Source organism: Bifidobacterium sp. ESL1118, assembly GCF_058505595.1.
In genome coordinates, this window is sequence record NZ_CP196371.1 from 863560 (window position 1) to 978902 (window position 115343).

88 protein-coding genes, 3 tRNA genes and 1 pseudogene (1 of these 92 running past the window's edge) are annotated in these 115343 nt (G+C 54.9%); 64 read left to right on the forward strand and 28 right to left on the reverse strand.

Annotated features, from left to right (window positions below; genetic code table 11):
* Positions 1 to 199: 199 nt before the first annotated feature.
* The 6 genes from ACSYSS_RS03340 (at position 200) to ACSYSS_RS03365 (ending at position 8038) form a co-directional block, all read left to right on the forward strand.
* Positions 200 to 985, forward strand: a complete 786-nt coding sequence (locus tag ACSYSS_RS03340; RefSeq protein ID WP_491704060.1) for a DeoR/GlpR family DNA-binding transcription regulator — start codon at positions 200 to 202, stop codon at positions 983 to 985.
* Positions 986 to 1053: 68 nt separating this feature from the next.
* Entirely contained in the window at positions 1054 to 2301 is a 1248-nt protein-coding gene (gene galT / locus ACSYSS_RS03345) for a galactose-1-phosphate uridylyltransferase (RefSeq protein WP_491704061.1), read from the forward strand.
* A gap of 150 nt (positions 2302 to 2451) precedes the next feature.
* A complete protein-coding gene (galK, locus tag ACSYSS_RS03350; protein ID WP_491704062.1) occupies positions 2452 to 3765 on the forward strand; it encodes a galactokinase in 1314 nt (437 codons plus the stop codon).
* 127 nt (positions 3766 to 3892) lie between these two features.
* Positions 3893 to 6163, forward strand: a complete 2271-nt coding sequence (locus tag ACSYSS_RS03355) for a BspA family leucine-rich repeat surface protein (RefSeq protein WP_491704063.1) — start codon at positions 3893 to 3895, stop codon at positions 6161 to 6163.
* Positions 6164 to 6389: 226 nt separating this feature from the next.
* Positions 6390 to 6662 carry an ACT domain-containing protein gene (locus tag ACSYSS_RS03360; RefSeq protein WP_491704064.1) on the forward strand — a complete coding sequence of 91 codons (273 nt, stop codon included), beginning with the start codon at positions 6390 to 6392 and terminating at the stop codon, positions 6660 to 6662.
* Positions 6663 to 6673: 11 nt separating this feature from the next.
* Positions 6674 to 8038: a PFL family protein gene (locus tag ACSYSS_RS03365; protein ID WP_491704065.1), complete on the forward strand. Its 1365-nt coding sequence runs from the start codon at positions 6674 to 6676 to the stop codon at positions 8036 to 8038.
* A gap of 100 nt (positions 8039 to 8138) precedes the next feature.
* Here the strand turns inward: ACSYSS_RS03365 and ACSYSS_RS03370 are convergent, their stop codons facing one another.
* Entirely contained in the window at positions 8139 to 9191 is a 1053-nt protein-coding gene (locus ACSYSS_RS03370; RefSeq protein ID WP_491704066.1) for a Gfo/Idh/MocA family protein, read from the reverse strand.
* Positions 9192 to 9514: 323 nt separating this feature from the next.
* Between ACSYSS_RS03370 and ACSYSS_RS03375 the strand changes: the two genes are divergently transcribed.
* Positions 9515 to 9587 (forward strand) — tRNA-Arg (locus ACSYSS_RS03375).
* A 257-nt stretch (positions 9588 to 9844) separates the two neighbouring features.
* On the opposite strand, the gene ACSYSS_RS03380 is transcribed toward ACSYSS_RS03375, so the two are convergent.
* The 3 genes from ACSYSS_RS03380 to ACSYSS_RS03390 all read right to left on the reverse strand — a co-directional run bounded on the left by ACSYSS_RS03380 (position 9845) and on the right by ACSYSS_RS03390 (position 12510).
* Positions 9845 to 10222, reverse strand: coding sequence for an isoaspartyl peptidase/L-asparaginase (locus tag ACSYSS_RS03380; RefSeq protein WP_491704203.1), 378 nt, complete (start codon positions 10220 to 10222; stop codon positions 9845 to 9847).
* Positions 10223 to 10288: 66 nt separating this feature from the next.
* The gene (locus tag ACSYSS_RS03385; protein ID WP_491704067.1) at positions 10289 to 11464 is read right to left on the reverse strand and encodes a DsbA family protein; all 1176 of its coding nucleotides are present in this window, start codon (positions 11462 to 11464) and stop codon (positions 10289 to 10291) included.
* A gap of 248 nt (positions 11465 to 11712) precedes the next feature.
* Complete coding sequence (locus ACSYSS_RS03390; RefSeq protein ID WP_491704068.1) at positions 11713 to 12510, reverse strand: copper homeostasis protein CutC; 798 nt, start codon at positions 12508 to 12510, stop codon at positions 11713 to 11715.
* A gap of 193 nt (positions 12511 to 12703) precedes the next feature.
* Between ACSYSS_RS03390 and ACSYSS_RS03395 the strand changes: the two genes are divergently transcribed.
* Positions 12704 to 14992 carry an alpha-galactosidase gene (locus ACSYSS_RS03395; protein WP_491704069.1) on the forward strand — a complete coding sequence of 763 codons (2289 nt, stop codon included), beginning with the start codon at positions 12704 to 12706 and terminating at the stop codon, positions 14990 to 14992.
* A 249-nt stretch (positions 14993 to 15241) separates the two neighbouring features.
* Here ACSYSS_RS03395 and ACSYSS_RS03400 read toward each other — a convergent pair whose 3' ends face one another.
* A complete protein-coding gene (locus tag ACSYSS_RS03400; protein WP_491704070.1) occupies positions 15242 to 16447 on the reverse strand; it encodes an ROK family protein in 1206 nt (401 codons plus the stop codon).
* Between the two features lie 173 nt (positions 16448 to 16620).
* Between ACSYSS_RS03400 and ACSYSS_RS03405 the strand changes: the two genes are divergently transcribed.
* From ACSYSS_RS03405 to ACSYSS_RS03415, 3 genes are read left to right on the forward strand one after another with little or no spacing between them, the layout of a single operon-like run.
* Positions 16621 to 17910, forward strand: coding sequence for an ABC transporter substrate-binding protein (locus ACSYSS_RS03405; RefSeq protein WP_491704071.1), 1290 nt, complete (start codon positions 16621 to 16623; stop codon positions 17908 to 17910).
* Between the two features lie 34 nt (positions 17911 to 17944).
* On the forward strand, positions 17945 to 18910 hold the full coding sequence (locus ACSYSS_RS03410) for a carbohydrate ABC transporter permease (protein ID WP_491704072.1): 966 nt from the start codon (positions 17945 to 17947) through the stop codon (positions 18908 to 18910).
* A gap of 57 nt (positions 18911 to 18967) precedes the next feature.
* On the forward strand, positions 18968 to 19873 hold the full coding sequence (locus tag ACSYSS_RS03415) for a carbohydrate ABC transporter permease (RefSeq protein WP_491704073.1): 906 nt from the start codon (positions 18968 to 18970) through the stop codon (positions 19871 to 19873).
* Between the two features lie 250 nt (positions 19874 to 20123).
* Here the strand turns inward: ACSYSS_RS03415 and ACSYSS_RS03420 are convergent.
* A pseudogene (locus ACSYSS_RS03420) lies at positions 20124 to 21133 on the reverse strand (Gfo/Idh/MocA family protein).
* 140 nt (positions 21134 to 21273) lie between these two features.
* On the opposite strand from ACSYSS_RS03420, the gene ACSYSS_RS03425 reads away from it, so the two are divergent.
* A complete protein-coding gene (locus ACSYSS_RS03425) occupies positions 21274 to 23307 on the forward strand; it encodes a GTP-binding protein (RefSeq protein ID WP_491704074.1) in 2034 nt (677 codons plus the stop codon).
* An 87-nt stretch (positions 23308 to 23394) separates the two neighbouring features.
* Complete coding sequence (locus ACSYSS_RS03430; RefSeq protein ID WP_491704204.1) at positions 23395 to 26286, forward strand: ABC transporter ATP-binding protein/permease; 2892 nt, start codon at positions 23395 to 23397, stop codon at positions 26284 to 26286.
* 236 nt (positions 26287 to 26522) lie between these two features.
* On the opposite strand, the gene ACSYSS_RS03435 is transcribed toward ACSYSS_RS03430, so the two are convergent.
* The gene (locus tag ACSYSS_RS03435) at positions 26523 to 27914 is read right to left on the reverse strand and encodes an FAD-dependent oxidoreductase (RefSeq protein WP_491704075.1); all 1392 of its coding nucleotides are present in this window, start codon (positions 27912 to 27914) and stop codon (positions 26523 to 26525) included.
* A gap of 383 nt (positions 27915 to 28297) precedes the next feature.
* On the opposite strand from ACSYSS_RS03435, the gene ACSYSS_RS03440 reads away from it, so the two are divergent.
* Entirely contained in the window at positions 28298 to 29203 is a 906-nt protein-coding gene (locus tag ACSYSS_RS03440; protein WP_491704205.1) for an SPFH domain-containing protein, read from the forward strand.
* A gap of 116 nt (positions 29204 to 29319) precedes the next feature.
* On the opposite strand, the gene ACSYSS_RS03445 is transcribed toward ACSYSS_RS03440, so the two are convergent.
* Positions 29320 to 30168: a patatin-like phospholipase family protein gene (locus tag ACSYSS_RS03445; RefSeq protein WP_491704076.1), complete on the reverse strand. Its 849-nt coding sequence runs from the start codon at positions 30166 to 30168 to the stop codon at positions 29320 to 29322.
* A 186-nt stretch (positions 30169 to 30354) separates the two neighbouring features.
* The gene (murI, locus tag ACSYSS_RS03450) at positions 30355 to 31140 is read right to left on the reverse strand and encodes a glutamate racemase (RefSeq protein WP_491704077.1); all 786 of its coding nucleotides are present in this window, start codon (positions 31138 to 31140) and stop codon (positions 30355 to 30357) included.
* Between the two features lie 118 nt (positions 31141 to 31258).
* Between murI and dapF the strand changes: the two genes are divergently transcribed.
* Entirely contained in the window at positions 31259 to 32182 is a 924-nt protein-coding gene (dapF, locus tag ACSYSS_RS03455; protein ID WP_491704078.1) for a diaminopimelate epimerase, read from the forward strand.
* Positions 32183 to 32307: 125 nt separating this feature from the next.
* On the opposite strand, the gene ACSYSS_RS03460 is transcribed toward dapF, so the two are convergent.
* Positions 32308 to 32877, reverse strand: coding sequence for a vitamin K epoxide reductase family protein (locus ACSYSS_RS03460; protein WP_491704206.1), 570 nt, complete (start codon positions 32875 to 32877; stop codon positions 32308 to 32310).
* Positions 32878 to 33160: 283 nt separating this feature from the next.
* On the opposite strand from ACSYSS_RS03460, the gene ACSYSS_RS03465 reads away from it, so the two are divergent.
* Complete coding sequence (locus tag ACSYSS_RS03465) at positions 33161 to 34051, forward strand: PHP domain-containing protein (protein ID WP_491704079.1); 891 nt, start codon at positions 33161 to 33163, stop codon at positions 34049 to 34051.
* Positions 34052 to 34116: 65 nt separating this feature from the next.
* On the opposite strand, the gene ACSYSS_RS03470 is transcribed toward ACSYSS_RS03465, so the two are convergent.
* Together ACSYSS_RS03470 and ACSYSS_RS03475 are read right to left on the reverse strand one after the other, a co-directional pair.
* A complete protein-coding gene (locus ACSYSS_RS03470; RefSeq protein ID WP_491704080.1) occupies positions 34117 to 34338 on the reverse strand; it encodes a DUF3107 domain-containing protein in 222 nt (73 codons plus the stop codon).
* Between the two features lie 32 nt (positions 34339 to 34370).
* On the reverse strand, positions 34371 to 36044 hold the full coding sequence (locus ACSYSS_RS03475) for a phosphotransferase (protein WP_491704081.1): 1674 nt from the start codon (positions 36042 to 36044) through the stop codon (positions 34371 to 34373).
* A 100-nt stretch (positions 36045 to 36144) separates the two neighbouring features.
* Between ACSYSS_RS03475 and ACSYSS_RS03480 the strand changes: the two genes are divergently transcribed.
* A complete protein-coding gene (locus tag ACSYSS_RS03480; RefSeq protein ID WP_491704082.1) occupies positions 36145 to 37644 on the forward strand; it encodes an ATP-dependent helicase in 1500 nt (499 codons plus the stop codon).
* A gap of 19 nt (positions 37645 to 37663) precedes the next feature.
* On the opposite strand, the gene ACSYSS_RS03485 is transcribed toward ACSYSS_RS03480, so the two are convergent.
* Complete coding sequence (locus ACSYSS_RS03485; protein ID WP_491704207.1) at positions 37664 to 39256, reverse strand: zinc-dependent metalloprotease; 1593 nt, start codon at positions 39254 to 39256, stop codon at positions 37664 to 37666.
* Between the two features lie 147 nt (positions 39257 to 39403).
* Between ACSYSS_RS03485 and ACSYSS_RS03490 the strand changes: the two genes are divergently transcribed.
* Together ACSYSS_RS03490 and ACSYSS_RS03495 are read left to right on the forward strand one after the other, a co-directional pair.
* Complete coding sequence (locus tag ACSYSS_RS03490) at positions 39404 to 40294, forward strand: S16 family serine protease (protein WP_491704083.1); 891 nt, start codon at positions 39404 to 39406, stop codon at positions 40292 to 40294.
* Positions 40295 to 40358: 64 nt separating this feature from the next.
* Complete coding sequence (locus ACSYSS_RS03495; RefSeq protein WP_491704084.1) at positions 40359 to 40775, forward strand: DUF3052 domain-containing protein; 417 nt, start codon at positions 40359 to 40361, stop codon at positions 40773 to 40775.
* A gap of 18 nt (positions 40776 to 40793) precedes the next feature.
* Here ACSYSS_RS03495 and ACSYSS_RS03500 read toward each other — a convergent pair.
* A tRNA-Val gene (locus ACSYSS_RS03500) sits at positions 40794 to 40867 on the reverse strand.
* A 155-nt stretch (positions 40868 to 41022) separates the two neighbouring features.
* On the opposite strand from ACSYSS_RS03500, the gene ACSYSS_RS03505 reads away from it, so the two are divergent.
* From ACSYSS_RS03505 to ACSYSS_RS03520, 4 genes are all read left to right on the forward strand, one after another.
* Entirely contained in the window at positions 41023 to 42528 is a 1506-nt protein-coding gene (locus tag ACSYSS_RS03505) for a DivIVA domain-containing protein (RefSeq protein ID WP_491704085.1), read from the forward strand.
* A 112-nt stretch (positions 42529 to 42640) separates the two neighbouring features.
* On the forward strand, positions 42641 to 44422 hold the full coding sequence (locus ACSYSS_RS03510; RefSeq protein WP_491704086.1) for an alpha/beta hydrolase family protein: 1782 nt from the start codon (positions 42641 to 42643) through the stop codon (positions 44420 to 44422).
* A gap of 45 nt (positions 44423 to 44467) precedes the next feature.
* Positions 44468 to 45190, forward strand: a complete 723-nt coding sequence (recO, locus tag ACSYSS_RS03515) for a DNA repair protein RecO (RefSeq protein WP_491704087.1) — start codon at positions 44468 to 44470, stop codon at positions 45188 to 45190.
* 13 nt (positions 45191 to 45203) lie between these two features.
* Entirely contained in the window at positions 45204 to 45995 is a 792-nt protein-coding gene (locus ACSYSS_RS03520) for an isoprenyl transferase (RefSeq protein WP_491704088.1), read from the forward strand.
* Between the two features lie 59 nt (positions 45996 to 46054).
* Here the strand turns inward: ACSYSS_RS03520 and ACSYSS_RS03525 are convergent, their stop codons facing one another.
* Positions 46055 to 47095, reverse strand: a complete 1041-nt coding sequence (locus ACSYSS_RS03525; protein ID WP_491704089.1) for a LacI family DNA-binding transcriptional regulator — start codon at positions 47093 to 47095, stop codon at positions 46055 to 46057.
* A 220-nt stretch (positions 47096 to 47315) separates the two neighbouring features.
* Here ACSYSS_RS03525 and ACSYSS_RS03530 point away from each other — a divergent pair, with 220 nt between their 5' ends.
* From ACSYSS_RS03530 to ACSYSS_RS03550, 5 genes are all read left to right on the forward strand, one after another.
* Positions 47316 to 48836: a glycine--tRNA ligase gene (locus ACSYSS_RS03530; RefSeq protein ID WP_491704090.1), complete on the forward strand. Its 1521-nt coding sequence runs from the start codon at positions 47316 to 47318 to the stop codon at positions 48834 to 48836.
* A gap of 228 nt (positions 48837 to 49064) precedes the next feature.
* Positions 49065 to 50207, forward strand: a complete 1143-nt coding sequence (gene dusB, locus ACSYSS_RS03535; RefSeq protein WP_491704208.1) for a tRNA dihydrouridine synthase DusB — start codon at positions 49065 to 49067, stop codon at positions 50205 to 50207.
* A 109-nt stretch (positions 50208 to 50316) separates the two neighbouring features.
* On the forward strand, positions 50317 to 51567 hold the full coding sequence (gene ftsZ, locus ACSYSS_RS03540; RefSeq protein ID WP_491704091.1) for a cell division protein FtsZ: 1251 nt from the start codon (positions 50317 to 50319) through the stop codon (positions 51565 to 51567).
* Between the two features lie 22 nt (positions 51568 to 51589).
* Positions 51590 to 52066 carry a cell division protein SepF gene (locus ACSYSS_RS03545; protein WP_491704092.1) on the forward strand — a complete coding sequence of 159 codons (477 nt, stop codon included), beginning with the start codon at positions 51590 to 51592 and terminating at the stop codon, positions 52064 to 52066.
* A gap of 41 nt (positions 52067 to 52107) precedes the next feature.
* Positions 52108 to 52398: a YggT family protein gene (locus ACSYSS_RS03550; protein ID WP_491704093.1), complete on the forward strand. Its 291-nt coding sequence runs from the start codon at positions 52108 to 52110 to the stop codon at positions 52396 to 52398.
* Positions 52399 to 52479: 81 nt separating this feature from the next.
* Here ACSYSS_RS03550 and ACSYSS_RS03555 read toward each other — a convergent pair whose 3' ends face one another.
* From ACSYSS_RS03555 to ACSYSS_RS03565, 3 genes are all read right to left on the reverse strand, one after another.
* The gene (locus tag ACSYSS_RS03555; protein WP_491704094.1) at positions 52480 to 53601 is read right to left on the reverse strand and encodes a polyprenyl synthetase family protein; all 1122 of its coding nucleotides are present in this window, start codon (positions 53599 to 53601) and stop codon (positions 52480 to 52482) included.
* A 95-nt stretch (positions 53602 to 53696) separates the two neighbouring features.
* Entirely contained in the window at positions 53697 to 54437 is a 741-nt protein-coding gene (locus tag ACSYSS_RS03560; RefSeq protein ID WP_491704095.1) for an MgtC/SapB family protein, read from the reverse strand.
* Positions 54427 to 55323: a glycosyltransferase family 2 protein gene (locus ACSYSS_RS03565; RefSeq protein WP_491704096.1), complete on the reverse strand. Its 897-nt coding sequence runs from the start codon at positions 55321 to 55323 to the stop codon at positions 54427 to 54429. Before ACSYSS_RS03565 ends, ACSYSS_RS03560 begins: the two co-directional genes overlap by 11 nt.
* 86 nt (positions 55324 to 55409) lie before the next feature.
* On the opposite strand from ACSYSS_RS03565, the gene ACSYSS_RS03570 reads away from it, so the two are divergent.
* From ACSYSS_RS03570 to ACSYSS_RS03600, 7 genes are read left to right on the forward strand one after another with little or no spacing between them, the layout of a single operon-like run.
* Positions 55410 to 56849, forward strand: a complete 1440-nt coding sequence (locus ACSYSS_RS03570; RefSeq protein ID WP_491704097.1) for an AI-2E family transporter — start codon at positions 55410 to 55412, stop codon at positions 56847 to 56849.
* On the forward strand, positions 56849 to 58144 hold the full coding sequence (locus ACSYSS_RS03575; RefSeq protein WP_491704209.1) for a glycosyltransferase family 2 protein: 1296 nt from the start codon (positions 56849 to 56851) through the stop codon (positions 58142 to 58144). Before ACSYSS_RS03570 ends, ACSYSS_RS03575 begins: the two co-directional genes overlap by 1 nt.
* Before the next feature lie 25 nt (positions 58145 to 58169).
* On the forward strand, positions 58170 to 59261 hold the full coding sequence (gene tilS / locus ACSYSS_RS03580; RefSeq protein ID WP_491704210.1) for a tRNA lysidine(34) synthetase TilS: 1092 nt from the start codon (positions 58170 to 58172) through the stop codon (positions 59259 to 59261).
* A complete protein-coding gene (gene hpt / locus ACSYSS_RS03585; RefSeq protein WP_491704098.1) occupies positions 59248 to 59811 on the forward strand; it encodes a hypoxanthine phosphoribosyltransferase in 564 nt (187 codons plus the stop codon). The genes tilS and hpt overlap by 14 nt, the downstream gene beginning before the upstream one ends.
* Positions 59808 to 62273, forward strand: a complete 2466-nt coding sequence (gene ftsH / locus ACSYSS_RS03590; RefSeq protein ID WP_491704099.1) for an ATP-dependent zinc metalloprotease FtsH — start codon at positions 59808 to 59810, stop codon at positions 62271 to 62273. The genes hpt and ftsH overlap by 4 nt, the downstream gene beginning before the upstream one ends.
* Positions 62274 to 62276: 3 nt before the next feature.
* Entirely contained in the window at positions 62277 to 62918 is a 642-nt protein-coding gene (locus tag ACSYSS_RS03595; RefSeq protein WP_491704100.1) for a hypothetical protein, read from the forward strand.
* Positions 62915 to 63448 (forward strand): DUF3180 domain-containing protein, encoded by a 534-nt coding sequence (locus ACSYSS_RS03600; protein ID WP_491704101.1) that lies wholly within the window; start codon positions 62915 to 62917, stop codon positions 63446 to 63448. The genes ACSYSS_RS03595 and ACSYSS_RS03600 overlap by 4 nt, the downstream gene beginning before the upstream one ends.
* Before the next feature lie 570 nt (positions 63449 to 64018).
* On the opposite strand, the gene ACSYSS_RS03605 is transcribed toward ACSYSS_RS03600, so the two are convergent.
* Positions 64019 to 64927, reverse strand: a complete 909-nt coding sequence (locus ACSYSS_RS03605) for an acyl-CoA thioesterase (RefSeq protein ID WP_491704102.1) — start codon at positions 64925 to 64927, stop codon at positions 64019 to 64021.
* Positions 64928 to 65157: 230 nt separating this feature from the next.
* A complete protein-coding gene (gene ettA, locus ACSYSS_RS03610) occupies positions 65158 to 66834 on the reverse strand; it encodes an energy-dependent translational throttle protein EttA (RefSeq protein ID WP_491704103.1) in 1677 nt (558 codons plus the stop codon).
* Positions 66835 to 67262: 428 nt separating this feature from the next.
* On the opposite strand from ettA, the gene ACSYSS_RS03615 reads away from it, so the two are divergent.
* The 4 genes from ACSYSS_RS03615 to ACSYSS_RS03630 all read left to right on the forward strand — a co-directional run bounded on the left by ACSYSS_RS03615 (position 67263) and on the right by ACSYSS_RS03630 (position 77395).
* Complete coding sequence (locus tag ACSYSS_RS03615; protein ID WP_491704104.1) at positions 67263 to 68093, forward strand: dioxygenase; 831 nt, start codon at positions 67263 to 67265, stop codon at positions 68091 to 68093.
* Between the two features lie 158 nt (positions 68094 to 68251).
* Entirely contained in the window at positions 68252 to 70243 is a 1992-nt protein-coding gene (locus ACSYSS_RS03620) for a DEAD/DEAH box helicase (protein WP_491704105.1), read from the forward strand.
* Between the two features lie 170 nt (positions 70244 to 70413).
* On the forward strand, positions 70414 to 73140 hold the full coding sequence (locus ACSYSS_RS03625) for an excinuclease ABC subunit UvrA (RefSeq protein WP_491704106.1): 2727 nt from the start codon (positions 70414 to 70416) through the stop codon (positions 73138 to 73140).
* A 247-nt stretch (positions 73141 to 73387) separates the two neighbouring features.
* Positions 73388 to 77395: a DEAD/DEAH box helicase gene (locus tag ACSYSS_RS03630; protein ID WP_491704107.1), complete on the forward strand. Its 4008-nt coding sequence runs from the start codon at positions 73388 to 73390 to the stop codon at positions 77393 to 77395.
* Positions 77396 to 77476: 81 nt separating this feature from the next.
* Here the strand turns inward: ACSYSS_RS03630 and ACSYSS_RS03635 are convergent, their stop codons facing one another.
* Positions 77477 to 78769, reverse strand: coding sequence for a hypothetical protein (locus ACSYSS_RS03635; RefSeq protein WP_491704108.1), 1293 nt, complete (start codon positions 78767 to 78769; stop codon positions 77477 to 77479).
* Positions 78770 to 79027: 258 nt separating this feature from the next.
* On the opposite strand from ACSYSS_RS03635, the gene ACSYSS_RS03640 reads away from it, so the two are divergent.
* The 3 genes from ACSYSS_RS03640 (at position 79028) to ACSYSS_RS03650 (ending at position 81924) form a co-directional block, all read left to right on the forward strand.
* Positions 79028 to 79564 (forward strand): NADPH-dependent FMN reductase, encoded by a 537-nt coding sequence (locus ACSYSS_RS03640; RefSeq protein WP_491704109.1) that lies wholly within the window; start codon positions 79028 to 79030, stop codon positions 79562 to 79564.
* Between the two features lie 193 nt (positions 79565 to 79757).
* Entirely contained in the window at positions 79758 to 80414 is a 657-nt protein-coding gene (locus tag ACSYSS_RS03645) for an NUDIX hydrolase (RefSeq protein ID WP_491704110.1), read from the forward strand.
* Between the two features lie 400 nt (positions 80415 to 80814).
* The gene (locus ACSYSS_RS03650; RefSeq protein ID WP_491704111.1) at positions 80815 to 81924 is read left to right on the forward strand and encodes a zinc-binding dehydrogenase; all 1110 of its coding nucleotides are present in this window, start codon (positions 80815 to 80817) and stop codon (positions 81922 to 81924) included.
* A 150-nt stretch (positions 81925 to 82074) separates the two neighbouring features.
* On the opposite strand, the gene ACSYSS_RS03655 is transcribed toward ACSYSS_RS03650, so the two are convergent.
* Together ACSYSS_RS03655 and ACSYSS_RS03660 are read right to left on the reverse strand one after the other, a co-directional pair.
* A tRNA-Ile gene (locus ACSYSS_RS03655) sits at positions 82075 to 82148 on the reverse strand.
* 245 nt (positions 82149 to 82393) lie between these two features.
* Positions 82394 to 83167 (reverse strand): ECF transporter S component, encoded by a 774-nt coding sequence (locus tag ACSYSS_RS03660; RefSeq protein WP_491704112.1) that lies wholly within the window; start codon positions 83165 to 83167, stop codon positions 82394 to 82396.
* Positions 83168 to 83476: 309 nt separating this feature from the next.
* Between ACSYSS_RS03660 and ACSYSS_RS03665 the strand changes: the two genes are divergently transcribed.
* The 5 genes from ACSYSS_RS03665 to ACSYSS_RS03685 all read left to right on the forward strand — a co-directional run bounded on the left by ACSYSS_RS03665 (position 83477) and on the right by ACSYSS_RS03685 (position 90140).
* Positions 83477 to 84316: an ABC transporter ATP-binding protein gene (locus tag ACSYSS_RS03665; protein ID WP_491704113.1), complete on the forward strand. Its 840-nt coding sequence runs from the start codon at positions 83477 to 83479 to the stop codon at positions 84314 to 84316.
* A 56-nt stretch (positions 84317 to 84372) separates the two neighbouring features.
* Complete coding sequence (locus ACSYSS_RS03670) at positions 84373 to 86379, forward strand: hypothetical protein (RefSeq protein ID WP_491704114.1); 2007 nt, start codon at positions 84373 to 84375, stop codon at positions 86377 to 86379.
* Positions 86380 to 86677: 298 nt separating this feature from the next.
* Positions 86678 to 87163, forward strand: a complete 486-nt coding sequence (locus ACSYSS_RS03675) for an Abi family protein (protein ID WP_491704115.1) — start codon at positions 86678 to 86680, stop codon at positions 87161 to 87163.
* 77 nt (positions 87164 to 87240) lie between these two features.
* Positions 87241 to 88113, forward strand: a complete 873-nt coding sequence (locus tag ACSYSS_RS03680) for an ABC transporter ATP-binding protein (protein ID WP_491704116.1) — start codon at positions 87241 to 87243, stop codon at positions 88111 to 88113.
* Positions 88110 to 90140, forward strand: coding sequence for an FtsX-like permease family protein (locus tag ACSYSS_RS03685; protein ID WP_491704117.1), 2031 nt, complete (start codon positions 88110 to 88112; stop codon positions 90138 to 90140). Before ACSYSS_RS03680 ends, ACSYSS_RS03685 begins: the two co-directional genes overlap by 4 nt.
* Positions 90141 to 90159: 19 nt before the next feature.
* Here the strand turns inward: ACSYSS_RS03685 and ACSYSS_RS03690 are convergent, their stop codons facing one another.
* Together ACSYSS_RS03690 and ACSYSS_RS03695 are read right to left on the reverse strand one after the other, a co-directional pair.
* Positions 90160 to 90948 carry a response regulator gene (locus ACSYSS_RS03690; RefSeq protein ID WP_491704118.1) on the reverse strand — a complete coding sequence of 263 codons (789 nt, stop codon included), beginning with the start codon at positions 90946 to 90948 and terminating at the stop codon, positions 90160 to 90162.
* Positions 90948 to 92246: a sensor histidine kinase gene (locus ACSYSS_RS03695; RefSeq protein WP_491704119.1), complete on the reverse strand. Its 1299-nt coding sequence runs from the start codon at positions 92244 to 92246 to the stop codon at positions 90948 to 90950. Before ACSYSS_RS03695 ends, ACSYSS_RS03690 begins: the two co-directional genes overlap by 1 nt.
* Positions 92247 to 92435: 189 nt before the next feature.
* Here ACSYSS_RS03695 and ACSYSS_RS03700 point away from each other — a divergent pair, with 189 nt between their 5' ends.
* From ACSYSS_RS03700 to ACSYSS_RS03720, 5 genes are all read left to right on the forward strand, one after another.
* Positions 92436 to 93206, forward strand: coding sequence for a DNA-3-methyladenine glycosylase I (locus ACSYSS_RS03700; RefSeq protein WP_491704120.1), 771 nt, complete (start codon positions 92436 to 92438; stop codon positions 93204 to 93206).
* A gap of 35 nt (positions 93207 to 93241) precedes the next feature.
* Entirely contained in the window at positions 93242 to 93742 is a 501-nt protein-coding gene (locus ACSYSS_RS03705; protein WP_491704121.1) for an NUDIX domain-containing protein, read from the forward strand.
* 242 nt (positions 93743 to 93984) lie between these two features.
* Positions 93985 to 94197, forward strand: a complete 213-nt coding sequence (gene rpmE, locus ACSYSS_RS03710; RefSeq protein WP_491704122.1) for a 50S ribosomal protein L31 — start codon at positions 93985 to 93987, stop codon at positions 94195 to 94197.
* A gap of 187 nt (positions 94198 to 94384) precedes the next feature.
* Positions 94385 to 95476 (forward strand): peptide chain release factor 1, encoded by a 1092-nt coding sequence (prfA, locus tag ACSYSS_RS03715; RefSeq protein ID WP_491704123.1) that lies wholly within the window; start codon positions 94385 to 94387, stop codon positions 95474 to 95476.
* A 95-nt stretch (positions 95477 to 95571) separates the two neighbouring features.
* Positions 95572 to 96783: a N5-glutamine methyltransferase family protein gene (locus ACSYSS_RS03720; RefSeq protein ID WP_491704124.1), complete on the forward strand. Its 1212-nt coding sequence runs from the start codon at positions 95572 to 95574 to the stop codon at positions 96781 to 96783.
* Positions 96784 to 96987: 204 nt separating this feature from the next.
* Here the strand turns inward: ACSYSS_RS03720 and ACSYSS_RS03725 are convergent, their stop codons facing one another.
* Positions 96988 to 97644, reverse strand: a complete 657-nt coding sequence (locus ACSYSS_RS03725) for a sugar O-acetyltransferase (protein WP_491704125.1) — start codon at positions 97642 to 97644, stop codon at positions 96988 to 96990.
* 161 nt (positions 97645 to 97805) lie between these two features.
* Here ACSYSS_RS03725 and ACSYSS_RS03730 point away from each other — a divergent pair, with 161 nt between their 5' ends.
* The 9 genes from ACSYSS_RS03730 (at position 97806) to ACSYSS_RS03770 (ending at position 109214) form a co-directional block, all read left to right on the forward strand.
* Complete coding sequence (locus tag ACSYSS_RS03730) at positions 97806 to 98663, forward strand: hypothetical protein (protein ID WP_491704126.1); 858 nt, start codon at positions 97806 to 97808, stop codon at positions 98661 to 98663.
* Between the two features lie 93 nt (positions 98664 to 98756).
* Complete coding sequence (locus tag ACSYSS_RS03735; RefSeq protein WP_491704127.1) at positions 98757 to 99419, forward strand: L-threonylcarbamoyladenylate synthase; 663 nt, start codon at positions 98757 to 98759, stop codon at positions 99417 to 99419.
* Entirely contained in the window at positions 99416 to 100576 is a 1161-nt protein-coding gene (locus tag ACSYSS_RS03740) for an MraY family glycosyltransferase (RefSeq protein WP_491704128.1), read from the forward strand. The genes ACSYSS_RS03735 and ACSYSS_RS03740 overlap by 4 nt, the downstream gene beginning before the upstream one ends.
* A 127-nt stretch (positions 100577 to 100703) precedes the next feature.
* Positions 100704 to 102251: an IMP dehydrogenase gene (gene guaB, locus ACSYSS_RS03745; protein WP_491704129.1), complete on the forward strand. Its 1548-nt coding sequence runs from the start codon at positions 100704 to 100706 to the stop codon at positions 102249 to 102251.
* A gap of 255 nt (positions 102252 to 102506) precedes the next feature.
* Complete coding sequence (gene orn / locus ACSYSS_RS03750) at positions 102507 to 103214, forward strand: oligoribonuclease (RefSeq protein ID WP_491704130.1); 708 nt, start codon at positions 102507 to 102509, stop codon at positions 103212 to 103214.
* A 314-nt stretch (positions 103215 to 103528) separates the two neighbouring features.
* Entirely contained in the window at positions 103529 to 104941 is a 1413-nt protein-coding gene (locus ACSYSS_RS03755; RefSeq protein ID WP_491704131.1) for an ATP-dependent DNA helicase, read from the forward strand.
* Positions 104942 to 105189: 248 nt separating this feature from the next.
* Entirely contained in the window at positions 105190 to 107013 is a 1824-nt protein-coding gene (locus ACSYSS_RS03760; protein WP_491704132.1) for a proline--tRNA ligase, read from the forward strand.
* Between the two features lie 418 nt (positions 107014 to 107431).
* Positions 107432 to 108283, forward strand: coding sequence for a 3-hydroxyacyl-CoA dehydrogenase (locus ACSYSS_RS03765; RefSeq protein ID WP_491704133.1), 852 nt, complete (start codon positions 107432 to 107434; stop codon positions 108281 to 108283).
* A 364-nt stretch (positions 108284 to 108647) separates the two neighbouring features.
* Positions 108648 to 109214 carry a single-stranded DNA-binding protein gene (locus tag ACSYSS_RS03770; RefSeq protein ID WP_491704134.1) on the forward strand — a complete coding sequence of 189 codons (567 nt, stop codon included), beginning with the start codon at positions 108648 to 108650 and terminating at the stop codon, positions 109212 to 109214.
* A gap of 211 nt (positions 109215 to 109425) precedes the next feature.
* Here the strand turns inward: ACSYSS_RS03770 and ACSYSS_RS03775 are convergent, their stop codons facing one another.
* The gene (locus ACSYSS_RS03775; protein WP_491704135.1) at positions 109426 to 111504 is read right to left on the reverse strand and encodes a M13 family metallopeptidase; all 2079 of its coding nucleotides are present in this window, start codon (positions 111502 to 111504) and stop codon (positions 109426 to 109428) included.
* A gap of 408 nt (positions 111505 to 111912) precedes the next feature.
* Between ACSYSS_RS03775 and ACSYSS_RS03780 the strand changes: the two genes are divergently transcribed.
* Both ACSYSS_RS03780 and map read left to right on the forward strand, forming a co-directional pair.
* A complete protein-coding gene (locus ACSYSS_RS03780; RefSeq protein ID WP_491704136.1) occupies positions 111913 to 112413 on the forward strand; it encodes a DUF308 domain-containing protein in 501 nt (166 codons plus the stop codon).
* A gap of 366 nt (positions 112414 to 112779) precedes the next feature.
* Positions 112780 to 113556 carry a type I methionyl aminopeptidase gene (map, locus tag ACSYSS_RS03785; protein WP_491704137.1) on the forward strand — a complete coding sequence of 259 codons (777 nt, stop codon included), beginning with the start codon at positions 112780 to 112782 and terminating at the stop codon, positions 113554 to 113556.
* 153 nt (positions 113557 to 113709) lie between these two features.
* On the opposite strand, the gene dapD is transcribed toward map, so the two are convergent.
* On the reverse strand, positions 113710 to 114723 hold the full coding sequence (gene dapD, locus ACSYSS_RS03790) for a 2,3,4,5-tetrahydropyridine-2,6-dicarboxylate N-succinyltransferase (protein WP_491704138.1): 1014 nt from the start codon (positions 114721 to 114723) through the stop codon (positions 113710 to 113712).
* A gap of 425 nt (positions 114724 to 115148) precedes the next feature.
* On the opposite strand from dapD, the gene prfB reads away from it, so the two are divergent.
* A protein-coding gene (gene prfB, locus ACSYSS_RS03795) for a peptide chain release factor 2 (protein ID WP_491704139.1) crosses the window boundary here: on the forward strand, positions 115149 to 115343 show its 5' portion. Its footprint extends 933 nt past the window's final position; the window shows 195 of its 1128 coding nt (coding positions 1-195); the start codon lies at positions 115149 to 115151; its stop codon lies off the right edge, out of view.

The window sequence follows — 115343 nt, forward strand, 5'->3', positions numbered from 1 at the left end:
CTTTAGCAATGGTGGTACCTATGCCTTTGGCGCTTGTACGATATACGTCTTCCAGAGGTCTGCTTTTGTCGCTAATCATTGCGCCTCCGATTGCGGAAATGTTCTGTTCTGTGTGCTTTAAACACGGAATTGTTTCATTTAAGCGCGAGACTTTCCGTTTAGTTTGCTTTTTTGCTAGTATTTGTGCGATAATGTTCATATGATTTCTTCTCAGAGACAGCATGTCATTTTGAGTAGACTGCGTACCAGAGGTGCGGTCCGCATCACCGCGCTCTCAAAAGAGCTCGGTGTTTCGGCTATGACGGTTCGTCGAGACATATCCGATCTGGCCGATAAAGGTCTGCTCAAGCGTGTCCATGGCGGGGCGGTGACAACCAGCACGCTGCTGAGCGAGCCCCTCTTTTCTGTCAAATCGCAGATGGACATAGGGCTGAAGGACGCCATCGCACAGGAGGCTGTGAAATACGTCTCTCCAGGCGATGTCATCGCCATCGGCGGTGGCACGACGGCGTATGTCTTCGCCCAACATCTGCTTGAGTCACAGCAGGCCAGCGGCATCACCATCCTCACGAACTCCATTCCAGTGGCCGAGCTGGTTCAGGCCATGGAATCCAAGGACATCGAAGTGATCGTCACCGGTGGGGTCATCACGCGTTCGAATTCGTTGGTGGGACCCATTGCGGATAAGGTCATCGAGTCGCTGCGCGTCAACACTGTGTTTCTGGGCACGCACTCAGTGTCTGTGCCCCGTGGTTTCCTCATGCCCAATTCCCTTGAGGCGGCTACGGACATGGCCATGATGGGCATTGCGGATAAGACCATCATCCTCACCGACCACACTAAGTGGAGCTGCACATCGCTTTCGTTGTTCGCGCGCTTCGATCAGGTGGATACGCTGATTACTGATGACGAGCTTGACAAGGATTCCGTGGAGGAGACGCGCAGCTTGGTGAACAGTTTGGTGCTGACACATAACAACAGCTGAATGACCTAATTGAATATTCACATAACGCAAGAAGTATTCAACCTATACGGTTGGGAAGGAAGACCACTATGACCGATTTCCGTTATTATGAGCCGGGCCCCTATGCAAGGCAGCATATTCGCATCACATCTACGAAGCTCGCTGATGGTCGTGATTTTTTCTATCTGGATGATGAGCCCGATTATGTCAGTGGCAGGAAGACCAGGGAGCTTAACGATCCTCGCGCGCTGGCTGATCGTTTTGCGCCTCATAGCGATGCGGACGGAAACAGTGTGCCCTATGCCGCGCCGCAGATGCGCCGTGACCCGCTCACCGGCGATTGGATTCCCATGGCCATAGCCCGTATGAATCGGCCGATCACCACCGGACCCAAGCAGACGGCCTCCGGCAACCCTCTTGCCGCCCGCATTCCTGGTGGCGACTATCAGGACGGCGAAGTGCCGGACACTGATTACGATGTTGTCGTCTTTGAAAACAGGTTCCCCTCGATGGTGCAGGTGCCGGGGGTGTCGGATGCGGTGAGCTATGTGGATGGCAACAAACTGTGGCAGAGCAGGCCTGCAGCAGGTCGTTGTGAGGTGATCTGCTTCGACCCCAACGAGTCCGGTCTGCCGGCCGACCTGCCTGTGAGCCGTCTGCGTACCGTGGTGGAGGCTTGGGCTTTCAGAACAGCTGAATTGAGCCATATCGATGGCATCGAGCAGATCTTCCCATTTGAGAACCACGGTCAGGAGATCGGCGTCTCTCTGGCCCACCCGCACGGTCAGGTGTATTGCTACCCGTTCATACCTGCGAAGATGGAATCCGAGCTTTCGCACACCGAGGCGTATTTCGAACGAACCGGTGGCAACCTTCTGCGCGACCTGATGAATGCCGAGATTGATGCCAAGGAACGGCTCGTCATGCGTAACCATAGCTGGGTGGCGTATGTGCCAGCGGCTGCCCGTTGGCCGTTGGAGGTCCATGTGGCTCCGGTGCGAGATGTGCTGACAATCGATGAATTGAACGATCAGGAACGCTGGGACCTGGCTCAGATGTACTCTGCGCTGCTGAAGAGAGGCAATGCGTTCTTTGACACTGGCGATGGCAAGGGGATGGATCTGCCCTACATCTCGGCTTGGCACCAGGCCCCGGTCAACGATTCTCGCCGCGACCATTACCGGTTGAACCTTCAGTTCTTCTCCTTCAGGCGTGCCGCGAACAAAATCAAGTATCTGGCCGGTTCGGAGTCAGGCATGGGCGCATGGGTTTCGGATACCACGCCTGAACTCATTGCCCAGCGATTCCATGAACTGGGACCGATTGACATTGACTAGTCACAATTGATTTTCGATTGATTGTTGATTGGTGGCCTCGCCAGATCGGTGTCAGGGGAACCGATTTATGGGCCAGCTCGCAATTCCTTAATTGCAACAGTCCGCATACAATCCGCATATATATTGACAAGTAACCGTACAGGAGCAGAAATGAGCGATATAGAATTTCTCGATGCCATAAACGACGAGGATGGGGCCCGACAGGCGCAAGACCTGTTTCGCAGCACGTTTGACGAGTCGTCGCAAGGGGTTTGGGCGGCTCCTGGCCGTGTGAACCTCATTGGTGAACATACGGATTACAATGCCGGTCTCTGCTTGCCGATTGCGTTACCGCACCGTACATATGTGGCTGTCAGCCCACGTAACGACACCACGGTGCGTCTGGTGTCGAGTGTGAACGCCAACGATGTGACAAAAGCCGATTTGGAAGGACTTGAGTCAGGAGGAGTCACCGGTTGGTCGGCATATCCGGTAGGTGTGGCGTGGGCGCTACGTGGGGCGGGATTAGCGGTGAAGGGTTTCGACGCCGCGTTCGTCACATGCGTGCCGTTTGCTTCGGGCCTGAGCTCTTCGGCAGCCATGACGTGCTCCACGGCATTGGCTTTGGATGGTGTATTCAGTCTTGGCTTCGCAGGCAGTGATGAGGGTAGGCTCACCCTGATTGACGCCGCCGTCAAAGCGGAAAACGACATGGCAGGAGCCTCCACTGGTGGCCTTGACCAGAGCGCTTCCATGCGGTGCACGGCGGGGCACGCACTGCGTCTCGATTTTCGGCCGGGGCTTAGCGCCTTGGACTCCGCAAAGCAAGTGCCCTTCGATTTAGAGTCGCTTGGTCTCGAGCTGTTGGTGGTCGATACACAGGCGCATCATCAGCTCAACGACGGGCAGTATGGTCAGCGTCGTTCCAGTTGTGAGAGCGCTGCTGCCGCTTTTGGCGTGACGAACCTTCGTGAAGTCTCGGACGCTGTATCCGGTGTACGTCCCACGACCGATGGTGTGAGCCCGGATCTTTGCCGGATTGCCGATGATGTGGCCGCAGGCAAATATGAAACGCCCCAGGCCATAGATCTGGCCCTCAAACTGCTCAATGACGAGATGTCCCGCAAAAGAGTGCGCCATGTGGTCACTGAGATCGGTCGTGTAGATGAGTTCATCGCCGCGTTTGCCGCAGGGGACGTACGCCGTGCCGGCAAGCTGATGGACGCATCCCATGCCTCGCTTCGTGACGATTATGAGGTCACCGTTCCTGAACTCGATGTTGCTGTGGAAGCCGCCCGGCAGGCGGGGGCTCTGGGCGCTCGCATGACTGGCGGCGGCTTCGGCGGATCCATCATCGCGCTGGTGGGCAAAGGCGAGGGACGTGGCATCGCTCAGTATGTGGCTGATGAGTTTGCTCGGCATGGTTTTCATGCGCCCCGTGCGTTGGTTGCGGTGGCTTCGCGTTCTGCGCATAGGGTGGATTGAACAGTCCGGTTGGGTGAATTGGGAGTGCGAACACCTTGTTCGGATAGTGAGATTACAACATAACGATACCTTCTGCCTGGTTATTCTGAAAGCTGAAATAATTTCGAATTACTGAGAAGAGGAAACAGTGAAGAACGGATTAGTGCGTAAATGCGCATATGCCGCTGTGGGTATGGCAGCCACGTTGGCGATGATGGCACCGGGTGTCGCCGTAGCCAGCGAGGGAACCAGTGCCACGCCGGATCATCATACGACGGTATCCAGCTCGTCCTCCCATGTCTGGGGGCTTGGGGTGAAGGACGGATCGAAGAATGCCGGCATCAGGGGGCGTCTACAGGCCATCAAGGCCGGGCACGCTGAAGTGATGTCTCGTTTTCGGCATGCACAGGCCGATCGTCCCTCTGACGGAGATGTTGCCGACTGTTCGGCATCGAGTTCCGAAGGCGAGGACGGGGGCTTGGCCTGGACAGTGGCGAAAACGGGGGACGATTGCGTGCTCACCATCGATGGCGCCAGTCCTGCGGCCTCCGGTTCGACCTCGGACCATCCTTTTCACGTCAAGGCGACATGGACCGATTATGTGGATGCCATCACCAAGGTTGTGGTGAGGTCCATTCCATCCAATGTCGACATCTCCGACCAAGCCGATCAGTTCGGCAATGAGTCAGGACTGTTCTCCGAGCTGCACGCGGCAACCGACATCACCGGACTTGACAACATCGACACTCATGCGGTCGGCAGCGTGGACGGTCTGTTCAGCTATGACTATGCAGTAAAGAATCTCGATCTGAGCGGTTTCGACACCAGCCACATCACCTCCATGGTCGCCATGTTCGCCGACGACTACGCGCTTGAGAAGGTGGATGTGTCCCGTTTCGACACGTCGAAGGTCACGAACATGAGCGGCATGTTCGCCGACGACTACGCGCTTGAGAACTTCAATGTCAGTGGTTTCGACACGTCGAAGGTCACGAACATGAGCGGCATGTTCTCGGGCAATTACGCTATGGCGCATGTGGATGTGTCCGGTTTCGACACGTCCAATGTCACGGATATGAAGATGATGTTCTCCGAGGATTCGGCGTTGACCGAACTTGATCTGGGTGGTTTCGACACATCGAAGGTCACCACGATGAACATGATGTTCTCCGAGGATTCGGCACTCAAGTCCATCACCTTCGGCGAGCATTTCGACACGTCGAAGGTCACGGACATGAATGGCATGTTCTCGGATTCGGATCTGGCATCGCTTGATGTGTCCGGTTTCGACACGTCGAAGGTCACGGATATGGGAGGCATGTTCGCAGGGAACGCGCCGCTGAAGAACCTCGATGTGTCCCGCTTCGACACGGGTAACGTGATGGATATGAGCGTCATGTTCTCCGATGACACCGCGCTTGCCGCGCTCAATCTGAGTGGTTTCGACACGTCGAAGGTCACGACCATGTACATGATGGTATCCCACGACCCAGCGTTGACGGATCTTGATCTGAGTGGTTTCGACACGTCGAAGGTCACGGACATGTGCAATATGTTCTCTGCGGATTCGGCCCTCAAGTCCATCACCTTCGGCACGCGTTTCGACACGTCGAAGGTCACGAACATGAGCGGCATGTTCGCCGAAAACACGGCGTTGACGGATCTTGATCTGAGTGGTTTCGACACGTCGAAGGTCACGGTCATGAGCGGTATGTTCTCGGGTGATACCGCGTTGACGGATCTTGATTTGAGCGGTTTCGACACCAAGTCCGTCACGGCGATGGATGATATGTTCGCCAATGACATAGCGCTGAAACGACTTGACTTAGGCAGCTTCGATATGGGAGCCGCCGCAGACCTGTACGAGATGTTCGCGGACGATACCGCGCTCGAGACCATCAATCTGGGGCCAAAGACCTATGTGGCCGAAGGGGCTGACCAGACCGATACCTTCAAAGGTCTTGATGCTTCGGCCCTGTGGCGTCAGAGCGTGCCGAAGGGCGATTGGAAGGGTGCGTTCCCGGAACTGTTCGGCAGTGAGCCGGCTACCGCAGCGCGACTCGCGTCCAATACGCCTCTGCGCAATACCTCCACGAGCTATACCTCACTTCCTGAATCCGATCCGAACCCCAACCCGAATCCTGGTCAAGAGCCGGGCGGCACGCCTATCACACCGGTCACGCCGTCTGTGCCTGGGCAATCAGATACCGTCACAGATCCTGGGAAGTCTCCGGCATCATCCACATCTGCCAATGCCGACAGCTCCAAACGGCACCTTGCCATGACGGGCGGTGAGGTCGCTCTGCTGATGGCAGCAGTAGTGGCATTGGCTGTTGCCGGATGCATGGTTATGCGTATGCGTCGTAGAAATATGCATGGGAGCCCATCGCTCCGCCATGCTTTCGGCCATGATGCATAGATCGGCGAAGGATCTTCGGCTCGATGCGTCCGTCCAGCGGCGTTTCGGGCCGAAGAGCCAATGTGGGAAAGCCTTGGCCGTCCAGCCGTACGCATTCTGGTCTTGGTCTCCTCATGCTCCGCAGACTGTTCTACACTGGTCATGGTGGTTGGCCGCGGGTGTATGGGTTCATACATTGTCCCGGCGCTGTCGTGTTTCGCAAGCTGACCTTTATATGGGGGGGTTCATGGACAAGGCGATTATCACCGTCGTTGGCAAGGACACCGTGGGTATCATCGCCCAGGTGTGCACGTATCTTGCTGAACGACGGATCAATGTGCTTGACATTTCACAGACCATCATCGACGGATTCTTCAATATGATGATGATTGTCGATTATTCCCGGCAGACCGGAGATTTCAACTCCCTGGTCGATGGTCTGGAGACGCTTGGAGACGGAATCGGCGTGCGCATCCGTTGCCAGCGTGAGGAAATCTTCACCAAGATGCACCGTGTGTAAGAGGGGTCCCTATGATCAACATCGCTGAGGTCGGCGAGACCAATGAGATGATCGAGCAGGAGAAGCTCGATGTGCGCACCATCACCATGGGCATTTCCCTGCTCGACTGCGTGGGTGTGGATGTGGATGCCACCTGTGAGAACATCTATAACAAAATCTGTTCGAAAGCCGGGGATTTGGTCGCTGTCGGCAAGGCCATCAGCCGGGAATACGGCATTCCCATTGTCAACAAACGCATAACCGTCACTCCTATTGCGTTGGTTGGCGCCAGTGTGTGCAAGACATCCGATGACTTCGTGCGGATCGCCCATGCCCTCGACCGCGCGGCCAAGGAGGTCGGTGTCGATCTCATCGGCGGTTACACGGCGTTGGTCTCCAAATCAATGACCTCTGCCGACGAACTGCTGATTCGTTCATTGCCGCAGGCTTTGAGTCAGACCGACATCGTCTGTTCTTCGGTCAACGTGGGATCCACAAAGACCGGCATCGACATGGATGCTGTCAAATTGCTCGGTGCCATGGTCAAGGATATAGCGTATGCCACACGTGAGCATGATAGCGACGGTTGCACCAAGTTTGTGGTGTTTTGCAATGCACCGGACGATAACCCATTCATGGCGGGCGGTTTCCACGGGGTCACTGAGGGCGATGCGGTTATCAATGTCGGGGTTTCAGGCCCAGGCGTGGTCTCAAAGGCATTGGATGCAGCCAAGGGGAGCGACTTCGAATTCCTGTGCGAGACCATCAAACGCACCGCCTTCAAGATTACCCGTGTGGGCCAGCTGGTGGCTCAGGAAGCCTCACATAGGCTCGGTGTGCCGTTTGGCATCATCGATTTGTCCCTTGCCCCTACGGCCGCAGCTGGCGACTCAGTGGGCGAGGTGCTGGAGAAGATGGGGTTGGCTCAGGTGGGTGCCCCGGGGACCACGGCGGCGCTTGCCATGCTCAACGACCAGGTGAAAAAGGGCGGCATCATGGCATCTTCCTATGTGGGTGGGCTTTCCGGAGCGTTCATTCCTGTCTCCGAAGACCAAGCCATGATTGACTCGGCGGCTTCCGGGTGCCTCACCATCGAGAAGCTTGAGGCCATGACCTGCGTCTGCTCCGTTGGACTTGACATGATAGCCATTCCGGGCAGTACCACAGCTGCCACCATCTCCGGTATGATTGCGGATGAGGCGGCCATAGGTATGGTGAACCAAAAAACGACGGCTGTACGCGTCATACCGGTGTATGGCAAGGGCGTGGGGGAGCAGGCCAACTTCGGTGGCCTGATGGGCTATGCCCCCATCATACCGGTCAATCAGACCTCTTGCGACGCGTTCGTGAATCGAAGCGGCCGGATTCCCGCTCCCATCCACAGCTTCAAGAACTGAGTTAATTCGTATCGTTGGGATACCGTGCTGTTCCTACCTTTTGCGACATTGAACGTCCTAAAAGGTAGGAGGATTGATGACTATGGACTGCATTCGGAGTCTATTCGAAGGGGTATTTCAGACCCCAGTCACCGCGGATGGTGTCCATGAGCTTCATGATGTGCAGTGTGTCGGAGTGGGGCATCTCTCCGCACTCCGTCTTGCCGTCGAGGATGGCGTTTGCGGCGCTGGCCACCTCGTACTCATAACCGGTAAGTTGTTTCGGCACATCGTGGTGTTCCTTGAGGTTGTGGTCCATGTCATACACATCGACGGCCTCGGGGTTGTTCACGTTCTGACACATCAGATAGCCTTTCGTGCCCCACACCGTGCCTGTGCGGTCGGAGACGGCAAGCATGGATGCACCATTGGTGGCCATCACGCCGTCGTCATAATACAGAGCGATGGAGTCCTGCGCATCCACGCCGGTTTGATACGGCTGCATGGAGGTCTCGATGCGCTCGATGTGTCGGTTCGAACGGTCGCCAAGTGCCATGTCCACAAAGTTCAGTGTGTACACACCCACGTCGAGCAAGGCTCCACCGGCGAGGTTCGGGTCAGTCATACGCGGCTTGGCTGTGGTCGGGTATCCTAGGTTGGCGCTCGCGGCCTTCACTTGGCCGATTGCTCCAGATTCGATGATGTCATCGATGAGGAAGCGGGAAGGCATGTAGCGTGGCCAGATGGCCTCGGTGCAGAGTAGTCCGGCCTCTTCGGCTGTGTTCAACAGTTTCTTGGCCTGATTTGCATTGACGGTGAAGGACTTCTCCACAAGGATGTTCTTGCCTGCCTCAATGCAAGCCAGTCCCTGCTCAAGGTGAAGACTATGAGGTGTGGCTATGTAGACCAGATCCACTTGAGGATCCGCCAGCAGCTCATCGTAGGAGCCATACGAAACAGGCAGGTTGTATTCCCTGGCGAAGGCCGCTGCTCGTTCGCCGTCCCGCGCAGCCACGGCATATGGCGAGATCAGTTCGTTGAAACGTGGATCCTTGGCCATCTTGTTCAATGTGTCCGCCATGGCTTTGGCGATGCCGCCTGCTCCGAGGATGGCGACGTTGATTCTTTTTCCTCGTTGTTCCGCTTCGGCGCGTTTGCCGTTCGCTGCACTCATTTTCACTCCTTGGCTCCATTGTTGGTTCGGCTGCCTCATAGGTGGCCTGGTCTTTCATTTTATATGCAGGTCTACATAGGCTTGGGCGAGCCGAACGGTGAAGGGGCGTTGTATCCGGCTTGAGCTGTGGTAGGGTGCGGCGGCAAACGGATTGTGTGCCGGCATCGTCGTTTGTGACATGTTGTTTTGGTTGGGGTCAATATATCCCCGCTTTTCGGCTGCCGGCGCTTTGGGCGGGCATAGGTTGGGTCATGCCAACCACAAGTGGCGTCAACATGCGCTATTGAAAGGCGGTCCCAGCAGCGTGTAGAATACGATATGTTGCCCGGGTAGCTCAGGGGATAGAGCACCGCTCTCCTAAAGCGGGTGTCGTCAGTTCGAATCTGATTCCGGGCACGAATCCTTGATTGTTGCCTTTTTTAGAGGCAGAATCGGTGCATTGGGCTGGGTTTGTGTTCAGAAAGGCTCTGTCAAGGCAGTGTAAATAAGTCTGGACCAGCGTTGATATTGAGCCATTCTTGTTTGCTGTGAAATGGAACATGGCAGGGAAAATCCACTCTGAATGGTGTCGGGGGATGTTCCCTGCCGATGTATGTCTGATTCAGACTTGCATGAAACTGTCAGAGGAGTCTTTCCAACCACAGTTCATCATCTCACTGTTGAAGGCGATGATGCCTTACCTCACCATCGCCATCCATCCGACAAACATCCATGCGTGCCAGGGCATCGCTGGTGAGTGCGGCGCCTCGCCCTGCATTGAATTCAGGAGCATCCTCCATGACGTGAATGGCGGCTACCATTGCCGATTCGGTGGTGTAGCCATCCCCAAGTCTCTCGCATCCGGCATAAGGCGCTCGTTTGAGTTGCGTTTCCACCTGAGCTCTGCGTTCGGGGTGTACTTGATGCCACGGCTGCCGGCACCGCCATGAATGACGAGTAGCAACCGTGTTCGCAGCCTGCCTCAATGCTGGTGACTTGGTTTGATGGTCCTTCCTGTTCCAGGGATTCTCCTTCAAGGGGTAGTAGCACATGCTCGGCTCAATACGGAGTATGACCGGCAATATGGATTTGCCCAGTTCGTCAAATTAGGTCGGCGGTCAGGCTTTCGGCTTTCCCGTACTTCCGATGGACGGTAGCGTGCCGGACTGACCGATGGCGCCCGCATTCATGCCCAGCGCCTTGTTGAAGGCGTCGGGCAGTGACGTACCGTCGTAAGTGACCTTGGAGTAGTCCCAATAGTTGCCATTGATGGTGACGGTGGGTGTTGTCATCTCTCCCTTGTTGGCACCGTCGGGATGTTGTAGGGCGGGGCGCATTGGGGTGTATGTCGCCAACGCCTTGATCCACTTGGTGTAATCGCCTTTGACGGCCTGACTTGCCACTTCCTGACTGACCCCTGCCTTCACTGCCTGTGCCTTGATGTCGTCGTTGGATACCGGCTTGTATTCGGTGCTTTCCTTAGGCTGGAACGACTGATCGTACAGATTCTGGATGAAGGCCAAGACGTGGTCTGGATCGTTGTCGGCCACGTAGGCCACAGCGGCTGCCGAACGAGTCGAATAGTTATCGGAACTGTAGGCATCGAGGAAACCATTGGGGTGAATCTCCAGGTTGATTTGGCCCGCGCTCACCATCTTGGCCCAGGTGGGGGCCAGCTGCCGGTCCATGTTGCCACAGCCCGGGCACATGAAGTCCATGTATACCGCGACCGTCGGTACATTCTTGATGGGCTTCTTCAGCCCGTCCTTGGATAGCAGGAAACCGCCTTCGGAGTTCGAGTTCTTGGGAATGGGCGTCGCCGCGCCCACGTTCGTGCGCGCCTGGCGAAGGCTCACAGTGGTTGAGGAGTCATCATCCTTTTGGCTTTTCCCGGCATTGTTCGCATCGTTGGACTGGCTGGTTGTGTTGCTGTTTGATGCATTGCTCTGTTTGGCAGGGCGGTTCAGTGCCCACACCACTGCCACAATGGCGACGATGATGGCTATGATGGCGGCGCACACGGCGATTCCGATGATGGTTGTTTGTTTTCGTTCTCTTGCCGCGGCCTGTGCCGCTTGTCTGGCCAGCTCCTCACGTTCTCGCGCTCTTTTTCTGTTTGTCCGAGCTGATGCCTTGCGCTTGGCTGAAGAGGGGCTTGAGGATGGTGAGGTCGTTGACGGATGCGTGTTTTTCGTTTCAGCGGTGGTCTGTTTCGCTGTTCGGGCTTGGTTTGGTGCGTTGCCTGAACCTGGAGTGTTGCTCGTTGGCCGGTTGTTGCGACGTTTTGACGACATATGCATCATCCTCATGTGTGGTAGACAAGTAAAAGACTTAACAATACAGAGACTTGAAATTACCTGTTATTTTTCATTGCGGTTCGACGAAATCCGCTTCGTCTCACAGCGTGGATGTAAGCATTGTATGGCAGGGGCGCGAAATATGGTACACATCAATAGGAGATTGACCGTTTCCAACATTACGTCAGGATGTGCCGTTGCCCACGGCAAATACAACTTATTTCCGCAAAGTTAGTCATGCCTGGCTAATGGCGCCGGATTCGTTCCACGCAGTCCCGCACAATCGATGGGTCCGTATGCTCCACGATGGTGTCTGTTCCGCCGCCACCTGGGCCTCCATCGGATTTGGTGACGCGGCGCGCGGAAAGATGGATCGCATCCACTCCGGTGGCCATAATAGCGTGGAACCGTTCGGGGGTGCAACCTCCACCAGCCATGATTTGTATGCGTCCGTCGGCTTGCCGTACAAGTTCTTCCAATGCATCAAGCCCCTCTGGCACACTGGGTGCCCCGCCTGAAGTGAGTATACGGGTATACCCAAGGGAGATCAGTTCCTCCAAAGCGGTTGACTGGTCTGAAGCCATATCGAACGCCCGATGGAAGGTCACATCCACCGATGTTCCGATTTTCCCGGCTTGTTCCTGCGCCTCGTTCAAGAGGTCTCGGGCAAAAGGAATGTCGATGTCTCCGTTGTCCGTCAGGCCTCCAACAACCACACCGCTGGCACCAGCCTGTAGTGCAGGGCCTATCTCGGCCAGTTGCATCGCCTTGTCGTCTGCATCGAAGACGAAACTGCCGCCTCTGGGTCTGATGAGCACTTGCACGCCGGATGGCACTCTGCATTTTGTGCAAAGCGAGATGATGCCGTACCCCGGGGTGATGCCGCCGGTCGAAGCCAATGCCGCGCAGAGCTCCACCCTGTCTGCGCCGCATGTCGCCGCCGTCCGTGCTCCCTGTACATCCTGCACGGCTATTTCGAGTTTTTGGCGAGGGCGCGTTCCGAGGTTTCGCTCTTGTGACGAGTCGGTTGTGCTCTTGGTCATCGTATGCTCCTTTTTGTCGCGACTGGAATAAACACCATCGTATCTTGGGTGACGGCGGTTTACGCATATTGCCCTGCGTTTTTCAAGGATTTATTACCAATTGAATAAGACACACCTGCTGTGTCAAGATAATGAAGATGCATTAGTCTCAAACTTGTTGTGGGTAATTGGGCAACTGGGAAAGGATTGTGCAATGGCGCAAATTGATCATTACAGGCGGCTGTGTGGTGATGGCACCGGCCTTGAACTCGTCTATGGTGAAAGCCGAGCCTCCAAAGTGGCGTTTGCCCTCTTGTTTGTAGGAAATGATCTACCATATTTTGTTCATTGGGGTAGGCCATTGGCCCATCCTGGTTCCTTGCTCAATGAGTACGTAGCCCTTCATCCGCAACGAGTTTCCGGGGCCTTGGACGACACCGCATGGCCAAGCATTCTCCCATTGCAATCTCAAGCCTGGAGCGGCATCACTCGGTTCAAGGTCAGCCGGGGAGGCAGAGAGCTGTTCTGCAAATTCAGTGTCGAGAGTGTTCGGATCAATGAACATGAGCGAGCCGCTGGGGTCAAGGTTCCGGCTGTGGAGGTTCAGGCGAGTGATGCCGCCCAAGGCGTCTGGCTGACGTGGGTCTGCGAGATTGACGAGGGCGGGTTGCTGCGCCAGCGGATGAGCGTGCGGAATACAGGCAACGGAAATCTGGCTGTCGGAACAGTGGAATTGGGCTTTCCTGTACCCGATATCGCCTCTGAGGTGCTTACCACCACGGGCCATCATCTGCGTGAGCATTCGCCGCAACGCCAACCGCTGACGGTGGGAAGGTTCCAAAAGGCATCTGTCGTCGGCCGCCCCGATTACGACGCTTCTCTTCTGTTGGTGCTCGGTACTCCCGGCTTCGGTTTCGAACATGGTGAGGTGTATTGCAGTCATGTTGGTTGGAGCGGCAATAGCGTGCTTTCTGCCGAACGAACGCCGTACACCCAGGGTCTGCTAGGAGGAGGGGAATTCCTCTTCGACGGTGAGATTGAAGTTCCGCCCTCGGCGTCGAGGCCGATATTAGACAACCAGTGCAATGACGGTTTGCAAAGCATTGAAGGGGTGGATTCATACACCACTCCTTGGGTCTATGGATCCTATGGATTCGGTCTTGATGAGGCTTCTCGAAGGTTTCACGCATACGTGCGCTCGTGCCATCCGCGTTGTTCCAATCGGCCTCGTCCGGTGATCTTGAATACATGGGAGGCCGTCTATTTCAATCAAAGTTATGAAAAGCTGGCTGCGCTTGGCGATGTGGCTGCCCAGATCGGTGTGGAACGGTTTGTTGTGGACGATGGCTGGTTCGGCGACCGCCGTGACGATTCCAAGGGGCTTGGTGATTGGAGCACATCCCAAGATGTTTGGCCTGACGGCCCACACAGCCTTGCATCATTGTCGCGGTATGTGCACGGCAAGGGCATGGAATTCGGTCTGTGGTTCGAACCGGAAATGGTCAATCCGGACTCGGATATGGCTCGATTGCATTCCGACTGGATTCTTGCGGCTCGAACCGGCAGACTCCCGATGCAGGGGAGGAACCAGCAGGTTGTGGATTTGAGCAATCCACAGGCGTACGATTATATATACGGTGCGATCAGTTCTTTGGTGGACCAGCTGGACATCGACTACATCAAATGGGATCATAACAAGTGGGTCATCGAGGCTGTTTCCCCGTGTTCCGGGCGACCCGCCATTCATGCCCAGACATTGGCGCTCTATCGGATGCTGAGCGATTTGAAGTCCTCACATCCCAGGCTTGAAATCGAAAGTTGTTCGTCTGGCGGAGGACGTGTGGATTTGGGAATTTTGGAATTCGCCGATCGCATCTGGGCTTCCGACTGTGTTGATCCAGTGGAACGTACGGACATTCAGCGCTATACGTCGCTCGTTGTGCCTCCTGAATTCATAGGCGAGCATATTGGTGACAGCCCGGCCCACTCCACTGGTCGTGCAACCAGTCAGCGTATGCGTATGGCGACGGCGTTCTTTGGGTCGTTGGGAGTCGAATGGAATTTGCTGAAACAAAGCGAGGAATCGTTGGAAGAATTGAAGTCTTGGATTTCCGCCTACAAACAGCATCGTGGGGAATTTCGTCGGGGGGTGTGCGTTCACGGGGATGATTCGGACCCATCGGTTCGTCTTGACGGCATTGTCAGTGTTGATCGTCGCCATGCCACATACCGCTTCACCCAGTTGACCACTTCGCAGACGTATCCTGCGGCTCCTGTGCGACTACCGGGGCTTGATCCGCAGGCCGCATACAACGTCCACCCACTTGAGGTGAATCTTGATTTGGATGTAGAGCATGTGTCCAATGCACAATCTCCATGCCTATGGTGGAACAACGAGGGTGTGACCTTAGATGGTGGAGCGTTGAACAGCTATGGAATTCGTCCTCCAAGTCTCAATCCTCAACAGGCCGTGGTTTTTGAGGCAACACGGATCACGGACTAGTCGTTCGTAGTGAGTGCTTCCTGTTTGTTGCTGTGATTGCAAGCCTAGAAGGAAGGAATGCTATGACGACACAGGTCAACAATAAGGATGTGGCAGGTGAGCCGGTGAGTCAGGCACTCACCTGCTGTGATTGGATTTATGCCAGTAACACGTCGAGGGCGGCATCAAGATGCCATTGACCTATTGCTGCTGGCAAACCGCGACCTCGATATCGACAACGTAAAAATATGTCGCCACCGATGCCATTTGCTACTCAATATACTCTGCTATCGCCGCTGCCGCTGCGCTTGTGGCCCAAGAATCCCAAGAAAAGTCAGGTATAGTGAAGTCGATTTTTGATGACTGGGTGGGTCGATATGAGTTGATGCCGCTACGAATTGATTCGGTGTTGCGTCGATAGAGCGAAGATGTCTCCCCATTGATGACGACTTTGTCGGGCATGGCGAAGTCGGTCATCACGGCAATGAAGATTCCCAATCGGTAGCAAGCGCGATCGAGTAGGCGATGGGACTGTGGCTTGCCGTCGTCGATGTCCCGAATGAAATCCTCTGTGGTGCATGGGCTGCCGATGATCGAGGCATACTCGGAGACGATGGAATCCGTGGTCAGGCATTGCGAGCATCCTGTGTGGCCTGCGTAGCATACTGGGCCTTTGGGGTCCAATGGGATGTGCTCGACCAAGCCGTAGCTGCGATCGGGATGGTTGACTGCTTCACCGGCTTCGCTTAGGGCATATCCGACACCCGAGCCTATGGTGACCAATGCGAAACGAGGCACGCCTACAGCGGTTCCAAACCAATTCTCTTTGAGAAGCAACGCGTCCAGATCGTTGACGACCAAGGTTGGAAGGGAGCAGCGTTCTTCGACAAGATCGGCCAAATGCACCTCGTCGTTCCAATGCAGAAACGGGGCATAGGTGACGGTCCTGCCATCCACGACGTGGCCTCCAAGACTGATGCCAAGCAGGGAGGGTTGGACGTTGAGCCCTTGTGAGCATCGTGCAGCCAGAATGCCGATCTGCTGGACGATATTGAGAAGATCCGTTCCCTTCAAGGGCTCGCTGAAGCTTGGTCCTTGGGCCTTGCATAAGGCGTTCACGGCAACTGCAGTCATACCGTCGGCATGAATGTTGATGCCGATGAATGTTTTTGTATCCGCGCATAGGCATAGAGAGGTTTTTGGCCTCCCTCTGCGAGTTTGCTCGTTTCCGCCATCGAAGTTTTGGCTATTGGAATGTGCAGTGCGGTCGTCGTCTGCCTCAGTGTCCTGTATTTCGCGAGCCACACCCCAGTAGATGAGGTCGCTGGTGATTCGCGAGAGGGCTCCCTGAGTAAGGTTCAGTTTATCGGAGAGTTCGATGCGAGCTATCGGACCATATTGTGCTATGGTCTTTGCCGTTCGGTGTGTGGAAGCCGAACCGTCGAACCAGTGCCATCTGGAAACATTTGTTTTCATGATTCTTCCTTGCCGACATCGAATTACTTTACCTGATAATATAAAAATACCCTTTTGGGTTGCCGTCCACAACAGACATACATGGACTGGGAAACTAAACCATGTCAGGTTTACACTGGACAAAGTCGTTGCGGTACAGCTGCCGCAGCTCTAAATGTCAAAGGAGCCTTGGAATGGAAGCGAAACTTCATCGAACGATATCAAGGAAGCGGCATGCGCACAAACCGTTGGTTGCAGCGGTGTGCACGTTGGCCATGGGAATTGGTCTGGCTGGTTGCGGCAATGCGCACGCCGGCCAGGTGACCCTCGATTTCTTCCAATTCAAATCCGAGGCCGCCGATCAGTTCAAGGCCATGTCCCGCGAATTCGAAGAGCAGAACCCGGACATCCACATCAACATCAATAATTCTGCGAACGCGCAGACCGATTTGCGTACGCGATTCGTCAAAAACCGTGTGCCCGATGTCATCACATTCAATGGCGACATCAGTTTTGGCATGTTCGCGGCGTCGGGTGTGTTCCACGACTTCACGGATGATCCGATTGTCAAGACGCTCAATCCCGGCATGGTGAAGATCGCCAAGAATCTTGTACAGACCACCGACCCTGCCAAGAAGAGGTTGTATGGCCTTCCATTCGCAGGCAATGCCTCGGGGTACATCTATAACAAGGTTCTCTGGCGCAAAGCAGGTGTGGACCCCGAGAGGCCGCCGCAGACATGGACGGCATTCAACGCGATGCTCGACAAATTCAAGGCCGCCGGCATCAACCCCGTACAGGCCTCGTTGGCCGACTCATGGACTGCCCAGGCGCCGTTGGCATCATTGGCTGGCACGTTGGTGCCTGAGAGCAAATACGTTCAGTTGAAGAAGGGCGAGACGAACTTCAAGGAGCTGTGGACCGCCCCGGCGCGCAAGGAAGTCCAGATGTACGCTCACTCTACAACCGACAAAGGGGTCACATACCAGCAGGGCACGCAGAACTTCGCCAAAGGCGAGGCCGCCATCATTCCGCTGGGCACCTACGCCATTCCACAGATCACCACCATCAACAAGAGCATGGATCTCGGTTTTGCCCAGATGCCAGCCACGGATAATCCCAATAACCAGATTCTGACCGCCGGCGATGACGTGATGCTTACGATGGGTGCGAAGACCAAGCATCCCGAGGAAGCCCGAAAATTTATAACGTTTCTGATGCAGAAAAAGCAGCTCGATGAATATGCGGATGCGCAGTCTGCCATCACGCCGCTGAAGAAAACGCACTACGGCAATCCCGCGTTGAAGACGGTGAACAGATTCTTCAAACAGAACAGGCTTGCCGATTTCTGTGATCATTACATTCCCTCGTCCATCAACATCGGTGGCTATCTGCAGGCGATGGTGACCAGCGGCAACGTGGGCAACTTCACCGATTCGATGCAGACCGAATGGGACAAGGTCCAGGCGCGGACCTTCGAGTGAAACTTCAATCGAATAGCAAGGCAAGGAGACTGTAATGTCCGATGCAATGTCAAAGCCAGTTCGGCATCCAGCAGGTACTGGGCCGGACAAATCACAAACGCGAACCGCTTCCGCGAAACAACGAGTCTCACGATTCTCAAAGCGAAAAGCCGAACCGGCCTATTACTGGATGGTGGTGCCCGCCGTCACCGTCTTCGCCATCTTTCTATATCTGCCCTTCGCCAGAGGTATAGGATATTCCTTTACGAACTCCCAAGGGTACGGCAACTACAAATGGATAGGCTTCAAAAACTATGAGGCGTTGTTCAGGGACGGCCGTGTGGGTCATGCGTACCTGTTCACCATCTTTATAGCCATTCTCATCACACTGCTCATCAACATATTCGCGCTGTTTCTCGCTGTGGCGCTCAACAGCCACATCGCATTCAAGAACGGCTTCCGGGCCATCTACTTCATTCCCTACACCTTGGGCGTGCTGGTGATCGGCTATGTGTTCAAATACATCTTCATGTCGCCGTTGCCGGCCTTGGGCAAGGCGTTGCACATTAGCTGGCTTTCGCAGTCGTTGCTCACCAGCGAACAGTATTCTTGGGTTCCGATCGTCTTCCTCGCGGTCTGGCAGGGGACGGCGTATTCGGTGCTGCTCTATTTGGCGGGGCTGCAGACCATTGACGACGAGATCTATGAGGCCGCGGTCATCGACGGAGTCAATGCCTGGCAGAAGTTCTGGAAAATCACCTTCCCTCTCATCAGTCCATTCCTCACCATCAATTTGGTACTCTCGCTGAAGAACGCGCTCAACACCTTCGACCAAGTGGTGGCGCTGACGGATGGCGGGCCGGATTCCAAGACGGAGACGGTAACGTACCTCATCTGGAAGGGTGGCTTGACCGGTGGCGAATATGCGTATCAAACGGCCAATGCCGTGCTCTTCTTCGTTTTGCTGGCGGTTATGGCATTCGTCCAGCTCAAGGTCTCCAGCAGCCAGGAAAAGGTCTGAAAGGAGGAGACGATGCAGCAAACAACAATGTCGAAAACTTCAAAGACTGGAACGGCAATGGCACAGACAACAATCGCAGCACAGACATCAGGCTCGAGTGTAAAGGTGGCAGGTCCATCGGATCACGGCGGTAGGAAGAAGGCGTATAGACGGGACCACAACATCAACTGGTGGCTCACCGCCGTCATCGCGGTACTTTCGCTCATCGTGCTGGTGCCGCTGTACTTCACCATCGTCACTGCGCTCAAGACCCCTGCGCAGGCAGGTACGTTCAGTCTGCCGACAACGTGGGAATGGCACAATTTCGCCGACGCTTCGGCCAAGGTGAACTTCCCCAAGGCGGCGCTCAACTCTGCCATCATCACAGTGGTCGCTGTGCTGCTCACCTTGCTGACCAACACCTTTGTGGCCTATGCCGTGGCGCGAAACATGGACAAGCGGTTCTTCCGCTTCGTCTACTATTTCTTCATCGCGGCCATGTTCGTGCCATTCCCTGTCATCATGCTGCCGCTCGCCAAGCAGATGGGCTCCCTGCACCTTGACAACACGGTGGGGCTCATCATCCTGTACACCGTGCTTGGATTGGGTACGAACCTCTTCATCGCCACCGGGTTCATCCGCTCGATTCCGATCTCGCTCGAGGAGGCGGCCCGCATCGATGGTGCCAGCACATGGACCATTTTCTGGAAGATCATCTTCCCGCTCATGGGTCCCATCAATGCCACCATCGCCATTTTGACGGCGCTATGGGCTTGGAACGACTTCCTCATGCCGCTCATCGTGCTCACCGACCAGAGCAACCAGACCATTCCGCTGGCACAGTATGTGTTCAGCTCGCAGTTCGCCACGAACTATCCGATGGCGTTTGCAAGCTACCTGATGGCCATGGCACCAATCATCATCGTCTACATCTTCGCCCAGAAGTGGGTCGTGGGTGGGGTGATGCGCGGCGCGGTCAAGTAGCGGGGAACCCTATGGGCTTTTCGCTGGAGGCGCCGCGCGGCTTTCCAAAAGTCGCACGAAAATGTTGGGTTCGGCGGGAAGCCGTTCAATAATTGCTGGACGCGGTGAAGTGAATGGTCCTGCGGATTTTTTGCCACCCGCAGTTATGGACGGAAACGTCGTTGGCTGCTTCTTGCTCACGTAGTCAACGACACTTAACGTCGGTTTTTGCAGGTGCCGTCTCTGGGATTCGATTTAGCTGTCGTGAAACTTATTCAAAGGGGTATTCCAATCCCCAGATTCCGCGGATGCTATCCATGAGATTCATCATGCGAATAGTGTCGGCATGTGGCATCTGTGCACATTCCGTTTTCCCTTCGAGTATGGCTCTTGCAGCACTCGCCACCTCATATTCGTAGCCGGTGAGTTGACTGGGGGCATCATAGTGTTTGATGAGACGATGGCTGTTGTCGTATACGTCGATTGCCTTGGGGTTGTCGATGGTTTGGCATGTGAGATATCCTTCGTCCCCTCTGACGATGCCCATGTTGTCGCAGGTTGCAACCATGGATGAGAAGTTAGTCGCCATCACGCCGTCGTCGTAGCAGACTGTGATGGAATCCTGCGCGTCCACACCCGTTTGATATGGCACCATCGTTGTTGTGATGGAGCTGATTTCACGTGATGACCTATCGCGAAGTGCCATGTCCATGAAGTTCAACGTATAAATGCCAACATCCAAGAGCGCGCCTCCTGCGAGATTTGGATCAATGAGGCGTTGCACATGCGTTCCAGACCCGCCCATGGTTGCGCTGACGGCTTTGACGTCTCCGATGGCGCCGGAACCTATGATGTCATCGATGAGCGTGCGTGAAGGCATGTACCGAGGCCAAATCGCCTCCGCACAAAGGATGTTGGCTTTTTGAGCTGTGGAAAGCAATGTTGTTGCCTGTTTGCCTTGACGCAGGCGATGCCTTGTTCGGCGTGCAGACTATGCTGGGTCGCTATATAGATGAGGTCCACATGCGGGTCGTCGAGCAGCTCATCATAGGATCCATACCAGGTTGTAAGCCCGTGCTGGTTCGCAAATGCCTCAGCCCTGTGCGCGTCTCGCGCGGCGACGGCGTAAGGGCGGATCAATGAGTTGTATCGTGGGTCCCTGGCCATCATCGTCAACGTCTTTGCCATGGTGTGTGCGATGGCACCTGCTCCCAAAATCCCCACATTCACCCTGTGGCCATCATGTTCAATGTCTATTCCTGAACTGCAGACTTCGCTCACTCTCACTCCTTCGTAATGTGCAATGTGTGATTTCAACCGATATTAGTATGGTAGTTGGTCGTTTATGGGCTTGTAGGCTTGCAGTGGCACTCTGGTTTCACTATGTTGAAAGCGGTTTAGGCGTGGAGGGGGGGATGGCAATGGGTGAAGATGTAAAGGTAAAACGGGTTACGGCGGGCGTTCTGGCGCACGTGGATGCAGGCAAGACCACATTGTGCGAAGCTTTGCTGTACCGAAGCGGCGAAATACGACGACTTGGCCGAGTCGATGATGGTGATGCGTTTCTTGACACCGACAACATGGAGCGTGAACGCGGCATCACGATTGTCTCCAAAGAGGCCATGGTGCGCCATGGCGGCTTGGAACTGACGTTGCTTGACACACCCGGTCATGTTGACTTTGCAGCACAGACCGAGCAAACCTTAGCCGTGTTGGATTACGCCATACTGGTCATCTCAGCCGCGGACGGAGTGCAAGGCCACACTCGCACGCTTTGGCGGCTCTTAAAGCATCACCATATTCCTGTGTTCATTTTCATCAACAAGATGGATGCCGCAGGCGCCGATAGAGCATGGGTGCTGGAGGAACTTCGGCGTAGTCTTGACCAAGGTTGCATCGATTTCAGCGATGCGTCCTTGCCTCGCCCGGAGAAGCGCGAGGAGGTGCCTTTGCTCGATGACGATGAGGCCACTGCAGAGAGCACGATCAATGAGTTCCTGCACGCTGGCAGGCTTTCTCCAAATACGATGCGCTCGCTTGTAGCTCGTCGTAAGATGTTTCCCTGCTATTTCGGTTCGGCACTCAAACTGGATGGCATCGACGGTTTTCTCGACGGACTTGAGGCATATACAGAAGAGCGAACATATGGGGAAACGTTTGGTGCACGTGTCTTTAAGGTCTCCCATGATGGACAGGGCTCGAGACTGACTTGGGTCAAGGTGACTGGGGGCAGCCTTGCCGTCAAATCCACACTCAATCTCCATCACCGTGGCAGCGGCATGGTTCATTTGGAAGACGGTAGGTCCCAGGGTGACGATTGGCATGAGAAAATCGATCAGATTCGTCGCTACGATGGTGCAAAGTTCGATTTGGTGGCTCGGGCTGAAGCAGCTATGGTGTGTGCCTTGACTGGGCTTGACCACACATATCCGGGAGAGGGTCTGGGTTTTGAACAGGACAGTGGCGCCAGCGAATTGCAGCCGGTGCTGAGCTATCAGGCTGTGCCGCAGGTCGAAGCTGACACCCATAAGGTCCTTGCGGCGTTGCGTGTGCTTGAGGATGAGGATCCATTGCTCCACGTCCGTTGGGTGAGCAGGCTGCAGGAGATTCATGTGCAATTGATGGGCGCCGTGCAGCTCGAGGTGATCGTCCAGATGCTTCGTGACCGTTTTGGCCTTGAAGTGACGTTCGCCAAAGGTGGAGTGCTCTATCGCGAGACCATCACTGCCTCGATTGAGGGTATCGGTCATTTTGAGCCCTTGCGGCACTATGCCGAAGTCCACCTTGCCCTGCGTCCAGGCGCTCGCGGCAGTGGTTTGGTGTTCGATTCGCAGTGCAGCACCGATGCGTTGGCGGCTAACTGGCAGCACTTGGTGCTTACCAACTTAGGCGAGAAGGAGCACTTGGGCGTGCTCATCGGCGCTCCTATTACCGACATCCATATCTCGCTGGTGGCCGGCCGTGGACACGAGAAACACACCGAAGGTGGGGATTTTCGTGAGGCCACGTACCGCGCGGTTCGTCAGGGGCTCATGGAGCTCAAAGCGCAGGGTCAGTGCCAGCTGCTGGAACCGTGGTATCGTTTTTCGCTCATCGTGCCGCAGGTCTCGCTCGGCCGTGCCATGGCCGATGTGGAGCGCATGGGCGGTCGATACGAGGCACCGCAAAGCGATGGCGTAGAAGCCGCGCTCGAGGGCAACGCCCCTGTGGAGCAGATGCGTGACTATGCCATGGAAGTCAATGTCTATACGCACGGTATGGGTAGTCTCAACTGCATGTTCTCGGGTTATGAACCCTGTCATGATGCCGAAGCGGTCATTGCCGCTGCAGCGTACGACCCCGCGCAGGATATGGAGAACACGCCTGATTCCGTGTTCTGCGCCCACGGCGCCGGATACGTGGTCAAATGGAATCGTGTTCCGGATTTTGCGCATGTCGGCAGCATACGAATCTGAGTGCCGGTCCTTGTCTGCCTGCAGGGGAACGGTATGCCATGTTCTGTTACAATGTTTGAAATAGACAACGAGCAGATTGGGGCGGGAATGCTTCGTATGGAAAACATCAGCAAACAGTACAAAACGGGCGACTTTGTGCAAAAAGCCCTCGACGGGGTGAGCCTCAATCTCCGCGACAACGAGTTCGTGGCCATCTTGGGGCCGTCCGGCTCAGGCAAGACCACTCTGCTTAACATCATCGGCGGCCTCGACCGCTACGACAGCGGCGATCTCATCATCAACGGTACCTCCACCAAAAAATACAATGACCGTGACTGGGACTCCTATCGCAACCATACGGTCGGTTTCGTCTTCCAGAGCTATAACCTCATCGGTCACCAGACCATCCTTTCCAATGTGGAGTTGGCGCTCACCATTTCCGGCGTGGGTCGCAAGGAACGGCGCGAACGTGCGGTCAAGGCTCTGCAACAGGTCGGACTTGGCGACCATATCAACAAGCTGCCCAACCAGCTTTCCGGAGGCCAGATGCAGCGCGTGGCTATCGCGCGCGCCCTGGTCAACGACCCCGACATCGTGCTGGCTGACGAACCCACCGGCGCCTTGGACTCCGAGACCAGTGTGCAGGTCATGGACATCCTGAAGTCAGTGGCCAAGGACCGCCTCGTGGTGATGGTGACCCACAACCCCGAGCTTGCAGAGGAATACGCCACACGCATCGTCAAGCTGCAGGACGGTACGATCCGCGGCGATTCCGATCCGTATGAGCTGGAGGATGGCGCAGACTCAGAGCCGGCAAAACACCGGAACCTCGGCCATGCCTCCATGTCGTTGGCCACGTCCATCGCCCTGAGCTTCAACAACTTGAGGACCAAGAAGGGCCGCACCTTCCTTACCGCCTTCGCCGGTTCCATCGGCATCATCGGCATCGCGCTGATTTTGTCGGTCTCCACAGGCGTGAACCGCTACATCACTGACATTCAGAAGGAGACGCTGACTGAGTACCCCATCGAGATCAGCGAGCAGACCTTCGACATGAACAAGATCATGGACACCGCCCAGAACGCCTTGGACCCCAAGAAGACCAAGAATGCGCGCAACGGCATCTATCCTGATGATTCGTCAGTCATGGGTGCCTCAAGCGTTACAGGAGGCATCACCGAGAACAATCTCAGTCCCTTCAAGAAATACCTCGATTCGCCAAACAACGAAGTGCGCCAGTATGTGGGAGACGTTGGTGTGCAGTACTCCTACTCACCGCGGTTCTCCGTATTTACCCATGACAAGGCGGGAAAGCTCGTCGATGTGGATGGTGTCAAGCTCGGCGGATCCTCGTCCCAGAGTGTGGCCGGCACCATTGCGGGCCTCAATACTTCGTCAACGGATATATCGGGCATGCAGTCCAAGCAAATGGCTCTGTTCACTGGCAAGAGCCAGGCGAATACGGCGCCCGAGGCCTTCGCCGAGATCATGCCGGGCGAGCATGCCTCCAAGCAGCCCATCAGCTCGGTGATTACCGACAACTACAACGTGGTCAAGGGACATTGGCCCAAGAGCGCCGATCAGGTAGTCCTGGTGCTCGATAGGAACAACCAGATTCCGCTCACCCAGCTCTACGAATTGGGAATGTTGCCGAGCGCGGACTATGACACCATGATGAACGATCTGAACAGTGGCAAGAAGGTGAAGACTGACACCAAGCGCATCGACTACTCGAAGGCGTTGGAACAGAAGCTCACTCTGTTGCCGGCATCCGATCAGTATGTGCGCGGAGCTGATGGCACATACCAATACGTCGGTGGCGATGCCGACCAGGTCAACAAGCTCATCGGCTCATCGTCGGCAATGAAGCTCAAGGTGGTCGGCGTGGTCCGTTCGAATCGGGATGCGAAGACCACACCGCTGGCTCCGGGCATCGGCTATACGCGCATGCTCACCAACCGGATCATCGACCATGCGAACTCCAGTGCCATCGTGGCCGATCAGAAGGCCAATCGCACCAAGAACGTGTTGAACGGCATGGAGTTTGCTCCGTCCGGCGATGCTGCCAAGGCAGCTGATGCCAAGGCCTATGTGGCATCGCTCGGTGTCTCCGACAAGGCGAACATGGCCAAGTCGCTCATGGTCTCGGCTCCAGGCGGGCTCGGCGGTGCGGCGACAGGCGGCCAGTCCGGAGTATCGGCGGGCCAAGCCTCTGAGCAACGCGATGCTGCAGCCCAAGCAGCGGGCAATCCAGCGGCCGCAGCCAACCCTGAGGCTGCCTTGGGTCAGATGGATGAGCAGCAGGTGGCGCAGAGTTTCGACAGCTACATCGCCACTGCTTCTCAGGACGTGTTGGTCTCCATCTACAACCGATATGTCTCAGCGGGGACGTACAACGACAACCTCTCCGATTTCGGCGTCATCGGCCGCAACGCCCCCAGCTCGATCAAGATCTATGCCGACAGCTTCAAGGCCAAGAACAACATCGAGGACGCCATCAAGCGCTACAACGACGGTGCCAAGAAGAAGGACCGCATCGTCTATACGGACTATGCAGGGCTCATGATGAACTCGGTGACCACCATCATCAACGTCATCACCTATGTGCTCATCGCCTTCGTCGGCGTGTCCCTGGTGGTCTCGTCGATCATGATTGGCATCATCACCTACATCTCGGTGCTTGAGCGCACCAAGGAGATCGGCATCCTGCGCGCTATGGGAGCCTCCAAGCACAACGTCTCCACCGTGTTCAACGCCGAGACGGGCATTATAGGCCTGTGTTCTGGGGTGCTGGGCATCGTGGTCACGCTTATTCTGTTGGTGCCTGGCAACGCCATCCTTCACCATTTCATGGGCACCACTCGTGTCTCAGGCGTGCTGCCGTTCGGTGGGGCAGTGGCGTTGATTCTGCTTTCTGTGGTGCTGACGTTGATAGGTGGCATCATCCCATCGCGCAAGGCCGCCAAGCAGGATCCTGCCACTGCGTTGCGTACGGAATAATGGTTGTGTGCGGCCAGATGACGAGGTGCATGCGAATGGGCCTGAGAATCTGACCGCGGTCATAGCGCACGTATGTCTGTATTACATAAGTTGTAACAGGCATATGTGCCAACATGGCATCAATGTGCAATGCCGGCAATCCGCAGTGTCGGCAATATTGCCCGTTTGTCACACAGTTCGGATCGCGTTTTCAATACGGTTAGCTGTGCGAGTTCTGCATTACTGATTCATTTGTTTTATTTATACTGTGCCACTGCCTCTTGTGCAACTTGGGTGATGAAATTGAGCGGTCTGGCGAAATTAGGCTGATACAGCTGGTCGATTTCCGCCAACTGGTCGATGGTGAACTTGGCTTGGATCGCCACGGAAATGAGATTGGCAGCCATGGAAATGTCGTGTTTGGCTGCGAACTGCGCACCCAGCACCTTTCTTGTGCCCTTGTTCCACACCAACGTCGCCGTCACGGGGGTGTTGGTCGGCATGAACTTTGAACGATAGTCCGTGGTGATGGTGAGTGACGTTGCATCGATATGGCGGCGTAGCGCTCGTTCCAACGTCACGCCACTGGAAGCCAGACACATGTCATACAGCTGCACCCCTGTCGTGCACTGAGTCCCCAAGTAGGCATCAACTGGCTTTGCTATGTTCTTTCCGATGAGCTGTCCTTGACGTATGGCACTTGAAACCAAGGGACGATATTCTTCACTGTCGGTTGGGTTGAAGTGTACAGTGGCGCAGTCGCCGGCGGCAAAGACATTGTTCAGAACCTCACCATCGGGGTTCGATGCCCGCATGAAATCATCCACGATGATGGCTCCGTAGCCAAGTGTGTGTAGCTGTGACGAGACAAATTCAGTATTGGGTATAAAGCCAACACCCATCACGACAAGTCCGGCATTGTATGATCCTAGTTCAGTGACCGCGGTTATGGCGTTGTCGGGGGAGTCCTTGCCTCCGGCACCTGGTCGGAACGCCACCACTTTTTGTTTGAGAGCCAGACTGACACCATGTTGTTGCAATTCCTGTTCCGCCTTGATTGTGACATCCGGGTCATACTCATTGCCAAGAATGTGTGGAAGAGCGTCTATTAGTGTGGTCTTGATACCTTTGAGACTGAACTGTTCGGCCAGTTCGGATCCTACATAACCGGCGCCCACGATAATGACCGATGTAATGTGTGGCACCTTTTCGACGATTGTTTTCGCATCATCGAAGTTCTTACAGGGTAGGATCGTACCGTTGCTTTCACCCTCATCAACGCCTTGTATCGCCGGAATCGAAGGTTTGGAGCCTGTTGCAATAACTAATTTGTCGTAATCGAAGTGCTCGATCCTGCCTGTTGAGATGTTTTTCGCCTCAAGGGTCCCATCTTCAACGCTGATGTCGACGACGTCATATTTCATATGCATATTCGCTCCGAGCCGTTCCAGTTGCTCGGGGGAAGAATAGAACATGTCCTTTGTATCGTTGACATGCCCACCAACCCATGGCGCGATGGCCGCCGACACAAACGACACAGTGTCGTTGCGCTCGAAAACGTCAACTGTCCAGTCAGGGTGTTCCTTAAGGATTGAAGTAGCCGCCTGTGTGCCCGCATGCGTGCAACCTATTATCGCAACTCTTGTCATGGAAACTCCTCTTATTTTTTCTGCAGTATTCGGGTGGACACGATACTCCAATCATCAGCAAAATCGTACGGTACATGCCATGCCGACCTCGTCTTCCACCACTCTAGTCCCATCGGTAGAAGTGGCATCTAGCATATAACGTTTTATGCATAATAATTAAATCAAAAAAACGTACGTTTATTGTTCCATGCTTTTGAGTGCGGATCGTTGCAATGTACAAACAAATCATCGCCAACAATGCGATTTGAGTATTTGGCGGATAACGTATTTTGGTATTATCAATCTTCCATTAGACGCACGAATATGTTGGTATACTTGTTGAACGGTCTGCGGTAGCGGCTGTCTGTTAATGATACGGGGAAATGGAAGGAAGTATGTTTGAAATGGTTCTGTTTGGGTCTACTGTAATCTTGCTCATTGTTGTTGTCATTGCTGCAGTTGCATTGGGCTTATCGCTATTCGTTGTTCCGCAGCAGCAGGCGTATATTGTTGAGAGGTTTGGCAAGTTCAAGGATGTGCAGTTCGCGGGCATCCACGCCAAGGTTCCATTTGTGGACCGCATCGCAACGAAGACGAACATGCGCGTCAACCAGCTCAATGTCAAGCTCGAAACAAAAACGCTCGATAATGTTTTCGTCACTGTGGTGGCATCAGTGCAGTTTCGGGTGGACCAAAACAACGTTGCCACCGCCTATTACGAGCTTGGCGATCCAGCAGGCCAGTTGCGCAGCTATGTTGAGGACGCGTTGCGTAGTGCCATTCCGGCCCTCTCCCTTGATGATGCTTTCGCAAGGAAGGATGATGTGGCCGCTGACGTGCAGAAGACGGTCGGGGGAGAGATGTCCAAGTTTGGCTTCACAGTCGTCAAGACACTGATCACGGCCATCGACCCTAGCCCGGCAGTCAAGACGGCCATGGACTCGATCAATGCCGCACAGCGTGAAAAAGAGGCTACCCGTCAGCGTGCCGAGGCTCAGCGCATCCAAATCGAAACGCAGGCGACTGCAGATGCGGAAAAGACGCGTCTGCAAGGTGAAGGTCAGGCAAATTACCGCCGTGAAATCGCCAATGGTATCGTGGACCAGATTAAGAGTCTGCAGGCTGTGGGTATGGATATCGACTCCGTGAACAACGTGGTGTTGTTCAACCAATACCTGGACGTGATGCGCTCGTTGAGTGAGTCCAATAATGCAAAGACCGTCGTGCTCCCATCCTCCACACCCGGGGGATACAATGAATTGTTCGACGAGATGACGAAGGCTACCATTGCCTCTGATTCTGCGAAGTAGGCATCCGTCGTGGTGAGGAACGCCTAGGAACAAATATCGAAACCGCTGTGCAACGGGGTCAACGATTGTTGATTCCCGACACAACGGTTTGCGTTCATTTCTCACTTTGGTTTGAATCAGCGTTCAAGGAACTCGGTTATTTTTTGGGCATCGTCATAGCCTTCTTTATACATTTTCTTCAACGAGTCAAGGTCCTTGGAAAGCGTATTGAGTCCGTAGAGGTTCTTGGGGGCCAGAATGAGTATCTTGCCTTCCGCCTCGTATTGTTTGGCCAAGGTGACCTCATCATTGTATGTCTTGTAGCGCATCTTCAAGCCGTGCGCCGCAGCTGGGTAGGAGCGGTGGAGCAGCGATGCCGGAATGATGTCTTTCTTGGCTTGGCGGATGAAGTCGTATTCATGCGTAAGGATGAGGATGATGCGGTCTGCGCCATCGTCGAACGCTTTGCGAACCGGTACCGGATCGGCGAGGCCTCCGTCGAAGTATGGAACCCCTTTAATCATGTAAGGCTGGCCCGCCACAGGAAGCGCTGACGACGCCTTCATGACATCATAGTTATCTTGGGCTATGCTGTCCTTACCAAAGTATGTGGGATGGCCGGTGTACCCATTGCAGGCCACAACGGTGAAGTCTGTGGGGTTGGCCTTGAACGTCTTATAGTTGCAGGGATATTCTCCATCGTGGTCGGACAGTGTGCCATACACGTAGTCAAGATCGACGAAATTGTGCTTTTTGAAGAAGTTGGAGGCACTGGCATATTCCTTGCGGAATGCATACTCGGTGTAGAATTTGTACGTGCGCCCGCGCTGGCCGCATAGGAATGAGAACAGGTCGGCGCTACCTGCCGAAATGCCATAGGCATGGTCAATGCTAATGTCATTGTCAAGCATCCAATCGGTGACTCCGGCTCCGTAGATTGCTCGGTACCCGCCTCCTACATCAATGATTGCCGTCTTTTCTGCCATCGGTGTTCCTTTCATGAAGGACTGATTCGTTTTGTGATGGACATAAGATTACGCCGCTCCAAAGGACAATTCTGAAGGTCGTCTCTTAATGCCGGCAAAAGGGACTGTGAAAAACTATACCCAACAACCGTGGTCATGTAAGCTGACAAGACCAACCGATTGTTGCTGCAATGATGAGTGCAGTGTTCAATTTCCGCTGCGTTCGAGCATCGCCTGCGCCAATTTTGTCATATGTGGACTGGTGTCTGAATTCTGTAATGTCACACTGCCCAGGGCGTCGCATGCCGCAAGGCTCTGTGTTTCTCGAAGCAGCTCCTTCAGATGGCGCACCGTGCCTTCGTTGCCATCGATGATGGCGATTGCCTTGGGCAGAAGCCGGCGGAAATAATCACGGTAGAATACAAAGTGCGTGCAACCCAGCACCACCGAATCGATGGAATTGAGGTCATAACTGTCGAAGTAGCTGTGGAGCGTCTTCATCACCAGGTCTTGGTCGTCCAAACGTCCCTGCTCCACAATCTCCACAAGGTCTGGGCATGGTTGGCGGTAGATGGTGTTGCCACTGTCGAAGCGATGCATCAGATTGGCGAATTTACGCTCTTTAAGTGTGAGGTTTGTCGCCGCAACGATGATGCGTTGCGGTTTGCCGTTGCCTCTGTCGCAGGCCAGCTTCAATGCAGGTTCCATGCTGACGATGGGGAAATCATATGTGTCGCGAAGGGCATTGACGGCAGCGGATGTGGCCGTGTTGCACGCTATGACGACGGCCTTGACGTGCTCCTTGGCGAATCTGTCTACAATGGAAAAGGAGAGGGCACGTACCTGTTCAGGCGTTTTGGTGCCGTACGGCGCATTGGCGGAGTCACCGAAATACAGAATGCGTTCGTTCGGCATGGCTGAACGCATCTGCCGTACCACCGAGATACCGCCGAGTCCAGAGTCAAAGACACCGATGGGAGCGTTTGAAACCATGTCTTTTTGCCTCCTGAACAGATTGCCATGGAATATGCCTTCATGCTGATTCCACTGTACCCGTTGGGCATCATGTTGGCCTGTCGCTGAAGTTTCAGGCTGCATTTACACTAGTGGCATGACTCTTCCGCGGTTTGTATACAAAGCCCAGGCCACTGGGAATGATTTCGTCCTGTATATCGATGACCAGGGCGCCTTTGAACCCACGGCCCAGGAAGTACGGCACTTGTGCGACAGGCGTTTCGGCATCGGAGCCGACGGACTTATTCGTTTGACCCATCCAAACGCCGTTTCGGATCTGGCTGATTCGCGGATTCATGGCTGTGAAGATGCTGGTGCTGGTTGGTTTATGGATTACCGCAATGCCGATGGATCGATCGCCGAGATGTGCGGCAACGGTACCAGGGCGGTCACATTGCTGGCTCAACGTGAGGGATTGGCGTCGGCGGTAGGAGGTGACCCCTTCATCTTGGGAACAAGAGCGGGAGTGAAGACGTTGCGTTCGCTGGGGGCTATTGATCCCTATGGCAGTGATGTTTTCGAGGTCTCGCTGGGAACTTGGCGGTTAGGGGACGAAGGCTCGTACATGGTGACACTGCCAGGGCATGATGGTTCGTGGCGAGGTACGTTTGTGGACATGGGCAATCCCCACGTGGTAGTGGTGGGCAACATGCAGGGCGGAAGCCTAGGCCAGTCTTCAGAGTCTATTCCATTCGTTGTTGGACAGCTTGATCTAACGAGAAAACCTCTGGTGAAGCCGGCGATCGAGTCAGGTCAGAACGTAGAGTTCGTCCGTATCGACAGTTTGGACGAGGCTGGTGACGTTGGCAGGGCAATCATGCGGGTGTATGAGAGGGGGGCGGGTGAGACGTTTTCCTGTGGCACTGGACTGGGTGCCACAGCAGTGGTGCTCAGAGCGAAGACGGGTGTGAGCCGGTGGGATATCCGTGTACGTGGTGGACTGCTGCACCTGAAGGTCAGCGACAAAAACGTGAAACTCACCGGGAACGCCACCATTGTAGGTCGGGTAGAATTGTTGTGAAAACTACAGTGTATGTAAAACCACAACGTATGAATTGCCCGGCGGTGTGAATCTGACGACGGCAGGTGAATCAGCACATTCCCGCATAAACCAGATACGCCAGGCAGTTCGTCCTCCGGCGTATATCATAGAGAAAACAGTGCTGAGCCTTCCTTGAATATGATCACGGCAGCGATGGCAAGAATCCAGATCAAGTCCACCATGAGGTCATAATGCAGACGGTAATAAGTTTGAAAGGGCTTGTTGTCGCGCGGAATATTCTGCACCGTCACAGTGGCATGGCTGAGAGCCATGAAGAGTACCGTGGTCGAGAACATCATGAACATGCACCATGGGCAAAGCGCCTTTATGACAAAAACGGACTGGTATGAAAGCCAGTAGGCATACAACAGGGCTGCCAGACCCCCCAGCCAAGTGCATGTGGCGAACCATCTGGGCACCACCACGCCGGCCAACCCGATCACGGCAATGGTGACGAACACACTATAGGCGGCGATGCCGAAGAATGCGTTGGGAAAACTGACTCCTGCAAATTTGATTATTTCAGCCTGATGCGATTGTGCAACAGTTGTGCATGACAGCACTGAATTGACATCGCAGCTTAATCTTGCATTCGGATGTCTGGCGAGTTGCAGCGTTTCGGCAGAAAGCATCAAGGACGCAAACAAGCCGCATGCCGAAGCAATGAGCATGATGAGATACGTCCAGACATTGCTGTGGAGGAATCCAGTCGGTCTCCTGCTGGACCCAGGTTGTAAGTCGGCAAGGTCGGCTGAAGTTGCAAGTGTCTCGAGCAATGCGTCGTCGTGAACCTTATTGTGGCCACAATCGTCACGGTCCATGTCGGCGTTCACCCGTGCAGTGCCTTCTTTGGTTTGATTGGGAATGTTCCTGTGTTTGGCACCGGGCTTGTTTGATATCATGCACCATCTTTCCTCATAGTTACTTCAAGGCAGTGGCTTGGCCTACGATAGTAGTATGACCGAATCATCAGGATCTACACAACGTACGACCATTGGTTGGGATCTTCATTGCCATACAGTATATTCTGATGGTACCAAAACCCCTACCGAATTGATGGCAGATGCTCAATTATCAGGCCTTCACGGCGTTGCCATCACTGATCACGATACGACTGAAGGATGGGACGAAGCCTTGGAGGCATCCAAGGCCTCAGATATGCCGTTGATCCTCGGTACTGAGGTGACTGCAGAGTTCGGCACCGTTTCGGTTCACGTTCTTGGATTTAACTATGACCGTACGAATCGACGGTTGATGGACCTATTTGAAAAAACGCGGCAAAAACGTATACAGCGTGCGAAATCCATGGTTTCGTTGTTGAGTGAGGATTTTCCCATTACGTGGGAAAGCGTGTTGCTCCAGATCAAAAAAGGGAGTAAGACCACGGTGGGCAGGCCGCACATGGCTGATGCCCTTGTTGCTGCAGGTGTATATCCCAACCGTTCCGAGGCTTTTGCCGGGGCAGTGTCAGCATCAAGCAAATACTACATTCCTACTGCCTCGCCAAGCGCTATGGAAGTTGTGGATGCCATCCGCGAAGCCGGTGGCATCAGCGTCATAGCCCATCCGGCAGACCGTGGCCGTAATGCCATACTGCTTTCGGACCGTCAAATAGAGTTGCTGGTGCGTGAGGGGCTCGGCGGGCTTGAAGTATGGAATCGGGGCAACGACGATGCCGAACATGCGCGCCTTTTGCGGCTGGCCTGTAGATTCGATCTTCTGGTAACGGGAGGCTCCGATTGGCATGGGGATGGAAAGCCCAACCGTTTGGGTGAGAATGTTACTCAGGATGCTGTGGCTCATGAAATCATCCGTAGGGGAGTGCATAAAAATGTGTCGGTCAGCTAATGGAAAGCTGACCGACACATGATAGACCCGTTCAGGTCTGGCGAATGCTCAACACCGGTCGCATGTCATTGACCGAAGCCCACTGCATGTTTTGTCTCTGACCCCACTATGGCATATCCCAATGCGTTTGCGGGCACAATGATGCGGCGTCCTTTGCTGTCAGTCACCTGTATCGATGTATGTGCGCTCAACGCCTCGTCTATTGTCTTGGCAATGGAATCTTCACTGTCTGAAGTGGTGAAGTTGACTGGTCTAGAAACATTTTGAATGCCGAATTCGACGTCCATGGATCCTCTTTCCGTTTTCTGCGTGCGGCAGGTCATTGATTGGCCCAGCTGTGCTTGGCTGAATACATCCCATTGTCTCTCATGTGCAGGCACAGCAGGTTACAATGTTCGCTTTCGGCTTTCATTGTATTCGTTTTCCTGTTTTTTGCTTCAGGCTGTGTCTTCTCTTCGTCAAGCTTTGAAATCGATATTGTCTCAACTTGGTTTGCATCGTCATCGGTCGGTGACTGAGAAGAGTCCTCCGATAGCTCAGGCACGGCCATGGCGATGGTCACAGATGAAGACGGACGAGGCATGGGCGGGTAAGTCGACGGACCGTTGCCGTGTTTTGTGCTCTTTGCCTCGTCGCTCATATTTTCGTTGGCGTCAGTGTGTGTCACTGCGGAATATGGTTTTGATGGCTCAAAATTGACAGGGGAGTCTGCCGTTTCGTCTTGATCAGACTCATGCTTGGCTTTGGACTGTGTGACTGCCTGCTTGTTGCCGGTGGTGTCTGGATCGTCTTTCAGTGTCTCCTCAACATCCTCCACGCTGAATACCTCGGTGGGGGCGGAGCGCAGTGAGGTGTGTATCGAGATGGAATTGGTCTTGTCATCTTCTTCGCCGGAATTTTTGACCTCAACGTCTTGCTCGGGCGGATTCAATGGTGCGCCGCCTGTTTCCGCTGTGCCATGCACAGCTGATTTCGGATTGTTCTCACGTGAATCGACGACTTGAACTGTGTTCCTCGGCCTCTCGCTTGCTTTGGCGTTTTCCCTGTTGGTGATGACGGTGAGTTCGTGGGCCAGTTTTTCCACCTGTGCCTTGAACTTGACGATCTGAGCGTGGTCTCCTTGGTGCATGGACTCCATGAATTCGCCCACTTGCTCCATCTGCAGCCAGAGGTTGGCCCGAATCATGATAAGGTCATCGAGTTTGGAACCCATCATGGTTCCGTATGAGCTCAGCACTTGGTTGCGGTGCTCGCTATCAAGTTTCAGGAAGGTCCAGGCAAGATCTCGCGCCGGGTCGTTGACCTGCATGTTCTGCCAATTGGTCACTGCATTGATGGTGGAATCCGAAAAGACAAAGTCCCCGTCTTCAAAACCGCCATGTGTGAAACAGGTTGAAAAACGCCAGATGTCATCGGTGTTTATGATGTTGGACCAGCTTGTTGTGATAGCCGATGGTACATGGCCGGCGCGTTGCAGACGCTCAATCCAACGGGCCAGCTGCTGGCGGATTTGGGTGCTGGTGAAGGAAGGGTATTCGGCTTTTGCCACAAAATCCGGACTGAGCATGTGCAAGGCGCCGATGGCCGTCCCCGCGCTGGAACAGTCCTCCAACGTGAACAAATCAAGAGGACGGCATTCACCGTTGATATGTGGGGTGACCAATACCGCCTTACGGCTTTTGCCTGGTTCGTTCGATGCAGGCTTGAATGCTGTGAACGCATCCATGAGGAACCCCAACCCGTTCGCACCTCTGACGCCTGCCAAGGTTTTTGCTGCTGCTGCGCGGCTGCTTAGACGCTCGCACCCTTCCTTGCTTTCAGCGGCATACACGTCGTACAGTGCCCCAGAGATATCCTGTACAACGGCATAGGATATGCCGGCTCCCTTGTCGGTTTCATTCGTCTGTTGTACGTCGCGTACTGCGGCGACAGCTATCGAGGGCATCGTATCTGAGGCAAGTGCTGCCAGAGTAAGGTTGCTATGTAAAGTCACACTGCCATTTTACTGCAACGCATGTCATTGCCGTTTTTGACGTGCACCGTTTGGTCGGTGTTTCATTGGATTGGGGCAGTGGGGCTGTAACAATAGTGATATGGGAACTGATACGGACTCCATTTTGGATGGTTTGGATGAATCGCAGCGTCTGGCGGCCACCACGTTTGGTGGGCCTGTACGCATCGTCGCAGGGGCAGGGTCTGGCAAGACACGTACGGTCACGCGCCGCATCGCCTATGGTTGCGCCACAGGGCAAATGGACCAAAGCAGAGTACTGGCCGTCACTTTTTCGGTCAAGGCCGCATCCGAAATGCGTGGTCGGCTGCAGACTCTGGGTGTGGGCGATTCCGTGCGGTCCGCCACATTCCATTCGGAAGCTTTGCGGCAACTGAGAATGGTGTGGTCGGATATCAGTGAGGCGCCGTTCCCTCAGATTGCTGCAAACGTGGAACCCATCATCTCCCAGGCGTTGCAACGATTTGACAATTCGGAGCGGTTCGGTCTTTCTGATATCCATGGTCTCATTGACGAGATCAATTGGGCGAAAGTCAATTTGGTGGCTCCCGATGACTATCCGAAGCTGTGTGCCGTCTCACACCGACTACCTCCGGCAGGCATTGAGCCGCAACGTTTCGCAGAGATGTATACGGCGTATGAGGCCGAGAAAAGCGCCAAGGGAGTCATGGACTTCAACGACATCCTTTTGATGGTCTGCCATGTGCTCACGGATTTTCCCGAGGCAGCTGCTTCCATTCGTACGTCTATAGGATGGTTGACTGTTGATGAGTATCAGGACGTCTCTCCATTGCAACACAGGTTGATGAAACTTTGGCTGGATGGAAACCGTAATGTATGTGTTGTCGGCGACCCCGCACAGACCATCTATTCGTTTGCAGGTGCCAGCAGTTATGATTTGCTGCACTTCTCGGAGGAATTCGCGCCTTTGGCCGCCGACGTCGGTCTTGATACCGATTACCGTTCCACCGCCCAGATTGTGGGGGTGGCAAACGCGGTGCTCTCACGTTCGCCGGTGCGTTGTGATTATCTGAAACTCTCCGCATCAGGGAAAACAGGACCTAGAGTCACGCGCACGGTGTACGAAGACGATGAGGAAGAGGCTGTTGCCGTGGCAAAAGGCATCTCAAACCTTGTCAGAGCTGGAGCTGATATTTCCGATTGCGCCGTGCTGATGAGGGTCAATGCCCAGGCATCCTTGATATGCAGAGCCCTCAAAGCCGAGGGGCTTGACTATCGGCTCAGGCGCGATTCAGGTGCCGGGCAGAGCGCTACAGTGCTTGAAGAAGAAAACGGATCGAGACGCAATGCATTGGAATCGTTGGGGCTCAGAGCTGCAGGTGCGGTGAATGTATCGACCATTCATGCGTCCAAAGGCTTGGAATTTGGTCATGTGTTTCTCATTGGATGTTCGGAGGGGCTTCTGCCATATGGTTCGCCCGCCCCGGGCGATGAGCTGGAAGAGGAACGCCGTCTGATGTATGTGGCCATCACCCGCGCAGAAGAAACCCTCCATGTCTCTTATGCACGAACCAAGGAGGGTTCCGGTGCCTTTCATCGTTCACCGAGTCGCTTTCTGTAGAAACGGCCTGCTGGAGCGATTATTTGCTGCTTTGGCCATTGCCTTTGTCGTCTTCGGATTGGTCGTGGTCTGTGCCGTTGTCACCGTTTTCCTCATCCAGCAGTTTTGCCAATTCGGCATCCCAGTCAATGCCGGTCGGGTGAGCTTGAGCCGATTGACGGTCCTGTGCACTTGAAGAGGCAGAACCCGTAGAATCCACGGGGGCTTCTGTTTGCGATGAGTTTCCTTGATCGCCAACTGTTGAACCGTCGGCAGATGTTGACGGATTTGCTCCGCTGTCGGCGACAGGAGTCGCTCCCGTGATGTCTGTCGGTTTCGGAAGCTGCGGCAGATAATCGGGGTGGTTCCATCTTGCGTCCCTTGCCTCGAATCCTTCCTCAGCACCCAAGCGCTCCCAGACAGCCGAGGCCTCACGCATACGACGCGGTCGCATTTCCAAGCCGATCAGCATCTTGAACGTATGCTCGGCAGGCCCTCCCGTGGCCCATTGACGCCGTGTCATCTCGCGGAGCTGCTCAATATGCGGTATGTGCGCCATCCCCGATCTCCACGTCACGGCGTCGACCCATCCTTCGACCAGGGCAAGCAACGTTTCGAGTGCCTCCAGCGCCTCCTTTTGTTCCGGAGTGTCGGGTATGGCGACCTTCGTCATGTCTATGGCTCCGGAAATGGATTCGGGATCCATGCTTGTGCTATCGCGTAGTTGTTCCTCAACGGCATCAAGATCAATATTCACGCCTCTGGCATATTTACCGATAAGGGCCTCGAAACGTGGCATGAGCCAAGGTACATTGGCAAACAGACGGGCATGAGCAACTTCTTGCAGCGCAAGATAGGCCAACACTTCTTCGCGCTGCATTTCGAGTGATTTGGCATATTCCATGGAATTTTGAGCCACAAGACCGCCTGCAGGGTTCTTGCCGAAGGCTATGCCTTGATCAAAGCTGCCGCGAACCTCGTGGGAAAGCGTTCCGGCGGCGTGTCCCAACTGCATCGAGAAAGCCATGTTCCCCAGCAGTTTGATGATGCTGGCTGGGTCGTTCATTCCGTCCGGAAGGGAGATCGGTATTGGTCCAGCGAAGATTCCCGAAATCTCGGTGTCGCCGAAGCGTTCTGAAAGCACGGATGCCAATGCGTCGTTGGTGGATTGGGCCACGGGCGCAGCGAACTTAGCCCACGACTCGAGTGTGTCGTTGACCCAATCGGCGCGAGTCAGTACCTTTGGTTCCCCGGGCGCAGGGTCGATGTTGCAGGCAGAATCCAACCAAAGATTTGCCTCGGTCATCGCCTGCCGCACGGCCTGGCCATCTGTTGCACTCACCGTGCCCTGGCTTGATTCGTCCTTTGCCTGTGCGAGGGCCATGGACGAGGCCAGATTCAGGTTGATGGGCCCGTCCTGAGAACCCGTTGCCTGTGACTGGTTCATCGCACCGGAGGTAAAGGCCTGCATCATGGCCTGCACTTCGGCAGGATTTGGAAGTTGGGAAGCATCACCGCTCAGGAGCTGGTCCTTTACTGCGTCGGGCATGGACTGAATCTGATTCCACGCCATCTCACCCTGCATTTGGCCAAAGCAATCAATCAGCCATTGGTGTATCGCGTTTTCATCCATCATGTCAACCTTCCGGTTTTGTTCCTACTCCATCTGCATTCTGAATCTTGTACGGTTCAGGTGTTTTTGGGTTTCCTTACCAGACAATAGTATTAGTTTCCATAGTCTTCGCCTGCTCTTTCGCACTTGGCGCATAGTATGAGTGGTATGAGTAATGAGCAGGTGAACCATCAGGAAGATCCGAATCGGGAGTTTGTGCAGGCTTCTCCTTCCAATCCGAAGACTGGAGGCGGGTCACGTGCATCGCGTCCGAGGATCAGGGCGTTTCGCAACCATATCGGTTCGCTTTGTGTGTTCTTGTGTTTGCTTGCCCTGCTGCTTCCTAGTCCATTTGTCATAGAGACCCCTGGTCCCACGCAAGATGTGCTCGGCAACAATGATGGGCAACCAGTCATCGCTATATCAGGGGTGCCGCAGTATAGAAGTGGCGGAAAGTTGTTGATGCTCACCGTCAACGCCGAGGGTGTGCCAGGGTATATGACTCCCGTGGCTCGTGTGATTCCGGCATTGTTTGATCCTCATCAGGAAGTGCTCCCCAGTGAGGCCGTGTTCACGCCGGGGCAGAGCGCGGAGCAATATGCCAAGAAGTCCAGCGTGCAGATGAGCTCATCCCAGGATTCATCCTCGGTCGCTGCTCTGACATATGCCCGCACGCTTGGCATCGACACATCGAAAGCCAAGGTCACCATGCATATTGATCAAGTCGGTGGACCTTCTGCGGGTATGATGTATTCGCTCGGTGTCATCAACAAACTCACGAAGGCTGATGAGACTGGTGGAAAGACCATTGCCGGGACGGGCACGATGGGTAATGATGGCAGAGTCGGATCGATAGGTGGCATCCGGCTTAAGATGATCGCCGCCAAGAGGGACGGTGCCACTTGGTTCCTGGCCCCTAAGGATAATTGCGATGAGGTCGCGGGGCATGTGCCCCAGGGTTTGCGTGATGTTGAAGTAGGCACATTGAATGAAGCGTATGAGGCCCTCACCGCCATAGGGAAGGGCAACTCTGACTCATTGCCTCATTGCAAGGTGTGAGGGATCCAAATAGGATGTTGCGCCGTGTTTTGCTGCTGTTCGTACGATTTGATATAGTGTGATTGTGAATGAAACGGCATCTCAAAACGCTGAAGAATTCGGTTTTCGCTCAGGCGACATCGTACAAGAATGGTTGTGGGACAACGATGTGGATGATTCGGTGCGTACAAAAATCGAGGATTTAACCGGCGAAGAGCTCGTTGACGAGGATTATGATTCGGCAATCGACGGAGTCATCATTTGGTGGCGCGATGGGGACGACGAAGATGCTTTGGCAGATACGATTGTCGATGCCTCTGGCATGGTCGAAGGTGAAGCTCCTGTTTGGGTAATCACTCCCAAGCCTGGCCGCACCGGTGCAGCCAGTCCTAACGTAATTCCATCAGCCGCCAAGACGGCGGGGATGAACGCCGCCACACCCTTGACAGTGGATACTGATTGGAATGGTGTACGACTTCGTCCGTTTGGTAAGGGACGCTGACAGGGTACGGCGTGACTGTGGGCGATGAGGGACTCGAACCCCCGACATCCACCGTGTAAAGGTGGCGCTCTAACCAGCTGAGCTAATCGCCCGTATGAGGACAGTCATTCACTGTAGCGCATCGTACGGCCAATGGAAAGAGCATGGTGTCGTGCGTGCGTGTCAATGGTCAAATCAAATATGAAGCTGAGTCGTAACGCTCGCGTAGTCTTGTACGCAAGCGTTAACAGCACAAGGAGCATGAACCATGGCCAAGGAAACGCAGGAAAGTCAGCAGAATCAAGGTATCGGACATGTCGGCAAGCATAAGCGAGGGTATGATGCCAAGCAGGTTGACGACTTTCTTGAGACCGCGCATGCCAAGTATGATGCCCAGGATGTGTCATTGACTGTTGCGGATATACAGAATGCAGCTTTTCGTTTGGTCAAAGGCGGGTACGTCATCGGTCAGGTCGATGCGGCACTCTCGCGGTTGGGACGTGCCGTGGCCGATCGTCAGACCTTATTCGAACTCAATGGTGACGGATCGAAGGCGTGGAAGAAACATACTGAGTCAATGTACCGTTTGCTGGCGGCGCATGCCAGTCGCGAGCCACAGGAGCGCTTTGCTCGGGGCAAGGCAAAGAAGCCTTCCTATTCGGTGAAACAGGTCGACCAGCTTGTGGATATGATTTTGAATAAAGCGGGGATGGAACTTGGCGTGCTGACGCCAAGCGATAAAGAGACCAAAAAATTGGCCGATGTCAATTCCGTGAGGGTCGCCAATGCGATTTTTACACAGCGCAAAGGCAAAAAGGGCTATGATGAGCGTCAGGTGGATTACTATCTTGCCACATGTTGCGATTTGCTGAATCGGTTGGAATCCTATGAACGACTTAAAGGAACGGTTGTAGAACGTGATGCGGCAGATTCAGCGACTGAGGAGACCAGGGTGGTGCCGCCCATCACCTCAGGCGTGACGCAGAATAGCCAAACATATGCCTCTCAGACAGCAGTTTCCGGGGTTCCGGTTCCCCCGTTGTTCGCCGAACATCCTGCGCCCTCGTATGCTTCAGGCAATGGCGATGACGATGACCGTCGTATGTCTTTTGTGCGAAAATCCACCTCAGGTAATGGGAGATCGCAATCCACTGCAGATGATTCCAAGGCATCATTCGAAGATATGCAACGACAGGAAGAGGAGATTTTCAAATCTCCGCAAGCCCAAGGTTTTCCAGTAAATCCGGTTTCCGCTGGTTCAGAACGTGGTTCTTTGAGTGGTTCAGCTTCGAGCACACCTGCTTCACCCTCCCAGTACCCTGTCTCCTCAGATACAGCATCTTCGGTTACAGGCCAACGTGGTCAAGGTGCAGAACATAGGCAACATGCTAATGATGGGCATGTTCACAATGATCTACCTGCTGGCATTGCCGACGATGGGAACTCATCGCTGGCAGCCCTTGAACATGCGTCCAAGCAGAAGACGGATCCGGTGAATGCAAGTGAAAACCAGGGAGACCATAACGAAAATGTGGACACTATGGTGATCAGTCCCACTGTCCCTACGCTCGGTGTTCCTGCAAAGGATGAGCATGATGATGTTCAGGCAGCACGGCAATCTGGGGAGTCAAGCCGAAAGCAACCGGAGGTTGCAGCGGATGACTGGTTGTTTGTGCCCCATGACGACGAGTTCGAAATCCCGAATCTTATTTTTCCCGATATTGCCAGTGGCGATGACCATGGTAACGACGATGGCACCGAAGGGAACAGCTGATGCGGATCTCTGTCCAGCTATGGCAGGAGGGCCATATCTGTGATATGGTTTCAGGTTCGTCAGTGACTTGAACATGTTCCGATTTCAGCGAATGGTACATAGGTAATTGTTAATGGATACGACTCAGCATGATGGGCAGGCTGCACAGCAGACCGATGATTCGACCTCTAAACCCCCGAGGGTTGGACGCTCGTTTCTTCGGACCATACCGATATTCGTCATATTATTGGGTTTAGTGGTTTCCATCTCGGGTTTGACTATTGTTCCTTGGAGGAAAGACCCCACCGGGCAGCGCATTGAGACTCTGTCGCAAGACAAGGCAATCACGTTCAGCAATCCCAGTGGTCTTGACCTTCCGAAGATTGGTGCGTATCGTGTGGCCAGCAGACATGTCACCATTGATGCTAAGCGCCCATCGACGGGCGAAGTACAGCATATTCGTGTCAACATTCGCCAGCCGGAAGGTGTGTCCACGCAAAGTTCAAGCCCAAGCGGGTCTGCTTCTCATGTTGCCAACGGCAAGGCATTGCCTGCAATCGTCTTCATGCACGGAGCAGGATACGGCACGTGCGACAATTCGTTTGGCGATGTGGCGGATGATTTTGCATCCGCTGGCTTTGTGACAGCGGTGCTTGACAAACCTGTGTGGTCCACGAATGATGTCACACGTGATTACCCTGCCTCGGCCCGAGCCTATGACAAAGTGGTGAAGTACCTGCGGGGCATGTCCCAGGTGAATGCCGACAATGTCGGACTCTACGCCACGTCGGAGAGCACGTGGATAGCGCCGTATGTCATCAAATACGACAAGCGTATCGCGTTCCAACTTCTTTTGAGCCCCTTGGTCTACAAACCCCGTCTGTCATTAGGATTCTTTGTGGCGCAGGATTTCTCGTTGGTCGGTGCAAACTCCGGCTATCAATCCATTGTGCGCAGACTGTTCCATGTTGACAGCGATATGTTCGGGTTGCACAATCTCGATGTACCTGTGAATCTGCCACAGGCCTACAGTGTGCCGACAATGGTGCTCTATGGGTCCAAGGACGTGATGACCGCACAGGTTGAGGGCGCACGCCATGTCTTTGCTTCCGCCCACCAAGCCGGCAACGACAACGTCACGCTGCGCAGCTACCCTGTGGCCAATCATGTGTTGCGGCTCGGGGACGAGGCCGATACCGGCACGCCGCTTGCAGACCAATATGAACGAGACATCACAGATTGGGCTGTGGGCACGGCGGCTGGGCTGAAGCAAAGCAGTGAGATGGTGGCTGGACCGGCGCTCAATCAAAGCATCGCTGTTCCCACGGAGCTGGCTCCCGACAGGCCGCTGACCGTGTATGGTGCAATTCTGCATATCTGTATGCTGCTCACGCTGATTGTCGGGCTGATTCTGGCCGCGAGCGCGCTTGTGTTGAAGGCAGTACGCCTGGTGCGTGGGGACAGGCGACCCGTCTTGGGGCTGCTCAACGGTTTCGGAGGTGAGCTGTTCGCCATCTCGATTACGACGATTTCCACGCTGGTGCTGCTCGTTGCGGGGTTGGGGCAAGTCATCATCGCCATGGTCAAATTAATCTGGGGCAGTGCTCCCGACGAGGATCCGGGGGTCATGAACTGGAGCTGGCCGGTGATACAGGTTGCCGGCACGCTTATAGTTTGGGCCTGGGCCCGGGTGGTGGTTCGTCTTATTGACCTGACACGTTCCAAACGGATACATTTGCCAAATCTCACAGCCCATAACAGGACCGACAATGAGAGGCGGGCGTTTGCCCAGAAACCACGTCGGGAACCGGTACTGGCTTCGACGCGCTTCGGATGCGTTGTTTTCTGGGTGGTGGCGGCAGCTATGTTCCAGGTATTGCTGTTTTTTGCATTCTGGGGCATTTTTGTGTATTGATGTTGTATAGGCGGCGTGGTTCTACAGTGATTAGAAGAGAATGATATGGCGTTGTTTCGTGATGAGGGAGTGGTGCTCCGTACTGTCAAACTCGGTGAGGCAGACCGCATTGTCACTGTCCTGACAAAGGAGCACGGCAAGGTGAGAGCGGTCGCCAAGGGCGTTCGACGTGTAAAATCCCGTTTTGGAAGTCGACTTGAGCCTTTTATGCGTTGTGATTTGCTTATCGCCGAGGGGCGTTCCTTGGATGTCATTTCGCAGGCGGATCTCATCGGTGCCTATGCAGGCTCCATTATCACAGACTATGAAGCCTACGAGGCGGCGAACGTTATGGTGGAGACCATCGATAAATTGGTTTCTACCGAGAACGAGCCTGTGAGAGGGCAATACATGCTGTTGATATCTGCGTTGCATGCGTTGGCTCGAAAGAGGCATCTGTCACCTGCTATCAGTGATTCGTATGTCATGCGGGCACTGGCGATTGCAGGTTGGAGTCCTCGCGTCGATTCGTGCGTGGTATGTATGGGACGCGATGGGCTCGATTTCGTTTCGGTCATCTCCGGCGGAGTGATGTGTGGGAAGGACCACACACCGGATGCAAGAAGAATCACCCTCCAAGAGCGCGAACAGATTCAGGCGTTGATTGACGGGGATTGGGGGGTACTCGATGAACGCTCCCTATTGACATCCACGCGGCGCTTTGTGGAGGAATGGTGTGAATATTATCTGGAGCGTCCAATTCGCTCCATGAAGCTGGAGGACTCATAGTACAGTGTGATGTATGGCTTTTGAACATGTGGACTATACGTCATTGGATATTCCCTCCGCACCATTCTCCAATCCCTCGGCAATTCCGACTTTTCCCGCTGGAAAAGTGCCCCGACATGTGGGTATCATCATGGACGGCAATGGACGTTGGGCGCAAAATCGCGGACTAGTGAGAACAGAGGGGCATAAGGCCGCCGAACCTGTTGTTTTCGACACCATAGCAGGCGCCATAGAGGCTGGCGTGCGCTACTTGAGCCTATACACCTTCTCCACCGAGAATTGGAAACGCAGTCCGCAAGAGGTACGCTTCCTTATGGGGTTCTCTCGCGACATCATCCATCGACGGGTCGCGCAGATGGATGAGTGGGGAGTGAGAGTGAGATGGTCGGGGCGTAGGCCGAGGTTGTGGAAATCCGTCATCGACGAGCTGGAAGTGGCTATGGAACGTACCAAGCACAATTCCACGATCGATGTGGTGTTCTGCATCAACTACGGCGGTCGCTCGGAGATTGCCGACGCGTGCGCCGCCATTGCCAGGCAGGTTAGGGACGGTGACATCAGCGGGGATCGGGTGACGGAAAAAATGATTGCCGAGAATCTGTATAATCCCGATATTCCCGATTGTGATTTGGTGATACGGACCTCTGGGGAGCAACGAACATCCAACTTTTTGCCTTGGGAGGCTGCTTATGCGGAACTCGATTTTGCACCCGAGCTGTTTCCCGATTACGGCAGGGAATCACTATGGCGCTCGATTGACCACTATGTGCACCGTGACCGCAGATTTGGTGGGGTAACAAAATAGGCACCCTCTTAAGGTGCCTATTGATAGCCATCCGATCGATAGCCAAACCATGGGTGGGGTCAGGAAACAACCGAAGCGTTCTCGATCATCTTGCAATGAATTCGTGCGGGTATCGGGGAATTCAACGGTGGAAGCGGCATAAGATTGGCCGGAAACTCCTTTTGATCTTCATTCTTTTCGATGAGAGAGACCAGTTTGCAAACAGCCCAATATCCCATTTTGTAATATGGCAGTTCGATTGTGGTGAGTTTCGGTGTGAACGTTCCGGATATGGTGGCATCGTCGCCAACTCCAACGACGGAAATGTCCTTGCCGATGGCCAGCCCCATTCTTGCCGCGCATTCGTAGACATACCACGCCCTGGCATCGTCATAGCAGAAGAACGCATCCGGATGCTCTCGTTCAATCAGCTGTTCCACTGCGGCCAGGGCTTCGCCATTGTGGGAGACGTTGGCCAAGAGATTGTCATCTAATGGGATATGCGCCTCTGACAGCATCTCTCGATAGCCTTCCAACCGTGTTGCCTGTGCAATGGTGGGGGTGGCATTGCCAATATATGCGATGCGTTTGGCACCTGAATCGACAAGTCGTTTTGTGGCATCATGGCCAATGTCAAATTCACTTGATTCGATGATCGGGAAACGGTTGTCTACGGTGTTTGTCGCGATGAGCACCAGGGGATAGTGAACTAGGTCGTCGGGTACTTCTGTGACCTGGCTGGAGGGACGGGAGTACAGAAAACCGTCCATGCCGTAACGCTGCAAGGCTGCGGTCTGATCCTCTTGGGTGGTCGATCCGTCCGACGTCACAAATAAAACAACATAGCCAAGCTCGCTGCCGGCATCTTGAGCGCCTTGAAGCATGTGGGAGACGTATGGGAATGAAGAAATCTGCTCGGCGACAAAACCAAGGATCCCCGTTTTGCTCGTGCGTAGAGAACGTGCCATGGGATTAGGCCGATAACCCAATTCATTAGCGATTTTTCTCACCCGTGCCGCAATCTCAGTTTTAACACGACCAGCGTCATGGTTGTTCATGACCAGTGAGACCGTTGAGATAGAGACTCCGGCTTTTTCGGCCACGTTCTTCATCGTTATCATAGTTACACGTTATACCCATAAACGGATAAACCCCCGGAATTTGGACTCTTGGTTTGTTTTGATGAGTTTTATGTATTCGGAATTTTGACAGTCGACGATTGCCGTTGCTTTTCTCGGTACCAACATATTTGTTGGCTGGCATGCCGTGGTGTGTCACGCTCATTCAGTAGAATTGAATATCAGGTATTTCAATCTCATGTGTTCGCTCGGAAGGTGCATATTGGCTGTTTCCAAATTAGATGAGGTAGTGTCTCTGGCCAAGAGGCGGGGCTTTGTGTTTCCCGCGGGGGAGATCTATGGCGGGACTCGTTCGGCTTGGGATTATGGCCCGCTGGGTGTGGCGCTTAAGGACAACATCAAGCGCGAGTGGTGGCGCAGCATGGTCGTCACCCGCGGCGATGTGCTGGGCGTGGACACCTCGGTGATTCTTCCCACAGAGGTGTGGGAGGCCTCAGGGCATGTCAAGGTGTTTAACGATCCGCTCATCGAATGCCTTAACTGTCACAAACGTCAGCGTGCCGACAAGCTTCAGGAGTCGTACGCCGAGAAACATGGCGATAAGATGCCCGAGGACGGCCTCAAGTCCATCGTATGCCCTGAGTGCGGCACGCGAGGCCAGTGGACTGAGCCTCGTGACTTCAACATGATGCTACGCACGCATCTTGGGCCGGTGGATGACGAAAACTCGTTGCACTATCTGCGTCCGGAGACGGCCCAGGGCATTTTCGTGGACTTCAAGAATGTCATGACCGCCTCGCGTTCCAAGCCGCCGTTCGGCATTGCCAACATCGGCAAGTCGTTCAGAAACGAGATCACTCCTGGCAACTTCATCTTCCGCACGCGCGAGTTCGAACAGATGGAGATGGAGTTCTTCGTCCAGCCGGGCACTGATGAGGACTGGCACCAGTACTGGATCGACACCCGCACCCGCTGGTACACCGATCTCGGCATCAACCCGGAGAACCTGCGCCATTACGAACACCCCAAGGAGAAGCTGGCACACTATTCCAAGCGCACGGTCGACATCGAGTACAAGTTCGGGTTCAAGGGCTCCGACTGGGGCGAGCTTGAAGGAGTGGCCAATCGCACGGATTTCGATCTTTCGGCCCATGCCGAGCACTCGGGTGAGGATCTTTCCTACTTCAATCAGGCCACCGGTGAGAAATACATTCCCTACGTCATCGAGCCTGCAGCGGGGCTTACCCGTTCACTGATGGCCTTCCTAGTGGATGCCTACGCAGTGGACGAGGCACCGAACACCAAGGGTGGCGTGGATCGTCGTACCGTGTTGCGTCTGGACCCGAGGCTCGCTCCCGTAAAGGCCGCGGTGTTCCCACTGAGCAAGAAGCCGCAGTTGCAGGGTGTGGCCCATGATCTCGCAGCGGAGCTGCGTCAGCACGACCTCATGGTCGACTACGACGAGGCCGGTGCCATCGGCCGCCGTTATCGCCGCCAGGATGAGATCGGCACGCCGCTGTGCGTCACGGTCGATTTCGACACCATCGACGATCATGCCGTCACCATTCGTGAACGTGACACCATGACCCAGGAGCGTGTGTCGCTTGACAATGTGGCAGATTACGTGATGAGCCGTGTTGGGGAGAAACGTATTCGCTACCCCGAGGGGCCGGTTTCCGTCGTGGGGTCCAAGGCCGCCGACGGTGGGTTGGACGTGTCCAAGGAGAGCGGCGAGGACGAAGGCGCGCCGGTGAAGATAGCCGAAGCCGGGGGATTATACTAAGTCCACAGGCTTCAATGATGGATTGAGGAATTTGCAGGTTCGTCGTGGCTGACCGGACGCACTCCGGTAGCCACGACGTTTTCTATTTACTGTATTCAAGTGAGGTTCATGACAGCAATGGTCAATGCCAAGAGTGGAACGCAAACAATTGCAGGCGGCGCAGGATCCGGCGCTGTTTGCGGCACCGATCATGTCGGGGATGCCGGTTCTCCTGACAATCTGCCGGAGATGCCCCCTGTTGACCTGGGACCGGTTCATGTTGAGACCCCGGTTATTCTTTCGCCCATGGCCGGGGTGACGAACTGGCCGTTCCGTGTGTTGTGTGAATCGTATGGGCCTGATGGACTCTACGTGGCCGAGATGATTACCGCGCGGGCGCTGGTGGCGAGGAATCCTAAGGCGTTTCGCCTTTGTCGATTCGATTCGAGCGAGAAGATTCGTTCCCTGCAACTCTACGGTGTCGATCCTACGATTGTCGAGCAGGCGGCGCAGATGGTGGTCGACGGGAAGATGGCCGACCATGTGGACCTCAACTTCGGCTGCCCCGTACCGAAAGTGACCCGCAGAGGCGGCGGTTCGGCCCTGCCTTGGAAAACGGATCTGTTCCGGGAACTGATTCATCGTGTGGTCGCTGTCTGCAGGCCTGCCGGCATTCCGGTTACCGCAAAGATCCGTGTCGGCATCGATCATGATCACGAGACGTTTCTCGATGCCGGACGTATCGCCGAGGATGAGGGTTGCGCCGCAGTTACCTTGCATGCCCGCACCACCGCGGAATATTACGGCGGTCATTCCGATTGGAGCAAAATCAAAGAGTTGGTTGAGGCAATCGATATCCCTGTGTTCGGCAATGGCGACATATGGGGAGCCGACGATGCGCTCGATATGGTGCGTCAGACGGGTTGCGCAGGTGTAGCCATTGGACGCGGCTGTCAGGGCAGGCCTTGGATTTTTTCGGATATCAAGCACGCCTTTGCGGGAAATCCTGAGCGCCTCGACCCTACGTTGAATGAGGTGTGCGAAGTGATACTCCACCATGCCAATCTGCTCATCCAATTCTACGATGACGATGAACGTATGGCGATTCACGACCTACGTAAACACATCGCTTGGTATTTGAAGGGGTTCCCTGTGGGAGGCAAGGCGCGGCGAGCCCTGATGGAGTGTGAGACACTCGATGATGTGAAACGTGAATTGAACGGTCTTGATGGTTCGGCTAAACTTCCTGATCGTTTGCTCGATACGCCGCGTGGTCGTGTTCGTTATGCCAAAAAAGTCCATCTGCCATATGGTTGGCTTGAGACACGCACGACGACCCATGAACAGCGTCAGCAGCTGTTCGGGGATGACCCCATGGACGCAGGTTACTGACGGTTATGGAAGAACAATTATGTAATTTAATGGTACATACCCGGAAATATCCTTATTCCAGGTGAGTTTTGCGATAGAGTAGAGGTATGACCCAAAGTGACAGGAGACTATGGTGAGTGAGATTGCCCAGAATGACAATTTCAACGACAAGACCAGCATCAAAGTGGTTGGTGTCGGTGGTGCAGGGGGTAACGCCGTCAACCGAATGATTGCTGAAGGTCTGCAGAACGTTGAATTTGTAGCCATCAATACTGATGCCAAAGACTTGCTGCGTAGCGACGCGGATGTGAAGATTTCGCTGAGCGACAACAGCAGTAGAGGGTTGGGGGCTGGTGCGGACCCGGAAAAGGGAGCCAAGGCTGCCCAGGACCATCAATCCGACATCGAAGAGGCGGTAAAAGGTGCTGACATGGTATTCGTCACTTGTGGCGAAGGCGGAGGCACGGGTACCGGTGCGAGTCCGATTGTAGCCCGAGCTGCGCATCAGCAGGGCGCGTTGACGGTTGCCGTGGTCACGAGACCGTTTGCATTCGAGGGTCCGCAGCGTGCGGCTTCTGCAAAGCTCGGCATTGAGAATCTTCGCAAGGAAGTGGATGCCCTCATCGTGATTCCCAACGACAGGCTTTTGGAGCTTTCCGATCGGACCATTGGCATCATGGACGCCTTCAAGACGGCTGATAGTGCACTGTTGGCCGGCGTGCAAGGCATCACCGATCTGATCACCATGAATTCTTATATTCATGTAGATTTTTCCGATGTCACCGCAATTTTGAAGGGTGCGGGCACGGCGCTGTTCGGAATCGGCTCGGCGCGCGGGGAAGACAGGGCCACGCAGGCGGCGGAGATCGCCATCAGCTCGCCGCTGCTTGAGGAAAGCGTCGAAGGTGCCCATGGTGCCTTGATCAACATTGCCGGTCCCACGGATCTCAAGATGCAGGAGGTCAGTGCTGCCACTGAGCTTGTGCGAAAGGCCATTCATCCCGAAGCCCAGATTATCTGGGGCTTGGCTATGGATGATGCATATGGTGATGAAGTGCGTGTGACGGTCATTGCCGCTGGTTTCGATGCCAATTCTCAAAAGACCCAGAATTCCGAGAATGTGTCGGATTTGCAGAATTATACTGAGATGAATGATTCGGCACAGACTGATGAGCAGCCTGATAAGAATAGGGATGGTCAGGAGGGTTCGATATTCGGAGCCCACGATTCTGATGGCAATCATGCGACGGGAGATGCCCAGGTGCCGTCGGTGCCGGGCAATAGTTCGGATCGAGGCAATGACCCATTGATTGATTCGCAGGATTCCTCTGATGGTCCGGATGATTTAGGGGATCTCGACCTTCCGGACTTTCTAAGATAAGAACACGAGCAAAGGAATTCAGATGGCGGGATTTATGAAGCACGCAATGTCGTATCTAGGTATGGCAGATGTGGTTGACGATGATGATTTGGATGAGGACGTCGAAGACAGTGACTCCCATGACGAAGTTGATTTCGACACGGATCGCTCGGTGACCCCGATCATGAACTCCTCTGATGACACGACTGGCGAAGGCGGTGCGTCGGCAAATCCTTTTACCGGCAAGCTCAATCGTATTACCACCATTCATCCAAAGACATATGAGGATGCGGAGTCAGTCGGTAGGGCCATTCGAGATGGTATTCCTGTTGTGCTCAATCTCACGGGAGTCTCGCAGGCGTTGGCATATCGCATCATTGATTTTTCACTGGGGCTCATTTTCGGACTGCGCGGATCTGTTGAGCGTGTTACGCCAAGAGTGTTTTTGCTTAGTCCTGCACAGGTCAATATCAAAGTTGAGCAGTCTGATTCTGTGGGATCGGGCGAGCATCTTTTTTAAACCATACGCCCATATTCCCTCAACGTATGGAGTAATTTTCCATGATATTTATACTGTTTTCCATTCTCAGCTGGATTGTCGGGCTGTATGCTGACGTCCTTTTGATACGGGTGATCATTGACTGGGTGCTGTTTTTGGTGCCACGCTTCAGACCTGGACCGATACTCGGCAGCATCATCAATGTTTTCTATGTTCTGACAGATCCACCATTGAGATGGCTTCGTCGGTACGTTCCACCAATTCGTCTCGGCAGTTTGGGGCTGGATATTACACCCATTTTGCTCTGGTTCATCATCTACATCATCATCATGGCGATTCGCTTTATCATCTAGGCTTCGGTGTTCTCTCATGGATGCATACATCCATTTTTTGAAGAGGGGCTTTTTGCATGGGCGAAGCCGATGGATAACTGACTACAATGTCTCTATCAAGGTGTCTGCAATGTTGCAAATCAACGAAGATGATGCCTCAGGTATCCGTGGGCGAGCTGTTTGACTCACTAATGATTTTACATTGTTGAGGTGCTTCCTGGCCTCATCTTTGCTGCTCTGTATGTATTGCGGATGAGCATTGAGGTAATCAACGGTCAGTTGTGTGTCGTTGTGCTGCAGCAACGCCGCGAAGTCGGGATCGTCTTTTAGCGCCAAAACGACAGGCAGCGTGTAAATACCTGCTGAAATATCTTCCAGCTTGGGCTTCCCACTTTGTTTGGAAACGTCAAAATCTCCGATATCATCGATGATCTGGAAGGCGATACCCAATTCCTGCCCAATCTCTAACGCTTGATTGATTTCCTCCTCACACGGTTCCTTGACGGACAGTTCGATTCCGGTAACGCAGGCCATGCGAAACAACGTTGCCGTTTTTCCGGTGATGACACGGTCATAGTCATCTTTCGTCACAGCTGTGTTGTGTCTCAGGGATTCCTGAAGGAGGTCTCCGGATACGATCTCATTGATGTTTCGCGCCTGGTGAGACACAAATGCGGTATTGGGGGCTACGGATGCCATAATTTCCATGTATCGGCTGAGCAGCAAATCACCAAGATAGATGGCCGTCTTATTGCCACGGAGTGTATGGACTGTGGGTTTACCACGACGTATTGGTGCATTGTCCAGAACATCGTCATGCACCAGTGTCGCCAAATGCAGCATTTCGATTGCTGTTGCACCGATAATTACCTTTTGGCGGACGGCATGCTGATTGCCTTCGTCGTCCGCCGTAGAAATGCTGCCTGCCCCGTCAAGCCACACATGAGACCAATCGATGTCTGAATCAGGGTTGTCAGTAAAGGTGACTATGAAATGAGACTCTTGTTGTGACCCACGTGAAAGTATATCGATTGATGTTCCCCGGCGAAGGCTACTGGCATACCAAAAAATAAGAGTCAAAGCAGAACGTACCATTTTCCCATGATTGCTGAGAAGATTTCGATAGTCTCCGCTATAGGGGCCCACGTTGTTTCCTTCGGATTGAAGGAGTTTGACGACGCTGGCTAAATCACGTTGTAGCATTCGCTGCTGTTGATTTGGCATGCAAAACCTTATCTCTTAAAAACTGATTGAAGTCTCCCAATAATATATCATCTGCCGATAACCAAATAAGTTCAAACGTTTTATTACCGCTTGATTCATTCTGTGTTGCTGATTCTCGTTGCAGAGACGACACCTTCCAAATCCGAAAGGTCGCTGATAAGCTCCGCCGAATCCCTTCCACGGATTTCCAGATCCGCTGTGACAATGTGCTCCGTATGGGTGTTTTGCCCCGATCTTTCTCCATCGTCGCCATCGGCACTTCTATGTGTATTTCTTTTATGAGTCGAGAAACCCTCCACTGATACGCCATGTGAAGCACATACTGCAAGAATCGAACGTAATGTTCCATGCCCATCGGTATAGCGCAGTCGAAGAATGTCTTCGGTTTCGAGCCCCGGAATCACCTTTTTACTGATGAAGGGTATTAGCATGACTGTCACAAAGTAGATAAGCGTGCACAAAGCGGCGGGAATGATCATTCCCGCCCCGCAAGCAGTGCCTATTGCGGCAGTCAGCCAGATTGAGGCGGCCGTGGTGAGACCACGGACGTGGGAACGCTGGGTGAACACCAGCCCCGCGCCGATAAAGCCAATGCCAGACACAATCTGGGCGGCGATGCGGGACGGATCCAACCGTATATCTGAGCCGATCACATCCATGAACCCATATTTGCTGATGATGACAAACAATGCGGAGCCCACTCCCACCAAGGCGTGGGTTCTTGTACCGGCATCTTTGTGGCGGAACTGTCTCTCGGTTCCGATGGCCATGGAGAACAGAAAGGCCATGAACAGCCAAAGGGTTTGTTCTCCAAGCAGATGCATATCAATATTCATGTTTTTGGGTAACTTCCTGAGTGGAGCGTTTGTGTATTCTGGCCTGCTCCTTTCGCCAGATGCGTTTTGCGGGGTCGATTCCGCGTGCGTCAAGGAACTTTTGATAAACCGGGTAGAAGGCGCACAACACCGGGTAGAGCATATACAGCGTACGTTCTGTATTGCCTTTGCGGGAATGTTCCGGGTGGGCCTTGAAGGTGTTCTCGAAACGATCCATATACTTGCGGAACGACGACAGGGAGGTGTGCATGCGCCTTGCGGAGACGCCGGTAATCATACGGTCGCAGTACACCGTCTTGAGATGTTGGTCAATCAGATGCAGTGAGATATCGATGTCCTCGTGCATGATGTCGGCTTTGTCTCGACACACGCTACCCGCGATTTTCTTCCAGGCACTGGCTCGCACGGCCATATTCGAGCCGAACAGCAGTACTTTGTCATCATCCACTCTGTAGGTGGACTTGCGTACGGAGTCGTCTCCCTTGAGACCAATGCGTTTTGCCGGCATGTCATAGTAGACGGCGGGGCCTGTGGCGCCCATGGCCTCGGAATCATCGGTGAAAATGGAGGTGACCACCTTCACCCAGTCGGGCTTGAGCATGCAATCGGCGTCTATTCTACCTAGAACGTCGCCGTGTGCCTTTAAAAAGCCGTAGTTTCGGGTGGGGATGAGACCTTGTTCGGTATCCTGATGTTCAAGTCGTACCGGGTCGTCCGGGTGGTCGACGATGAACTGCTCCACAAGTTGCACTGTGGAATCGGTGGAACGATTGTCGACCACGATGACCTCGTAGGGCATGACGTCCTGTCTGGTGGCATTCACCAGACAGTCGACGATATGCTCCCGCTCGTTGTACGCGGGGATGACAATCGAAACCTTCAGCATGGTTTACTAGAGTAGTGCAACAGCCATACACCATGTATCGTTGCCCATTGAGTGCGCATGCCCGACCCATTGCTAGTATGGAACGTATGAGCGAAAAAGACGATGGCAAATTTGACTTTGCTGCGGTGTTTCCAGGCAAAGGGGATTCGCGCCGGCCGCCGGATTGGTGGGGGCGCGCCTTGCTGTATGCGGTTATCGCCGTGTTCCTTGCCATCTTTGTTTGGCAGTCTTGGAGCAAGGTCTCGGGCATCGTGCTCGACCTTATCGTCTCCATGTTCATTGCCCTGGCTTTGGAGCCACTCGTGATGCGTTTGGTGCGGCACGGTTGGAAGCGCGGAGCCGCGTCGGCCTTATGCCTGGTGGGTTTCATTGTGGTGGCCGTGGCGTTGCTCGCATTGTTTGGCAAGCTGTTTGTCGATCAGGTGGTGTCCATGATCAAGGGCATTCCAACGCTGTACGACCAGATACGCCAGCTTGTGTCGCAGTACAGTGATTTCAAGTTGCCTGAGATGAACAGCCTGGGCAGTGAGATCTTGCGTAATCTGCAAACCTCGTGGGTCACTGATTTTGCGGGGCAGGCGCTCAGCACCACCATGGGTTTCTTTAGTTTCATCCTCAACCTGCTCACGGTGGTAATGGTGACGTACTATATTTCAGCTGCGGGGCCGAAAATGCGCAGAAGCCTTTGCCAGTGGTTGGCCCCCAAGGCTCAGCGCCGCTTTTTGCTTATCTGGACCGTGGTGCAGGACCAAATTTCGGGGTTCCTCTTCTCCAGAACGATCCTGGCGGTTCTCAATGCATTCTTCACATCCATCTTCCTGGTATTTGCGCAAGTGCCGTATTGGCTTCCGCTTGGTCTCTTTTGCGGCATAGTCTCGCAGTTCGTTCCCACCGTCGGCACTTATATTGGCGGAGCCTTGCCGGTCATCTTTGCCTGGAGCTCGCGGGGATGGGTTTGGGCATTGGCCGTTGTGGCGTTCATTGTGGTGTACCAGCAAATTGAGAATCTGATCTTCCTGCCAAAGGTGTCCCAGCGCACCATGGATTTGAACCCGGCCATCGCCTTCCTGTGCGTGTTGGTGATGGGTTCGCTGTTCGGTGCATTGGGCGCGTTCCTTGCGCTCCCTGTCACGGCAAGCCTGCAGGCTCTGTTCAAAGTGTATACAAGAAGATACGATTTGGTTGAGTCTCCTCTGATGAACGATCCGGCTCCCATTTCCAAATCGAAGGTCGTGGAAGGTGCCGAAGCATTCAATGAGCATGTCGTCAAACCCGTTGCCGATCGTATGCCGCGTGCGGCCAAAGGCAGCACGGCAAGAGTGCCGATGAGTGATGAGATGCGTGCATTGCAGGAGGAGGTCTACCATCTTGCGAATGATGAGGACCAAAGCCATGATGGTGGCAGTGGCGAATCGCTGACTGTGGCGATCCCCAAAGGCGTCTTACATGGACAAGAGACAGGGGAAAGCGGTACTAGTCGGAAAAACCACACCGACGAGAGCAACCCAAGGAGTGAATGGCGCTGATGTTTCTGCTGAATGTACTTGATGTCTTGATTTTTATTTTGGGCGCTGCAGGAGTGATATACCAGGGCGTTCAGATTGTGGCCTCGCTATTTCATCGCACGATAGTGTTCCCTGACGCCCCTATGGACAAACGATATGCAGTGCTGATCTCCGCGCGCAACGAAGAGAACGTCATTGGTGAGCTTATTGCTTCGATCCGTGCCCAGACGTACCCGGTCTCACTCGTCGATATCTGGATTGTAGCGGACAACTGTACGGATCATACGGCTGACTTGGTGCAATCACTTGGCTGCAATGTAGTGGAACGTCATGATATGGAGCACATCGGCAAAGGGTACGCGCTCACCTATCTGCTCGATGAAATGATTGAGCGTAAGGTGGCCAAGGATTACGATGCGTTCTTCGTCTTCGATGCGGATAATCTGTTGGACAAACATTACATTGCAGAGATGAACAAGGCGTTCCAATCGGGGTTCAGGATTCTTACCAGCTACCGGAATTCTGTGAATCTATCGGAAAACTGGGTTTCATCAGGATCCGCACTATGGTTCATCCGCGAATCCAGATTTGTCAACAACTCACGCATGCTTTTGGGCTCCAGTTGCCACGTGGGTGGGACAGGATTCATGTTTTCCCAAGAGATCATGCAACGCAACAATGGCTGGAAGTTCCACCTGCTGACCGAAGATCTGGAATTCACCATGGATTCGGTCTTGCATGGCGACCGAATCGGGTACTGTGGCACTGCCATCCTCTACGATGAACAGCCGGTGACGTTCAAGCAGAGTTGGAGGCAACGGCTGCGCTGGAGCAAAGGTTTTCTGCAGGTCTTCCGTTACTACGGACCGCGTCTTATCGTCCGTGCAGTCAAGGAGCGCGATTTCTCCGCCGTGGACTTCACATTGTTGATCTGTCCGTTCATGGTGATCAGCGTCATTCGGTATGCGTTGGGGATTCTCTTTGCCATCTTCGGGTTCATATCCTGGACATCGTTGCTTACCTCCTTCGAAGGTCTGCTGGTTGGTGCAGCACTCGGCATTTTGGCCCTCATGGGATTGGCTGCGCTCACCGTATTCGCCGAACGTGGGAAAATCGGTGCCACAAACAAGGAGCTGTTTGCATATGTGCTGAGTTTCCCTATATATATGCTCAGTTATGTGCCGATTTCATTCCAGGCCATTTTCGCAAAACCGGATTGGAAACCCATCGAACACCGTAATGCGGAAGCCGAAGAGAAGATTGAGCCGAAGGTTGCCGTTGGCAGCGGCAAAAGGGATGAGGAATCGGCACAATAGCGATTTGAGACAGAGGTGAATGACCATGGTGTACTCAGCCGGATTGAGGCAAGCCGTTGGAGCGGTTCGGGCTTGCTTTGAAGCCAACGGGCTTGTACAACAGGGTACCCGGTTTTCTCAGCACGGTGAGCATATTGCATCCTGCGACGCGCCTCTTGTGTTGGTGGCTTGCTCAGGCGGAAGAGACTCCCTTGCATTGGCCGGTGTCGCTAAAACGGTCTGTGCGAGTCTGGGTCTGCGTTGTGGTGCCGTCATTGTTGATCATCAGCTTCAGCGCGGTTCCTCGCTGGCGGCGCGAACGGCATCGGCACAGTGCGCAGGCTTTGGTCTTACTCCAGTGGCTCAGGTTGAGATTACTGTGGGCCCAGGCGCCTTTGGAGAGGAGGCGGCGGCTAGGGAGGCACGGTACCGGTCGCTGAGTGATGCGGCCAGATGGTTCGGGGCTTCCGCGGTGCTTCTGGCGCATACCCTCGACGATCAGGCGGAAACGATACTGATCGATTCCATGCGTTCCGTAGGAGCGTCGGCTTTGGCCGGCATGCCGGATAGGGCGTGTTGGCACGGTGTGGTCTTTTTGCGGCCATTCCTTGGCCTGACCCGTGCACAGACGACATCGATCTGCCAAGACCTGCATCTGGACTGGTGGGACGATCCCACCAACGGTGATGATGTGGACCCGGATACGCCGTTGCCGAAGGACTTTCCCTTGCGCTCGCGTGTCAGACACACGCTGATGCCTTTTCTGGAACAGTTCGCTGGTGGGGGAGTTGCGCGTCATTTGGCATCTGGGGCGAAGATTGCGCGTCAGGACGAGGACTATTTGAATATCTGTGCGGAGAGCGTCTATTCGCGCATTGTCCGTCGAGAGGGAAACGGGGAGGTACGCATCGATGCCACTGCCTTGCGGTCAGAGCATCCTGCTATTCGTTCGCGAATCGTACTTAAGGCATTGAATAGTCTGGAAATTCAATGCTCATCGAATCAAATCAACGCCATTGAGCATCTTGCCACGCATTGGCATGGTCAGGGAGCGGTCAGTCTTCCCAGCGGATATTCAGCAAATCGGAAGAAACACGTCATTCGCGTGTGCAAAAATAGAGTCCATGCGAATCGCTGATGTGCAAGACAAGATTGACCATGAACTCATATCTCATGAACGGATAACGGAACGTATACAGACGGTGGCCGCTCAGGTGAGTAAAGAATACCGAGGGCATAACCTTTTGCTTGTGGGGGTACTCAAGGGCGCCGTAAATGTTATGGTTGCCTTTTCGCAGGCATTAAGCATTCCTGTAGAGATGGATTTTATGAGTCTTTCAAGTTACGGGAATGGTACAGAAAGCCAAAATATAATTACAGTTCGTCAGGATCTTTCAAGTGATGTCAAGGGCAGAAACGTACTTATTGTGGAGGATATCATCGATTCAGGCCGTACTTTGGATTGGCTGACAAAAGAGCTTAAGGCCAGGGGGGCAGCGTCAGTTGAGGTGTTTGCGCTATTGGAAAAACCGGAGCGGCGAGAGGTGAGCGTTGATGTTAAATACAAAGGTTTTGAAGTACCTGACGTGTTTGTAGTAGGGTTCGGGCTGGATTATGCCGAACAATTTAGAAATCTTGATTCCATTGCCGTTTTAAAGGCGGCTGTCTACGAAGGAGAGCAGGCATGAGCTATACTCAATCTCCTATGAGCTCACCAAATGGGGGAAATCCGCCATCTAATGGCAATTCCAATAATTCAGGTCGCAATGGTGGCGGTCAACGACCTGGAAATAATCCGTTCGGTCGTAATGGCAGTAGCGGCAATTCCAATAACAATAATGACAGACAGGGGAAACGTCCTTGGTGGCAGTCGCCTTGGGTTTGGGTTGTGGCGCTTGTAGTACTCGCGTTGCTGGGTATGCAGATGTTCATGGGGTCGGGTACTCAAACCATTGACACACGAGACGGCATGAATCTCCTGTACGGAGCCGTGAAAACCGACGGGACCGTGGACAGCAGCAGGGCCGATAAAAGCGTTTTGCCCTATCGTGGCGTGTTTGCCAACCCTTCGACCGGCGGGACTTCCGGAAAATCCGGTTCGACTGGATCGAACAAGGGAAAGTCTGATTCCAACTCGGGTAAATCCAATGGTTCAGATGGGTCGAACGACTCCAATCAATCAGGCAAGTCGAATGGACAAGATTCCCAGAATGGGCAATCCGGAGAAGGTTCCTCGACTGGTGCCCAGTCCAGCAAAGCGAATCAAGGTTCGAATGCCGGGGCAAGCACAAGCAACACTGCTACCAGGAACATGAATGGCTACATCTCCATTGAGCGTGCCACCATCGTTGATAACGGTCAGCAGGTCAAGCTCAAGTTGAGCAGCGACTTTTCGAAGGCCGATCCGAAAACCGGCAGAAATCGTGATTATGGGCGTGATGTTCAGTTCTACTACACCCAAGCCCAGGAGCCGCAGGTGGTCGAGGCGATACGCATGGCGCAGCCCAAGGATGGGTGGACCACTGATATGGCTTCTGACAACATCTGGACAACGCTCCTCATCCAGTTCCTGCCCCTTGTTCTGTTCATTGTGCTGCTGTACTGGATGTTCAGCAAGACCATGAATGCCGGCGGTGGTATGTTCGGTGTGGGCGGCAACAAGAACAATGGCAAGCTGTTGGAAGGCGAGACGCCCACCACCAAGTTCTCCGATGTCGCAGGTGAGCAGTCTGCGGTCGAGGAGGTGGAGGAGATCAAGGACTTCCTCAAGGATCCCTCGAAATACAACGCCCTCGGCGCCCGCATCCCGCGTGGTGTGCTGCTCTATGGTCCTCCTGGAACCGGTAAGACCCTGCTGGCGCGAGCCATAGCTGGCGAGGCCGGTGTGCCGTTCTACGCCATGGCGGGCTCCGACTTCGTGGAGATGTTCGTCGGTTTGGGTGCATCGCGTGTACGCGATTTGTTCGAAGAAGCGAAGAAGAATGCTCCTGCCATCATCTTCATCGATGAAATCGACGCCGTAGGCCGCAAGCGTGGTTCCGGCATGAACGGGGGACACGACGAACGCGAACAGACGTTGAACCAGCTGTTGGTGGAGATGGACGGTTTCGACAACAATACGAACCTCATCATCATCGCCGCCACGAACAGGCCTGATGTGCTTGATTCCGCACTGCTGCGCCCAGGGCGCTTCGATAGGCAGGTGGCTGTTGAGGCACCAGACTTGGAGGGCCGTGAGGCGATTCTGAAGGTGCATGCCAAGGGCAAGCCGTTCGTGCCCGACGTGGATTTGCACACTGTGGCTGTGCGCACGCCCGGTTTCACCGGTGCCGACCTGGCGAACGTCCTGAATGAGGCGGCACTGCTTTGCGCCCGTGCCGGCGCACAGCTCATCGATAACCGTGCCATCGACGAGGCCATCGACCGCGTGCAGGCAGGACCGCGCCGTAAATCACGGGGAATGGCTGCTGACGAGATGCGCAACACCGCCTACCATGAGGGAGGGCACGCCATGGTGGCGGCGGCGCTGCACCATACCGACCCAGTGACCAAGGTGACGATCCTGCCCAGAGGGCATGCACTTGGCTACACTGCAGTATTGCCCACATCCGACCGCTATTCTCAATCACGTGATGAGTTGTTGGACCAGATGGCATATGCGATGGGCGGACGTACCGCTGAGGAGGTTGTGTTCCACGACCCGACCACTGGAGCATCCAATGACATTGAAAAGGCCACGCAGATTGCGCGCACCATGGTTATGGAATATGGCCTTTCATCCAAGTTGGGTGCCGTCAAATGGGGTGTCGCTGAGCCCGACGGAGAGTCCGTGGATGCTTTCTCCCACAAGTACTCCGAGAAGACCGGCGAGGTCATTGATGAGGAGGTCCACAAGCTCATCGAGACGGCTCACACTGAGGCTTGGAGGATCATCACAGAAAACCGTGATGTGCTCGATGAGCTTGTTCGTCAGCTCTTGGTCAAGGAGACCCTGAACGAGAAGGAACTGGCTGAAATCTTCAAGAACCTTCGAAAGGCGCCTGAACGTGATTTGTGGCTTTCCGATTCCGAACGTGTCGATTCCGATGTACCGCCGGTCGAGGTTCCCGAGTCACTGCGCAAGTCCTTGGGCGGGGAAGACGGGCAGTAAGCCATGACTACACTCAGTGGCGTGCAGGTACAGCTCGACTCAAGTTACGGTGCGGCATCCGATGTGAGCGCCGACGTGACATTGTACTTCAACGATGGCCGGCCTGAGACCACTGTGTGTGACGTCCCGGTCTCAATCGAAGAACATGGCCACACAACTCAGGTCTACACGGCCGTTGTGGCGATGAACAGTCTGGCGCGAGATGCCGAACGGCGTTTCCAGCGCGTGGTGGTTTCCTTGGATGCGGTGCCGGGCAACCAAGTGGAAGGAGTCTCTCCGCTTTACCATGTCATCAACGTGGACAAGGCGGATGGCATGAGTGCCGTGGTGCTACTCAGTTGCCATCTTGATGCCGAAGGCCTCGAAGATGTGCTTAATACGCTGAGCGAGGGACAGGAACGTGCCGTCAACCTAAAGATTGTTGATATGCGTGGGTCCGATGGTGCCAGCGTTGACCTCGGTTACACTGACACTGCTGATAGTTTGAGTGTGAGCCAGGACGCATCGGTGCTGGCGCCCTGGCTTGACATGGACCCTGATGCCAAACTGGGACGCGACCCGGTGTCGTATCTGCTTGCTTTTTCGCCGAATTCGGCACAGGTCGGTATGCTTTCTGAACAATGGATACTGGGAGACGTACTATGAAAGCTCAACGCACCCCCTGGTGGTATTTCCTGATATCCGTTGTCATCGGACTGTTTTTCGGGATGGCCGCAGTGCTGACAGCTGAGAAGACCGATGTCTCACTCATCGGAGCACCTTGGACAATTGCAGTGGCGCTCGGGGCCGTAGGATTGGTCACCTTCTATTTGGCATGGCAGGTCCATCAGTATGTCACGGCTGACAAGGACAAACGAAAAAGCTGGTTCGACCCGAACAAGGCAGTCCTTGCGCTGGTGCTTTCCAAGACACTCGGCATCGGTGGGGCGTTGCTCGGAGGTTGGTATTTGGGCCAGCTGGTGCTGGTGGCTTCGCATTTTGAGGCTCCGTTCTACCGTAACATCATCATTCAATGCGGTGTTACCGGACTGGTTGCCTTGGCCGACATGGTGGTGGGCGTTGTTGGAGAGTGGATGTGCCAGATTCCTCCGGTCGATGGGCCCGAGAACCCGAATGTCAAACGGAAGAAAAAGAGGCGCAGCATCATTCAGCCGGTGACGCAGAAGCGGCGGTAGGTGTGACTTGTGGTGAAGGTTGATTTCCCCTGCACCGTTGGGGCAGACCAATGCTGTGATTAGACCGCTGCAGAGCTTCATGCCCACGTTCGTGAAGCTCTGCCTTTTTGGGTTCGCTCGACGCGCGGAGGAATGATGTTCGAGGAGACGATACTCCATTGCAAGAGGCTCGCCCCAATGCCCACCTGACCCGATATCCAGCGGCGTGTAGTGAAGACCGCGATGGCGCGGGTGTTCAAAGCTCGAATCGGCCCATGCGGCTGACTTACTTAGTCACAGATGAACGACCGAGTTGGCCATGGTGATGGCTGATGTGTCCGGGGTGCACCGCCTTGCCGTTGATTTCGGCATGCCGAAATCGTGCGGACGATGGCAGCTGCTATTGGTTGGCTGCTTGATATTGTGATTTCCTGTGATTTCTGACGGTTTCGGTAGTAATGAAGGAAAATATGATGCGGTCTTGATTTGCTATGATATATAGCATAAATGAAGAGAAAATCAATTGTCTCCCGTGGTTTATGCCATAAACTGGCAATAATTACGGGAGACAGGATTGTTAATAATTTAGCTCTACTTGGTCTTGGGCACGCGCATCATGGCGTCCTGTGTCATCATGGCGACCAGTTCGCCATCCTTTGTGTAGACCTTAGCAGTGCCTAGGGCGCGTCCGTGGCTCGCAACCGGCGCGTCTTGGACGAACAGATGCCATTGATTCATGTCAATGTCACCGTACCACCACATGGCGTGGTCGATGGAGGCGTAGAAGATGCCTGGGGTCGCCGTGGAGTAGCCAGCCCGACGCAGGTCGGGCTCCATCATGAGCTGGTCGCATTCGAAGGCCAGCAACGCACGATGCATGGTCTGGGAAACGTCCACCGGATGCAGCAGACGCGCCCATACCATCTGCTTGCCGGAGTCGGCTGCGTGGCTCGCCTCGTCAGGTGCGAGCATGACCGTGGAGCCGATATGGCGCAAATCGAAGGGGGAGCGCTCGGCATAATACTTGGCGAATGCGGCCTTTGCGGCGTATGGGCTCATCAGTGTCTGCGCGCTGGTGAGGCTCTCGGGGTCGGGCAGGTCCTGCATCATGTGATCGTGGAACTCCACTCCGGTCTGGCCCTTCTTCTGGAAGCTGGCGAGCGCGGTAAAGAGGGTGGCATCAGGCTGGGTCGCGATGATCTGACGTGTGGAGAAGGAGCGGCCGTCTCGCAGTGTCTTGACGTCGTAGAGCGTGCTTTCGTCGAGCGAGCCCACGGTGAGGAAGTATTCGTGGATGGAGTCGGGCACCTTGTCGTCATCGACGGTGGCCGCGGCAGCCATGATGGCCTGGGCTGAGAGCTGGCCTCCGTATATGCGTTCGGTGGGGTAGTAGAGGTTCGGCCCGGTGACGTACGTGTGGTCACGGTCGGTGTGCAGTTCGCCCAACGTCAGTGCCTTCACCAGCTCGTCTACTACATCCTTTGTCTCCTCGACCGCCATATTGAACCTCTATTCATCGTTACAAATTTGCCTTCAACTTAGCAGAGTCTAACAGCACAGCGCCACCAAACTGTTATAAATCCGATTTTGTGGACATCGCTACACAGCGAAGTAAGGTATGTCTAATTTGACATTCCGTCTTGTTCTGTGAGTTTGAAAAATTATTAAAATGTGCCGCTCCCCCAACACGAGTGGGGAGCGGCACATCAGTCAATCCGAATCGTGGAGACTTACCGCGTAAGCTTGCGGTGGATGCGGTGGGGGCGGCTGGCCTCTTCACCAAGGCGCTTGACCTTGTCTTCCTGATAGGCCTGGAAGTTGCCCTCGAACCAGTGCCATTTGGCCGGGTTCTCGTCGTCGCCCTCCCAGGCGAGGATATGCGTGGCGATGCGGTCGAGGAACCAGCGGTCGTGGCTGATCACCACAGCGCAGCCGGGGAACTCGATGAGTGCGTTCTCCAGGCTCTCCAGCGTCTCCACATCCAGGTCGTTGGTCGGTTCGTCGAGCAGGAGCAGATTGCCGCCCTGCTTCAATGTCAAGGCAAGGTTCAAACGGTTGCGTTCACCACCGGAAAGCACGCCGGTGAGCTTCTGCTGGTCGGCGCCTTTGAAACCGAAGCTGGCCACGTAGGCGCGGGTGGGCACCTCCACGCCTGCCACCTCGATGAAATCGTTGCCGCCGGAGACCGCCTCCCAAAGATTCTTGTTCGGGTCGAGGCCCTCACGTCCTTGGTCCACATATGAGATCTTCACGGTCTCGCCGATCTTGAGCTCGCCACTCGTGAGCTTCTCCTGGCCCACGATGGTCTTGAAGAGCGTGGACTTGCCCACGCCATTGGGGCCAATGATGCCCACAATGCCATTGCGCGGCAGGGTGAAGGAGAGGTCGTCGATCAGCACGCGGTCGCCGAAGGCCTTGTGGATGTGCTTGGCCTCCAGCACGTCGGAACCCAGACGCGGGCCCGGCGGGATGACGATCTCGGAGAAGTCGAGCTTCTTGTTGTTCCTTGCCTCGGTCTCCATCTGGTCGTAACGCTCCAGACGTGCCTTGTTTTTGGCCTGACGGGCCTTGGGGGAGCTCTTGACCCAGTCCAGCTCGTTCTTGAGCCTTTTGGCCAGTTTGGCATCCTTGGCGCCTTGGATTTCCAGTCGCTTCTCCTTGGTGGCCAGGTACGTGGAGTAGTTTCCCTTGTACGGGTAGAGCTGGCCGCGATCCACCTCGCAGATCCACTCGGCCACGTTGTCCATGAAGTAGCGGTCGTGGGTGACGGCGATGACGGCGCCTTTGTAGTTGTGCAAAAATTGTTCCAGCCACAAAATTGACTCGGCATCCAGGTGGTTGGTGGGCTCATCGAGCAGCAGCAGGTCGGGGGCCTCAAGCAATAGTTTGCATAGGGCCACGCGGCGTTTCTCGCCACCCGAGCATACCTTCACTGGCGTATCAGGGTCAGGGCATTGCAGCGCATCCATCGCCTGGTCGAGCTGAGAGTCAAGATCCCAGCCGTCAGCTGCGTCGATCTCTTCCTGCAGCGTACCCATCTCAGCCATAAGCGCGTCATAATCGGCATCCGGGTTGGCCATCTCCTCGCCGATCTGGTTGAAGCGGGTCACCTTGTCGGCAATCTCGCCGAAGGCCATCTTGATGTTCTCACCCACGGTCTTGGTCTCGTCCAATGGCGGTTCCTGTTCAAGGATGCCAACGGAATAGCCAGGTGTCAGTTTCGCCTCTCCGTTGGAGACGGTTTCCTGGCCGGCCATGATTTTGAGCAGCGTGGACTTTCCCATGCCATTGGGACCCACCACGCCGATTTTTGCCCCAGGCAGAAAGCTCAAGGTGACGTTGTCGAGAATGACGCGGTCGCCGTACGCCTTGCGTGCGTTGATCATCTGAAAAATAAAATCAGCCAACTGTATGTTCCTTATGTATTATGTTTACTCTTGCCTGTTATAAGGCATATAGTATTATTTTCACATGTCTAGCCGACAGTAGATTTGGAGTTTCACCCATCGTATACAGGCGGCATTTCACTAACCGATGCTTGAATGCGGTGCCTTTCGCCCAGTTGGCGTTATGAGCATTTGCAGGTCAGGCCCATCCGGTGAACACATCGGTAGTTTCGGGCCTGGCCGGTGAACACGGCAACCCGATGTCGCGAACGGTGTTTCACTTCTGCGTTGCATCGGAAGACTCGAGTGTGTTGCATATGTTGTGGTGCACATGTTGGGAATACCGGCATGTGATGCTATGTTGAAGGTGCATTGGTTGTAAGGTGTTCTGATTCCAAGACGGGTTCAGCGGTTGCGTTACCTGTTGTACGGCAGAGGGGAGCAGCGTGATGGAGAAGAACTTTGGTATGGCAGGTCGGTCGGATGAGGCGTTGGCCATCGAGAACCCGTTGGGCTCCACGTTGGCTCGTGTGCCCGAAGGCATCGAGCGGGTCTCTGGTGTCGTCTTGCAGGGTAGGAGGTTGCGTTCCTTCGCGTACAGCACCGATGCCGCCGTGATTCGCAACACCAATGCGGATGCCATCCTCGCGGTGTACCCGTTCACAGGCCAGCCTGTCATCACACAGGCGCTCATCACCGTGGCTCAGGCTCCTCTGTTTGTAGGCGTGGGCGGTGGGACCACCACCGGTGGCCGTGTGATTGAGCTGGCTGTATTCGCGGAGATGCAGGGTGTTGCTGGTGTGGTACTCAACGCTCCTGCACCAGCGCAGACTGTTCAGGATGTGGCGATGTCTGTGAATGTTCCTGTCATGGCCACGGTCGTGACCTACGACGATGAGGTGAAGAGAAAAATCGAAGCCGGCGCCCGCATCATCAACGTGGCGGCTGGAAAGCGCACTGCGGAAGTGGTGTACGAGGTCAAGCAGCACTACAACGAGGTTCCTGTTGTGGCGAGCTCGGGCGGTTCTGAGGACTCCATTCGAGAAACCATCGCCGCAGGTGCCAATGCGCTTTCATGGACACCTCCCAGCGCGCAGGATCTTCAAAAGTCGATGATGGCGAGTTATCGGGCCGGTGAAACAGGACACGCGTCGACTCCTTCCGGATCCGTCGATGACGGACATTCACCAACAGAGCCTGCTCAAAGGCAGCAAAGCATGCCTCATCAACCGCGGCATAAGAAGGTTGTACCGCCGATGCTTACGGATGAGGAGAGCTGAGAGGGGCAGGATGGGTCATCAAGACCATTTGGGTTTGGATATTCGTATTTGGGCGAATAGACCATAGGTTGGTTGTGTGTGCCACCTGATACAATTGGATTTCCATTGTGAAGCCAGAACATTCCAGCATTCGTGGCTTCGTTTTTTGAAAGGCTATCGTGCCGAATTTTCATTCGCATAGGCAGAACTCTGCCGATATTTCTGGTAATGGTGAACAGAATCGCAAACGGGAACACCATGACAAGCACAACGAAAAGGCTGAGGATGCGGCACTCTACGCCGCGTCCGGCCAAGGCCCTGAGCGCACCTTCGCACAGCTTGGTGTGCCCGGTCCAATCGTCTCGGTGCTTGCACGCGACGGGAAGGTGACAGCTTTCCCCATTCAGGCGGAGACGTTGCCGGATTCGCTTGTCGGCAAGGACATCCTAGGCCGAGGGGAGACTGGGTCGGGCAAGACGCTTGCCTTCGCAGTGCCGCTGGTGGCTCGTCTTTCCGGTGAGCTCGATGACGCTGATGCAGGCCGTGGCGATAGTGCCTTCGATGAAAGCGAAAGCCGTGGGATCTCGCGTCGTCATGCAGATTCGAAACCGGCGCCCCGCGCCATGGTGCTTGCTCCCACGCGTGAGCTGGTCAATCAGATCGATGAGGTCATAGCACCTTTGGCCGCCGTCTATGGTATGACCGCCGCAACTATTTACGGGGGCGTGAAATACAGTCGGCAGATCCGTGAGCTTCGTGCAGGTGCCGAGATCATCGTGGCCTGCCCCGGGCGTTTGGAGGACTTGATTCGCCAAGGAGAATTGACGTTGGCGAACGTTTCGATTTCCGTGTTGGACGAGGCCGACGAGATGGCTGACATGGGCTTTCTGCCATCCGTGACCCGTTTGTTGGAGCAGGTGCGGCCCGACGGTCAACGTATGCTTTTCTCGGCCACGCTCGACCATGGGGTCGATACAGTGGTCAAACGTTTCCTTCACGATGCCAAGGTACATGAGATCGCACCGGCAAACGCTCAGGTTGACACCATGACCCAACATGTCTTTGAGGTCTCCCAGGGCAACAAGTACGAGGTGATCCACGAGTTGGCAAGTGGCAAGGGCAAGCGGCTGCTCTTCACTCGCACCAAATATCAGGCCAAGAAAATGGCCGACAAACTGGTCAAGGCCGGCATCCCCGCGGTCGATCTGCAGGGCAATCTTTCGCAGAACCAACGTGACCGCCATCTGGCTGCCTTCAGCAGCGGCGAGGTGCGCGTGATGGTTGCCACCGATGTGGCCGCTCGTGGCATCGATGTTTCGGATGTGGAGCTGGTGGTGCAGACCGAGCCGCCCGAGGACCCGAAGTCCTTCCTTCACCGTTCCGGACGTACGGCGCGCGCTGGTGAGTCAGGCGATGTGGTCACTTTGGTGTTGCCAAGCCAGCGCCGCGATGCACGCCAGATGCTGCACCGTGCCGGCATCAAAGCCAAGAGTCGTGAGATTGTGCCAGGTGCCCCCGAACTTGAGGAGCTGGTCGGCGAGCATGCGCCGTTGGTCGAAGGCTGGACGCTCACCGTCCCCGTGGTCAACAAGAAGGCCGGGCGCACCGGCAGAGGTGGGCGCGGGTCTCGTGGCGGCGAAGGCAATGGCCGTTCCGAAAGCCGTCGGCGTGGTGGAAGCGGACGCGACGGTGGCAGCAGGCGTTCCTCCGACAGACCGACCCGTGGTGCTCGCAGAGGCTCAAAGGCACGCGGCGACTGGGATGACGAAAACCAGCCGTTCGAAGGTCGCAGTGAATACCGCGGCGGTGGGCGTGGTGGCCATGGAGGTCGTGACGATCGTGGTAGTGGGCGCAGCTCGCGCGGTAAGAATCCTCGCTACGCCGGCGGCCATGGCGGCAACCATGGTTCTCGTGGTTCCCGCGGGTATGATAGTGAAGGCCGTGGATACGACCGCGATGATCGCAGCTACGGCCATGACCGTAACCATGGCGGTTCTCGCGGTGCAGGGTATCATGGCGATGGCTACCGTGACGGTGGGCGCAGCGGCCGCGGCGGCAATCGTAGCGGACGCGGTTATGAAGACTCGCGTGGGGCCCGCAGGTCTGCTGGCTTCCATCACGGCAGGAACGGCAAGCGTAACTCCGCTCCGTTCCGTCGCAACGGACGTTGAAGTACGAGTTGAATCATGACTGACCCAAAATGACGATAATCATCGGGAAATCGTCGTTTTGGGTCAGTCGTTATCTGTGGTCTGACGCAAAGTGACGTTTTCAGTGAGCAAATCGTCATTTCGGCTCACAGAGGCTGGAGTCAGGCAGATTGTGATGGATTGGAGTGTGAATGATGGCTGGTGATGAGATATCCGTGCCGAAGGCGATCCAAGTGCGAGGTGCCCGTGTGCACAACCTACGCAATGTGGATGTCGACATCCCGCTACACAGGCTTGTAGGCATCGCCGGGGTTTCCGGCTCCGGTAAGTCGAGTCTTGCGTTGGGAGTGCTGTACGCCGAAGGGTCTCGGCGGTACCTTGACGCCCTTTCCACCTATACCCGCAGGCGCATGACCGAGGCCGAGAAGCCGAAGGTCGATGCTGTGCGATTCGTGCCTCCCGCCTTGGCTCTCCGGCAAAGGCCGGGCACCGGTTCGATGCGTTCCACGTTCGGCACCTCGACGGAAACACTCAATGTGCTTCGTCTTATGTTCTCGCGTCTTGCCTCGCATCGTTGCCCGAACGGACATTATCAGCAGCCAACCATCAATGTGGCGGCTGAGATTCCCATTGTCTGCCCAGAGTGCGGCGAGTTGGTGAATCCGCCCAGCGCCGAGGAGATGGCATTCAATTCCACGGGTGCGTGCCCGCGCTGCCAAGGCACCGGCATCGTGCGCGAGGTCAATGATGCGGCCTTGGTGCCCGATGAACACCTGAGCATAGACCAAGGTGCCGTGGTGCCCTGGCGCACATTCGGATTCAACGTGCAGCCTGATATTGTCCGTGAGTTCGGTGTCCGCACCGATGTGCCCTTTAGCGACCTTACGGATGCGGAGCGGGACATCGTATTCAATGGACCTGAGGAGAAAAAGCACATCACCATCACGTCGATCAAGGGTGTGCATCACCTTGACTTCACCTTCCGCAACGCAAGGCTCACCGTCACCAAGGAGCTCGAAAGGGCGACCGACGAGAAACGTCTCAATAAGGTGTCCAAGTTCCTCGTCGAGCGTGTCTGTCCGGATTGCCAAGGATCACGTCTTAACGAAGTCGCTCGGGCGCCGCGCATCGGCGATGTCAATCTCGCTCAAGTGACGTCCTGGCCGTTGCGCGATGTGCTCGCATGGTCGAAGTCGGTGCCGCAAAGCTTGCCGGAAGACATGCAGGACATGGCGTCCAGTCTGGTCGAAACGTTGCAGAACATGGGTGCAAGGTTGATCGAGTTGGGGCTAGGATATCTTACGCTTGACCGTTCCAGCGCCTCGCTTTCCACGGGGGAGCGGCAACGGGCCCAGCTTTCGCGTGCCGTACGCAACGAGACCACAGGCGTGCTCTATGTGCTTGACGAACCATCGACCGGCCTCCACCCGGCAAACATGGATGGGCTCATTGGCGTGATGCGCGACCTCCTGGCTTCGGGCAATTCCGTGGTGTTTGTTGACCACGATGTACATGTGCTCGATGCCGCCGACCATTTTATCGAAATGGGTCCAGGGGCCGGAACGCGAGGCGGAACAGTTATTGCGCAAGGCAGTCCCGAGGATATTCGTCGGTCGGCGAATTCGAAGATCGCAGGTTTCCTTGATGCAAGTGAACCCGTGATGGTCAGGAAGCGTATGGCGTTGCCTGCAATGCCGGCGGCTTGCGGCGCGGATGTCCATGATGATCGTCTTGCCGGCCCTCCTGAAGATGGGAACGAGCACGCCGAGAGCCATGATGACGGCGGTTCCTCGGCATGGATAGCGATGAACACAAAACCCATCCATACGGTCCATGCGTTGAACGTCGGCATTCCTCGTGGACGGATGACGGCAGTGACCGGCGTTTCCGGATCGGGAAAGACGACGATGGTGCTTGAATCGCTTCTGCCCGCCTTGCAGGCGGCAAACGAAGGCCAGCAATTGCCTTCACATGTGCAAGCCATCGATCCTGCAGGTATAGAGCGGGTGCAATTGGTCGATTCCACGCCCATAGGCATCAATGTACGTTCCACAGTGGCGACGTATAGCGGGATCATGGATTTGCTGCGTCGGGCCTTTGCAGACACTGCTATTGCGAAGGATAGGAAGCTCAAGCTTTCCGACTTCTCCTACAACACCGGCTCGTTACGGTGCCCGCAGTGCGATGGCACCGGTCAGATCAGTCTTGACATTCAGTTTCTTCCGGATGTCACCATTACGTGCCCCACGTGTGCGGGGAGCCGTTATCGAAGGGAAGCCGCTGAAATCAAACTGGCCACGCGCTCATGCCCGCATGGGTTGTCGTTGCCTCAGGTGCTGGATATGGAGGTCGCCGAGGTGTTGAAGGTTTTTGCGGTATCGGACAAGAGGCGCAGGAATCCTGGACGTGATGCTTCTGCCGATTTGCCGGGCAAGCCGTCTGATGGAGACGAATCCACTGGCATTGATGACACCGAGTCGATCGCTCCGGCTCTGTGCCGTCGAATTCACAGGTCATTGAAGACATTGGACGATTTGGGATTGGGGTACTTGACCTTGGGCGAGGATACGCCGGCTCTGTCAGGAGGGGAGGCCCAGCGCCTCAAGCTTTCCAATGAGCTGGGCAAGCGTCAGGATTCCACGCTGTTTGTGCTCGATGAACCCACCACGGGCCTGCACCCGCTCGATGTGCGTACGCTGGTTGGCGTGTTGCAACGGCTTGTCGAAAGCGGGGCCACGGTGCTGTTCATCGAGCACGATCTCGATATGATCGCCAACGCCGACTACGTCATAGACATGGGGCCTGGTGGAGGCGACGAAGGGGGCCGCATCGTGGCCTGCGGCACACCGGATGCCATAGCAACGAATCCTGACAGTGTCACCGGGCGCTATCTGAAAAGACACATGGATCGAGTGTGAGGCCGTGATTGCACCATTGAGGTCACGTCGATGCAAGCCAGGAATCGTTTATTTTGGCTTTGCGGAATTCCAAGGTTTTCCGATTGTGAGGCTTGATGTTCAACTGGCGTGAAGGTGAGGATTCATCTGGATCGTGTGAGCCGGTGGTGTTGTGGCGTTTGGCTACGGGCTTGCAGCGATGTTGCAGTGATGCGGTAAAATAAAAGGTTGCTGCAGGTGGCGGCCGTGGAGCTCAAGGAGGGTGAATTTGTCGGATTGGCATGCATCGGTGTATGGTTCTCGCACCGGAAGTTTAGGCGGATTCGGCATTGACCCGAGTGAATATGGTGATTCGTGGGGCAGCTTTGACGAATATGATGGCGATGGCGGGGTGACGTTCGGCGCCCGTGCTGCTCAAGACCGTGTCAAGGCGCACAATCGGCACGTCATACCTGAAAAGGTATTGCAGCATAGCGCCGGAAGGGCCTATTTTAGGGCAGCGGAAGTCATTTCCAGCGGGCATATGGCCAATTTGCGCGCGGTGAAGACGGACGAAGGAGATACGCAGCTCAGCTGCACGGTGGCATCAGCCGCCTTCGGTCTTGACGACTATTCGGCCAATGCCCTGATCGACGAGAATCAGGGGAATATTGTCAGGTCCAGCTGCACCTGCCCTGCTTATGGCCGTAATGGCCGTATCTGCAAGCATGTTGTGGCTCTGATCATGAGTTATGACAAGACACCTGAATTGTTCACAGTGACCGGCAGCACAATGACAGCGGAGCCTCGGGAGACAAGATACACTTCGAAAAGCCTACGCCGGCTGATGAACGAGCAGAGCGCGAAACTTGAGAATCTCGCCAAGACCCGTCAGCTGAACTTGCTCAAAGAGGTCGGTAGCAGGGCTTCAGGCGGTGAAAGCGCCGTAGGGCAGCTGGATATGTATATGCCTTCCGGAAGTGTAGGGCTGCGTCCACAGCTGGAGCGTGAGGATGATGGGCATTGGCGGCTTCGTACCCACATCACCGTGGTGAATCGCCACATATCGTACGTGGTCAAGAACCTGCGTACGCTCTGCCAGGCCGTCGACAAGCACGACTTCGTTGCCTACGGACAGAAGCTTGCCTTCGTTCATACGCCGGAGTCGTTCGATGGGCGCTCGCAGCAGTTGATTGCGATTCTGGCACGAGCCTTGGAAATTCGGGATGGTGTCTCAGGGGGCTACATGCCGTACCGAAAAAGTGGCACCGAGGCCGGTGAGCTCCGACTTTCCGATGATGAGGTGGCAGATATCCTCAATCTGTACGTCGAAGCCGATGCCACGTTTGATTTTGTGCCGCAAGGCATGACCTCCGCTTCGTCGATTCCTCTCAGCGTGCATGATGGGGACCCTGAGCTGTTGCTCAGCATTGAGCCGTATGAATCGGTGCATAAGATAGACCCCTCTGCAGGTTTCATCGGAAGACGCGATCACAGGCCGCAGACGAATCATGCCCATTCGTCCTCAACGCCGAAAGGCTACCTGATCGAGCATGGCACCACAGTGGATTGCTTTGTTGTAGGTCATGCCTCCTCGTTTGTCATCGTTCATCGGAGTGGCGAATCAGGGTATAGAGGCGATTATCTCACTGGCCGTTCGAAGACCATGGTCTACCGATGTACCCGGGATCTGGTCAGCCAAAAGGAGTTGCTCTCCGTGCTCTGCGGAGCTGACGACGGTGATGGGCTCTATCTCGAGCCGGACGACGTCGAGGAGTTCGCCCAGACGGTGCTGCCGCTTTTGGGCGCGGATTCTGCCGCGCGGGATGAAGTCGATGCTGGAACCGAGCAGACTGATGATGCCGATGCCGGTACAGACAACGATGGAGGTCCACAGTCGGGGCAGAGGCGAAAGGGCGGTGTCTCGGTCAAATTGCCCGAGGAGTTGCTTCGTCTGCGTCGCGTGCCGTGCGTCATCGAGACGTTCCTCGACCGTGACGAGAACGGCGTCACCTGCGATATGCAGGCCAAATATGGAGAGATGAAATTCCATGTGTTTCTCGGCATCGGGCCCAAAGAGCCCGTGCAGCGTGACCATGATGCCGAGCGGCTGGCCGTTGAGGCGGCACGGCATTACTTCCCGGCGCCGGACGGCATTTTCGCCCGTATTCCTGAACGTGATGACGAGGCCATCTACAAGCTCATCAAAGAGGGCCTGCCGGTTCTTCGCAGCGTTGGTGCCGTGTATTGCACGCCTTCGTTCGACGGCTTGGCCAACACGAAGCACGCCGTGATGCGCATCGGCCTCAGCATCAAATCCGGGCTCGTTGACATCTCGCCCATAGCTGACGAGATCGACCCCTCGGAGGTTCCGGCGTTGCTCAAAAGCTATCATAAGCGTCGCAGATTCCACAGACTGAGCAATGGTTCGTTCGTCGACCTGACGGACATGGACACCAGCAAACTTGACGAGGTCAGTGCCGATTTGGGAGTCAAGCCAGAGAATCTGGCATCCGGATCTGTGAGCGTCCCCGCTTACGCCGCCTACTATCTGGAAAGCCAAACGGACGATGAGGATGAAAGCGAGGAATTCCGCAAATACTTCGATGGCATGAAACAGGTTGACCCCAAGGCGTACGAAGTGCCACGCTCGCTTGCAAACGTGCTTCGCCCCTATCAGAGCGAAGGCTTTCGATGGCTCAATGCTGCCTGTGACAAGGGTTTTGGTGGTATTCTTGCCGACGAAATGGGTTTGGGCAAGACTGTGCAGATGCTCTCGTTCTTGCTTTCCCGTAAGGCAGAGGCACGTGAGGTGGGTCCCAGTCTCATCGTCTGCCCGGCTTCGTTGGTCTACAACTGGGAGGCGGAGTGCAAGAAGTTCGTGCCCTCCATGAACGTCGTTGTGATGGCTGGGTCGAAGGCCGAGCGACGCATGGTGCTTAGAGACATCGCACTTGCGCAGCATCGGGATGAGAACTCGGGTGTTGGAGAAACCGATGCCGTTGCAGCAGAAGGTGGTTCGAATCGTGGCAACGTCGGCGGGAGCGGGGATGTACCCGATATCCTCATCACGTCCTACGATCTGCTGCGCCGCGACCTGCCCGACTATAAGAAGGTCCGCTTCTTCTGCGTGGTTCTCGATGAGGCGCAGTACATCAAGAACCATGCCACAAAGTCGGCGCAGGCAGTGCGCAGCGTGGACACCAGGCACCGGTTCGCCCTGACCGGCACCCCCATCGAAAACCGGCTTTCCGAACTTTGGAGCATCTTCGACTTCCTCATGCCTGGCATGCTGGGCTCCTATCGACATTTCCGCGAGCGCTTCGAAATGCCGATTCTTTCCGGTGACGACATCGTGCAGCGCAAGCTTCAGGTCTTCGTCGGCCCGTTCATATTGCGACGTCTCAAGTCCGAGGTCCTGAAGGATCTGCCCGACAAGATCGAGAACGTCCTCACGGTGCGTTTGGAAGGGGAACAGCGCAAGCTGTATGCGGCTCTGGAGCAGCAGCTGCGGGCCACATTGAACCATCAGAAGGACATAGAGTTCAAGACGGGCAAGATACAGATTCTCGCCCAGCTCACCCGGCTTCGCCAAGCCTGCTGCGATCCGAGGCTGCTGTTCGACAACGTGGGCAGCAATGTGGTGGTGGATGAACAACGGCCTTGGGGCGCGCCTGCACGCACGATTGAAGAAGCCGACAATGAGCAAGCCGCAGCCGCAAAGAAACGGGACGCCGCCGAATATGAGGCATCCCGTCACCCGCGTGTGGTGTCTTCGGCGAAGCTCGATGCTATTGAGGAGTTGGTCTCCAACTGCATGGATGCAGGCAAGAAGATGCTCATCTTCTCCCAATTCACCAGTTTTCTCGATCTGATTGCCGAACGGCTTCACAAGAATGGCGTGCAGTACTACACCATCACCGGCGAGACCCCGAAGCGCCGGCGGCTGCAGCTGGTCGACAAGTTCAACGCCGATGACACTCCTGTGTTCCTCATCTCGCTCAAGGCCGGGAATACCGGGCTTAATCTCACAGGTGCCTCCGTTGTGGTGCACGCCGACCCATGGTGGAACGCCGCCGCGCAGAACCAGGCCACCGACCGCGCCCATCGCATCGGTCAGACCAAGGACGTGAACGTCTACCAGATCGTCGCCAAGGACACCATCGAGGAACGTATCCTGAATATGCAGAAGGCCAAGAGCTCTCTGGCCAGCGCGTTCGTGGATTCCGCCGGCTCACAGTCCAGCTCCGGCATGGCCAGGTTGAGCAAGGACGATTTGCTGGCGCTGCTTGGCTGAGGATCGCGGAGATTGAGTGTGTCCTGTTGTTGAATCCCTCCGAAATCGGATTGGTGTGGTGCACTCGAGGTGCTGCACAATCTATTCATACCCAAGAAAACGATGTGAGTAGCGCGATTCCATCCACCCATCAGGACAGTAGATGGTGCGGTTGCCGTGATTGGCGAGGTTGCTGTTATCGCAATCTGTGGGGATGTTGATTGCAGGTTCGTTATGTTCTGCGGCTTCGCTTTCTAAGACGGGTCTGAGGTATGAATCGGTAATCCGTGAATCCGCAATGGCGTCGAGAAAAGCTTGGAATCCACGTTTGCGGCGCTCGGAAGGGGGGAGTTCGGTGTCTTCGTGTTCAAATGGATATGGCGAGGTGCACCAGACGGGGTCCGCTTCGATAATCAGCGGTACTATCTGATCGTTTGGCGGCTGGTGTGGTCCAGTCGCTTTGGCGGCTGTAGGAGTTCTGGAAGATTCTTGTGTTTTGGGTAACCGAGGAGAATCGGAAACGTCAAAAGTGCCGTACGATTCCTTCTGGTATCGTTTTTCGGCGACTTGCCGCTGGAACGCGACGATGACGCTGGCGTTGGAGAAGTTCGCCGCCTGTGCTGCCCGCCCTGCCGCCACCACGGCCTGATGCCGGTATGCCTCGTGGAACCGTGCGCCGTCGAAGATGGTGCGAATGCCATGGTTCTCGTCCGCTCCCGCTTCATGCACGCAGTATCCGCATGAGGCTGCTGCCTTGCCGCCGTGGATGAGTACGCACCATTCCTCGCTAATGTCTGGAATATGTCCGTTCAAGTCGATCAGCGCGTTTTCCGGTGCCGGTTCGAGCTCCTGTTGCAATTCGGACAAGGTGCGCCTTGCCGTGCGGAATCCGCTGATCCTTCCTTGGCTTGGACCGGACCACGGGAGCCCGCCGAATCCCTGAGGGTAGTGCTTCCAATGCAGGATGGTTTGCGCTGTTGCCATGGTGGTTTTACGACCTGACAGGTCGCCTGGTAGAGTTTGCGCCCAGTCGCGTCGCGGGGATTCAAGCAGCAGTCTGGGTGAGTCTCGTCTTGCCAGCCAGGCGTTGAACGCCACCAGCAACTCTGGTGCAATCCATACAGCGTCATCCGGACCAATGCCGGTTATCGGTTCCAAACCGTTGTGCAATATGCAGTTGAAGTCGTCATCAGATGCATCGCACAGATGTTCGAACCCCTCACCGACCCATGCCAACGGACTGACGACGTGGAGACGACGTGGTTTCGGAGGTGGTTTTGGACCGCCGGTTATAGTGCGTCGCCCGGTCGGATACTGCCGCGTCTGCGCAGAGTGACTGCGTCGTGGTGTATGCCGGTCAGATCCAACATCTGAGGTCATTGATTCCGTTGTCATGTGTCGGCTTCCCTCGATTTGGTTGTGTGTCTTTTCCTTGAGTTCCTATGGTATCCGATTGTCCGGCTCGTGGTGTGGCCCTGCATGCATATTCCCGTGTGATGCTTTATCCGCGTTCGGCGCAATTCAGACAAATCCACTAACATTATGTAATTGAAATGAGGTTGCCCTTCCTTCGATGTTCTGCTGCGTGACGCATGAGGAACTTGTTGATATGAGGCGCAATCCGACTCAACCAATGACTATAAGGAGTTTGTAATGACAAGAATCGCTGTTTTCGTGGGATCGCTGCGTAAGGATTCATACAATAAGTCACTCGCCAAGGGCGTGGAGAAGCTGCTGCCGGAAGGGACGGAATTCGACTACATCGACATGAATCTGCCGCTCTACAACCAGGATCTCGACTCCGATCTGCCGGCAAAGGTGGCTGAGATGAAGAGGACCGTCGAGGCGTCCGACGGTGTGCTGTTCGTCACCCCGGAGTACAACCGCAGCTTCTCCGGCGTGTTGAAGAACGCCATCGACTGGGCCTCCAGGCCATGGGGCCAGAGCTCCTTCGCCGGCAAGCCCGCCGCCATCATCGGCGCATCGATGGGCGCCTTGGGCACCACTCAGGCTCAGGCCCATCTGCGCAACGTGGTCTACTTCCTCGACATGCCGCTGATGAGTCAGCCAGAGATCTACATCGACGCCACCAAGGCGCTCGACGAGAACGGCGAGATCGTTGAAGGCTCACGTGACTTCCTGCGCGGCTTCGCCGAAAAGTTCGTAGCCTTCGTTGAGAAGAACAAGTAGTCTCGACACGTTCCACAGTGCGGAAGTCCGGCATATAAGGCCAATCAATGGCACAATGTGCCGGACTTTTGCATTTTCGGGCCAAATTCCGGCAACAAGTGCCATTGTTCGTCATTGCCTGCCGGACTTCGCGCCTTAGACGTGATGTGGTATATGTTGAAACTATGTGACGACGGGAAGATAGGGTGGAGGCATGAGTGCAAACGAAATGGGAACCTCTAGGCTGTCATCGGATTCATCGTCTTTGAGTCAAGAAGTCGCTGGAGGAACAGGCGGATACCGTGTGGTGGACAGACATACGCAGTATTCCGGACGCATCTTCGACGTCGTCTCGTGCGATGTGAGTTGCCCTGATGGTTCACGGGTTCAGCGCGACATCGTACATCATCCGCCGGTGGTCTTCATGCTGGTTCATAGAACGGACACCGATTCCTATCTTACGGAGACGCAGTATCGCGCAGGCACCGACCACCTCGACATGGAGCTTCCCGCTGGGTTCATCGAGCCGGATGAGGAACCTATGGCTGCGGCAGTGAGAGAGCTCAAGGAAGAGACCGGCCTTGACCTTAAGGCGTCCGGTGCAACGGTTCACATGCAGGAACACCCGATATATAGTTCTCCGGGGTTCACCGATGAACATGCCTATTGTTTCGATGTTTCGTTGGAGATGCCGGTCATGGGGCCTCGTCACCTAGACGAAGACGAGCAGCTGAGCTTTGAGTGGACCAATGCGCGGGATCTGCTTCAGCATCTCATCGCGGGTGACATACCTGCGGCCGTGGCCCAGGCGATGATCTACCATGAATTCTATGGTGCAATGAGCCATAGCTATGATTCAAGGCATAAGTGAGTAGAGATTTGTTTTAAGGAATGCCTGTAATTCTACGAATCCTTGGGGTCGACGATGACGAAGGTTTGCTTTTCCTATGGCCGCACATCATGGCGTCGGTGGTTCACTGATAGTTGAGATGTTCGGTATTGTAATTTGTGAGCGTTCACAATATTTGTTCTCTGTAATATATGTAGCAGTGAATCGGTTCTGCGATAGTTTTGTTCGATAATTTTCACATGATTGTTTATATGTGTGTTTTTTGTTTATTTTTGTACGAGAAAGGGTTGTTTTCTTACAAACGCCATACACTCATGCTTGCGTGGAGTTTGTATTTGCATCGTTAAACTGAAACGTGATTGGTGCGTCGATGGTCTATTGGCGTAAACCAAGGAAAGCAATCGTCGAAGGAGTTTTTGATATGCCGCAGAAAATCAAGGCATCGGTATCGTATGGCGTCGGCAAAGGTTTCGCCAAGCCTGAGGAAGTCGTCATTGACGACCCCAAGGGGCATGAGGTGCTCGTCGATGTCAAAGGTTCGGGTCTATGCCATTCGGATTTGAATTCAGTTGAGCAGCCAGGCTATACGTTCCCGATTGTGATGGGCCACGAAGTAGCCGGAATTGTGGAGGCGGTCGGACCGGATGTGAAGGAGTTCCATGTCGGTGACCACGTTGTGGCCTCCCTTGAGCAGGCCTGTGGTCATTGCAGAAACTGCATGGATGGGCAGCCGGAATCCTGCCTACACCCGGAGGAATGCCTACGCGCTCCGGGCGACACGCCTCGTCTTTCTTTCCCCGATGGAAGGCCGATTGTCCAACTGGCTGGTATCGGCGGATTCGCTGAAAAGAGTCTGATTCATGAGAACCAACTCGCCATTATCAATGAGAAGGTCAATCTGGCGGATGCCGCGTGTTTGGGTTGCGCCACCATTACGGGGGCAGGGGCGGCCATCAACACTGCGAAAATCCGCCCTGGGGATTCCGTGGCTGTCATCGGTACAGGCGGAGTGGGTCTCAACGTCATCCAAGGTGCACGTTTGGCAGGTGCAAAGTGCATCATCGCCATTGATGTGTTTGACAGCAAGCTCGAGTTTGCAAGGAGGTTCGGTGCCACTGATGTGGTGAACTCGAAGAAGGAGGATCCGATCGAGGCGGTGCGCCGCATCACCGGAGGTGGTGTCGACAGTGTGTTTGAGGTGATCGGGTTGCCAGCAACCATCCAACAGGGTTGGCAGATGCTTGGTGTGGGAGGCACGCTGTATTGCATCGGCATGGCTCCGGCCGGCACGAAAGTCGAGCTGCCTATGGACAACATCACCATGCTTGTGGGACGCCGCGGAATTCGAGGTGTGCTGATGGGAAGCACGAACATCAAGCATGACTTGCCCATGTACGCCGATTTGATTGCCGATGGCCGGTTCGACATGCACGATTTGGTAAGCCAGCACATTAATCTGAGCCAGATCGATGATGCCTATGAGCAGCTCAAGCGCGGTGAGGTCATCCGTTCGGTCATCACCGAATTCTGATTTCAATCGGCTCGATTGACCCATACGAATCGGTGTTTGCACGATGATGGGAAAACGAGGTTCCGGAATCCGTTGGGTTACGGAACCTCTTCAGTGGAATTGTTTGAGATTGAGCCCAACGGTCTACTTGCTGATGGGGTGAACTTTGAGTGGGGCCTCAGGGGCTTGAACCCTGGACCGACGGATTATGAGTCCGCTGCTCTAACCGACTGAGCTAAAGCCCCACGTTGGCAAGGCCAACAGCATAATGATAGCAAAGGCCCTGACCGCGTGCCGGATTGTAGTGTCAAACAGATTTATGGGATTTTCTTTGATACTATTCTGGGTCGCTTACGTTTCGGTCAGCGTCACAAAATAACGAATTTTCACCGAAAAATGTTATTTTGTGACGCAATATTGCAGAAGGGCGGCTCGGAATAACGAGATGGGCGGCGATCCTGTTAGTGAAAGCAATTTGATGCTGATCGATTTAGCTGGCATGCGCCTCGCGACCGGAGGCGAAGCGGTCGAGGGCGCCGGTGCGCGCGATGGCGCGGAAGAGATACCAGCTCAAGGCCCCAGCGATGAGCGTGCCGCCGATGATCTCGCAGATCATGTGGGTGATGCCACGCGGGCTGAGGAATGCCACACCCTGGAACTCGAAGAGCAGCACATAGATGCCGTATTCAATGGCGGTCAGAGCCCCCGAGGCTAGGGAAAGCGGCAGATTGAACTTGCGGTAGCGGTTCAGCGCGAACGGCAGTTCGCTGAAGATGCCCTGAATGATGGCCGAGGCGAAGACGAACCCGAACGAGTAGCTGTTACCGAAGAGCATCTCCGCGCAGCTGCCGACAAGGTTGACATAGAGCGCCGCTCCCGGCTTGCGGATGATGAGGATGGCCAACGGCCCGGAGAAATACCAGAAGGCGTGCAGTAGACTCGCCAAACCGGGAAGCAATGCTCGCAGCAATGGTGAGAGAGCAGCATAGGCGAAGTTGAAGCCCCAGAAAATCACGCCGCAGGCTACGCCCAACGCCGCTCCGAGTGCGATATCGACGGGTCGCCAGCGAAGACGATGAGGCTGCAGGACCTGTGGAGCGCAGGGAAACGCACGGGGTGTGCGAGAATTGCTGGCAGGTTTTGGTGGTTCGGAATCGTTGAGGGGAACGGTTGGCGATTGCGGAATCGGCCGTGTGTGTTCGTCCATCGGTGCCTGTGGATTAAAATTGGTGTCTGATTGCTGATTTTGGGCGGATTTCGCCATCTTTCCTCATTTTCAGCTGCGTACGGTATATGTCTGCCGGTGTCCCCTTGACCTACGCAGCCCGGACGAAGACACCAACAGCCACTGTATCAGTGAACGTTGCGCCGCGCGCGAAGATCGAGACGGAATGCGATAGAAAGTCCATAGAGCGTAGCATCAAGTTGGCTTATATCGTCTGGGTGATATCGAAACATTTGGACTCGGATTTCAGGGTTACCCGTTACTTTTGGCACATCGCATCTGCGCGGTGGAGCCTGCATGATTGATGATGTCATGCAGATGTCATGCAATTTAAGGTTAGGTGTAACTATGACAGCGGAAACCATGCACGCCGGTGCAGCAGAGCGGCAACGGCAATATCAGGAAGAACAAACAAAAAGGACCACAGAGCCGGGAGCGGTGGTGTTGGATGCTGAGCAGATTATGCGCAGCCCGGGTTCCGGGTTCACGCTTGGACCGGTCAGTCTGGTCTTGCACGAGGGCGAGATGACCGCGGTCATCGGTGCCTCTGGCTGTGGCAAGTCGTCGCTGTTGCGCGCCTTGGCCGGCATGGACGCTCTGGGACGCGGTTCGGTGACGTTTGACGGTATGCGGCTCGACAAGCTTTCGGAAAACAAGCTCGCCGAGCTGCGCAGTTCACGGTTTGCCTTCATTTTCCAGGACTACATGCTGCTGGAGAATCTCACCATAGGAGAGAACATCGCCTTGCCCGCCTCCGTGCGTGGCGAAGACATGGAAATCGAGCGCATCCTGCGGGCGCTGGCATGCGTTGGGCTGCAGGGCAAACCCGTGGACACTCCGGTGACCAGTCTCTCCGGCGGCCAGCAGCAGCGGGTCGCCATCGCGCGTGCGCTCGCCATCGGGGCGCAGGTGCTGTTCGCAGACGAACCCACTGGAAATCTTGATCCCAAGTCCCGAGATGAGGTGATTGCCACCATACGTACATCAATGAGCGCCGGGCTTGGCACGGCGCTCGTGGTGACTCATGACCCCGTGGTGGCCGCGGCGGCCGACCGTATCGTGCTCATGGAAGCAGGGCGTATCATGCGCGAGTTTCCCCATGGGCTTGCGGCGGAGCAGGTGGAGGAGTTGCTGCTCGGGCTTGGCGTGCAAGGCGTTGCTGGTCTGGATTCGGAGGCTGCACGATGAGTCGTATGAAACAAAATCGAACAGATGTTCGAATATGTCCGAATTTGCAATCCGCAGTGGCGCAACAGAGCATCCGGCTGCATGGCTCATCGGCGATTTCCGCGCTCTGGCGCGGCAACAGACGGTTGCAGATACTCGGAGCCGCGGTCAACCTGGTGGCGATGGCTCTGGTCTTCGGCTTGTTCTGGACGTTGGGCAGTGCTCCCGGCCTCGGTAGTTCGGTGGGCACGTTCATCGGCTTCATGGTAATTGCCGCCGTTCTGGTCACCAAGACCACCACCGACCACTCGTTCAGCGCCAAATGGCAGGACCTCATGCGGTTGCGCATCATCGGCGCCCGCCCGTGCTGGCTTATTGGCTCGATGATCGTCGCCCAGCTGCCCATCACGTTGGTCTCGGCTGTGCTCGCCTGTCTGCCGGGCATTCCTGTCGCTTTCCTCTTCAATCTCATGCTCGGCGGCGAGAGCGCACATCTTACAGGCGGTGCGTTCGTTCAGTCTTTGTGGCAAACGGTACTCATCGCTCTGGCTTGCACAGTGGTGGCTGTTTGGTTCTCCGGAAGGCGCGTGGTGGGTTCGGCACTGTCCCTTTCGCCGGTTCGCCAACGTAGGCAGAGCAGGCTAGGCATCAAGGGCTCCGACCGCATTCGCGGCATGGGCTCATTGCTCTCCCGTGTGTGGCGAACGTTCTTCACTCTTGCACTGTTCGTGGTCGGCATCGCCTGGGGTGTGGCCGCCATGATGAGCGACAGTGATGCGGCGCAGATGGGTATCGGCGTCATGCCGCTGTGCACATGCTGGGCATTGGCCCGTCTTGCGGGGCCATTGCTCGGGAGTATCAGCAGGGCTGCAACCAAGCTCTGGCATTCCAGCTCGTCCGTGGTGGTCGCCATGCGAGATCTGGCGGCGCTGAAGTCCACGTCGCTCTTCAGTGTTGCGATGGTCGCTGTGGCCGTCTTCGTGTTCATGGTAGGCTCCCAGCTCGGCCTCGACAACGCCGCGCGCACCTCGTTCGATGCCATGTTGGGGAATACTGGCGTGCTGCAGACCAGTCTGAAGGGGAAAGCCGGTACGAGCGAGCTCGCCCGTACTGCTAGGAAGGCTGATTCCAAGGCGCTGGTGCTCGTTCCCACGCGAGTCGAGCCATTTGAAGACTATTACAAGACCTGCAACCAGCAGATGCATGATGAGGCGGTCAGTGAACCAGACGTCACCTATCTTCCCGACACGTCATCGACCGTCACTGCCGGCTCGCTCACCGATTTTGTGCCTCAATCCGCCATCAACGGCAACGTCAATGGCGGCATTGTCGCCACGCAGGCCATAAGTGCTCATGTAGGTGACTATGCATGTGTGGCGCAGGCGGGAGAGAAATGGAGCAAACAACGAGTCTCCGCCGTGCTCGTCATCGGTGGCGGAGCGCTGGGCAACTACTTGGTGCCGGCAAGCGCCAAAGCCCACGAGCCAAGTGTGGGCACCCGTCTGGCGTTGGTGCATAAGGACAGTAAGGAAGCAGCTGAACGGGTCTCGGCTCACTCGGCTTCGGTTCGTTCCAGCAATGACAATGAACACACGGTTTCCGATTTTGAACGTGGAACCATCACCTATGCATCGGGGCATGCGTGGGTCAAATCTCTGCCCACCGGTGGAGTGCAGATGCGCGAGAGCCAGGCCGGATCAAACCGCAACGGCATGTACTTCACCATCTATCCGATTCTCGTCATCTGCGTGGTGGCGCTGGTCTCCGTGGCCGCCAACGACGCCGAGTCGCGCCGGGGCGAGGCCCGTGCCGCATGGCTCATCGGCATGCGTGAGCGTCAGTGGGTGCTCACCGGTGTCCTGAGGGTCGGCGTGGAAGTTGGACTCTCCGCATTGTTGGCGCTCGCCGTCACGCTGGTCTCCACGAACCTCACCCAGCAGTTGCGCTGGCGTGTGCTTTGGCATGCGAGCCGCGTCTTTATTCCATTGCCGCAAATCGCACTGATCGGCGTTGCGATGCTACTGGTCGTGCTGGCGGGCGCCTTCCTCTACCGTGCCGTCTGGCACCGTGTCGCACAATCGTAAGTGAATACGATCCGGGGATGCTGCCACAATGGTCACACATCTCCGGCTCCGTATCGAATTTCTACGTAAGCAGAGAAAGCTTATAGGGGAATAGTGGAGCGTAGAAGTTTGAGCTTTTTAAGGCCATGATGTATAGCTTATGACTTGTGAACCTATGGTCGGTAGTGTGGTTTTAAGTTGGTTGAGATTTCTGTGTGTCTGATACTGATTTGTCATAAACTACATACTGATAGTCTCCCTTCCCGGCCTCTCAACGATGCACAAATGGAAGGGGCCTTCACTTTTCTGGAGGTAAGCAATGAAGCCGAGTCTCACTTGGTCCGAACAGATGGAGCTGTTGATTTCACGAGGCTTGGTAGTCAGTAGTCTGCCAATTTGGGCGGCAGTCGAGTCGTGGTCATTTGGAACGCTTTCCAAATGTATTGAGTTGGGAGATTGTGGAAAGCTAGCAGCAAAAGTAGCTAGTAGTGTCGGAGTTCCCAAAGACGGTTTTGCCTATCGTGTTCGTTCTTTAGTATATTTGCGGAATCGATGCGCACATCACAGTCGTTTGTGGAATCACTCGGTGCTTGATGCGGGAAAGACTCCTAATAACGTAAGAGGCAAGGCTAAGAGAATTGCAGGTAATTTCGAGCCCCGTTCTGTGCTCGATGTGGTTGCATCGCTGGATGATATTGTGGGTAAGCACGGTGGTGGCTCGCCGTTCCTAGCTGATTTCGTTGAACACAGAATGATGTGTTTTGGGAAGGGCTATGTAACCCGCAGCCGCCGCAGGATCATGTAAAAGATTAGAGGCACCCTGAGCCAAGGTGTGACCTTTGGCACAGGGCTTGACAGAGAATTCAGCGCCATCATGGAAGTATGAGTGTTAATGATAATGATGCGCAATTCGCAGGTAGAGCGAGTGGTGCGGACGTTCCGCCGCTGTCCATGGAACACGTCTCCTACCACTATCGAGTGGCGGCCAAGGAGAGCAGTGACGAAGGTGATAGAACAGCCGCAGGTATTGAGGGAATAAACCTTACCTGCAAAACGGGCTCATGGACGGCTGTGATGGGGCCAAGTGGCGCGGGCAAATCCACGCTGCTGTATTGCGCGTCCGGCCTGCTGCCTGTGGATTCAGGCTCCGTGCGCCTCGCCGGGCGTGACATTGCGGCGATGAAGGAGCGGGAGCTGACCGCCTTGCGTCGCGACCGCATCGGCTTCGTCTTCCAGGACTACAACCTTGTCGACGCGTTCACCTGCCTGCAGAACGTGATGCTCTCCAGCCTGTTCGGCGGTCCGAAGATGAGTGTGGCACGGGTAACGCGTGCATTGACCCAGGTCGGCCTGGACGGGTTTGCGGCCAAGTATCCACCCGACATGTCGGGCGGCCAGCGTCAGCGTGTGGCCATAGCCCGAGCACTCGCAGGTGAACCTGACATGGTCTTCGCCGACGAGCCTACAGGTGCGCTCGATTCGCATAGCTCACGCATGGTCCTCGATGCCTTCGGTCGGCTTGTCGATCAGGGGCGTACGGTGCTCATGGTCACCCACGATCCGAATGTGGCGGCACGGGCGCAACGCACGGTGTTCCTGCTCGACGGCAGAGTGGAGTCGGTGTGCAAGGGATACAGCGCCGAACGCCTTTCTACGCATCTGGCCGATATGGCCGAACAAGCCGATGGGTCTGACTTGGCCGGTGGTGTGAGGGCGTCGGGCAGTGCCGGCCGCGAATCCGAGGGGCGGCTATGAGCGGGATATTGAATAAGGAAACGAATGGCCAGAAATCGGAGCAAAGTACCGCTTCGCCCTCATCGGCATCGTTGGTGCTCGCGTTGCTGCGTGCCCACCGTCCGACATACACGATTATGGCGCTGGCGGTGTTTGCCGCATCATTGCTGATCTGCGGCATCATGCAGGTCTACGTCGCCGCCTCTGCCCACGACGGGGCCGAGCGTGGGCATGTGGGCATGATCCGGCGTTTCACGCTCGACAGCGGGTATGACGGGGCATCGTTGGTGGCTGGCATTGCATTGGCGTGCTGTCTGCTGGTGTCAGTGTTCATGGTGTTGGCCTCCGTTTCGTCATTGGTCCAGGCCCGGCGCCGAGAATATGGTCTGTTGCGGCTTGCCGGTGCGTCGCGGCATAGGATTGTATGGATGGAGCTGTGTGAATTCGGCGTTCCGCTCGCCTGCACTGCCTGTGCAGGAAGTCTGATCGGCATGGCTCTGACCGCGCCGCTGGGGCGTATATTCGCCATCGCCTCAGGTCTTGTCGCCAACGATGTGCCGTTCGAACCCCGTGTTCGCCCAGGGGCTGCGGCATTGTCATTTGTGCTCGTCATGGCAGCATGCCTGATTGGAGTATGGGTCTCGATGCACACGGTCGCCAAGTGTGAGCCGTTGGAACTGATGAGCAAGGCCGAGGCCAAGTCGGTGAAAATCGGCGGAATTCGTAAGGTTGTCAGCGTGCTGGTGTCCTTGGCGATACTGGTGCTGGTCCTCGCTCCGTTGCCTTCGCTGGAGCAGGACATGCGCACCATGCTGCTGGTCTTGATGGTGATCGTCGATGCCTATCTGCTTTCGCCTGTGCTGGTGCCTCGATTTGCATCGGGTGTTGGCGCCGTTGCCCAAGCGCTGTCCCACGGCTCCGGTCTACTCGCCAGGCAGCGTGCACGGCGTGGGGTCGCCGGCTCGGTCTCGGTGGCGCTTCCGGTGGTCATGCTGTTGACCATCGTCTGCTCGTTCGCTGCCCTCATCCAGTCGGGAAGTGCGGGAAACATGGTGCTCAACTTCGAGCCGCTCAAGGCTAATGTCATTGTCACCTTGCCTGATGGTTCCGAGCTTGCCAAGCTTGACAAAGCCGTACGCGGTATCGGCAATGAGACCGCAGTCTCTGCTGTCTATCACACGCAGAGTTGGGCGGAGAAGGCGAGTGGTCGGCTTCGGTTCGTCACGACCGGCAGTTACAAGGATTTGGCGAACAACAGTCCGCGCCTCAGCGGCATCAAGGTCGTTGAGGGCAATCTCAAGGGTCTTGGTCCCGGGGCAATCGCTGTCAATACGCAGATGGACGGGTATTCGCCGAGTCAATATGCCATTGGCAGCAGCGTTACATTCTATGATAGGAATGACAGGCCGGTGTCCGAGCGCATCGTGGCGCATGTCGAGCCGAAACCCGGATTCGAGAGCTTGACCACGTTCGATTTCCTGACGCTTGAAGGTGCGATGGGGAATGGCGGAGAGGACGGTGATGCCATTGCCGCAGTCACGGTCAGAGATGCCTCCAACATATCTCACGTCGTTGATGCGCTGCGCGCCGAAAGGCTGCATGACGGTCAGGTATATACCAAGGATGAGTTTCTGTATCACCGGGTGATGCAGGCACAGTCCGGTCAGCGTGCCATGGTGGTGCTCATTGCGGGAGGGGCGGCGCTGGCTGCGATGTTCCTGATGCAGTCCATCGCCTTGGCCGTTGCCGGAAGGCGCTCACAGAACATGCGGTTGCACCAGATGGGAGTGCTCCGTGGCTCCATCGCCTTGGCGAATGTGCTTGAGACTATCCTCGACGTGGTTGCTGGTGTGCTCGTCTCATTGCTCGCTGTGGCGGTCGTGGTTCTCGCCGTGGCGGGGGAATTTGCCCGTGCCGGCATCCCCTTGCACCTCACGCCTGTGCCGATTGGTACGTTCACCTTGCTGTCGTTGGGGCTCCTGGCGTTCGCGGTCGTGGTTGCGGTAATCTGTAGCAGGACTAGGACAGACAGCGTTCGCAGGGCTTAGCATTCTGAGCTGATTGTGATTAGTCGATCGAACCGGTGAGCAGAGCGGTCAGCTCGGTGCGGTTGCGCACACCGAGGGTGTGGAAGATGTGGCTGATGTGGTTCTTCACCGTGCCGGTGGAGAGGAAGACGATTCCCGCGATCTCCGAGTTGGTCATGCCTTGGGCGACCAACTCGGCAATCTGACACTCGCGATCGGTGAGCATGGACAACAGCGCCTGAACCTCCGCGGTGCCGTTGGTTGCATCGGCATTCGTGTTGGTGGATTTATTCAAGGTCATGGTGTCAACGCGGTCTGCTGACACTGTATTCAAGCCACGAGTCGTGCCAGATTCGTCTGCATTGGATTCAGCGCCGCCGCGTCCGCCTTCGGCGATGAGCCTCATGGCGTGGTCCACAGCGCTTGACCCCAGCACTCTGCCACCGTTCGCCGCCGTGCGGATGGCTTGTTCCAAGTCTGCTGCCGATACATCTTTGAGCAGGTAACCCACGGCTCCGGCTTTGAGCGCACCCACCAGGTTGTCGTCCTCATCGAACGCTGTGAGCAGGATGCAGTTGATGTTGGGAAACCGCCGATGTAACTGTGCGATGAGCTCCGGGCCGCTGACACCCGGCATTCGCGCGTCCACCAGCGCCACATCGATATCGTCATCTGACGTGGCAATCTGTAGTGCTTCGGCTGCGTCCCCTGCGGTGCCTGTCACCTTGATGTCGTCCGTGTCGTTCACCAGAATCGAGAGCCCAGTGCGAATGAGCTCTTGGTCGTCCACGATGAGCAGGTGAATCATGTCTTGCCTTGGGCTGCTCATTATTGTTTCTCCCTCGAAATATCCTGACCGCGATTGGCTTTGTCTCCAGCAATCCTCGGCACGATGAGTGTCACCTTCGTGCCGCCCAGCGCCTGTGACTCTCCAATGCCCAGACTTCCGCCGTTCTCCATGGCGCGTTTGCGCAACGCCGCAAGCCCGAAACCGTGCTCCACATCAGCCTCATCCATTCCCGGCCCGTCATCGTCCACCGTCAGCCGCGTGGAGTTGGCGCCCACGGTGATGTCGATGCTCACGGTTGCCGCATGTGCGTGCCGTACGGCGTTGGTCAGCGTCTCTTGGAGTGCACGAAAAATCAAGGTCTGTTCGACTTCGCTGAGCAGATTCGTATCGCCGGTGACGGTTGTGGTCATCCTCATGCCGGCGGAGCTGAATGAATCAGCCATGCGTTCAACGGTTGCCCTGTCGAGCCGCCCACCGAAGGCAGTGGGGTTGAGTGCCCGGGCCATCTGCCGCACCTCGGTCAGCGCGTCCTTGGCTATTGTGTCGCTGCGTGCAATCGCAGACCGAACGGCCTCTAGATTCCTGGTTTCTCGGGTCGCGTTCGTTCCTCCAGAAATCGCGCCGAAATCCGCCTTGCATGAATCGTGATGCTCGGTGTCATCTGTGTCGTCTTTACTTTTTCCCTGTTCCAGCCGTCGTAGCGCATTTTGCGCCGCTTCGTTGGCATAGTGGATGGCGGTGAGCTGTTGGCCGAGGGAATCGTGCATTTCGGATGCTATGCGCCCACGTTCCCGGGAGAGTGTCAATGATTCGATGGTCTCCACGTCGTCCTTCAGTTGCCCGTTGGCCTTCTGCAGTCGTGCCGACTGTTGGGTGAATACCATGAAAAGAATGCCGGCGAAGAGCACGTAGAGCGTGGATGTCATGTAATCGCTGTCGCCGAAGTCCTTCAGTGGGTTGAGCAGGGGAGAGATGGCGGTGATGATCACGGCCGAGAGCACAATCGTGACGTAGCCGAAAGTCGCGTTGAACAGTAGGGCGACCTCGGCGGTAACGATGTAGATCAGCAGGCTGCCGCCGCGTCGCAGGAATGGTGCGGACCACAGGCACACTATGATGAGCAGCGTGGCCAGCGTGCGTTGAGCCGCTAGGTTACCCACCTTCCGCACGGCAATGTACAGGCCGATGATGAGCAACGGCTGGGCGACCATTAGCACGAACCTGGCCATGTACGCCGAATCCGGTACGGCGAACAAGCATCCCAATACGAACATGAGTGTGGCATATTTCGGAAACTTTCGTGCCGGGGTGCGCCAGTCTTGTCGAATTCGTGCCATTGGAGCCATGGCTATTATTTTACCTGTGTGCCGCGAGGGAAGGGGCGGAGAAGCCGTTGACTGATTCCGTGGCAATGTCGTTTTCGTGGCTATGTGTTTCAGGTAGTGAGCAAGCGGTAGGGTTTCAGACCAGCTTATCGTTCACGTGCCAAAGTCAGGGGGAGGACATGCTCCATATATCATTGAAGCATGAGTGAACATGATGATGAGCGAGTAGCCGCAGACCGGTTCGGCGGCGCCAAGACGTCCAATGAGCGAAAACGAAAAGTCAGGAACGTCAGGACTGCGAAGAACGAGAAGCCTGCGAAGTCCAAGGTCCAACCGGAGGGCTCGGGATCCAATGGCCGGACCTTGGATCCCGAGAAGGCCTCATCTCTGCCGGAGCGACAGATCGTTATTGGCAAGGACGGCGTGCCGCGTTGTTGGTGGGCCTATTCCAGCGAGCTGCAACGCCGTGACCACGACGAACAGTGGGGCGGCCCATGCTATGACTCGGACGAGCTTTTCGCACGCCTGTGCCTGGAGTGCATGCAGGCCGGACTTTCATGGAGCGCCATTCTGAAGAAGCAGGCCCATATGCGTGAGGTCTTTCACCAGTTCAAACCATGTGCGGTGGCCGCAATGGCCCCGGAGATTCCCGCGCTGCTCCAAGACCCTGGCATCATCCGCAACCGTCGCAAGGTGGAGGCCATCATATCCAACGCCAAGCTGGTGGTCGCGCTTGAGGAAAGCGGAACGACCTTCGCCGATTACCTCTGGGAGATGGTGGGTGGCAAACCGGTCGTCAATCGTCCGGTCTCTGCCGCTCAGGTGCCGGTCTACAACGATGTGGCTGAGTTGATGAGTAAGACGATGAAGAAGGCAGGGTTCAAATTCGTCGGTCCCACCATCATGTACGCGTTCATGCAGTCCACTGGTATGGTCAACGACCACATCGCCGGTTGCTTCCGCGCCATGTAGAATCCTGAGCGACGCAGGTGTTGCACAGGTGGTATGTGTTCGATGCGCAAAGGTCATGTGTTGGTGTTGGCCGTGAGAAACCTGATAGCGACTTTGAGTGGTGCCTGTCCAAAGGCCACTTGGAAGGTGAGGAGACTGCCGAAGAAGCGGCGGTGCGCGAGGTGCATGAGGAGACCGGTATCTGGGGCAAAATAGAGCGTGAAATCGCCACCGTGGATTATCGCTTTGCATGGGAGGGCCATACCGTTCGTAAGTTCATCAAGAAGTTCGCGTTGCGACGTACGTCCGGTGAGCTCACCGTAGAGAACGACCCCGACCATGAGGCCCAAAAGGTGCGCTGGGTGCCGCTGGACGATTTGAAATCCACATTGACATATGACACCGACCGTGGGTGGTACGCGAATATCGTTCACTGCAACGGTGCCCAAACTCCGTTGTGGGTGATTACATTTGCAGGCAAATGCCGGTCTGGTTCACACAGAGGGGACTTTTTATATCGAACCGTGAAAATCTCAAAAAGAAAACAACCGAATTAAGCTATTTTGATTGAGTGTCATGATGTACTACTGATAAAAAGTCCCCTCTGCATGAATCCAACGGCTGAGCACTAGGATGTTTGCTCATTGAGTGTTCATCTGAAGCATAATGGCGTAGCTGAGCTTGACAGGTCGTAGCGTATGCGTATACTGACGACTGTAATTCCGGTTCACGTCTGGTTTGTTGGCTTTGTCTGTCAGCGCTTGGCGACCCGGGTCACCTGAATTCCTTAGGAGACATTATGAAGCAGGGTATCCATCCCGATTATCACACCGTACAGGTTACGTGCTCGTGCGGCAACACCTTCGTCACCAAGTCCACTGCGCCTGGCGACCACATGACGGTCGACGTCTGCTCGAACTGCCATCCCTTCTACACCGGCAAGCAGAAGATTCTCGACACCGGCGGCCGTGTGGCTCGCTTCGAGAAGCGCTACGGCAAGAAGAGCAAGTAGCATTCTTATTGCGCCAGCATTGCAACGGTTCGTTTCAGCGGATTGGTTGCGTGCTGGCGTTTTTGTATGTGTGCAGGGATCAACAGGCTGCAAAAATCCACAACTGCTACACATATCCACGAATAATGGGTGAAAACGCTGGATGGTTGCGGCTAGTGTTGAAATCAGTAGATGAAAAGGTAACGGTATGGCAGACGAACAATTTGCGGCGGCTGAAAAGGCCGAAGAGGAATATAACGACATCGAGCGGCAAATGAGCCAGCCCGAGGTCGCCTCAGACCCCAAGGCCATTCGCAAGCTGGGCCGTCGCCATGCCGAGCTTGGAGGCATCGTCGATGCCTACCACGAAGTCAAATCCATCAGTGACGACTTGGATGCCGCCCATGAGCTGGCCGATGAGGACACCGACTTCGCAGCGGAGGCCAAGGAGCTTGAGTCCAAGTTGCCTGCCGCCGAGGAGAAACTGCGTACTGCACTCATCCCGCGTGATCCTGACGATGCGCGAGACACCATCATGGAGATCAAGGCCGGCACTGGCGGCGAGGAGGCGGCGCTCTTTGCCGGCGACCTGTTGCGCATGTACACCCGCTACGCCGAGAAGCGCGGCTGGAGCACCACCATTCAAAGTGAGAACGGCACCGAGCTGGGTGGCGTGAAGGATGTACAGGTTGCCATACGCGCCAAGGGGAATCCTGCGCCGGAGGACGGTGTATGGGCGAGTCTTAAGTACGAGGGCGGCGTGCACCGCGTGCAGCGCATCCCCGTCACCGAGTCGCAAGGCCGTATCCAGACCTCAGCGGCGGGTGTCATCGTCTTCCCCGAGGCCGATGAGGACGACGACGAGATCGAGATCGACCCCAAAGATCTGAAGATCGACATCTTCATGAGCTCCGGCCCTGGCGGCCAGTCGGTGAACACCACGTATTCCGCGGTGCGTATGACCCATATCCCCACTGGCGTGGTGGTGAGCATGCAGGACGAGAAGTCGCAGATCCAGAACCGTGCGGCCGCCTTGCGCGTCCTCAAGTCGCGTCTGCTCGCCATGAAACATGAGCGGGAGGCGCAGGAGGCCGCGGACATGCGCCATTCCCAAGTCCGTTCGCTCGACCGCTCCGAGCGCATCCGCACCTATAACTTCCCGGAGAACCGGATTGTCGACCACCGCACGAACTACAAGGCCTACAACCTCGACCAAGTGCTTGACGGCGATCTGCAGGCCGTCATCGATAGCGACATCCAGGCCGATGAGGCAGAACGACTCGGAACAGGCAAGGACTGAAGAACTGATTGAACGCTGGAATAGCCAGGTGCGAATGCCTTTCACGAGTGACCGTAATGTGGTAATGATCAATGATGAAATAGAAAGCCAGCCTGATGTCTCGATTCATTGAATCATTGCTCACGTCTGCCGCAACCACCTTGGCGGATGCCGGTGTCGACACCCCCCGTAACGATGCCAAGCTGCTGCTTGCCGAGGCTTATGGCGTTGAGCCGAGTGATGTCGATAAGGCTGTGTTGCTTGGTCGGGATTTGCCGCTTGCCAGTGGGCGGCAAACAGGCAGTGAGACCATGAACGCTGCTGTGGCTCAGGCGCGTGAGTCGGCTCACAAAGATGAATTTGATTGTGAAAGTGCCTGCACTGTTATCGGCAAAGGCTTCTCTTTACGCGATGTTGCTGACGAAAATGATGCGGATATGCATCGCAGCTCTTCTGCTCAACGTGGTTCGGATGTCTGTGGTAATAAGGATAGCGAAAAAGAAGACCCATCGATACGATTTGCGTCCATGGTGAGGCATCGTGCCGCTAGGGAGCCCTTGCAATACATCGTTGGCCATGCGCCGTTCCGGTATCTTGACCTGAAGGTCGGTCCTGGCGTGTTCATTCCCCGACCTGAGACCGAGTCCGTGGTTCAGGCAGCCATCGACTGGTTGGGGGAGCAACGCATCTCTTCACCACGATTGGTCGATCTTTGCACCGGCAGTGGTGCCATCGGTCTTTCGCTGGCCACCGAAGTGCCAAACGCCGAGGTATGGGCGGTTGAACAGTCTCCAGAGGCTTTGGAATGGGCTCGGCATAACAGGGACGCCATAATCGGGAATAACGGCGACGATGGCAAGGTTTCCGATCGTAGAATGGCCCCCCACAGTGTCGTGCACCGAGATGGCGCAGGGAGCCGGGATGAGGGGAACAAGGCTTGCAGCAAACGTTATTACCTTGTCCAAGGCGATGCCGTCGACTCCTCGGTGCTGGTTGATTTGGATGGCACCATCGATGCGGTGGTGACCAATCCGCCGTATGTGCCTTTGGAAGAGGTCCCTGAGCAACCGGAGGTGCGTGACCATGACCCAAGGATGGCGCTCTACGGCGGCAGTGATGACGGTCTGCTCATTCCCGAGAACATCATCGTCCGTTCGGCTTCGTTGCTGCATGCCGGCGGCCTGCTCGTCATGGAACATGACATTTCGCAAGGTGAGCCACTAATCAATTTTGCACATGACCACGGTTTCGCGGAAACTCGTACTGGCAACGACTTGACCGGTCGTCCTCGCTATCTATTCGCTCTCAGATCCGGTTTGCATTTGTAGGGGGTAGTAGTGCGGCAGCAGTACAGCGGCGGGTATGATTCAGACATAATCGACGCTGTCCATGTCCTTAACGTACCCATATGGATATGGTTTCTTGCTATGTGGGTACATTGTGGACGCCTACAGGTCATGTGCAGTTATTTCAGTGTCTGATTTGACTGGTCAGATGCCCACCGTTGTGCTAAATTGATCCGGCCCTGGCGTTTATTGAGCGTATTCTTGGTTGATGGCGGCGTCATCGTCGGTGATGGTGCGTAGCACCCTTGCCGGCGTCCCTACGGCCACGGTGTTGTCGGGGATATCGTGGGTCACCACGGCGCCCGCGCTGATGACGCAGCCGGAACCGATGGTCACTCCGCCTAGGACGGTCACATTGCCACCAAACCAGCAGTTCGAACCGATGGTGATCGGTTTGGCGTATTCATAGTCATAGAAACTGCCGTCAGGACGCTGGCGAATGTTGCGATCCTGCCAACGGATGGGGTGGGAAGCGGGGAGCAGCGAGACATTTGGTCCAAAGAGCACGTCGTCGCCGATGGTCACCGGTGCGCAGTCGAGGACCACAAAATTGAAGTTGGCGTAAACGTGGTCTCCAAAGGTGGTGTGCCTACCGTAATCGAAGGAAATCGGTCCAGCGAGGAAACAACCTTCGCCATGCCTGCCCAGAAGTTCGTCAAGAATCTTTGCATGCTGTGCATCATCGTCAGAAGGTGTGGTGTTGTATTCGTGGCATAGTTTGCTTGATTTGGCACGCAGAGCAACCAGTTCAGGATCTGAGTCGTCATGCAGGTTTCCGGCCAGCATTTCCTCATATTCGCTTTTGCGCGGCTGGCGTAGTTCAATAGATGGTATCGCCGTCATGGCGCTCCTTTACGGGTCCATTCGATAGATACGTCTTCAAAGTGTATTGACGATAGATGACAATATACCCATGATCTGCATTGGTGCTTGGTACTATCATTGAAGTGGTGTTGAGTTTGTGTATTGGCGTTTGTGTCGTTTTGAGAAGGAGTTGAGTAGGTATGGCTGCTGATAAATCACCGGAAATTATTCAAATGGAACAGGCGGAAAAAGCCTATAAGAAGGCAAAATCCGTTTATAAACACACCGCCTCATCCGCTGAAGCGTCACTGAAGCAGGCCAAGCGCGCCCATAGCAAGGATGTGAAATCTGCCGAGAAGGCCTTGAATGAGAGCAAAGACGACATTTCGCAAGTCATAGACGCCTTTGCAGGCGCTAAGTTGTATTGGGACCATATTACGTGTCGGAAGTCCTCGCTACAGCTGGAGGAAGGCATGGTTGTGGAGGTCAATGCCTCGGGAAATACGTATACTGCTGTCGCCAATGCCGGCAATGTGGAGACCAGTTCCAGCGCTCCGATTGCTTCAAGCACCACTTCCGTATATGCCAACAGCACGGCTTTGGGGGCTGCAAGCGCTGACAATGTACCACAGGACGGTAGCCGTAATCTGTTCATTACGCTCAAGACCTCAACCAATGCCATGACCATTCAATGCGATCCGAACAAGGAGAAGGATGCGAGGGATTTCGCCGATGCCATTGCATCCGCTGCCTCCAAGGTCTCTCAGCAGGCCGAAGTGAATCGCGTTCGTCTCAGTGACGCCCATGGTGAGATCGCCAGAAGTCGTGGAGACACCGGGCAGGTGGATAAGGCCAATGACGCAGTCGATGCCGCCAAGGCCGATACGGCTGCACTCGACGAGGCGAAATTGAAGCTTGACAAGGCCATTGCGAACGTTCCCCCGGACGAACTGAACGAATACCGTTCGAAGCGTCGACGCAGGGCAATCATCATAGCGGCAATCTGTATCGTTGTGGTTATCATTGTTGCAGCCGTTGTATATTTCTTGCTTCAGTGATTGATTTGCCGCAAGTCGAGATGCAATGGTGCAATGAGACCAGTGGATGTTAATAGAAACATACGTACATTCCGAAGATAAGGATTAGTCTACATGTATGAAGTCTGCAGAATTACCGATTCCGCGGTGGCCCGAGCTTCTGAGATCGTCAAGCGGGGAGGGCTTATTGTATTGCCAACCGATACTGTGTATGGCATCGCATGTAGTCCATATAACCGAGCTGCCATAGAGATGATATTTCAGGCGAAACATCGCCCTTTGTACAAGCCTTTGCAGGTGCTCGTGTCTTCTGCAGATGACTTGGATGAATTGGGATTGTACCTTCCGGTTCCGTTGGACCGTCTTTCTGCGACGTTTCTTCCTGGTCCGTTTTCGCCGATTGCGCTTGCACAGGACGACTGCCGTTTAGTCACCTTGAGCAAGGATGGTTCCACAAATTCCAGGACACAGGGAATTCGTATACCAAACTCCGCAGCGTGCTTGAAGATTTTACGTGATATCGGGCCTCTGGCTTGTTCAAGTGCAAACAGGTCGGGGCAGGACAGCGCGCAAACCGTCGATGAGGCTGTTGCCGCGTTTGGAGACGATGTTGAGTTGTATCTTGACGGCGGTGCCACACAGGGTCATGTGGCCAGTACTGTGGTTAAATCCGACCCCACGGCAACCGATGGCATCGAAATTATACGTGAGGGCGTCATCAGTACAGCTCAGGTCCATTCAGCTCTCCACGTGTACGGTGGGAGACCAAAGCAGTGAGAATCTACCTGTTCATTGCGGCAATCGCAGGTGGCGCCACTTGGCTTGTCACCCCATTGGTTCGTCATCTTGCCATTGAGGTGGGTGCCGTAGGCGAAGTACGTAAGCGTGATGTGCATACTGTTCCCACACCACGAATGGGTGGATTGGCCATGCTTGTTGGGTTCGCTGTGGCTATGATGTTTGCCAGTAAGATGCCCTTTATCTCAGGTTTGTTCGTCGGTTCCAAACAGCCATGGGTGGTTCTTGCAGGTGCCGTGATGATTTGTCTCCTCGGTGTTGCGGATGATTTATGGGATTTGGACTGGATGCTTAAGCTTGCCGGTCAGCTGCTGATATCTGTATTCGTTGCTTGGGGTGGTGTGCAGATCATTTTTCTGCCGTTCGGCTCGCTGGTAACTGCGTCTCCCAGCATTTCGATGGCGATAACCGCGTTTCTGATTGTGGTTTCCATCAATGCCGTTAATTTTGTCGATGGTTTGGATGGCTTGGCCGCCGGCATTGTCTCAATAGGAGGTGTGGCGTTCGCCATATACTCATACATCCTTGCACGGTCTTCTCCCAGCTACGCATCGATGGCCACGTTGCTCGATGTCGCACTCGTTGGCATCTGCATAGGATTTTTGCTGCATAACTGGCACCCTGCCAAGCTGTTCATGGGTGACTCAGGGTCCATGCTGCTCGGATACCTCATCACGTGCGCCTCGATCATCATGACGGGCCATCTCGATCCTGCTTCAGTGCGCTCCAGCGTCTATCTTCCGGTGTTCATGCCTATTCTTCTGCCGATCCTCGTGCTGTTTCTTCCAGTGCTCGACATGGTGCTTGCCGTCGTACGAAGGCTGAGCAAGGGGCAGTCTCCAGCCCATCCGGATCGCATGCATCTGCACCACCGTATGCTCAACATCGGCCACAGTGTGCGTGGGGCGGTTGTTATTCTTTGGGGATGGGCTGCACTGTTCGCCGTGGGTTCCTTGATGATCATGTTCTTCAGGCCAGTCTATGTCATTTTCGCAATGGTGATGACGGCGATCGTTCTGACCGTTTGCACAATGCTGCCCTATATCCGTAAACGGGTTCTGTTGTCGCGTGAGGGAGGTGTTCCAAACCTTAGCAATTCCAATGAAACAAAGCCTCCCCGCCATGCTTCAAATTAGTTATGACTGTTACGTATTTTACCCTGACTGCGACGTTTAATACACGGGAATATGGAGCCATTCGATTGCAATGCCTGAAATTCGCGTAGGGGCTATGAGTGTCAGTGCTTGACCCTATATTTGATTTATGGCTATTGATTCGCACAATGATATTCAATCCACCTATTCACCGTTACCCAAAAAGTTCGAACAACTTGGACTCGCGTATGATGATGTTCTTCTTCTTCCCAACGAAACCGATGTGATTCCTTCGCAGGTCGACACCTCGACGCACGTGACTCGGGAAATCACCATGAAAACGCCTGTTATCTCTGCTGCGATGGACACCGTTACCGAATCGGAAATGGCAATTGCCATGGCTCGTAACGGTGGCATTGGTGTCTTGCACCGTAATTTGTCGATAGATGATCAGGCATCTCAGGTCGATATGGTCAAGCGTAGTGAATCGGGCATGATCACCGACCCGCTTACTGTTGGTCCGGATGCCACGCTTGCGGATCTCGACAAGTTGTGCGGACGATTCCACATTTCAGGGTTGCCGGTTGTGGATAATGAAAACATTTTGCTCGGTATCATTACCAACAGAGATATGCGTTTCGTTGCGTCTGAAGATTACGAAAAGCTTAAAGTCAAAGATGTGATGACCCGAGATGGCCTTATTACGGGTCCCACCAACATCTCCCGCAAAGATGCACATGATTTGCTCGCCAAGTATAAGATCGAGAAGTTGCCGTTGGTCGACAACAGAGGCAAGCTTACTGGCTTGATCACTGTCAAGGATTTTGTGAAGACCGAGCAGTATCCTGATGCCACAAAGGATGATCAGGGTCGCCTTCGCGTGGCAGCTGGTATTGGTTTTTTGGGTGATGCTTGGCAACGTGCCTCTGCATTGATGGAGGCTGGTGTCGACATACTGGTCGTGGACACTGCCAACGGTGAGGCAAGGCTGGCGCTCGACATGATCAAACGACTGAAGTCGGATCCTGCATTCAACACAGTCCAGATCATCGGTGGGAATGTCGCAACCGCTTCGGGGGCCAAGGCCATGATTGAGGCCGGAGTGGATGCGGTGAAAGTCGGTGTTGGCCCTGGCTCGATCTGCACTACTCGTGTGGTTGCGGGCGTGGGCGTTCCCCAACTCACTGCGGTTTATGAAGCGGCTCAGGTATGTCGTGCGGCTGGAGTTCCTTGTATTGCCGATGGTGGGATTCACTATTCCGGCGATATCGCCAAGGCTCTGGTCGCCGGCGCCTCAACGGTGATGCTCGGAGGCACACTCGCCGGCTGTGAGGAGGCTCCGGGCGAGAAGGTTCTGCTGCACGGCAAGCAATATAAGCTTTACCGAGGTATGGGGTCATTGGGCGCCATGGCTCCAAGGGGCAAGAAGTCGTATTCCAAGGATCGTTATTTCCAGGCTGATGTGACCAGCAGCGATAAGGTCATTCCGGAGGGTGTGGAAGGCGAGGTCCCTTACCGCGGTTCCCTCAACGCTGTGTTGTACCAGATGGTCGGGGGTTTGCATCAATCCATGTTTTACATTGGAGCACACAATATTGAGGAAATGTGGCAGAAAGGTCGGTTTATCCGTATTACCGATGCTGGCCTGCGCGAGTCTCATCCGCACGACATTGTGATGACTACCGAGGCTCCGAACTACAACGGTTTCCACAACTGACGATGATTTCCCTTCAAGGTACGGCCGCGGTTATTCTTGAGGCACCCCTTGTTTTTGAACCCTCCGGGCCGGTAGGTCAAGTCTTGCTCCCGAAAACAAGGGGTGCCTGTGGATAACCGCTATGTGCGGGGATGGGGCTCTTTTGGTGAACTAAGGCAAGGCTTCTTTTGTGCTGGTGTTTTTTAAATCGTGCCGTTCCGTCACAACTGTGCTGTAGAATATAAGGTTCTGTAGATTGCGAGAAAGGTGGTCGGCATGGCCGAAAACAATGAGGATCTGACGTTCAGCGCTGAGGAATCGCGTATGATTTGGATTGACTGCGAGATGACCGGACTTGACATCTTCAATGATGAGCTGTGTGAGGTGTCTGTGGTGCCCACCGACTTCAACATGAAGGTGCTTGACGAGGGCATAGACTTGGTCATCCGTCCCAGTCAGCACGCCGAGGACCATATGAACGACTTCGTGCGCAATATGCATACCTCCTCCGGCCTTGTCGATGAATGGCATAAGGATGGTTTGAGCCTTCAGGACGCTGAGAAGCAGGTGGTGGCCTATGTCGAGCGGTTCCTGCCGGCCCGCGGCAAGGCGCACTTGGCTGGCAATTCAGTCGGCAGCGACAAGAAGTTCCTTGACAAGTACATGCCTTCCCTTATGGGAAAGCTGCATTACCGAGTGATCGACGTGAGCACGTTGAAGGAGCTTTCTCGCCGTTGGTACCCTGCGGTGTACAACAACAAGCCGGCCAAGCATGGCGGTCACCGTGCGCTGGCGGACATCATTGAGTCCATTGACGAGCTGCGTTACTATCGCGATGCGTTCTTCAAACCGACTCCCGGTCCGGATGATGCACAGGCCAGGCAGATTTGTGAGAATATTGAGCGTACCAGTCTTCTGAGAAAGTACGAAGAGAGCGGGAACCCTGTGGAAGATCCGAATCACCCTCAAAAGGCGGATTATTAAATCAGTACATCCGTCTGTAATCAATAGAATCAGATGGCTGCCAACACCCACAAGTTCATGATTCACTGATTCAGTGTTATTGATTTGCTAGTTTAATGGTTCCGTATGGCAATGGGCAAGCGATGGCTGATTGGCGATTCAGTGCCTCTTGTTACATAAGAGTCTTCATCTCTGCTGCAATATGGAAGTCGACCGAATGCAGACTTGTGAGGAGGCTAGTTGTCGGCTTGTCTTACTTCAATCAGGTGCGGAACTCTTGGGTATTGCGTTGGCAGACAGATTAACCTGTGTGGGATCTGCGTGAAGGGGGAACGATGCGTCAATCGGAAGCACTCTCAATACTGAGTGCCGGAGCGAACGTGTTCATCACCGGCGCGCCTGGTGCAGGCAAGACGTATGTGCTCAATCAGTTCATTCATGAGGCGCGTGCCCGTGGTGCCTCTGTGGCGGTGACGGCTTCCACAGGTATAGCTGCGACACATGTCAATGGCATGACGATTCATTCCTGGAGTGGTGTCGGCATCAACCAGGTCATGACGCCTGAGCTCCTTAAGCGCATACGGTCTCGTCGTTCCCGCAAAATCCAATCCGCTGACATCCTTGTCATCGATGAGGTTTCGATGTTGCATGCATGGCTTTTTGACATGGTCGATGAGGTCTGCCGAGTCATTCGTCATAGCCCGGAACCATTCGGCGGGTTGCAGGTGGTGCTATCCGGTGACTTTTTCCAGCTGCCACCGGTGCGTAGGTCACGACGGTTTGAACCGGTTGAACCAGGTCCAGAGTTCAAGGAGTTTCGTGAGCGCTATGCCCAAGCTGGTAAAGATGCCGAGGGGTTCGTCACCGAGTCCCTCGTATGGGATGGGCTGAACCCCGTGATTTGTTACCTCACTGAGCAGCATCGTCAGGACGATGGGCAGCTGCTTGATGTGCTGACGGACATACGTGAGGGAGGGGTCAACGAAGATGACCGCTCAGTGCTTGCCACCCGCCAAGGTCTCCAGCCATCTCAAGATATGGTCGCCGTGCATCTCTTTCCTGTCAACAAGCAGGCTGATGCCTTGAACGACTTGCGCTTGGCGCAAATTCAGGATGAGGTTCACAGCTATGATGCGCAGTCCGCAGGTCCGGCTGAGCTGGTCAAGCGCCTCAAGAAGAACATGCTCGCACCCGAACACCTGACACTGAAAACCGGTGCCGCTGTTATGGCCTTGCGCAACGATGCGGATCATCAATATGTCAATGGTTCCATTGGCACTGTGGTCGGTTTTGTGGATGAGCGTCACGGTTCATGGCCTATCGTCAAGTTCGAGAACGGCAATACGGTGACCATGAAGCAGGCCTCGTGGGACATGATGGATGGCGATACGCCCCTTGCCACGGTCAAACAGATTCCGCTGCGTTGTGCCTGGGCCATTACCATCCATAAATCACAGGGTATGACGCTGGATAGGGCAGTGATGGATTTGCGTCGTACGTTCACACCCGGCATGGGCTATGTGGCTCTGTCTCGAGTCGAATCTCTGGACGGTCTTTACCTTGAGGGCATCAACAGCATGGCCTATATGGTTTCTTCTGATGCCATAGAGCTGGATGGCAACCTTCGGGAACATTCCCAAACTGCCGTACACCAACTTTCCGAAGATGGGGAATCCGCATTTACAAAAGCAGCCACAGGCCAAAGTGCGGGCGAAGAGGATGAATTCGCCCAAGACGAGTTGTTCTGACGAAAGAATCCGGAGAATCTGGCATAATTTTGTTCGAAGGGGACTCTATAGCGATATCTCAAGTGAAGTCGAATAGGGAATCGTTGGAATTACGCCGATTGTGAATTTGTTTAGGCTTATCGGTTGTCCCAAAGTCCCCTCCGAATAAAAGCTGATGAGGAATTACGTTCATCAAGGTTGGTTGGAGGAGGGGGTTGGAAAAGTGATGCCGACCGGAGTTGTCGGCTCGAACGAATATTTTTGAGACTATGACTAAAGCAATTCGTATGTCCCAACTGTTCCTCCGTACGTTGCGCGAGGATCCCGCCGACGCCGATGTGGACTCGGCGCGCCTGCTTCAGCGTGCAGGTTATATCCGTAAGGCTGCACCAGGTATTTGGACTTGGCTTCCGCTCGGCCTCAACGTGCTGAACAGGATCGAGACCATCGTCCGTGAGGAAATGAACGCAATCGGTGGCCAGGAAGTGCATTTTCCTGCGTTGCTACCCAAGGATCCCTACGAGGCGACCCATCGTTGGGAAGAGTATGGCGAAAATATCTTTCGTCTGAAGGATAGGCACCAGGCCGATTATCTGCTGGCGCCCACGCATGAAGAGATGTTCACCCTGCTGGTCAAGGACATGTACTCCTCGTACAAGGACCTTCCGCTCACGCTGTACCAGATTCAGACGAAGTACCGTGACGAGTTCCGTCCGCGCGCAGGCTTGGTGCGTGGCCGCGAGTTCATCATGGAGGACGGTTATTCCTTCACCATCGATGAAGCTGGGTTAAAGAAGGCCTACGTGGAGGAGCGTGATGCCTACGAGCGCATCTTCAGACGTCTTGATTTGAACTATGTGATGGTTCATGCTGTGTCTGGGCCGATGGGTGGCTTCGAGTCCCAGGAATTCCTCTCTCCGCTTGCCATCGGAGAGGACACCTTTGCCCAGGCTCCCAGTGGCAAAGCTTGGAATGTCGAGGCATTGAAGACCCCGGCGGTGCCTGATGTCGATTGCTCTTCCACTCCGGCCATGGCCTTCAAGGACCTGCCCGATGCCAAATCCATAGATGATATGGTCGCCCAGTGCAACGCCTTATACCCGCGTGATGACGGCCGTGAGTGGTTGGCTGCCGATATGCTCAAGAATGTCGTCATCGCCATCAAGCATCCTGCTGATGAGGACCACGACGACAAGCCGTGGCGCGAGGTGGCCGTTGTGGCGCTGCCCGGTGATCGTCAGGTCGACATGAAGCGGCTCGAGGCGCAATTTGCACCGGCGGAGATTGAGGAAGCCAGTGAGGAAGACCTTAAGGCGCATCCCGAGTTCGTCAAGGGCTACATCGGCCCGAACGTGCTCGGTCCGCAGGCCAGTGCCAAGGGTTCCGGTATCGCCCACCCGGTGCGTTACTTTGTGGATGCGCATATTGCCAAAGGCTCCGCTTGGGTCACTGGCGGCGACAAAGAAGGTGTCGATGCATTCAACATGGTCTATGGTCGTGATTTCCAGGCTGATGGCGTAGTCGAGGCAACCGAGGTGCGCGAGGGCGACATGAGTCCTGATGGTTCCGGACCATTGAGCTTCCAACGTGGTGTGGAAATTGGTCAGGTCTTCCAACTGGGACTCAAATACTCTGAGGCATTGAATCTTAAAGTGCTCGATCAGAACGGAAAGGCGGTGCCCGTATGGATGGGCTCCTACGGCATCGGCGTTTCTCGCGCCTTAGCTTGTATCGCCGAATCCCACCATGATGAGAAGGGCCTGGCTTGGCCGATTCAGATTGCGCCGGCACAGGTGCATGTACTCGCCACCGGCAAGAAAGATGAAGCGTTCGACATTGCGCAACGGCTCGTTTCTGATCTTGAGAACAGCGGTATAGAGGTGCTCTACGATGATCGACGTAAAGTCTCGCCGGGCGTGAAATTCAAGGACTCCGAGCTCATTGGCGTTCCTCTGGTGGTGATTGTGGGTCGTGACACGTTGGAACATGGCACCATCGAGGTGCGCGACCGTACTGGGGAGAACGCCCAGGCGGTGCCTGCCGATCAGGCTGCAGAAGTTATTGCTCAGAGGATAACCGCGGTGCGCCACTAATAAAAGATGCGCACGAAGAACGGTGATTACAAGTGGTTCCGTCATTCGTTTGACGGAACCACTTACGATATTTGACTATAATGACTCCGAACAAGATGTATGTGGTTGTCTACTAGTTCGGATGGTTCTTATACTGATATATGGGATATATGGTGACATATAGACCAATTTGCTTAGAATTCCTCAATGAGTTATTATAATAACTGCGTATTTGTATATCAGAGACAATGTTGTTGCAAATGCGGGCAATACATACAGAGTGGTGCACGAACAGGTAAACAGCGAACGATTTAAACACTACTTGGACGTCCTGTTTCTGCGACTATTGCCGAATCGGCGCACTGCGGGCCGAGTTTAGACTCATCAGCACCGAAGTGATGGCGCGGATTGTCCGTGCTGTAATGGAAGAAAGAAGCGAATGATGCAAAATTTGACTGTTTTAGGCACTGGCGTGCTGGGTTCTCAGATTATTTTCCAATCCGCCTATATGGGTAAGAACGTTGTAGCCTACGATATCAGTGATGAAATTCTCGCCAAGCTGCCCGATCGTTGGAAACAGCTTAGGCAACAATACAAGGCGGATCTTCCTGACGCCACTGATGAGAAGCTTGATGCCGCAGTGTCCAGGATTCGAGCCACTGCTGATTTGAAGGACGCCCTTGTCGATTGTGACATCGTCATCGAAGCCGTCCCCGAACGGCTCGATATCAAACAGGCTACGTGGAAGAAGGTCAGCGCTCTTGCTCCTGCAAAGACCATCTTCTGCACCAATTCCTCCACGTTGCTGCCCAGCAAGATTGCCCCGTTCACCGATCGCCCTTCAAAGTTTCTTTGTCTGCACTTCGCCAATGAGGTGTGGAAGTTCAATACGGGGGAGGTCATGTCGCAGCCACAAACCGATCCAGCGATCTTCGACCAGGTGACCGACTTTGCCAAGGAAATCGGGATGGTTCCGATTCGCATACACAAAGAGCAACCGGGCTATGTGCTGAACTCCCTCTTGGTGCCTTTGCTCAACGCAGCTGCCGACCTATGGGTTCGTGGCATCGCCTCCATCGAGGACATCGACGCCACTTGGCGTATCGCCACCGGTTCCCCCTCGGGGCCTTTCCAGATTTTCGATACTGTAGGCATGATGACACCCTACAATCTGTCTAAGGACAGCAAAGATCCGGTACAGCGGGAATTTGCCCAGAAAATCAAGACCGATTACATCGACAAGGGCAGACTCGGTAAGATCTCCGGTCACGGTTTCTATGACTATGAGTAAATTGCATTGTTCGTCCTTGCCTAGGCGACTAATTGCGTAGTCGATAGCTGAAATCCATGAGGGGCCAGACGCCGAATGTCGTTTGGCCTTCTTTTGCGTATTGGCGGTAATCACTGATAAAGATATGCACTTCGCTTTTGGCGACACGTCTTACTCTTCTTGAATGGCGTGGCATTTGACCACAATGTTCTGTTCATGTAGGCAGTACGCACGCAGTGCAGCATACTGGAAACACCACGAGGACGAAACTGTGAATCGTTCACTGCTCAGGAATTGCAGAAAGATTTCATGGCTATTAGGATGTGCGGGGTTCAAGTTTCGTCCTTAGTGGTCCAATGATGCAGACAGACGAAAGTGAGGAATCATGCAGCGTGCAATGACGACCATAGGCGGGTATGTGGGTGCTGATCCGGTAGTGCTTGGCAAAGAGGGAGGCACTCCGGCAGTCACCTTGAGAGTGGCATATACGCCGCACTATTTCCAGTCTTCAAGCAATCAATGGCAGGAAAGACCGACAGTATGGCTGACAGTGAAGGCATTCAAAGCGTTGGCGCGCAATGTTCAGCAAAGTGTGCATAAAGGTGATGCAGTGATCGTCACCGGCTCTCTGGCCACCGATGAATGGACCAAGGATGGTCAAAGGCATAGTCAGTTGGTTTTGGAAGCCACTGCCATTGGCCACGATCTTTCATTGGGCACTGCTATATTCACGAGGAAAAATGCGTCACAAGGATCGGGCAACGTCGTTTTGGGCAGCGGTCTAGGCAATGGTCAGACACGCCAAGCCAATCAAGAGATGAATCGTGAATCGGATGTCATACGGCCGAGCGACCCTTTTGAGACGCAAAACAATATTCGGCAACCGGAGGGCCATGAGGTGCGGCGGAATCAAGGAGAAGCCGATGAATTCCCCGGCAGTGTCGGAATGTGATTGTTTATCACTGCCATATTCCCCTCGTAGGGGCTGATTCATATGCGGATTGTCAGTGGGTAAGCCACCATTCATGTGCATGCACAAAGGACGGTGAATGGCCATGAACGGATGGTGGCTGCAAATCCATAGGATTTGCAGCCACCATCAAAAATGGTTGGATTCAGCAACATCAAGTCATGCGGCCAAAACCAATTCAACGTTCAAAGCATCACCAGATATGTACCCGTTGTTCCGGGTCAAGCCACATTGGGCTCTCCGAAGTGACATCGAAGGCCTTGTAAAACAGGTCGACGTTGCGGGCGATGCCGTTGGTACGGAACTCGGCAGGGGAGTGCGGATCGATTTGCAGGAACTGCTCCGCAAGCTCGGTGCGGGTTATTTCACGCCAAATCGTTGCATAGCTGAGGAAGAAACGCTGCAAACCGGTGTACCCATCGATCATGGGAGCTGTAGCCAACGATGCCTCCACAGCTTCTGGTGAGCCGTCAATCGCACGGTTCTGCTCCTTGTCCAGTGCGAAGGCATAGGCCTTGAGCGAGATGTTTACTCCGGAAAGGTCGCCGATGTTTTCGCCGATGGTCAGTGCGCCGTTGACGTGTGGCGCTTTGCTCGGGTCGTCGGCGTACTTGTCTTGCAATGCCTGTGGGACGAAGGAATTGTACTGGGCGATGAGTGCTCTGGTCAGTTTCTGGAAGTTGGCCTTGTCGCTTTCGGTCCACCAATTGGTCAGCTTGCCATCGCCGTCGTATTCGCTTCCTTGATCATCGAAGCCGTGGCCGATTTCATGTCCGATCACGGTCCCGATGGCACCGTAGTTGGTGGCATCGTCCGCATCCGGGGTGAAGAACGGTGGCTGCAGAATGGCTGCAGGGAATACGATGACGTTGAGTGAGGGATCGTAGTAGGCGTTGACGGTCTGTGGGTTCATCTCCCATTCGCCACGGTCCACTACTTTGCCCACCTTGTTGATTTGGTAGGCAGTGGCATAGACGGAGGCTGCGCGCATATTGGCAACGAGTCCTGCGTCTTCGTGAATATCGAGCGAGCTATAATCGCGCCAATGCTCAGTGTAGCCGATCATCGGAGTGAATTTCGAAAGCTTGTCGAGTGCCTCGCCCTTCGTCTCCTCCGAAAGCCAGGAGCTGTTGGTGATGGAGACGCGATAGCCTTCAATGAGATTGGCCACCAACTGTTCCATGCGCTGCTTAGAGCTTTCTGGAAAGTGGCGTTTCACGTATTCGCGCCCAACTTCCTCGCCGCAGACGCCATCCACCAGCGAGATACCACGTTTCCAACGGTCCTCCTGAACTTTTGAGCCGGAAAGCACCTTGCCATAGAAGTCGAAATGGGCTTGCTCGAAGTCATGACTCAGCGAACTTGACCAATCACGCAGATCCGAAACCCGTGCCCACAATTTGAGGTCTTCGAGGTCTGTGCTGGCCCAAAGGGCATCGAAACCTTCGATGAAACTTGGCTCGTGCACATTGGCGTGGTCGAACGCGGCCCTAAGGTCGAGCGGTTGCCTCTTCGCGGACTTGGTGGCATCATACGCCTCCTGCGCCGCGTTGAGCCATGCGGCGAAGTCGAAATGGGCGAGAGCTCCGCAAAGCTGCTGGTAGTTTGAGGGGTTATCGGTCTTCTGAGAATCGCGAGTGGCCACGTTATCCCAGTGGTTGCCTGCGACCGCTGTCTCGACTTCAAGGAATTTTCGGGCTTCCTCCTCGGCGTTTGACCCGTCCGCATACCCCGCCAATTCAAGGAGCGTTGCGGCTAATGCGCCATAGGCCTTACGGGTGTCCGCGTAGCGGTCTTCGCGGTAATAGGCTTCGTCAGGCATGCCAATGCCGGCTTGCTCGATGTGTAGGACGTAATGCTCCGGATCTGCTGGATCCCCGTACACGCCGAAGTCGAATATGTCAGGACCGCCGGTCACCATCAGTCGGCCGAGTGCTTGGGTGAGCTCTGTCTTGGTCTTGGCGTTGTCGATGAGGCTCAGATCTTTCTCAATCGGTGCAATGCCCACCTTCTCGATGGCCTCGGTGTCAAGATAGGATTCGTAGAGTGCATGGGATTTCCTAGCTGGGCTATCAGGATCTTCGAGAATCTCCTTGATGTCCTGTTGCGCCTCTTCGCGAAGTTTCATGAATGAACCGTAACGAGACTTATCGTCGGGCATCTCATAGGTGTCCAGCCAAGGCCCATTTACAAACCGGAATAAATCGTCTGAAGGTTTGATTACTGAGGAGAACGAGCTGATATCCAGCCCCGATTTCATAGGTATATCCATGGCTTAACTGTATCCATGTTCAATGACAATACTGTCGCAGACAACGTGAATTTGATGGAATGCTGCAAAAGCACGTGCTGACCTGACTCCCTTTGTTTTGGGCCGACATGGCAACACCATAAACCGTCAAGTATCCCTTTATTCCCTACTTCCAAAGACTTTGTTGCCAGCGTAACTTCGTTTGGAGGGACGTGTGAGAGTTCGGAACAATATAATGTTAATGAGTAACGTATGTATACGTGCGAATGGATAAGGAGCGAGATGCAATATCAGCGCAATGGGTTCAATGATGGAAATTCTGATGGTTTCCCACAAAATGAATCAGACAGGAATGAGTGGTTCAACTCGAATCCTTTCAAATTGGCTGAGGAATGGTTGCCAAAACAGGCCAAGAAAACAATATGTATCGTGTACAGCGTTGTCGGTGTAGCAGCTGTCGTCTTGGGAATAGCATTGTTGTTCTGGCCAGGCAAGACGCTTCATGTCTTGGTCCTTGCCATGGGGCTGTATTTCATCATTTCAGGTTTGATACGTACAGTTGGTGCGATTGTTGAATCCGGATTGCCGGGAGGTTGGCGTGTACTGGATATCTTGGTGGGTATTCTGCTCGCAATCAGTGGCATAATCATGATGAAATATAGTGGCTTGGCTCGGGCGACATTGCTGCTTGTGGCCAGCATGACCATTGGCATCGGCTGGATTATGGAAGGCATTATGGCACTTGTGGAGACATGGAGGCTGCCGAGCTCAGGATGGGCCATTTTCTATGGAATCATCTCCATTCTTGCAGGCATTGTGATGCTGTGCGCGCCAATCACGTCAGCGTTGTGGCTCGTCGTGTTTGCCGGTGTGGTGATGGTTGTTGTCGGTGTTCTTGCAATTGTCAGGGCGTTCCGCTTCGGAAAGTAATTTCTTTCAAGGCACTGCCGCGGTTGCCCACATAGTGGTGTTGCGCTGGATGCTCAAGGCCGCTCGGACAAGCCTACGCCAGCGCAACACCACTATGTGGACAACCGCTATCGGCACGGATGGGGCTCTTTTTGAGCGCATGATGTGCAAGCATATTGGTGTTTGCACGAACATTGATGCGGCTACTATTGCTCCTCAAAAGAGCGCCTTCCGTGCTAGAGGGGTTATGCACAGGTGCCCTATGTTTTCGAGTAAGACCGGTCGAGCGGCCTTGGAGCGTTCGAAAACATAGGGCACCTGTGCATAATCTCGGTATGCCTTGAAGGGAGAAACCCTTTGTTGGGGTTGGCAGCTAGTCTGGTTTCCATGATTGAACTGAAGACACCCGATGAAATTGAGGCGATGAAACCCGCCGGCCGCTTCGTAGGAAGCATTCTCAAGGAGCTCAAGGAGAGCACCAAGGTCGGCACCAATCTGCTTGAGATCGACGACATCGTGCGCCAGCGCATTGAAAGTCGAAAGGGTGCGGAGTCATGCTATGTGGACTATGCACCAAGTTTTGGAACAGGTCCCTTCCGGCATTACATCTGCATTTCCGTCAATGATGCCGTGCTGCATGGCGTTCCCTATGATTATAGTCTCAAAGACGGTGATTTGGTGAGTCTTGATCTTGCCATCAGCGTCGACGGATGGTGCGGAGACTCGGCCCTGAGCTTTGTGGTCGGCAACGACCCTGACCCAGATGATTTACGCCTGATCAAGTGCACGGAAGAGGCACGGGATGCCGGCATAGCGGCCGCACAGCCGGGTAACCGTTTGGGAGATGTATCGGCTGCTGTCGGGGACGTGGCGCGTGAGTACGGGTATACGGTCAATATGGAATTTGGAGGACATGGAATCGGCAGGGTCATGCATGGTGATCCTTTTGTTCCCAACGATGGACGCGCCGGTCATGGGTATAAGCTTAGGCCGGGTTTGACCATTGCCATCGAACCTTGGTTTATGAAGACCACCGATGAGATCTACCAAGACCAGCGTGACGGTTGGACGTTGCGTAGCGCCGATGGCTCGCGTGGAGCGCATAGTGAGCACACCATTGCCATCACTCAGGACGGTCCCGAAATCCTTACCGTACGTGAATAACGGCCGCACACAGACTTTACAGCGTATAGGCATCCGAGTGTCGCCGCCGTTTACGAAGCAAGGCCCACCCCTACTCATAAACAAAAATTGACTTGTCATCGGACTCTCTGGCGACAAGTCAATTTTGGTTATGGACGGGTATGCATTCACATCTCAATTCTTATGGAGCTTCTCGTTGAGCGCAATGCCGACTTTACGATACCGAGCCTCGATGGCGCCCGTCACGGAATTACGGATGAAAAGGATATTGTCTTTTCCAGACAGTTCAGACCCTTTGACGATTTCCAGCGGTTCTCCGGCAGTGATCTTGCTTTTGTCGTGAATCGTGATTTTCGTACCAGCCGTGACGTATAGCCCCGCCTCAACCACGCAGTTGTCGCCAAGCGAGATGCCGATGCCGGCGTTTGCTCCCAGCAGGCTGTGCTCACCTATGGAGTTGCGTAGTTTTCCACCTCCCGAAAGCGTGCCCATGATTGATGAGCCACCACCCACATCCGATCCATTGCCCACGGTTACACCTTGTGAAACACGACCTTCAATCATGCAGGTGCCGAGAGTGCCGGCATTGAAGTTGACGAATCCGGCATGCATGACGGTTGTGCCTGATGCCAGATAAGCTCCAAGGCGGATTCTGTCTGCGTCGCCGATGCGTACACCGCTGGGAACCACATAATCAACCATTCTAGGGAATTTGTCGACCGAGAGAACCGTGACTGCAGTGCTGTGGGTGGTCTTAGCTGAGGAGTCACGGTTCTCGGAGGCTTCATGGATCATGAAATCCATTCGACGCTGGGTAAAGTTGTCGGGAGCAAACGGGCCGTGGTCGGTCCATACCACATTGTTGAGCACGCTGAAGATTCCCTCGAGATTCAATGTATTTGGTTTGGCCAGCCTCATGCTCATCAGGTGCAGCCTGAGGTATGCGTCGGCGGCGTCTTTGATGGGTTCGTCCAGATTGGACACAGTGAACACCGCTGTTTTCCGTATCCCGCAGATGTCCGCCTCGTGGTGTTCCAGTGTGCCAAAGCCGTGTCTTGGTCGGGATGCCTCATTCGGGGCATCTGCGAGCTTCAGACTTGGATACCACACGTCAAGAGTCTTACCTTCTTCGTCGATGGATGCGAGGCCCCACCCCCATGCCGTCCTCGATGCGTCATTTGCTGTCATTCATGCTCCTTTAACCAATTCGTAGACAACCAGATTGATCGATGTTTGTCTACAAGTCTAACCCCTGGACGTTGTTACGTTCCGAAACGACCGTTTTGTGAGCGAAATCGTGCGTTCTGGCTATTATCCTTTATATGGGTTCAGACATCTTCAGGGCATCGCTTATGGGCTACGGGACTGGCCGTATTGCTTATATTGCGGGGGAGAGCAGAGCAAAGGTAGTGCTCCCCACCCTGGCTCTATCAGAGTTTTTCGAAGGGCTTTGACACGGTTCAACAGCACTGTTGCCTTCTGCAAACTTCGCGCAGAGGTAGATGGCGCAATGATCTATCAATAATGAAACAAAGACAATGCAGTAAGAGATTGGCTTGGTGCCAAGTTGATGTTGCCATTGGAAACGACGACAACATTTGATGGTGAGGATTATGGCAGAATTTGACTTTACGCAGGCCCTTGAGACGGCCAGGGATAAATATGGCTCGATTGTTAGGGCCTTGAATGTTGATCGCATCAACGCCGAGATACTTGATTTGCAGAAAGAGGCTGCGCAACCTGATCTCTGGAACGACACCGAACATGCCCAGAAGGTGACGAGCGGACTTTCCGCAAAACAGTCATTG

Excerpts from the sequence above, each read along its gene's own strand:
- ACSYSS_RS03340 (WP_491704060.1), top strand. The coding sequence starts at position 200 with ATGATTTCTTCTCAGAGACAGCATGTCATTTTGAGTAGACTGCGTACC.
- galT (WP_491704061.1), top strand. The coding sequence starts at position 1,054 with ATGACCGATTTCCGTTATTATGAGCCGGGCCCCTATGCAAGGCAGCAT.
- galK (WP_491704062.1), top strand. The coding sequence starts at position 2,452 with ATGAGCGATATAGAATTTCTCGATGCCATAAACGACGAGGATGGGGCC.
- ACSYSS_RS03360 (WP_491704064.1), top strand. The coding sequence starts at position 6,390 with ATGGACAAGGCGATTATCACCGTCGTTGGCAAGGACACCGTGGGTATC.
- ACSYSS_RS03365 (WP_491704065.1), top strand. The coding sequence starts at position 6,674 with ATGATCAACATCGCTGAGGTCGGCGAGACCAATGAGATGATCGAGCAG.
- ACSYSS_RS03370 (WP_491704066.1), bottom strand. The coding sequence starts at position 9,191 with ATGAGTGCAGCGAACGGCAAACGCGCCGAAGCGGAACAACGAGGAAAA.
- ACSYSS_RS03380 (WP_491704203.1), bottom strand. The coding sequence starts at position 10,222 with ATGTGCTACTACCCCTTGAAGGAGAATCCCTGGAACAGGAAGGACCAT.
- ACSYSS_RS03385 (WP_491704067.1), bottom strand. The coding sequence starts at position 11,464 with ATGTCGTCAAAACGTCGCAACAACCGGCCAACGAGCAACACTCCAGGT.
- ACSYSS_RS03390 (WP_491704068.1), bottom strand. The coding sequence starts at position 12,510 with ATGACCAAGAGCACAACCGACTCGTCACAAGAGCGAAACCTCGGAACG.
- ACSYSS_RS03395 (WP_491704069.1), top strand. The coding sequence starts at position 12,704 with ATGGCGCAAATTGATCATTACAGGCGGCTGTGTGGTGATGGCACCGGC.
- ACSYSS_RS03400 (WP_491704070.1), bottom strand. The coding sequence starts at position 16,447 with ATGAAAACAAATGTTTCCAGATGGCACTGGTTCGACGGTTCGGCTTCC.
- ACSYSS_RS03405 (WP_491704071.1), top strand. The coding sequence starts at position 16,621 with ATGGAAGCGAAACTTCATCGAACGATATCAAGGAAGCGGCATGCGCAC.
- ACSYSS_RS03410 (WP_491704072.1), top strand. The coding sequence starts at position 17,945 with ATGTCCGATGCAATGTCAAAGCCAGTTCGGCATCCAGCAGGTACTGGG.
- ACSYSS_RS03415 (WP_491704073.1), top strand. The coding sequence starts at position 18,968 with ATGGCACAGACAACAATCGCAGCACAGACATCAGGCTCGAGTGTAAAG.
- ACSYSS_RS03425 (WP_491704074.1), top strand. The coding sequence starts at position 21,274 with ATGGGTGAAGATGTAAAGGTAAAACGGGTTACGGCGGGCGTTCTGGCG.
- ACSYSS_RS03430 (WP_491704204.1), top strand. The coding sequence starts at position 23,395 with ATGCTTCGTATGGAAAACATCAGCAAACAGTACAAAACGGGCGACTTT.
- ACSYSS_RS03435 (WP_491704075.1), bottom strand. The coding sequence starts at position 27,914 with ATGACAAGAGTTGCGATAATAGGTTGCACGCATGCGGGCACACAGGCG.
- ACSYSS_RS03440 (WP_491704205.1), top strand. The coding sequence starts at position 28,298 with ATGGTTCTGTTTGGGTCTACTGTAATCTTGCTCATTGTTGTTGTCATT.
- ACSYSS_RS03445 (WP_491704076.1), bottom strand. The coding sequence starts at position 30,168 with ATGGCAGAAAAGACGGCAATCATTGATGTAGGAGGCGGGTACCGAGCA.
- murI (WP_491704077.1), bottom strand. The coding sequence starts at position 31,140 with ATGGTTTCAAACGCTCCCATCGGTGTCTTTGACTCTGGACTCGGCGGT.
- dapF (WP_491704078.1), top strand. The coding sequence starts at position 31,259 with ATGACTCTTCCGCGGTTTGTATACAAAGCCCAGGCCACTGGGAATGAT.
- ACSYSS_RS03465 (WP_491704079.1), top strand. The coding sequence starts at position 33,161 with ATGACCGAATCATCAGGATCTACACAACGTACGACCATTGGTTGGGAT.
- ACSYSS_RS03470 (WP_491704080.1), bottom strand. The coding sequence starts at position 34,338 with ATGGACGTCGAATTCGGCATTCAAAATGTTTCTAGACCAGTCAACTTC.
- ACSYSS_RS03480 (WP_491704082.1), top strand. The coding sequence starts at position 36,145 with ATGGGAACTGATACGGACTCCATTTTGGATGGTTTGGATGAATCGCAG.
- ACSYSS_RS03485 (WP_491704207.1), bottom strand. The coding sequence starts at position 39,256 with ATGGATGAAAACGCGATACACCAATGGCTGATTGATTGCTTTGGCCAA.
- ACSYSS_RS03490 (WP_491704083.1), top strand. The coding sequence starts at position 39,404 with ATGAGTAATGAGCAGGTGAACCATCAGGAAGATCCGAATCGGGAGTTT.
- ACSYSS_RS03505 (WP_491704085.1), top strand. The coding sequence starts at position 41,023 with ATGGCCAAGGAAACGCAGGAAAGTCAGCAGAATCAAGGTATCGGACAT.
- ACSYSS_RS03510 (WP_491704086.1), top strand. The coding sequence starts at position 42,641 with ATGGATACGACTCAGCATGATGGGCAGGCTGCACAGCAGACCGATGAT.
- recO (WP_491704087.1), top strand. The coding sequence starts at position 44,468 with ATGGCGTTGTTTCGTGATGAGGGAGTGGTGCTCCGTACTGTCAAACTC.
- ACSYSS_RS03520 (WP_491704088.1), top strand. The coding sequence starts at position 45,204 with ATGGCTTTTGAACATGTGGACTATACGTCATTGGATATTCCCTCCGCA.
- ACSYSS_RS03525 (WP_491704089.1), bottom strand. The coding sequence starts at position 47,095 with ATGATAACGATGAAGAACGTGGCCGAAAAAGCCGGAGTCTCTATCTCA.
- dusB (WP_491704208.1), top strand. The coding sequence starts at position 49,065 with ATGCCCCCTGTTGACCTGGGACCGGTTCATGTTGAGACCCCGGTTATT.
- ftsZ (WP_491704091.1), top strand. The coding sequence starts at position 50,317 with ATGGTGAGTGAGATTGCCCAGAATGACAATTTCAACGACAAGACCAGC.
- ACSYSS_RS03545 (WP_491704092.1), top strand. The coding sequence starts at position 51,590 with ATGGCGGGATTTATGAAGCACGCAATGTCGTATCTAGGTATGGCAGAT.
- ACSYSS_RS03550 (WP_491704093.1), top strand. The coding sequence starts at position 52,108 with ATGATATTTATACTGTTTTCCATTCTCAGCTGGATTGTCGGGCTGTAT.
- ACSYSS_RS03555 (WP_491704094.1), bottom strand. The coding sequence starts at position 53,601 with ATGCCAAATCAACAGCAGCGAATGCTACAACGTGATTTAGCCAGCGTC.
- ACSYSS_RS03560 (WP_491704095.1), bottom strand. The coding sequence starts at position 54,437 with ATGAATATTGATATGCATCTGCTTGGAGAACAAACCCTTTGGCTGTTC.
- ACSYSS_RS03565 (WP_491704096.1), bottom strand. The coding sequence starts at position 55,323 with ATGCTGAAGGTTTCGATTGTCATCCCCGCGTACAACGAGCGGGAGCAT.
- ACSYSS_RS03570 (WP_491704097.1), top strand. The coding sequence starts at position 55,410 with ATGAGCGAAAAAGACGATGGCAAATTTGACTTTGCTGCGGTGTTTCCA.
- ACSYSS_RS03575 (WP_491704209.1), top strand. The coding sequence starts at position 56,849 with ATGTTTCTGCTGAATGTACTTGATGTCTTGATTTTTATTTTGGGCGCT.
- tilS (WP_491704210.1), top strand. The coding sequence starts at position 58,170 with ATGGTGTACTCAGCCGGATTGAGGCAAGCCGTTGGAGCGGTTCGGGCT.
- hpt (WP_491704098.1), top strand. The coding sequence starts at position 59,248 with ATGCGAATCGCTGATGTGCAAGACAAGATTGACCATGAACTCATATCT.
- ftsH (WP_491704099.1), top strand. The coding sequence starts at position 59,808 with ATGAGCTATACTCAATCTCCTATGAGCTCACCAAATGGGGGAAATCCG.
- ACSYSS_RS03595 (WP_491704100.1), top strand. The coding sequence starts at position 62,277 with ATGACTACACTCAGTGGCGTGCAGGTACAGCTCGACTCAAGTTACGGT.
- ACSYSS_RS03600 (WP_491704101.1), top strand. The coding sequence starts at position 62,915 with ATGAAAGCTCAACGCACCCCCTGGTGGTATTTCCTGATATCCGTTGTC.
- ACSYSS_RS03605 (WP_491704102.1), bottom strand. The coding sequence starts at position 64,927 with ATGGCGGTCGAGGAGACAAAGGATGTAGTAGACGAGCTGGTGAAGGCA.
- ACSYSS_RS03615 (WP_491704104.1), top strand. The coding sequence starts at position 67,263 with ATGGAGAAGAACTTTGGTATGGCAGGTCGGTCGGATGAGGCGTTGGCC.
- ACSYSS_RS03625 (WP_491704106.1), top strand. The coding sequence starts at position 70,414 with ATGATGGCTGGTGATGAGATATCCGTGCCGAAGGCGATCCAAGTGCGA.
- ACSYSS_RS03635 (WP_491704108.1), bottom strand. The coding sequence starts at position 78,769 with ATGACAACGGAATCAATGACCTCAGATGTTGGATCTGACCGGCATACA.
- ACSYSS_RS03640 (WP_491704109.1), top strand. The coding sequence starts at position 79,028 with ATGACAAGAATCGCTGTTTTCGTGGGATCGCTGCGTAAGGATTCATAC.
- ACSYSS_RS03645 (WP_491704110.1), top strand. The coding sequence starts at position 79,758 with ATGAGTGCAAACGAAATGGGAACCTCTAGGCTGTCATCGGATTCATCG.
- ACSYSS_RS03650 (WP_491704111.1), top strand. The coding sequence starts at position 80,815 with ATGCCGCAGAAAATCAAGGCATCGGTATCGTATGGCGTCGGCAAAGGT.
- ACSYSS_RS03660 (WP_491704112.1), bottom strand. The coding sequence starts at position 83,167 with ATGGCGAAATCCGCCCAAAATCAGCAATCAGACACCAATTTTAATCCA.
- ACSYSS_RS03665 (WP_491704113.1), top strand. The coding sequence starts at position 83,477 with ATGACAGCGGAAACCATGCACGCCGGTGCAGCAGAGCGGCAACGGCAA.
- ACSYSS_RS03675 (WP_491704115.1), top strand. The coding sequence starts at position 86,678 with ATGAAGCCGAGTCTCACTTGGTCCGAACAGATGGAGCTGTTGATTTCA.
- ACSYSS_RS03680 (WP_491704116.1), top strand. The coding sequence starts at position 87,241 with ATGAGTGTTAATGATAATGATGCGCAATTCGCAGGTAGAGCGAGTGGT.
- ACSYSS_RS03685 (WP_491704117.1), top strand. The coding sequence starts at position 88,110 with ATGAGCGGGATATTGAATAAGGAAACGAATGGCCAGAAATCGGAGCAA.
- ACSYSS_RS03690 (WP_491704118.1), bottom strand. The coding sequence starts at position 90,948 with ATGAGCAGCCCAAGGCAAGACATGATTCACCTGCTCATCGTGGACGAC.
- ACSYSS_RS03695 (WP_491704119.1), bottom strand. The coding sequence starts at position 92,246 with ATGGCACGAATTCGACAAGACTGGCGCACCCCGGCACGAAAGTTTCCG.
- ACSYSS_RS03700 (WP_491704120.1), top strand. The coding sequence starts at position 92,436 with ATGAGTGAACATGATGATGAGCGAGTAGCCGCAGACCGGTTCGGCGGC.
- rpmE (WP_491704122.1), top strand. The coding sequence starts at position 93,985 with ATGAAGCAGGGTATCCATCCCGATTATCACACCGTACAGGTTACGTGC.
- prfA (WP_491704123.1), top strand. The coding sequence starts at position 94,385 with ATGGCAGACGAACAATTTGCGGCGGCTGAAAAGGCCGAAGAGGAATAT.
- ACSYSS_RS03720 (WP_491704124.1), top strand. The coding sequence starts at position 95,572 with ATGTCTCGATTCATTGAATCATTGCTCACGTCTGCCGCAACCACCTTG.
- ACSYSS_RS03725 (WP_491704125.1), bottom strand. The coding sequence starts at position 97,644 with ATGACGGCGATACCATCTATTGAACTACGCCAGCCGCGCAAAAGCGAA.
- ACSYSS_RS03730 (WP_491704126.1), top strand. The coding sequence starts at position 97,806 with ATGGCTGCTGATAAATCACCGGAAATTATTCAAATGGAACAGGCGGAA.
- ACSYSS_RS03735 (WP_491704127.1), top strand. The coding sequence starts at position 98,757 with ATGTATGAAGTCTGCAGAATTACCGATTCCGCGGTGGCCCGAGCTTCT.
- guaB (WP_491704129.1), top strand. The coding sequence starts at position 100,704 with ATGGCTATTGATTCGCACAATGATATTCAATCCACCTATTCACCGTTA.
- orn (WP_491704130.1), top strand. The coding sequence starts at position 102,507 with ATGGCCGAAAACAATGAGGATCTGACGTTCAGCGCTGAGGAATCGCGT.
- ACSYSS_RS03755 (WP_491704131.1), top strand. The coding sequence starts at position 103,529 with ATGCGTCAATCGGAAGCACTCTCAATACTGAGTGCCGGAGCGAACGTG.
- ACSYSS_RS03760 (WP_491704132.1), top strand. The coding sequence starts at position 105,190 with ATGACTAAAGCAATTCGTATGTCCCAACTGTTCCTCCGTACGTTGCGC.
- ACSYSS_RS03765 (WP_491704133.1), top strand. The coding sequence starts at position 107,432 with ATGATGCAAAATTTGACTGTTTTAGGCACTGGCGTGCTGGGTTCTCAG.
- ACSYSS_RS03770 (WP_491704134.1), top strand. The coding sequence starts at position 108,648 with ATGCAGCGTGCAATGACGACCATAGGCGGGTATGTGGGTGCTGATCCG.
- ACSYSS_RS03775 (WP_491704135.1), bottom strand. The coding sequence starts at position 111,504 with ATGGATATACCTATGAAATCGGGGCTGGATATCAGCTCGTTCTCCTCA.
- map (WP_491704137.1), top strand. The coding sequence starts at position 112,780 with ATGATTGAACTGAAGACACCCGATGAAATTGAGGCGATGAAACCCGCC.
- dapD (WP_491704138.1), bottom strand. The coding sequence starts at position 114,723 with ATGACAGCAAATGACGCATCGAGGACGGCATGGGGGTGGGGCCTCGCA.